We start from the raw sequence: 113,207 nt of genomic DNA, 5'->3' as shown, positions 1-113,207 counted from the left end.
AGCGTTCTCCTCCGCGCCGTTTGGCCCGATCATGAACAGGTTGCCGAAGTTTTTCTCCCCCACAGCCTATGGATGGCAAAGGCGCAGGTCAGAAGGGTCTAGGTCGGCTGATTGTGTGTTTGTCCACAACAGTGTCCCCCGTGCCGTGCACAGGATCGGCGCACTTCTCCACAGGAACAGGCCCTTCGTCCACATGGCCTGTGGATAACCAGATTGGCGGACGGTGCGGACGGGCCTACCGTAGTCCGGCGCCTGGCCCCTGTTCCGGTCTGGGAACCCATCCGAACTCGACGCGCCGTAACCGGAGTCGGGCGTCTCGTTTGTCAGAGCCGTGCCGTAAGAAAGAAGGGCACAGCAAGGTCCGCGCCGCGGACGGGAGGAGGTGCCGGGGTGAGTATGCCCGAGCCCGTGGAGGACCCCTGGGCGGACGCCGGCCCCAGTGACCGGCTGCCTGCCGCGCGCTCCCGTAGGGGCGAGGGCAAGGGCCGGGGCCGCGACGACCGCCGCGACCGCGGCGGTGACGAGGAGGGCGGCTGGTCCTCCGGTGGCTTCGAGCGCGTACCGCCCCAGGACCTGGACGCCGAGCAGTCGGTGCTCGGCGGCATGCTGCTGTCCAAGGATGCCATCGCGGACGTCGTCGAGGTCCTCAAGGGCCACGACTTCTACCGGCCCGCCCACGAACTGATCTACCAGGCGATCCTCGACCTCTACGCGAAGGGCGAGCCGGCCGACCCGATCACCATCGCGGCCGAGCTGACCAAGCGCGGAGAGATCGCCCGGGTGGGCGGCGCGTCGTACCTGCACACCCTGGTCCAGTCCGTACCGACGGCGGCCAACGCGGAGTACTACGCCGAGATCGTCCACGAGCGGGCGGTCCTGCGCCGGCTCGTCGAGGCCGGCACCCGCATCACGCAGATGGGATACGCGGCCGACGGCGACGTCGACGAGATCGTCAACAGCGCCCAGGCGGAGATCTACGCCGTCACCGAGCAGCGCACCAGCGAGGACTACCTGCCGCTCGGCGACATCATGGAAGGCGCACTCGACGAGATCGAGGCGATCGGCTCCCGCCAGGGCCAGATGACCGGCGTACCCACCGGCTTCACCGACCTGGACTCCCTGACCAACGGCCTGCACCCCGGCCAGATGATCGTCATCGCGGCCCGTCCCGCGATGGGTAAGTCCACCCTCGCGCTGGACTTCGCCCGGGCCTGCTCCATCAAGAGCAACCTGCCGAGCGTGATCTTCTCGCTCGAAATGGGCCGCAACGAGATCGCGATGCGTCTGCTGTCCGCCGAGGCGCGGGTGGCCCTGCACCACATGCGCTCCGGCTCCATGACGGACGAGGACTGGACGCGGCTCGCCCGCCGGATGCCGGACGTGTCGGCCGCGCCGCTCTACATCGACGACTCACCGAACCTGTCGATGATGGAGATCCGCGCCAAGTGCCGCCGCCTCAAGCAGCGCAACGAACTGAAGCTGGTGGTCATCGACTACCTCCAGCTGATGCAGTCCGGCGGCTCCAAGCGCGCCGAGAGCCGTCAGCAGGAGGTGTCGGACATGTCCCGTAACCTTAAGCTGCTGGCCAAGGAACTGGAACTGCCGGTCATCGCGCTGTCGCAGCTCAACCGTGGCCCCGAGCAGCGCACGGACAAGAAGCCGATGGTGTCGGACCTGCGTGAATCGGGTTCCATCGAGCAGGACGCGGACATGGTCATCCTGCTGCACCGCGAGGACGCGTACGAAAAGGAATCACCCCGCGCCGGCGAAGCCGACCTGATCGTGGCAAAGCACCGTAACGGTCCGACAGCGACGATCACTGTGGCCTTCCAGGGCCACTACTCGCGATTCGTGGACATGGCACAGACCTGATCGGTTTCGTGCGGCGTCTCAGGTTTCGCTGCACGGTCTCATGGCCGACTGCACAACAACGACGTCACGGCTCCACCAGGACCGCTCCCACGTGGCAGCCTTCGACCAGTTCGCGCAGGGCCCGGGGAGCGTTGTCGAGGCCGTGCAGCCTGGAGTGCGGGAAGGTCAGCGTGCCGGCGCGGAGCCCGGCGCCGAACTGTCGGTACCACTCGGGGATCAGGTCGAGGTGGTCCGCATGAAGGACGGTGCCGCGCAAGGTGATGCCCCGGGTCAGCAGAGAGAAGGTGTCGATGGCCGTCGTGGGTGAGCCGGAGCCCGCGAGCTGGGCACCCAGCGCCCCGACGAGGGCGATGCGGGCGCCGCGGTTGGCGACGGCGATGGACGCCTGCAGCTGCTCGCCGCCGACGTTGTCGATCACCGCGTCGACGCCCTCCGGAGCCACGGCGCGCAGTTGTTCCTCGATGGAGCCCGCGCCGCGGAGGACGACGGCGTCGTAGCCGAGTTCATCGCGCAGGATGTCCGCCTTCCGCTGCGAGCCGGCGCTGCCGACGACCCGTCGGGCCCCGCGGAGTCGGGCGGCCTGCCCGGCGAGGGACCCCACACCGCCCGCGGCGCCGCTGACGAAGACCGTGTCCCCGGGTTGTACCTCGGCTCCGCGGGTGACGCCCATCCAGGCCGTGGGGCCCTGGGACAGGTAGGCGGCCGGGTCGGGCAGCAGGCCGGGGTCGACACGCTGTGCGGCGGAGGCGTCCACCAGGGCGTACTCGCGCCAGCCCAGATCGTGTTGCACGAGGTCACCGGGGGTGAAGCCGGTGCCGGGGGCGGCTACGACTTCGCCGATCGCGGGGCCGTACAGCGGCTCACCGAGCGCGAAGGGGCGCATCGGCACGTCAGTCGTCTCGTCCATGAGCGTCCGCATGACGGCGGCCACGCTCATCACCTCGGTGCGTACGAGGAGCTGGCCGGGCTCGGGGGAGGGAATCGGGGCCTCGGCGATCTCGAAGAGGTCGTCCGTGAGCGGCGCCCCCGGCGCGGGGCGGGCGGTCAGCCGGATTTCGCGGTGGGTGCGGGGGTCGTGGCGGGCGCGCGGGGTGTGGCGGCGGCCGGACGGTGCAGTGGTCATGATGGTCGGCTCCCGGAGCAGTGGGCTCGTACGCCTTCTACACTCCGTGGCTTGATGGATCACGTCCAACGAATGATTTTGCTCGCAACCATCATCACGAGAGATGCTCTGGGTATGGAACTGCGCCAGTTGGAGTGCTTTGTCGCGGTAGCGGAAGAGTCGAGCTTCACGCGCGCCGCCGGCCGACTGCACGTCGTGCAGTCGGCCGTGTCGGCGACGATCGCGGCCTTGGAAGGGGAGTTGCACACCAGGCTGCTGGAACGCACGTCCAGGCGGGTCGCCCTCACGGACGCGGGACGCGCGTTGCTGCCGAAGGCCCGGGCGGCCCTCGACGCCGTCCGGGACGCGCGTGACGCCGTCGACGACGTCAACGGTGGCGTCCGCGGCACCCTGCGCGTCGGGACGCTGAGTTCTCTCGGGTTGATCGACCTGCCGGCGCTGCTGGGCCGCTTCCACTGCGAGCACCCCGCCGTCTCCGTGCGCCTGGCCACCGCGGCGTCATGCGGCGGCTCCCCCGGGCTTGTCGAGGCGCTCCGCGAGGGCAGGCTCGACCTCGCGTTCGTCTCCATTCCGGGCTCGCCGCCGCCCGGCGTGCAGTGGACAGACCTCACCACTACGCCGTTGGACCTCGTCGTTCCTGCGGGGCACCGGCTTGCCGCGCAGAGCCGGGTGGCGCTCGGGGAGCTGGCCGATGAGACGTTCGTCGACTTCCCCTCCGGTTACGGCAACCGCGCCGTGACGGATCGCGCGTTCGCCACGGCCGGGCTGGAACGCCAAGTCGCCATCGAAATCACCGCCATCGGGGACGGCGCCGACTTCGTCCGCCACGGCCTGGGCGTCGCTCTGCTGCCTCGGGGCAGTACCGGGCCCGACGACGGCCTCGTCGCGCTGCCCATCACCGGGGCGGACCTCAACTGGCCGATCTCCCTGGTCACGCCCGGCGACCGCACCTCCAGTGCGGCGGCACGCGCCTTCGAGCGCTTGGTCGGCCAGCATCTGCGGTGACGCGGGGACCGTGTACGGGGGAGCCGAACCCGTCCGCGCAGGCAAGGCCGGCATCGACGGGATGTGCGGCAGAGGCGTCCAGCAGGGCGAACCTGCCTTGGTCCAGATCGTGTTGTACGAGGTCACCGAGGACGGAACCGGTTCCGGGGGCGCGCGACGGGCGGCCCGACCGGCGCCCCCAGAGTCCTCAGCTACCGCTCCCAAGTTTCGACTACCTGTCCTTGAGCCCGCACGACGCGTGGCTCATTCGATCCGCCCGCCCTGGGTGAAGAAGGTGATCACCTCCTGGGGCGTGGGGTTGTGGCCGACTTCGGCGGCGGCCGCGGCGCTGCGGGGGAACAGCGCTTGCTCGTATTTGGTGAGGGCGGTCTCGATGTCGTCGGTGTGTGAGGCGACGGCCTTGCCGAGTTCGGCGCCGTCCTGCATGGCCAGGTTGGCGCCTTCGCCGTTGGGGGTCGAGAGGTGCGCGGCGTCGCCGAGCAGGGTCACTCCCGGTGCCCGGTCCCAGCGGTGCCCGTTCGGCAGGGCGTGCAGGGGGCGCAGTACCGGTGCGGTCTCGCCGCCGGTGATCAGGGCGGTGAGTTCCGGTGCCCAGCCGTCGTATTCCGCCGCGATCCGCGCGGCGGCCGCGGCGGCATCGGTGAAGTCGATGGCGGCGAACCAGTCCAGCGGCTTGGCCAGTGTGAGGTAGGCGTGGAGGGTCCCGTCCTTCTCCCGGTGGGCCACGAACCATTTCCCGTGCTCGTCCGGGTCGACTGCCCCGAGCGTCCCGCCGCCGACCGCTTTCGCGGTGGCCGGGTGCAGGGAGTCGGCGTCGTGGAGGCTGGTCTCGACGAAGGACCGGCCCACGTATTCGGGTGTGGCGTCGGAGAGCAGCGGCCGGACTCGTGACCAGGCGCCGTCCGCGCCGACCAGCAGGCTCGTGACGACGGTGGTGCCGTCGGTGAAGGTCACCTCGTGACGCCCCTCGCCGAGGGCACGGGTGCTGCCGGCCTTGTGGCCCCAGCGGACGGTGCCGGCCGGGAGCGAGTCGAGCAGGATCTGCCGCAGGTCGCCGCGCTGCACCTCGGGGCTGCTGCCCGTGCCGTCGTCGGCCTTGTCGAACAGGACGGTCCCGTCCCGGTGGAGGAGCCGTATCGCTTGGCGGCCCTCCAGGACGATGCCGCGGAACTCGTCCATCAGGTCGGCCGCTTCGAGGGCGCGCCGGCCGTTGTGGTCGTGGATGTCCAGCATCCCGCCCTGCGCGCGGGCGGACGGTGCGGGCTCTGCCTCGTAAACCGTGGCCGGGATGCCGTGTACGTGCAGGACGCGGGCGAGCGTGAGGCCGCCAAGGCCGGCGCCGATGATCGTGACAGGAGTGTGCACAGGGGCTCCTACGTGTCGCACACCTGCCGGGGGCGCCGGCAGGTGTGCTGGAAAGAATCCGTTTCGCCGGGTGGTGCGACCGCGTGGGCGTCGGTTCAGATGACGATGACGCGGCGTCCGCGCGTGTGACCGGCCTGGCTGTCGATGTGCGCCGCCGCGGCCTCGGCGAGCGTGTATGACTTCTCGACCGGGATGCGGAGCTTGCCCCGCGAGATGAGATCGGCGGCCTCGGCGAGCGCGTCCGGCACGCTCCCGGCCACGCCGGAGAAGCGGACACCGAACTGTGGCGCCCCGATGTCGGCGATGGAGACCACCTTGTGCGGGTCCCCGGTGAGTTCGACGAGTTCGCGGAGTACGCCCGAGCCGGCCAGATCGAGAGCGGCGTCGACAGGGCCGAGCCGGCGCACCCGCTCGACCAAGCCGTCGCCGTACGTCGTGGCGAGGGCACCCAGGCTGCGCAGATAGTCCTGGTTCGCGGCCCCGGCCGTGCCGATCACCGTGATGCCGCGGTCGCGGGCGATCTGCAGCACCGCCGATCCGACTCCCCCGGACGCACCGCTGACCAGCAGCGTCTGCCCGGGCCGCACTCCGGACTGGCCGATGATGCGCAGCGCGGTCTCGACCACGGAGGGGTACCCGGCCGCCTCTTCGAACGTCAGGCCCTCGGGCATACGGGCCCAGGCCGACAACACGGCGAACTCGGCATAGGTATCGACTCCTTCGCCGAACACGTGGTCGCCGACCGCGACCCCTTCGACGCCTTCGCCGACTTCGTCCACCACTCCGGCGGCGTCCTGCCCGACGCCGGAGGGCAGCGCGACCGGATGGGCCCCCAGGACCTGGCCTTCCCGGAGTCTCCAGTCGACGGGGTTGACCCCCGTCGCCCGTACGGCGATGCGTATGCGGCCGGGGCCCGCGTGGGGCTCCTCGGCGTCGATGAGGTGCAGAACATCGGGACCGCCGAACTCGGCGTAGCTCACTTTCTTCATGGCGCCGACCGTAACACTAACGGTTAGCTTTTTAGAACTGTTACTCCTTTGGTGCTGATAGCGTGAGGTGTATGAATGAGCCGTCCGGACGCCGTGAACGCAAGAAGGCCGCGACCCGCCAGAAGATCGCGGAGGCCGCCCTGCGGCTCTTCCTGGAGCGCGGGTACGACGCGGTGGGCATCCGTGACGTGGCCGCCGAGGCCGACGTGGCCGTCACCACGCTCTTCTCCCACTTCGCCGCGAAAGAAGCCCTGGTGTTCGAACAGGACCAGGACTTCGAGCAACGCCTCACCCGGGCGGTCACCGACCGGGCGCCGCACGAGCCGCTCATCCCCGCGCTGCGCCGCGAAATCCTCGCCCTGGTACGGCACTGCACGGCGGACGGCGCCGCCCCGATCTGGCGCATGATCGACGCCTCACCCGCCCTGCGGTCCTACGAGGAGTCGATGCGGCTGCGCCACGCGGAATCAGTGGCAACGGCCATCGCCGCCGACCCCGGCCCGCCGCGGAGCACGATGGCCTGCCGGACGATCGCGAGGTTCGCGATCGACGCCTTCTCACTGGCCCGCGAGGCAGCCGACCCGGACGCCGCGGTGGACGAGATCTTCCGGATGATCGAGGCGGCCTGGGAGGCCAGCCCCTCCGGGGGCGCGTGAGGAGACTCTTCCGCCTTCTGCCGTCAAGGCGGCCGACGTCAGGCATAGGGGCCTGTCTGGACCTGTCTCGGCCCTGCCAACCCCGAGCGGCTTTTCAGGGGCGGGGAAGGGCCTCCTCGGGGTGATGCCTGATCTTTGGATGCGATGTCGCCGACAAGCTGGGCGCATGACAAAACGATCTCGGGGGATCCGGCGGACCGCACTGACGCGGCTGGCTTTCATCGCCGCACCGCTGTGCATGGTGGCGTACGGCGTCATCCGTCTCACTGACCCGGACCACAACCCGGGCCTTGCCTGGGCCGGTGGTCATATCGCCATGGTCGCTGGGGTGTTGCTGTTCGCCGCCATCTTCATGGGACTGCTGCGGATGGCGCCGGCGGCGGGCGCAGCCCGGCTGAGCGTCCGTGTGGCGACAGGGCTCGGACTGGTGGGGGTGGGGGCCGTCACCGCCCAAGGCGTCGTCGATATCGTCGTCGGTTTACGGGCTGAGGACCGAGCGGGGATGAAGCGGCTTTTCGAGGGCATCCAGAGTTACCCGGGTGTGAGGGCTGTGGTGTACACAGTCGGCCCGATGCTGTTCTACGTCGGTCTGCTGTGGCTGGTGGTCCAGCTCGCTGTGGAGCGCCGCGTCAGTCTCTGGCGACCTGCGCTAACGATGCTCGGCATAGCGATGATGGTGGCCGATCTCGATCTGCTTCCGCTTGGCGGGCTTTGCCTCTGCGTGGCGTTGTGCCCGCTGGCGAGGGTCGGAGTCGCCGCAACTCCGCCTGCATGACTTCGTACTTACCGGGAGGCGTCGTCCGGGGCCTCGTCTCGTCAGAATGATCAGGTGATGACCTGGATGCGCTGTTACTGGTCCGAACGCCTACGACGAGAAGTACGGGCTCACCGCGGAGCCTCCCGTCTCGGAGTGGGAAGGCCACAACCCCGAATCGCTGACCGAGGAGGCCTTCGAGGAGGTCTGGACCGTCGACAATCCCGCCCGGGGGCAGTGCGACATCACCGCACTCGTCGTGCACGACTTCTTCGGGGGTGAGCTCATGGTCGGCGAGGTGTACCTCGACGGTGAACAGCACAATTACCACTGGTGGAACCGGCTTTCCAGCGGTATCGAGATCGACCTCACGTACGAGCAGTTCCAGCGCGGCCAGGTGGTGTCCGGCGCCCGGGCCGTACCGCGGCCGAAGGGTGGCTGCCGCGTCGTGGGGAGGAGTACGAGCTGCTGCGTGGCCGGGTCGAGGCTGCGCTCGGTCGGACGCCCGCGTAGTAGATGACGGGGGCAGCGTTGCCGGTCCGACTTTGACCTTCAAGCCGCTTGAAGGCCCAGAATCGCGGCCATGGAGGAGAGCGAAGAACTGCTGGGCATCGGGGCGTTCGGGCGGCGGGTGGGCCTGACATCGAGCGCGCTGCGCTTCTACGACGACTGCGGTGTCCTGCGTCCTGTAAGGGGCGATCCGGTGAGCGGCTATCGGTTCTACGGGGGCGAGCAGGAGGCCCGAGCCGTGCTGCTGCGCAGGCTGCGGGGGCGGGGCTGCCGTTGATCGATGCCAGGGCCGTACTCGACGGGCGCGACACAGACGCCCGTACGGTGCTCTGCGCCCACCTGGAGCGGACACAGCAGACTGCGGACACCGCGCAGGCGCTGATCCGGGAGATGCTGCGTGAGCTTCCGGAGGGGGCTCCGCAGCAGCTCCGGGGGCGGGCTGGTGTCGGCGGCGCAGAGCTGTCCAGCGCGGTACGGCAGGTGGGCCCTGCGGTCGCGGACGCCGAGACACGTGCGAAGTTTCCGGTTCTGGGCTGCGTGCTGCTCGAACTCGGCGACGGTGAGGTGCGCTTGGTCGCCACCGACCGGTACCGGCTGGCGGTCCGGGTGCTTAGGGCGAGGGTGACGGGCGGTGCTCCGTGCAGGGTTCTTGTCGATGCCGGAGAGCTGGCGGGCATGGCGTCGTGGGCGTTGCGGCAGCGGCACATCGACGTTGAGGTGCGCGGTGAGGGAGGGGGCTTGGTCGGGGCGGGAGGAGAGCGTTACGCGTTCGAGGGCCGGTCGTGGTGAGCGCGTTCTGTACAGGGCCGGGGGTGCATATTGCCTTCGATCCGGCGGTGCTCGTCCCCGCGCTGGACGCGAGCGTCGGGCCCGACGTGCTGCTGGAGATCGCTTCCGGCACCGAGCCGGTGGTCGTGCGCTCCGCTGACCAGGGCAGCTTCACCACCTTGGTCATGCCGGTGCAGGTGCCTGTTTCACGTGAAACCGACTGAGGGGAGCGGCACGGTGGACCCGGAGAATCACGTGGTGCGGCTCTGTGTACGAGGCATGGAGGCCGAGGCGCGTCGGCTGTTTCTGTTGGGGTGGGAGAAGGCGAGCGATGACTATGAAGCGTGCATCGCCGCTCATTACGTGGCTCGGCACAACGACACGCCGGAGGACACACTCCGGTGGAATCAGGAGTGCCTGGACCGGGCGGACCGGGTAGGTGACGAGCGCGTCAGCGGGTTCTATGCATCCCTGTACGCGAACATGGCGCGTGCCCACCGGGAGCTGGGCGATGTCGCCACGGCGTACGAGTACTTCCGTCGTGCTGCCGAGCGAGTCGGGGAGGTGCCCGACGGCGACTACGGGATGTGGAACCGGTTCGCGATCGCTGAGGGATTGCGGGAGACGGCGGGCGCGTCGGTGGCCGGCACGCCGGCAAGTGGTGGTGCGCGAGGAAACAGTGATGCGGCGGATGCCGTGGGGGCGCTGCTGGCAGATCTGCTGATGAGGTTGTGCGAGAGTCACGACCTCAAGGCGTTGGGGCTGATCCTGCCGGCATATCTGGGGAACCTCGGCACTCAGGAGGACCGCGCCCGGCTACGTGCGGCACTGGACATGGTTCACGCGGCGCGATGGCTCCCCGCGGAGGAGCAGAAGACACTCGGGAAGGCCATTGAGGCCATCGCGGCGCCGGCAGCGGAGGCCGGGTGGGGCAGTTGACTGGGCGTGTCAGCTGTCGGGGCGGGTCAGTTCGCACCGTGGGTGGGACCCGCCGGGATGGGTCGAGGCGCTCGCCAGTGCGAGCAAGGCCTGCTCGGCGCGAGCCAGTTGGTCACTGACTTGTTCTCGTACGTCCTGGAGTTGGGCGATGCAGGCGTCCACCTCTGTCAGCTTGCGTCGGTAGACCTGGAGGGAGGCGGGGCACGAGTCACCCGCGGGGTGGCCGGCGCGTAGGCACTCCACGAAGGGCCGGGTCTCCTCCAGCTCGAAGCCGAAGCGCTGCAGCATCTGTATCTGCCGGAGCAGGCGCAGGTCCGCTTCGCTGTAGGAGCGGTGGCCACTGGCCGTGCGCTCGGCAGGGAGCAGGCCGCGTGCCTCGTAGTACCGCAGGGTGCGCGTGGTGGTTCCCGCTCGCTCGGCCAGTTCCCCGATTCGCATGTCCGTCCCCGTCCGGCCCGGCCCGCTTCGGTTCCGGTCGCCAGAACGACCGTAGCTGTTGACGCCGACGTCATGTCCAGGGGCTCGCTCGGGATACCTCAGGGGGGCGGGCGATGGGATAGGTGCTGCCTCTGTGCTGCATCCTTTGCCCATACCGCGGTTGATGAGCTGTCGAGGAGTGCCATGAGTGCGAAAACGCCCGACGTGCCCCAGGAGTTGGGCCCGCGTGAAGAGCTGAGCGGGGCGGGGGGACATGGTGCGGGGCAGGGGCGGCCCGGTGTGCTGTTGCCCGAGACGGAACGTGCGCTGTTGCGGCGGCTGGCGATCGGCCAGGCCGAGGGACGTGCGCCGTCGATGACGGGAGCGGTGGTACGGGACGGGAAGGTGGCCTGGGCCGGGGCCCGGACCGGTGCTGTCGGTGCCGCCGACGGGGTGGACGTTCAGTACCGGATCGGGTCGATCACCAAGACGTTCGTCGCGGTACTGGTACTGCGCCTCCGTGACGAGGGGCTGCTCACCCTGGGCGACCCGCTCGGCAAGCACGTGCCGGGTGGCGCGGCTCCGGATGTGACGATCGCCCAGTTGCTCTCGCACAGCTCAGGGCTGTCCGCCGAAGCCCGCGGGCCGTGGTGGGAACGGACGCCCGGAACGCTGCGGAAGGAGCCCGGAGACCTCTTCGAGGAAGACCCGCGCCGCCTGCCCGCAGGACGGCGGTTCCACTACTCCAACCCGGGTTACGCCCTGCTGGGCGTCTTGATCGAGCGTCTGCGCGACGGGCAGCCCTGGGGCGAGGTACTGCACCGCGAGGTGCTGGAGCCGCTGGGCATGAGCCGTACGACGCTCCAGCCGCAGGCACCGCACGCCGATGGCTGGGCGGTACATCCCTGGGCGGACGTGCTGCTGCCGGAGCCCGCCCAGGACACGGGACTGATGAGCCCGGCGGGACAGCTGTGGTCCACCGTCGCGGACCTGGGCCGCTGGGCGGCGTTTCTGGCCCGTGGCGACGACCGGGTGCTCAGCGCCGCGACCCTCGCCGAGATGCGGGCCCCGGCCGTACCTCCCGAGGAGGCGGCGTGGGACGGCGGCTACGGGCTCGGTCTGCAGCTCGTACGGTGGAATGGACGTCTGCTGTTCGGCCACACCGGGTCCATGCCCGGCTTCGTTGCGTCCCTGTGGATCGACGTGGCCGAGGACGTGGCCGGTATCGCGCTGGCGAACTGCACGTCGGGCTCGGCCGTCAGCACCATCGCCGCCGAACTGGCCGGTATCGTCGCGGAGCGGGAGCCGCGGATCCCCGAACTGTGGCGCTCGCTGGACGGGCCATTGGACGAAGACCTGCTGGCCGTGACCGGACCGTGGTACTGGGGCGCGCACCCGTACGTGCTGCGGCTGGGCGCCGGCCGCACCCTGAAGATTTCGCTCATGTCGGGCCCAGGAGGGCGCGCCTCGCGGTTCCGTGCGGAGTCCGACGGCACCTGGACCGGGCTGGACGGCTACTTCGCAGGTGAGCGGCTGCGTGTCGTCCGTACCGAGGACGGCTCGGTCAGCCACCTCGATGTGGGCACCTTCGTCTTCACGCGGGGGCCGTACGAGCCCTCCGGACCCGTTCCGGGTGGGGTCGATGAGGGTGGCTGGCGCGCCCGCTGACAGTGCCGTCGGGCCCGCCCCGGCGGACTGCCGTCCCGGCGGAGCGGGCCCGGTCAGCGCGAAGCGAGCCCGTACGGCAGGGGTGGACGCCCCGGACGTACAGTCGTGCCAGATATCAGGAGCCGCCGCACCGCGGCCCGCTACCGCTGGAAGGCCACCGTGACTGACGCGACCGCCGTGAACACGACCTCCGACGCCCCGGACCTGCTCGACCTGCCGCCGCTCACCGCCGGACACTTCGCGCGGATCGAGGACAAGGTCGCGGCGCTGATGCGTACCCGGTCCGATGTAGTGGCCACCCAGGGTGAGGCGCTGCTTCCGCTGGAGGCGTGCATCCGTGCCGCCGTGGGCCCCGGCAGCACGGCGCTCAACATCGTGACCGGACCGTACGGCGAGACCTTCGGCGGCTGGCTCCGGTCCTGCGGCGCCGAGGTCGTCACGATCAGCGCGCCGTTCACCGGGGCCGTGCGTCCAGAACAGGTGGCGGAGGCGTTGCGCGAAAACCCCGCCATCGACTTCGTCAGTCTGGTGCACGCCGAGGCGGCGACCGGCAACACCAACCCCGTCGCCGAGATCGGTGCCATCGTGCGGGAGCACGGCGCCCTGCTGATGCTGGACGCCGTCGCCTCGGTGGGAGCCGAACCGCTGCTCACCGACGAGTGGGGTGTCGACCTGTGTGTGATCGGCGGGCAGAAGGCGCTGGCCGGACCGGCAGGCGTATCGGCCGTCTCGGTGAGCGCCCGGGCCTGGGAGCGCATCGCGGCCAATGAGCAGGCTCCCCGACGTTCCTACCTCTCGTTGCTGGACTGGAAGGAGCGCTGGATCGACGGCGGTCGTACGGCGCTGCCGCATGCTCCGGCGCAGTTGGAGATGCTCGCCCTGGAGCAGGCTGTGGACCGTGTCGAGGCGGAGGGCCTCGACACGGTCATCACCCGGCACCGGGCGGCGGCCGCAGCGGTACGGGCGGGTGTACGGGCACTTGGCGCCCTGTCTCCCTACGTACTGCGGGACGAGGACGCGGCACCGGCGGCCACGACGCTGCGCGCGCCTGCGGAGATGGACGCCCGCGAGATCGTCTCCGCAGCGTTGGACGCCGCGGACGGAACGGTCGTGGTGCCCGTGCAGGCAGCAGCCGGGACGCTCGCCAAGGAGATGATCCGGGTTAATCACTACGGGCAGGCAGCGGAGCGCGGCGTGGTGCTGGCGTCCCTCACGGCGTTGGCAGCGGGCCTGCGGGTGCTGGGCGTGACAGTGGACGGTGACAGTGCGGCCGCGGCGGCCGGTGCGGCTTGGGACGAGGTTATGGCGGGCTGAGCGTCCGTCGATTGCAGCGCACACTGCGGGGTGCCGTTTCACGTGAAACGGCACCCCGCAGTGTTTGGTGGGCTCTTCGCGGCTCTTCTCGGATCCTCGCGGCTTTTCGGTTTCACGTGAAACAACAGGGTGGGCTGGGAGGGGCGCCGCGGTAACCGGGGCCAAGCGGGACAGAGGGGGATGAAGGCTGAGGGCGGCATGTCGCGCAGGCCCCGCGTCGGGCGTGCGTGATTCTTCATGGAGGGCGTGAGCCGCAGGGCGGTGGCCCGGTATGTCGTGGGTGTGGGTGTGGGTGTGGGTGTGCATCTCGCGAGTCCGTTGGCACCTCAACGACCTTACAAAAAAGCTCAGTTGGCGGCTCCTCCTATTGGTCGTACTCCGGTGGCAGGCCGGGTGGCCCGGATGCAGGCTGGACGCTGAAGACCCCGTACGCGCCCCTCGGTGGCGGCGCCTCGTGCGGCCGGCCGGTCATGTCGACGGATCGCAAGTGAGGGCCCTGCCAGCCAGCTGTCCGCCGGGAGGTGGCTGCTCGCCGCGTCGCCGTGCTGGCCCGTTGCTCGCACTCACCGCGATGGTGCGCCGTTAATGATCTTGTTTTGAGGCCCCCGTAGAATCGGAGTGAGCGACCCGCTTGAGGCGAGGGGACGCTCGACCCGGACGTCTACGGTTCCCAGGAGTCTCGATGGTGACGAGCGAGGGGCCCGCCCCTGCGCGAGCGGACGCGCGGCGCAACAGGGAGCTGGTGTTGAAGGCGGCGCGAACAGCCTTTGAGGAGCAGGGGTTGGGGGTGCCGCTCGGGGAGATCGCGCGGCGTGCCGGGGTCGGTGCGGGCACCGTCTATCGCCATTTCCCGTCCAAGGACGCGCTGTTCAGGGCTGCGGTCGCCGACCGGATGCGACTTTTCACCGACACTGCACGGGATTTGGCGGACGCTGCGGACCCCGTCGCCGTCTTCTTCCGGTACTTCGGGTCGGTGGTACGGCTGGCGTCCCGGAACAAAGCATTGTGTGACGCGCTGGAAGCGGCCGGCGAGGGTGGTTACGAGCCCTCGCCGCAGGCTGAGCGGGACTTCGGCGAGGCTCTGGGCGCACTGCTTGTACGGGCCCAAGAGGCGGGTGGAGTAAGGAAGGACGTCGACCTCGTCGACGTCCTGGCGCTGCTGGTCGGCTGTCTCTCAATGGAGCAGCGACAGGTGTCGTCAGGAGCGCCGCAGGGGCGGGTGACGGCGTTGATGTGCGACGGGCTGCGAGCGGGAAGAGGCGTGACGAAACTGCCGCACCAGAGCCAGGTTCGTAACGAAACGCGATGTGAGGTGTGCGGCGGCGCCGTGCCGCGCGCGCGTACGGGGCGGCTGGCACGGTTCTGTGGCGGGGCCTGTCGGCAGAAGGCGCACCGGGCCAGAGCTCGGGCGCGTACTCGCGACGGCAGTGGTGGTGGCTGAACAGCGGCCGCTGCGCTGCCGGGGCGGGTGGATGCGTGCCCGGCGCCCAAGCGCCGGGCACGCAGGAGCACGGGCGCTCGAATGCCCGTGGCAGGCGGGAGGCGGGAGGCGGGAGGTGGCAACTGGCAAGTGGGCGGGCAGGGGCCCCGCGGGGTCAGAGCTGGAGCTTGAACCCCAGGTGGGAGGCCTCGAAGCCGAGACGCTCGTAGAACCGGTGGGCGTCGATGCGCGTCGCGTCGGAGGTGAGCTGCACGATCCGGCAGCCGAGGGTGCGTGACTCGGCGACCGCCCACTCGATCAGCCGGGTCCCCAGGCCGCTGCCCCGCTCGTCGGTGTGCACGCGTACCGCCTCGATGAGCGAGCGGCTGCTGCCGCGCCGCGAAAGCCCCGGAATCACCGTGAGTTGAAGCGTTCCGATCGGGCGGTCGTCCCGGACGGCGACGACCAGGTGCTGGTTGGGGTCGTTGGCCAGCAGCTTGTAGGCCGCGCGGTACGGCGTCAGGTCGTCCGGGGTCTCGCGGGCGGCGCCCAGTTCGTCGTCGGCCAGCATCGCGACGATGCTCGGAATGTCGTCCTCGGTCGCGCGGCGGATCTCGAAGTCGCTCATGAGCGGGACCCTACGCACCCCTGCTCAGGCAGGCGGCGCGAGGGTTTCCACCGCGGTCACCAGAGGGGCCAGTTCGGGACGCTTTGCGGCGTCCTGGAGTGCTTCGCGAAGTGCCGTGTCGTGCGTCGGGCGGGCCTCTTCGAGCAGCTGACGGCCTTCGTCGGTGACGTTGGTGTAGATGCCGCGCCGGTCGTCGGGGCACAGGTAGCGGGAGAGCAGTCGGCGGTCTTCGAGTCGGGTGACCAGGCGGGTGGTGGCGCTCTGGCTGAGCACGACCGAGTCCGCGACCTGGTGCATTCGCAGGTGGCCGCCCGGGCCGTCGTGCTGCTCGCTGAGCACGTTCAGTACGGAGAATTCCCGGACGCTGAGGTCGTGCCGGGCCTGCAGTGCGCGCTCGATGTGCGACTCGATGCGGCCGTGCAGGGCGGAGAGGGCGCACCAGCCCTGGGCGAGAGCCGGGGCGGAGCCGGCGCCGGCGGGGCAGCCCTGGCCTGACGTGGCCGTGTCGGGGGCTCCGAACGAGGTCCTGTCCTGCGTTGCGGCCGAGTCCGTGCCCGGGTGTCCATCCGTGGCGGCATCCTGCCGCGGCGCCTGCCGGGTCTGCTGCGTCATCGAGGGACCTCCTTACAGGTCGTACGACCCAGGATAGGACACCGGCGAAATAGCCCGCGCTTGCAAGTAGCCAGCGTCTGCAATTATTGTCGACGCTTGTTGAAGCTGGATGCAATCGTTCGAAGGGATCCGTCATGCCGCTCGCTCTCCTGGCGCTCACCATCGGCGCCTTCGGGATCGGGATGACCGAGTTCGCGGTGATGGGGCTGCTGCCCGACGTGGCCGCCGGCTTCGGTGTCTCCATCCCCCTGGCCGGGTACGCGACCACCCTGTACGCGCTCGGCGTGGTCGTCGGCGCCCCGCTGATGACCGTGCTCGGCGCCCGCATGACCCGTAAGCAGATGCTGATGCTGCTGATGGGACTGTTCGTGGTGGGCAACCTGCTCACCGCCGTGGCGCCGGTCTTCGCGGTGATGCTGGCCGGGCGGATCGTTTCGTCCTTCGCCCACGGCGCGTTCTTCGGCATCGGGTCACTGGTGGCCGCCGATCTCGTCGCGCCGCACAAGCGCGCCGGCGCCATCTCGATGATGTTCGCGGGCCTGACCGTCGCCAACGTCGTGGGCGTACCGTTCGGAACCCTGCTCGCCCAGCAGCTCAGCTGGCGCGCCACCTTCGTCGCCATCGCGGTCCTGGGCGTGCTCGGACTCCTCGGAGTCGCGAAGCTGGTCCCGGCGCAGCGCGTGAAGGCTGCGGCCCCGATGGGCCAGGAGATCGCCGCTTTCCGCAACCCCCAGGTCGGGCTGGCGATGCTGATGACGGTCCTCGGCTTCGGCGGCGTCTTCGCGGCCGTCACCTACCTCGCCTCGATGATGACCGAGGTCACCGGCTTCGCACCGTCGTCCGTCGTCTGGCTCACGGCCGTCTTCGGGCTGGGCATGGTCGCCGGCAACCTGGTCTCGGGGCGGTTCACCGACCGCCACATGATGCCGATGCTGTACGTGTCACTGATCGGCCTCGCGCTCTCGCTGGCAGCGTTCAGCTTCGCCGCGGACAACAAGGCCGCCGCGACCGTCACCATCGCCCTCATCGGCGCCTTCGGATTCGCGACCGTACCGCCACTACAGAAGCGGATCATGGACCAGGCGGCGGCCGCCCCCACCCTCGCCTCGGTCGGCAACATCGCGGCCTTCAACTTCGGCAACGCGCTCGCCTCCTGGCTCGGCGGCATCGTCATCGCGGCGGGCCTCGGACTCACGGCGCCGAACTGGGTCGGCGTAGGGATGACCGTCCTGGCGCTGGGCGTCGCGGTCCTTGCGGGCGCGCTGGAGCGCAGGGGCCGTAGGGGCCGTAGGGGTCGGGTGATTGCTTCGGGAGTCGGCAGTGGTGTCGGCAGTGGTGTTGGCAGCACCGAGGAGGAGGCCGCGGTGGCCGTACGCGGCTGAGGCTGCGGTACGCGGATGGGCAGGCGGGCCGGACTGGCCGTTCCTCCAGCCCAGCGCCCGCAACAGCCGTCACAGCCGGCCCCACTCCGAGCAGCGCTCCCGGACGCACGATCGACCCCACCACACGTGCACCGCCCGTGCACCACCCGCGCCCGCCCGGACCACCCCCGTACACATCCACACAGCACCCCCCACTCACAGGAGCACCACTCATGAGCACCACCCCCGCCGTTCGCCCCCTCACCACCCGCGACGCGGACGCTCTGATCGGCGCCGCCCGTACCGCTGCCGCCGACCTCGGAGTGCGAGGCAGCGTTACCGTCCTGGACGCGGGTGGCCACCTGCTCGGCTTCCGGCGCGACGACACCGCCGTGCTGATCTCGGGCGAGACCAGCACCCGCAAGGCGTACACCGCTCTGCAACTCGACGCGCCGACCGCCGACCTCGTCGACGCCGTACGGCCCGACGGCCTCTTCCACACCCTGCCCACCGCGCTCGACCGCCCGCTGCTGTTCATCGCGGGCGGCATGCCGGTCCACCGGGACGGCCGTCTGATCGGCGCGATCGGCGTCGGCGGTGGCGCTCCGGAGCAGGATGACCGCATCGCCCGTACCGCCATCGAGGCGGCGGGCCTCAACTGACGGCGTCACTCGGGCGCTTACGTGCCCGTTCGCGGACCTCGGCCGATTGCGCAGCGCGCAGTCGGCCGCCGCGTTTGGTGGGCCCCCAGGGCTTGAGTACGGAGATGGCGGTGACGAAGAGGTACGTGGCCGTCGCAACGGAAGGGGCGGAAACCATGCTCAGCCCGGTGTCCGGAGTGCCGGCCACGGCATCGGCCGCGAGCCGGTCGATGCCCGGGCGAAGGGAGAAGGCGGTCAACAGCACGGTCGCCAGGGTCAGCCAGAACTTGACGACGACCCAGCGGTGGCGGGCCAGGCCCCAGGGCGTCCCGACGGACAGAATCAGGCCGCTGACCAGCGACGACAGCGCCACCGGGAGGATCAGCCAGTCGCTGAAGATCTTCATGGCGCGGTAGGCGGCCACGGTGGTGTCCAGCGACCCCGAGGTGTACCCGGCGACGCTGAGCGTCAGCAGTCCGAGCGAGAGCCCGAGCCAGCCGACGGAGACCGCGACATGGACGACGAGGGTGGCACGGCGCGCGGGCCTGCTGAGCTGCTTCATGAGACCCACGGTCGCGGCCGGCGGGCCGCATGGCATCTGACGGCGGGAGTATCCGGGCGTACGCGGGGTCGAGTAGGTGTGGCGGGGGCGAGGGCAGTCATGGCGGGGGCGGGGGCAGTGGTGGCGGTGGTGACTACCGGAGCTGAGTGACCGGTGCGACTGACGGGACGCAGCCGACCGCCACGTCCTACGCTCCCCACCATGGGGAAGCTACATCTGTTCGACATGGACGGGACGCTGCTCTACGGCTCCGCGGCCGCCGTCGAGATATCCCGGCAGCTCGGTCTTGACCGGGAGATCGCCGAGCTGGAGCGGTCCTTCACCGCCGGCGAGCTGACACCGTTCCGCTTCGCGGAGCTGGCGTGTGAGCTGTGGTCCGAGCTGACCGAGGAACTGGTGACGGTGGCCTTCGACGGCGCACCGTGGCTGGCCGGCATCCGGGAGGTGTGGGCGGACATCCGGGCGCGAGGGGAGCGATCCGCGGTGATCTCCTTGTCGCCGGGGTTCTTCGTGGAGCGGTTGACGGGCTGGGGAGCGGACGCGGCGCACGGCTCACGCTGGCCCGCACTGCCATTTCGGGACCGGGTGGAACCGAACGGGATACTTTCCGCGTCTGCAAAGGTGAGGATTATGGATGAACTGTGCGCCACGTTCGGACTGAGCCGCTCCGACTGCGTGGCGTATGGCGATTCCATGTCCGACACCGCCCTGTTCGCGGCCGTTCCCGCTTCCGTGGCGGTGAATGCGGACCACCATGTCAGCGGCCTGGCCTCATACGCGTACAGCGGCCGTGACCTGCGCGAGGCGTACGAACTCGTGCGGGCCGACGGGTAATTCCCGGCTGCTCGCGGGCGTTTGTTGCGCCATGCCCGATGCATTGTGTTCTGCGTTCTGTGGGGAGGGAGCGCGGAAATCGGAGGCGGGCGGGAAGCGTTCGCAGTGCAGGGGTTGTGTATTCAAGTACTGCGGGTATGGTCTAGTCCGGTCGAGCGGGGTGAGTGCTTCCGGCGGCCTGTGGCCGTACGGCGGGGCGGGGCATGAAGCCCGCCAGCCTAGTGGCAAAGCGGCCTGCCGTGCCAGGACTTCCCGGTGTTTGTCCGGGGCGCCGGAGCCGGGTGGCACGCTGCGGAGAAGGAGTCCGCGCGCTGCCGGACGAACGTGCTGCGTGTCCGCTTTGGAGGGTGTTGCCGGGACAGCTTTGGTCGATTAAGGATTTCGAAGCGGCGCGGGGGAATTCCGGGCACATTCCGAACTGCGGAAGTGCGAAGACGATCGAAAGACGTTCGAGGCGAGGCAGACCATGGACGCTCCGTCCACCACGACGGCCGATAACGGCTCTTCTGGCGGCAGCAGTGGCGATTGGGGATGGTTCACTCCGTCGAAGAAGTCCACTGAAGATCATCAGGCGACTACGGGGGCCACGGGCCGCCGGAATGATCACGACGGCCAGAGCGGCAACGCGAGCGACGACGAGAACGGTGATGTGTCCCGTGACGTGACTGGTGACGTGAGCGGTCAAGGCGCCGGTCACGGCGGCGGGGCCGAGCGCAGCGGCGTGAAGGGCAGGAGCGGGGGCGGGGGCAGTACCCCTGGCGGCCGCGGCGATTTCGGCGGCCATACCGGGGCGGACGTAGGTGCCGAAGCGATTGCCCGCACCGACGCGGACGGTCGTACGGGAACGATTGCCCACACCGATGCGGCTGCCCGTGGCGCAGCCAACGCCCGACCCGGAGCCGGCAGCTACGACCAGTCAGGTCCGCAGGGCGGTCATGCGTGGCGGCACGACGGTGACGGGTACGGCCGGGAACGGGTACCCAGCCGACCGGTCAGCTCCATAAGGCCCGTAGGCACGGCAGCGGCGCGCGAACGGGCACCCGAAGAGCACGGGGGCGGGGCCGAAACCTTCTCCTCCCTTCCCCCTACCCACCCACCCGCCTCCACCTCCACCACCGCAAGCACGGCGCCAGCCATCGCGGCATCGGCGCCGGGGGGCGCCGTGCCTCCAGGCGGAGCCACCTCGCCCGCGGGCGAGTACGCCGCGACCGCAAGCGAGACCACCCGGCGCGCAAGCGAGACCACCCTGTCCGCGAGCGAGACCACCGCGCCCACGAGTGAGGTCACCTCACCCACACACGGGACTGCCGCGCCCGGCCACGGGGCCGCCCAAGGAGCCACCGCGCCCGCCCACGGGGCCACCGCGCCCGTCCACGGGGCCGCCGGGACCACTCACGGGGCCACCAGGGCCACCCGCGGGACCAGCACATCCACACCCCCACCTTCAGCGCTCCCCACGCCCGTTGGGATACAGGCGCCCGTCGGCGCCTCCCCCAACGCGGCCTTCGGCGGGCCCTCCAACGCATCCCCGAACACATCCCCCAGCGCACCCACCAACGCGTCCCCCGACGCGGTCCTCATCCGGCGGACTCTGGACGAGGTCGAGTCCGTGGCGGACAAGGTCACCTCGTACTTCTACGCGTTGCTGTTCGTGCATCATCCGGATCTGCGCGCGCTGTTCCCCGCCGCGATGGATGCTCAGCGTGACCGGTTGTTCAAGGCGTTGCTCACCTCCGTCAAGAACGTCGACGACACGGACTACCTCACCGAGTACCTCTCCCACCTCGGTCGCGGGCACCGCAAGTACGGCACTCGGCCCGAGCACTACCCGGCCGTCGGCGAGTGCCTGCTGACCGCGCTCGCCCGCTACGCCCCCGGGACCTGGAATCCGGAGACCGAGGCCGCCTGGGTGCGGGCGTACACCGTCATCTCGCAGATGATGATCGACGCTGCCGCCGAGGACGAGGCGGTGGCCCCCGCCTGGTGGCAGGCCGAGGTCGTCTCGCACGAACTGCGCACGCCCGACATCGCTGTTGTCACCATCCGGCCCGACCAGCCCTACCCCTTTCTGGCCGGTCAGTACACCAGTGTGGAAACCCCCTGGTGGCCGCGCGTGTGGCGGCACTACTCCTTCGCCGCGGCGCCCCGCTCCGACGGCCTGCTCTCCTTTCACGTGAAAGCCGTACCGGCCGGCTGGGTTTCCAACGCCATGGTCCATCGGGCCCGCCCCGGCGATGTCATCCGGCTCGGTTCCCCATCCGGTTCCATGACCGTAGACCACACCACTGACAACGGGCTGTTGTGCCTGGGCGGCGGTACCGGCATCGCGCCGATCAAGGCCTTGGTCGAGGACGTGGCCGAGCGAGGCCACCGGCGTCCGATGGAGGTCTTCTACGGCGCCCGCAGCGGACATGATCTCTATGACCTCGACACCATGCTGCGGCTGGAACAGAGCCACCCGTGGCTGTCCGTACGCCCGGTCGTCGCCACCGGACGGCCGGGCGGCCCGGTCAACAGCCTCAGCGGTCAACTCCCGGACGCCGTGCGTCAGTACGGCCCATGGCGGGAATATGACGCCTACTTGTCCGGGCCGCCCGGAATGATACGCAACGGCGTGGACGCATTGGTGGGGGTCGGTATTCCCTCCGACCGCATACGGCACGACTCCGTGGAAGAGCTGGTCGCGGCGGGAGATTGAGCATTGACGACACATGGTGATCACGGCTTGGCGGCACATGGTGGAGATGGTGTGACGGCGTATGGCGAACTCGGTGCGGCTGGGGTTCCCGGTGCGGCCGAGGCTTCTGATACGTACGGGCTGGCGGGGCCGGGTGGGGGCGCCGGGCCTGGTACGGACGTACGGGAGGCGCGGCCGGGCAGCGACGGTGAGCACCTGGTGCAGCAGCGGATGGGGACGGCCGACCGCGCCGACCGGTTCTACGACGACCAGGTACTGGACCATCTCAACGCGCGGATGCGGGAGTTCGTCGGCCGCCAGGAGATGTTCTTCCTGGCGACGGCCGACCGGCACGGCGAGTGCGACTCGACTTTCCGTGCCGGCCCGCCCGGGTTTCTCCGGGTCCTGGACGAACGGACGCTCGCCTACCCGGAATACCGGGGCAACGGCGTCATGGCGTCCGTCGGGAACCTCTCCGAGAATCCACACCTCGGCATTCTGATGATCGACTTCATGCGCGACCGCATCGGCCTGCACGTCAACGGGCGGGCGCGGGTGGTCATGGACGACGAGATGCGGGCTCGGCACCCGGAGTTGCCCGCAGACCCCGTGCCCGGCCGACGTGCTCAGCTGTGGGTGGAGGTCGAGGTTGAGGAAACGTATATCCACTGTGCCAAGCACATTCCGCACCTGCAGAAGGTGCCCCGGCAGGCGAGCGGGGCGCGGGCTTGGGGCACGGACGACGTCAAGCGCAAGGGCGGGGACTTCTTCGGCGCGGCGGCGGAGGCAGCCGGCCGCCGGGAGGACGGAACGCCCGAGGGGAGGACCTCGCGTCAGGATGGCTCGGGACGGGAGGGCTCAGGTCGGAAGGGCGATTCGGGTCGGAAGGACGATTCGGGCCGGGAGGGCGATTCGGGGCGGAGAGATGACGGCTCACGTCACAGGGGCGGCAGCTCACCTCAGAGGGACGACGGCTCACGCCGGGCGGCTTCTTCCCGACAGGAGGACGACTCCCGTCCGGAGCCCGCGACCCGTCCGGAGCCCGTAGCCCGTCCTCAGCCCGTTGCCCGCCCGGATTCCGCCTCCCGCCCGTACTCCGGGGCCTGCCCGGATTCCGGGCCCCGCCTTGAGCCCGTTCCCCGCCCGGTTGTGGGGTCTCGCCTGGCGCCCGTACCGCGTTCGGAAGTCGGGGCACATCAGGAGGCTGTGTCCTGTCAGGGGGCTGTGTCCCGCCAGGAGATCGTCTCCCGTCAGGAGACCGTCTCCCCTCCGCGGACCCGGGAAGTACGGGAGCAGGTGGAGCGGGAGGTCGAGCGGGTGCTCGCCCGTGCCCAGATGTCGGGTTCGACGAATGCCGAAGCGGAGGGCTTCCGGGGCTGGTTCGGGTAGGACGAAGAGGGAGACGGGGCACGAAGTACGCGGGGTACAGGGGCGGGGCGGTCGCGGTCAGGCCGGTCACTTCCGTCCATCGCTGCTGCTCGCCGCCCGCGCATCACCCGAGGTCAGGCGCATGCATGGCCCGTACGCCCTCGATATTGCCGTCGAGGTAGTGGCGCAAGGATAGGGGGACGACCTCGGCCGTGGCGATCCCCACCCGGGTGAACGGCACCCGCACGATCTCGTACTGGCCACAGGGCTCCTCCACCTCGGGCCCGTGCCGCAGGGCGAGGTCCATCGACTCCAGGCGGCAGACGAAGAAGTGCTGCACCTTGACGCCGTCCACCCCGCCGTCGCTGATGTGCTCGACGGTGTCCACGAAAACCGGCACCACGTCGGTGATCTTGGCGCCCAGTTCTTCGTGGAGTTCGCGGTGCAGGGCGTCCACGACCGTGGCGTCCTCGGGCTCGACGCCGCCGCCGGGCGTGATCCAGTACGGGGCCCGGCCCGGCTTGGTGCGCTTGATCAGGACGATGTCCGCACCGTCGAGCAGGATCGCGCGGGCGGTGCGTTTGACGACTGGCCGTACGGTCATACGGGACAGATGCCGCACCAGGGGCTGTGCGAAACCACCGTCCCACCAGTCCGTCGAGACGCGCCCCGAGAGGTGAGGATGAGCTGGGTGAGTAACCGGTCAGGGCTTCACCAGTCCGTGGCGGCCCGCAGTAGCCACTCATGGGTACGGGCGATGTGCGGCAGCGCCAGCGTACCGGCCCGTGTGGCCAGGAAGTACGTACGCAGCGGCGGCACCGGAGGGTCGAGCAGGGCGACGACCTCGCCGTTGTCCAGCGCCTCCGTACACAGGTAACGCGGCAGTACGGCCAGTCCGGCGCCCGCCGTCACGCACGCCAGCACCGCCCGTAAGTCCGAGGCGATGACGGCGGCGGAAGCCACGGGCGGTGCCTCGAAGACCGCGGTCCAGTAACGGGAGACCAGCGGGAGGCTCTCGTGCACCTCGACGATCGGTACGGGAGCCAGCGCGCGCATGCCCCCGGCCTGGACGTTGGCAGGGCCGCCGAGCCGGGCCGCCCACCTCGGGGCGGCTATCAGTACGTGCTCCTCGTCGCACAGCGGCGTCGCGGTGAGCAGCGCGCCACGCGGCCTGGTGGTGGTGATCGCGAGGTCGTGGTGGCCGTCGGCGAGGCCGGACAGCAGCTCGTCAGCGGGGCCGAAGGCGGTCCGTACGCAGAGGCCCTGGTCTATGAGCGGAGCGAGGGCCGGTAACGCGCGCTGGGAGGTGAACTCCGGTGGACCCGCGAGGTGCAGGGTGCGGATGGCGGACTCCGGGTCGAGCCCGGCTTCGGTGATCTCGGCGAGCGCGTCCAGGTGGGGAGCCACCTTGTGGGCCAGTTCGTCGCCGACGGTGGTGGGAGTGACGCCGCGGGGCTTGCGAAGGAAGAGCGGGCGGCCCAATTGCCGCTCCAGGCTGCGTATCTGGCTGGTCACGGCGGGCTGGGACAGTCCCAGCAGAGCGGCGGCGCGGGTGAAGGAACCCGCTCGGTGCACCGTGACGAACGTGCGTAATAAAGCGAGGTCCATCCGTACCTCCCTCCGTTCCCGCGATGCCGGCGACCGCCCAACTATAAATTTGTCGATAGGGCTGTGTCGCCAGCGTGATTGGACACTGACGCTGAGTCAACTAGCCTTGTCTGCGCGGTTCGAAATGATGCGAACCGGGGCTGGCAGGGTGCCGAGGGGGGATACCCTGCCAGCCTGCTTTACGTAGCGGCATTGGTACGGACCGGGGCCCCCGGGCCTGCGGGCCGCGGCCTGCAGGCGGTGTACGGACCGGGTCCGCCGGGTGGTTGGTCCCCGGTCGTGCCCAGTCGACTGGTTCGTTTCGGTCGGCGTCTCAGCTGCCGTCCCCTGCCGAGACCGCCTGGTCCGTCTCGTCCGCCTCGTCCGCCGAGTCCAGCGCCGCCATCACATCCACGATCAGGTCCGCCGGTTCCTCCACGCCGACCGAGAAACGGATGAAACCTTCCGGCACCGCGTCGCCGCCCCACCGCCCACGCCGCTCGGCGGTCGAGCGCACGCCGCCGAAGCTGGTGGCGTCGTCGACGAGCGTCAGGGCCGCCATGAAGCGTTCGGCGTGCGCGCGGCCGGGCAGCGTGAAGGAGACCACGTTGCCGAAGCGGCCCTCGCGCATCTGCCGTACGGCGACCACGTGTGCGGGATCGGACGGCAGCCCGGGGTGGCGCAGCCCCGTCACCTCGGGGCGTGCGCGCAGCGCCTCGGCGAGCGCGAGCGCCCCGGCGGACTGCTGGCGTACGCGCAGGGCGAGCGTGGCCAGGGACCGGTGGGCCAGCCACGCCTCCATCGGGCCGGGGATCGCACCGACGGTTTTGCGCCACATCCTTACGGAGCCGGCGAGCGCCGCGTCGCGGGTCGTGACGTACCCGAGGAGTACGTCGCCGTGGCCGGTCAGCGCCTTGGTGCCGCTGGCGACGGAGAAGTCGGCACCGAGGTCCAGCGGGCGCTGGCCGAGCGGTGTGGCCAGGGTGTTGTCGACGGCGACCAGGGCGCCGCGCTCGTGCGCGGCCGCCGCCAGCCGCCGGATGTCACAGACGTCCAGGCCGGGGTTGGACGGCGTCTCGATCCACAGCAGCCGGGCGCCGTCGAGCGCGTCGAGCTGGGCGTCGCCGGCGGTCGGGGCCGTACGGACCTCGATCCCGTAGCTCTCCAGGCGCTCGCGGACGGCGGGCAGCAACTGGTACCCGTCGCTCGGGAGCACGACCGCGTCGCCGCTGCGCAGGCAGGAGAAGAGGACGGCCGAGATGGCGGCCATCCCGGAGGCGAAGGTCACGGTCTCGGCAGACTCGTCCGGGGACTCCAGTTCCCCGATGGCCGATTCCAGGCGGGTCCAGGTGGGGTTGGACTCGCGGCCGTACGTGTACGGGCCGGTGGCGTCACCGGGCAGGTGGTAATGCGCGGCGAAGACCGGGCCGGGGAGGGACGGTTCGTACGCCTCGGCCGCCGGGAGGCCGGCCCGTACGGCCCGTGTGCTGTCGCCTGTCATGCGGGTCTCCTCGGTGAATACGGACGTGGGGCCGCGGTCGTGGCCATGTCTGTCTGCCATCCAGAGCCGAGGCCACAGTCACGGCCACTGCCTCAGTCGATCAAGTCCAGGGCCGCAGTCACAGCCACGGCCATAGCCACAGCCCCAGCCTCAGTCGATCAAGCCCCCAGCCTCAGACGGCTGCCTGCCCTCCGGCAAGAGCCCTCTCCTCTTCGAGGGTGGCCCGTACCGCCGCCAGCAGCCCGTCGCTCGCGGCCTCGACCATCTCCAGGCACTCCTCAAACCCTGCCATACCGCCGTAATACGGGTCGGGCACGTCCAGATCGTGGGAGCGGACCGCCGTAGCGTCGTACGAGCGCAGCAGCCGCACCTTGTCGGCGTCCCGCGCGGTGGGCGCCTGCCGCCGCAGCGCGCGCAGGTGGCCTTCGTCCAGCGCGATCACCAGGTCGAGCGAGTCGAACCATCCGGCCTGGAACTGCCGAGCGGTGTGGTCCTCCTCGTAACCGGCGGCACGGAGGACGGCGACGGTCCGCGGGTCGGCCCCGTCGCCCTCGTGCCAGCCGCCCGTACCGGCGCTGTCCACCAGGACCAGCCCGTCGAGGCCGGCCTCCTCGACCCGGGCGCGGAAAACGGCCTCGGCCATCGGCGAGCGGCAGATGTTGCCGGTGCAGACGAAGCAGACGCGGTACGCGTACGGGGCAGCGGCCCGCGTGCGCGCCGTACGCGGTATCGGAACGTGCACGGATCAGTCCTTGTCGTCGGGCAGCACCATGTGCATCGCCCAGGAGACGATCGAAATGATCACGCCGCCCAGCACGGCGGTCCAGAAGCCCTGCACATGGAAGGCGAGGTCGAACTTCTCCGCCAGCCATGAGGTGAGGAGCAGCATCAGCGCGTTGATCACGAGCGTGATGAGGCCGAGGGTGAAAATGAAGAGGGGCAAGGACAGCAGCTTGACCACGGGCTTGACGATGAAGTTCACCACGCCGAAGATCAGCGCGACCAGCACCAGCGTCAGCGCCTTGCGGCCGGTGTTCTCACCGGTCAGCGTGATGTCCTTCAGCAGCCAGATGGCCACGGCAAGCGCCGCGGCATTGGCGATCGTCTTGACCACGAAATTCTTCATGGTGAGATCGTCGCAGACGATCCGGACTCTCCGAGGGGCACCAACGGCATGAAGGCTTTCAGGCTCGATGAACTGGAGGCGGAGCGGGCCGCCAACGACGGCGCGTATCTGCAGTTCCTGCGGGAACGGAACATGTCGGCCGGGCTCTACGCCCTCGACGCCGGGAGCACCGACCCGCAGCTGCCGCACCAGCAGGACGAGGTGTACCTGGTGGTCAGCGGCCGGGCGGCGATCACCGTGGGGATGGAGACGACCTCGGTGGCGCGCGGCAGCGTGGTGTACGTGCCCGCCGGAGTGCCGCACAAGTTCCACCACATCAGCGAGGACCTGCGGGTCATGGTGATCTTCTCTCCGCCTGAGAGCTGAGGGGCCGGGCGCCCTACCCGTAGGGGTCGGTTCAGGGGAGGGCCCGGGCCGTGCGGCCTCCGTTCCGTCCCGCGCCGCTCTAGCATCGATGGTGTAGAGGGGGACAGGGTGCCGGGCCCCCGTACCGGGCCCGGAAGCCGCGAAGCTCGACAGACATGCGCGACACGTACGCCACGTACGGCCGTGAACGCCACGTACGGCCAATACGCCACGTACACCGTGCAGGGCCGGTACGACCAGCAGGACCAGCAGCAGAACCAGCACGACAGCACGACCCGTGTGATCAAGGCGCAAAGGCGCAACCCAGACAGACGACCGTATATGCCAGAAACACGCAGAAAGCAGGGCAGAGCAATGGCCGGCAAGGGGACGTTCGCAGGACTTCCGTGGTGGGTGACGTGGGTCGCTGTGCCCGTCGTCCTCCTGGTGGTGTTCGGCAGCCTGATCGCCAGCGCGGTCGGCTTCCTGATCGGCCTGCTCTTCAAGGTGCTGATAGCGGTGGCGCTGATCGCCGGTGTCGTCTACCTGGCGCGCAGGCTCAAGGGCTCCTCGTCCTCCTCGTCGCGTAGCGACTGGTAGATCGAGTAGCCGGTGGTCGAGTAGCCGGGTGATCGAATAGGCGAGCGGTACGCCGGGAACCGGGCGTGATCCTGTTGGTCGCGGCTGCCGCCCCAGTCGCTGCTGTTGCCGCTGCTGCCGCCCCGGCCCCCTCCGCCCTTCCCCTGTTCCGCGCGCACCGCCTGCCCCCTCCAGTTTCACCAAGCAACGCCTCGCCTCGTCCCGCCCCCTCCGTCATGGAGCGGAGCGGGACGAGGTGAGGCATTTTCACCGGCGAAGTGCTGCGCGACATCGACATGTAGGCCGGCCCGCCGACTGTCGGCCGGGCCACCTCCTCCGCCCACCCCCTTGCCGAACTCCCTGCCGCCCGGGGCGGCCAAGCTAGAGTGCGGTTCGCAGGCGTCTTCCGGATGGTGACGTTCCGGAAAATACCGAGTGAGGCGCATCGGGCCGGGCGTCAACGATGGGGCCCCTGGGAGACGCGGGCGGAGCGGGAGCGGCTCCCGCCCGGGGCCGTACCGCCCCGGTAACCCGGACCAGGGGGGTTGGCGTTGGCAATGGTGAACGGTGAATCCGTTTCGCACCCTACTTTGATCGGCTCGGTGCAGCGGGCGCTGCGCCTGCTGGAGGCGGTCGGTGCGCACTCCGCCGGCGCGCCCGCCAAACAACTGGCCAGGGAAGCGGGATTGCCGCTTCCCACGACGTACCACCTGCTGCGGACCCTGACGCACGAGGGCTACCTGCGGCGCGAGAACGGTGTGTTCGTCTACGGCGAGGCCGCCGACTCCATCGGGAGGGCGGGCGCCGAGCGCCGCCGCCGTACCGAGATGGGCGACGCGCTGGCCGCCGTGGGCAAACGGATCGGCGCCGCGGTGTACTTCGCCGTCTACCGTGAGGGTGAGGCGGAGGTGGTGGCCACCACCGGTGATCCGCAACAGCCGCCGGTGGAGGAGTGGGTGGACTTCCGGGCCACCGCGCACGCGCACGCCATCGGGCAGTGCCTGCTCGCGCAACTCGACGAACAGTCCAGGAAGGACCACCTGGCCCGGTACCCGGTGCAGCCGCTGACGCCCTACTCGGTGCGGTGCGAGGACGACCTGCTGCACCGCCTGGACGCCGTGCGCCGCGCCCAAGTCGCGTATGAGCAGCAGGAATATGCCCTGGGCACAGTATGCTCGGCGATTCCGATCCAGGTGGGTTCCGCGGCCGCGACCGTGGCGATTTCTCTTCCCGCGAGCGACGCTCAGCGCCTACACTGCGTTACCGATCGACTACGCAGGATGTCGGAGGCGGCATTAACGACACTCGCATTCTCTATCAGTATCTGAAAAATCACTCCTTGTGATCCGCTTGCACGTGACAGACGATGGCGTCAATGGGGCCAAGAGGGACGATTCCTGGCCATCTCCGACCAAGTACGGGGCAGGTGTTGATGACCGACACAGTTCAGGCAGAAGTGATCATGAGCTTCCTCGTGTCCGAGGAGCTCGCCTTCCGTATTCCGGTGGAGCTGTACTTCGACTGCGCGGACCCCTATGCGGTCAGCTTCACCTTCGACCTACCCGGCGACGTGCCCGTGACCTGGGCCTTCAGCCGGGAGTTGCTGCTGGACGGGCTGAGCAAGCCGTCCGGTGAGGGCGATGTACGCATCGAGCCGTCCTCCTCCGAGCACCTCAGCGATGTCTTCATCGGCCTCCAGGTCGCCGACGAACGGGCCCTGTTCCGAGCCGGCGCCCCACCACTGGTGGCCTTTCTCGACCGTACGGACCGACTCGTACCGATCGGGGAGGAAGAGGTGTGCGACACGCTCGACTCGACACTGGACCGCATTCTTTCGGAGGCGCAGAAGGCGGGATGACGGGCGGGACGATGGGTGGGGTGACGGGCGGGGCGATGGGCGGACGCCGCCGGACCGGTCGGCCCGGACCAGGCGCCCGGCCGGTTCAGCGTTTGCGTCGCCGCCCGCCTCCGCCGGCGCCCCGCCCCGCACGCCGCCCTGCGCCCCGCCCCGTAGTCCGGGCGTCACCCCGGCTCACCACACGGCCCGAGCCCGGACCGGTGCCGAGGTCCGCGTCCTGGGCCATTCCCGGGCCGGTGCCCAGACCCGTGCCCCGGCCGCCCGTGCCCCGGTCCGCCGAGACGACCAGTGCGGCCAGCAGTGTGGTCAGCGGCACGGACGCGACCAGGCCGATGCTGCCCACCAGCGTCCGTACGATCTCCTCGGCGACCACCTCGCTGGTGGCGACCGTACCGACGCTGCTCTGTGCGATCGAGAACAGCAACAGCAAGGGCAGCGCGGCACCCGCGTAGGCGAGTACGAGCGTGTTGACGACAGAGGCGATGTGATCGCGGCCGATCCGCATCGCCGAGCTGTAGAGCTTGCGCCAGCCTGCCGACGGATCGGCTTCCTTCAGCTCCCAGACCGCGGCGGTCTGGGTGACCGTCACATCGTCGAGCACGCCCAGCGAGCCGATGATGATGCCCGCCAGCAGCAGCCCGCGGATCTCGATGTCGGGATACAGGCCGTGTACCAGTCCGGTCTGGTCGTCGGTGTTGCCGGTCAGCAGCGCCCACCCGATGAAGATCGAGCCGAGCAGGCCGATGAGCAGCAGTGAGACGAGTGTGCCCAGGACGGCGACGGACGTACGGGCCGTCAGCCCGTGGCACATGTAGAGGGCGACCAGCATGATCGCACTGCCCCCGACGATGGCGACCACCAGGGGATTCGACCCTTGGAGGATGGCGGGGAGGATGAACAGCGTCAGGACCATGAAGCTCACGACCAGCGCGACCAGCGCGAGGACCCCGCGCAGCCGCCCGACCACGACGACCGCCGCGGCGAAGATGGCGGCTAGCACCCACATCGGGAAGGTCCGGTCCACGTCGGCGACCGAATACTGCAGGTCCTTGGGCGCTTTGGGTGCATACGCGACCACGACGCCCTGACCGGCCTCGTAGTGCCGGGTGGCGTCGGGCGTGACGATCGACTCGAACCGCCGTCCGGTGTCCTTGCCGGTGGTCACCTCGATGACCGCCCGTTCGCAGTGCTTGGCCTGCCGGGGATTCGCGGGGGAGGACGGTTGCTGTTGCGAAGGTTGCTGCGGCTGCTGCGCGTTGACGTCGGCGCAGTTCACCTCCTCCACCTTCACCACCTTCGCCTTCTCGGTCGGCTGGTCGAAGCCGACACCGGACGGTTTGTGGCCGGGCGCGCCGCCCGGCCACAGCACGACCAGTCCGGCCAGGACGGCGGCGGCGAAGGGGATCAGCACCGCGGCGATGACCTTGCGGAGATGGCGCGAGACGGGGGCGGCGGGGCCGTGTCCATGGCTGTGTCCGTGTCCGTGCCCGCTGTGCCCCTGCCCGAGGCTGTGGTCGCCCCCGTGCCCATGGCTGGGGCCGGGGCCGCCGTGCCCGTGGCTGGGAACGGGGCCGCCGTGCCCATGGCCAGGGTCATGACCGGGCTCCTGCCCGGCCCCTGAACCGGGCTCGGCCCCGTACCCGTACCCATGCGGCGGGGCGGGATCGTGGTGGTGCGCGGAGTGCGAAGGCTCGTTGCTGGTCACCGCCCGATCATCGCAAGAACTCGCAGGGCCCCCTGTTCACCGCGCCACACCGGCCGCTACCGTGGTGTCACCTTTGCAATCGCGGGAGCTCGGAGCACCGGGCTGAGAGGGCGCTGACCCCCGTACGGAACGTCCGGCCGAAGCCGGGAACGCCGCCACGGACATCGCTGCGTCGACCGCCGAACCTGTTACCGGGTAATGCCGGCGTAGGGAGTGGGTCTTCATGACTCTGCAGGATGCACGCACGCCCGAAAACGGCCAGGGCTCCGCCAAGGAGATCGGCTGGCACAAGGGCTACCTCACCGGATCGCGCCCCGACCTGCGGGTCCCGGTCCGTCGTGTGCACCTCACCAACGGCCAGGACGTGACGCTCTACGACACGTCAGGGCCGTACACCGACCCCAACATCGAAACGGACGTCCGCCGCGGCCTGGCACCGCTGCGGGAGAACTGGATCATCAGCCGCGGGGACACCGAGGAGTACGCGGGACGGCCGCCACGTCCCGAGGACGACGGCCTCAAGCACACCTCGCCGCGCGGCGGCCTGAAGAACCTCGACGCGGTCTTCCCCGGCCGCCCCCGCCAGCCGCGCCGGGGCCGGGGCGGCGCCGCGGTCACCCAGCTCGCGTACGCGCGGCGGGGCGAGGTCACGGCCGAGATGGAGTACGTCGCGATCCGCGAGAACTGCTCTCCCGAATTCGTACGGGACGAGATCGCGGCCGGCCGGGCCGTGCTGCCCGCCAACGTCAACCACCCGGAGATCGAGCCGATGATCATCGGCAAGAACTTCCTGGTCAAGGTCAACGCGAACATCGGCAACTCCGCCGTCACCTCCTCCATCGAGGAGGAGGTGGAGAAGATGACCTGGGCGACCCGCTGGGGCGCCGACACGGTCATGGACCTGTCCACCGGCCGTAACATCCACACCACCCGCGAGTGGGTACTGCGCAACTCCCCCGTGCCCATCGGCACCGTCCCCCTCTACCAGGCACTGGAGAAGGTGGACGGCAAGGCCGAGGAACTGACCTGGGAGATCTACAAGGACACGGTCATCGAGCAGGCCGAACAGGGCGTGGACTACATGACCGTCCACGCGGGCGTGCTGCTGCGCTACGTCCCCCTGACGGCCCGCCGCAAGACCGGCATCGTCTCGCGCGGCGGATCGATCATGGCGGCGTGGTGCCTGGCGCACCACAAGGAGTCGTTCCTCTACACCCACTTCGAGGAACTCTGCGAGATCCTCGCCTCCTACGACGTCACGTACTCCCTCGGCGACGGCCTGCGCCCCGGCTCCATCGCGGACGCCAACGACGAGGCGCAGTTCGCGGAGCTGCGGACGCTCGGCGAACTGAACTCGATCGCCAAGCGGCACGGCGTACAGACCATGATCGAGGGCCCGGGACACGTCCCGATGCACAAGATCAAGGAGAACATCGACCTCCAGCAGGAGATCTGCGAAGAGGCCCCGTTCTACACGCTCGGCCCGCTGACCACGGACATCGCTCCCGCGTACGACCACATCACCTCCGGGATCGGCGCGGCGATGATCGCGTGGTGGGGTACGGCGATGCTCTGCTACGTCACGCCCAAGGAGCACCTGGGCCTGCCGGACCGGGACGATGTGAAGACCGGCGTCATCACGTACAAGATCGCGGCCCATGCGGCGGACCTGGCCAAGGGCCACCCGGGCGCCCAGGAGTGGGACGACGCGCTGTCCGACGCGCGCTTCGAGTTCCGGTGGGAGGACCAGTTCAACCTGGCCCTCGACCCGGACACGGCCCGCGCCTTCCACGACGAGACGCTGCCGGCGGAGCCGGCGAAGACGGCGCACTTCTGTTCCATGTGCGGCCCGAAGTTCTGCTCCATGAAGATCTCCCAGGACATCCGCCGCGAGCACGGCGGTGATCTGGCGGTCGCGGCGGACGCGGAGGCGGCGGCGGGCATGGCCGAGAAGTCGAAGGAGTTCGCTGCGGCGGGGAACCGGGTGTATCTGCCGATTGCGGAGTGAGAGTTCTGGGAACGTAACCTCCAGTTACGGTCTCAGGAAGCTTCCAGTGCGCTATCCACAGGGGTTGACCTGCGAACTTGTGCGAAGCGTCGGTGGCACAGACGCTTCGCACCAGATCGGCGGAGTGGCTCGAACGGTTATGCACAGGCTGGTGTGAGCCCCGGAGCACGGCTATCGTGCGACGACGAGCGGGCCCGAAGCCGCAAGTTCCGATTGCGGCTTCGGGCCCGCTCTGTACGTGACGTACCGGGTCAGCGAGGCAACGTGTACCTCGGCGCCCCGTCGGCACCCACCCCGACCTGCCGGATGCAGCCACGCTTCAGCAACATCCGCAGCGAATCGTGCACGCGATGCTCGGTGAGCCCGGTGCGTTGTGCGATCTCCCGCAACGGGTAACTCACGACGGCCGAGTTGACGAGCGCGGGCGCCAAGTGGGCCGCTACGGCCCAGATGACTCCGGTGACGACCAACTGCCGGCTTTTCCAGTCCGCGAGCAGGGCACCGGGGGTCAAGGTGGCGCGCTGTTCCCGTGCTTGCCCCTCGGCGCCCAGCGTGTCAGCGATCCGGCCCAGAGAGTCGGCGATCCGGCCGAACACCCGCATCTCCTCGCGCCGCAGAACGGCGTACTCCTCGTCGAGCCGGAGATTGAGCTGTTCCAGGCGGACGATGACGTCGGCGACCTGGTCGGGCATGGCGTAGGCCGTGGGAGCTCCCGGGGCACGGGCCTGGGCTTCGGCTTCGTTCAGCGAATACGAGCCGCTCCGCTGTACGGCTACGATCACATCCGTGATCCAGTTCTTGAACGGCTCGCACTCGGCTTTCACGCACCCGTTCACCAGCCGGATCAGCCCGTTGAGACTAACCAGGGCCATGGACTTCCTGAGCCCTTGACCAGCGGGCATGCTCCAACCCTCACGGGAAATTAGGGTTCCGGCGATACATCGCATGTGTTCCGGAACATGCCTGCGCAGCGCTTCGCTGGTGTTGGTGTGCTTCAACTGCCGGCACAGGTCCACCGCTGGAAACCCATGCGTACCGTCCGGCAGGGTCAGCCTTCGTGCCCGCGCCCCTGTCGCCGCGTACACGAAATCGTTGACGTCGATCGCGTCCCGTTGACCCGCATGTGGGGGCCGTGTGTCATGAGTGCTCATGATGAGCATCACCTCCACCGCCGAACGTAAGACCCCCGCCACCCCAACCTCCGCCCGATAAACCGGGTTTCACTCCATCGGGGCGGATCTGCCGCACACACCGCGGGGGCCCGTCACCGGGCCCCCGCGGCATCGTTCGTAGGCGCTATTCAGGGTGGTGATCCGGACCTCCGTAGTCGGGGCTGGTGAAGTCCGGGCTGGTGAAGCGGGGTCGGGGAGCGGCGGGCGGGCCGCCGTCCGGACTGGTGAAGTCGGGCCGTGAGTAGCCCAGGGACGGGATACGGCTGCCGCCGTCGACGCCGCGGCGCGGTGCGTACCGGGCCGTGCCGTGGCCGTTGACGCCCGCCGGATCGGCCAGGGCCTCGCGCAGGAACGGCAGTATGCCGCGTTCCAGGAGCGCCTGCCGCCAGGCGTCCCGGGCGAGGTCCACCTCCCGGTCCTGGCCGCCCCGGCCGTCACCGGTGCGCGGGGCGCGCAGCGAGGTGGAGCCGTTGCGCCAGGCCGCGTGGACCAGGCTCGCCATGGCGACGAGTGCCCCCGCGGCGGTGAGTGCCGCGAAGACCCAGCCCACGCTGATCATGGGCTGGGCGGCGGCCGGGTCGGTGCCGACCGTCCGCAGGACGTACCCGATGACCAGGAACAGGAGGGCGGCGATGCCCGCCAGTACCGGTGCCAGTACCGCGAGCATCGCGGCCAGCCCGGCACCGGCCGGTTCCGCGACCTCGCCCACGGTCGTGGCGAGGTCGATCCCCGGCCCGCCCGCGGAAGCGCCTTTCTCCTCACGGCCTTCCACGCTGCCGGCGTCCGGTGCGGGTGCCGGAGCGCGCAGCTCCTCGCGGAGCCGTACATAGTGTCGGTATTCGGCCGTCGCGCATGCGGCGATGGCCGATGTGGCGCTGAGCGCCATGGTGCGCAACTGCTCGGTGTTGAGGTGCTTACCCGCCGCGGAGGTGATTTCCGGTCGGTATTCCGCGGTGCGCAGCGCCTCGTCGAGGAGCCGCGCGAATTCCGCGCGATCCTCGCTCAGCAGGTGCGGAGCGCTGTTCATGTGCATCCCCCGATGCTCCGTAGGGCCGTACAGGCCGGCGTGGGCCGGGCAGTGGGCGGAAACGGAGGAGAGCCTGCTACGGATAGACCGATGGTAGAGCGCCTCCGGCACGGGGTGACAGGGTGTTTGCGGAAATAGGCACCGCTCCTGCGTGGCTCGGACCCCGCTGCGCCACTTCCCTACCTGCCGCTACCCCTGCCCGTATAACGCTCAGGCAGTCAGGGGAAGTTGCACGACCAGTAGCTTTCCGGCCATGGTGATCCCGCCGTCCATGGCGATGGCCAGCCCGTCGGCGTAGACGTGCGGTCCGTCGACGGCGACACCCTCGCCTTCGTCGTCCTCGCCGCCGACCTCGCCGAGGAGGTACGGGATCGGGCTGTGGCCGTGGACGACGTGCTCGCCGCCGTAGGCGTCGAGGAGTTCGCGTACGGCCAGGGGGCCCGCGTCCTCGTCGCGGAAGGCGAACCGCTTGGTGAACTTGCGGAACAGGTCCCAGACCTCGTCGGCGTCGCTGCGCGTCAGGACGTCGTGGACGGTGTCGTTGACGTCCTCGATGGAGTCGCCGTACTCCAGGTAGGCCGTCGTGTCGGAGTGCACGAGCAGATGCCCGTCCTCCTCCGAGATGGCGTCCAGCCGGGCCATCCACTGCAGGTGGTGGTCCTGGAGGCGGTCCATGTCGGTCTTCTGGCCGCCGTTGAGGAGCCAGGCTGCCTGGAAGGACGCGGTGCCGGCGCCGGACTGGACGGGGGTGTCACCGAACCGCTTGGCGCCCAGCAGCAGCAGTTCATGGTTGCCCATCAGGGCCTTGCAGTAGCCGCCGGCCGCCGCGGCCTCGGCGGACAGCTGCATGACGAGGTCGATGACGCCGATGCCGTCCGGGCCGCGGTCGGTGAAGTCGCCGAGGAACCACAGGCGGGCGTTCCCGGCGGCCCACTGGCCGTCGGCGTCGATGAGGCCCTCGGCGGCGAGCGCGTCGCGCAGCTCGTCGTAATAGCCGTGCACGTCGCCGACGACGTACAGCGGGCCGCCGCCCTCCTGCTGCTCGGAGGCCGGTACGGCCCCCTCGGGCACCGCGGTCAGGTCGACCGCCGGGCGGTCGATGAGGGTGTCCGTACGGGTGACGGGCGGCGGGTCCGTACGGCCCTCGGCGCCACCGGGGCCGTCGGCCCGGGCGTCGGCCCCGATGACCGGCAGGGAACGCTCGGTGGGGGTGTACTCGGGCGGCATGCCGTGCGGAACGGCGGGCACGCCCACGGACGCCGGAGGCGCCGTCGGCTGCGGTGGCACCGCGGGCACCGGGGGCACCGGCGGAGCAGGCGGTTGTCCCGGAGCCGGAGGTTGTGCCGGCATGGTCCGCACCATGGGTCCCACACTGGCCCCCTGAGTCATCGACCCCTCCACCATCGCGCCGCCGTGCACCTCGCGGACCTTGCCTGGTCGACGGCGGTCCGTGGTGTCGTGCGCCCATCATAGGAATGCCGCTCGCGGGTTGTGACGCACCCGGGGGTGGTCAATCGCTCGGCGCCCGGTATTCGCTGCCGTTTTCTCCGGGATACACCCGATTTTATCCCGGGCGACGGGGTGCCCGGCGGGCGGCACGGCGACAGTGCGACGGCGGTACGACGTGACGAAGTGGCGGGGTGGCCTGGGAGAGCGGTTGGGCGTGGCGGGGGTGCGTCTTGTGCCGGGCGGTGGGGGGTGGGCTGGTGTGGGTGTGGCGAGGCGCCGTGGTGTGCGGTCGGCGCTGTTCTCGTACGTCGGTGGGGCTGGGCGGGGCAGATGGCGGTATCCCGGAGCGTCTCCCCGGCCCCCGGACAAGCCTCCGGCCGTGCGGACGCGAAGATCGCGCCCGCACGGCCGCTCGAACGTGTGACGGTCGGACCCGGAGGGACCCGAGAGCCCCGTGGCCGCCCTGAGAACCCCGCGTGAACCGGTGGCCTCTCAGGCGGCCCCGGACGGCCCCCGCGGTGGACTGACGGTCGTCCGTGTGGACCTGCGCTGGGAGGAGGTCCGCACGATCAGGTCCGTCGGTATCACCTGCTCGACCGGCCGTCCGCTGTCCAGCCCTTCGATGGCGTCGATGAGGAGCTGGACGACGGCGGTGCCGATCCGGCGGGGTTTGAGGGAGAGGGTGGTGATCGGCGGCTCGGTCGTGGCGTAGACCGTGGACTCGCTGCAGCAGACCAGCAGCAGGTCCTCGGGGACGCGCAGCCCGTAGCGTCTGGCCGCCGCGAGCAGGTCGGTGCCGTTCGGGTCGAACAGGCCGTACACCGCGTCCGGGCGGTCCGGACGGGCCAGCAGCCGATCGGCGGCCACCGCGCCCGCACACGGGTCGTGTGCGGGGTAGGACTCGTACACCGGGTCCTGTCCGACGCGCTCGCACCAGCGCAGGTACGCGGTGGTGGAGAGCCGGGTGTAGGTGTCGGTGGTGGTGCCGGTGAGCAGGCCGATGCGGCGGGCGCCGGCATCGGCGAGGTGGTCGAGGAGGCCGAGGACGGCCGCCTCGTGGTCGTTGTCGACCCAGCCCATCACGGGGAGGGTGCCGCCGGGCCGGCCGTCGGAGACGACGGGGATGCCGTGCCGTACGAGCTCGGTGACGACGGGGTCGCCGTCGGCCGGATCGATGACGACGGTGCCGTCGAGGGCGACGTTCGACCAGACGTCGTGGCGGGAGGTCGCGGGCAGGATGACGAGGGCGTACCCGCGGGCGAGCGCCGCCGAGGTGGCGGCTCTGGCCATCTCCGCGAAGTACGCGAATTCGGTGAAGGTGAAAGGTTCATCCCCGTACGTGGTGACGGTCAGGCCGATGAGCCCTGACTTGCCGGTACGGAGCGTGCGGGCGGCGGCGGAAGGGCGATAGCCCAACCGGTCGGCCACCTCGCGGACGTGGCGACGGGTGGCATCCGGAAGCCGGCCCTTGCCGTTGAGCGCGTCGGAGACAGTCGTGATGGATACCCCGGCTGCGGCGGCCACGTCCCGGATGCCTGCCCGCCCCAGCCGGCGACCGGTAGACCGGCTCACCTGGTGCTTCCCTGCTGCTGTCATGGCGAGCCGATAGTAGGGCTCGGGCGGTCCTTCCGCGGGGCGCTGCGTGCGGGAGTGGAAAGGCACGTTTCTGCATGGTGTTGTGGCCCTGCAACCCCATGAATCAGAGGCAATTGACGGCCTTGACCGGTGACTGGCTGAGCAACGTTGGGAGTCGCCTGCCGATTGGTCCAGGTCTCGAAGAGGTCTCAAGTCACCTTCACGAGGGATGCGCGCCACGGCGCGAGCCACCGGCGCGTGACGGAGGGCAGAGCGCTCCCCAAGGGCTTCACACGGCCGACGAAGGGCGGCGGGAAGATCGTCGGGCGGGACCGCCGGGCGGCGTCTTTTCTGGATCAGCCGGGCCCAGGCCGCCCCGGGAGACACGCCCCGGCTCACGGCCTTCCTCGGCCCCGGGTCCCCCTCGCGCCCGGCCCGTACCCACCCCCGTGGACACCACCGCACCCACCTGACCGGTGCCTCGCACCCACCTGACCGGCGCCTCGCGAGGGCATCCGTACCGGCCGGGGCCTACGCCTGACGGAGCAATCCTCATAAGGTGTGCAGTATTGGAGACGGACGGCACGGTCGAGGAGGAACCTGCGGTGAGCGAGAAGAGCCCGAAGCTGCGCGCTGCGCTGGATGGCATCCCCACCTACAAGCCGGGCAAGCCGGCCGCCACCGGCGGGCCCGTCGCGTACAAGCTGTCCTCCAACGAGAACCCGTACCCGCCGCTGCCGGGCGTCCTGGAGAGCGCGGTGGCCGCAGCCGGCGCCTTCAACCGTTACCCGGACATGGCCTGTACGGGGCTGATGGCCGAGCTGTCGGAGCACTTCTCGGTACCGGTCGAGCACCTGGCCACGGGAACCGGGTCGGTGGGCGTGGCCCAGCAGCTGGTGCAGTCGACGGCCGGGCCCGGCGACGAAGTGATCTACGCGTGGCGTTCCTTCGAGGCGTACCCGATCGTCACCCAGGTCGCCGGCGCCACGTCCGTGCAGGTCCCGCTGACCTCCGGTGAGGTGCACGACCTGGACGCCATGTACGCGGCGATAACCGACCGGACCCGGCTGATCTTCGTCTGCAACCCCAACAACCCCACCGGCACCATCGTCCGCCGGGCGGAGCTGGAAGCGTTCCTGGACCGGGTGCCGAGTGACATCCTGATCGTCCTGGACGAGGCGTACCAGGAGTTCAACCGCGACGCGGACGTACCGAACGGCCTGGACCTGTACCGGGACCGCCCCAACGTCTGTGTCCTGCGGACCTTCTCCAAGGCGTACGGGCTGGCCGGGCTGCGGATCGGTTTCGCGGTGGCCCACGAGCCGGTGGCGGCGGCGCTGCGCAAGACGGCCGTGCCGTTCGGCGTGAGCCAGCTCGCGCAGGAGGCGGCGGTGGCGTCGCTGCGCAGCGAGGCCGCGCTGATGGAGCGGGTGGACGCGCTGGTCACGGAGCGGGCCCGGGTCTGCGAGGCGCTGACCGCGCAGGGCTGGACGGTCCCCGAGACACACGCGAACTTCGTCTGGCTGCGGCTGGGCGACCGTACGGTCGACTTCGCGGCGGCGTGCGAGAAGGCGGGCGTGGTGGTGCGCCCGTTCCCGGGCGAGGGCGTGCGGGTGACGATCGGCGAGACGGCGGCGATGGACCTGTTCCTGCAGGCGGCCGAGCAGTTCCGCAAGGAGCTGTGATCGGCGGGTAGCCGTGACCGGCTGAGAGCTGAGAGCTGAGCGGGGGCGTGTGCCATCGGGCGCACGCCCCCGCTCGCCATATGCCGGGCGTGACCGTAGTCACGCACCCCCCGTCAGGGTCAGAAACCAGCCATGGGTGATAATTGCTTGTGAATGTGAACGCGTTCACAAGCCCGCCCCTTATGTACCGCTTCCATCGGGACAAACCGGGGCGAAGCGGCCGTAGACAGCACACGGCGACGTAAGGAGAGACCCGACGTGGACCTGGCGTTGGCGCCAGAGACTCTGGCGCGATGGCAATTCGGCATCACGACCGTCTACCACTACCTCTTCGTCCCCCTCACGATCTCCCTTGCCGCGCTGGTGGCCGGGCTGGAGACCGCATGGGTGCGGACGGGTAAGCAGCAGTACCTCAAGGCCACCAAGTTCTGGGGCAAGCTCTTCCTGATCAACATCGCGATGGGTGTCGTCACCGGCATCGTCCAGGAGTTCCAGTTCGGCATGAACTGGTCGGACTACTCGCGGTTCGTCGGTGACGTCTTCGGCGCTCCGCTCGCGTTCGAAGCGCTCATCGCCTTCTTCTTCGAGTCCACGTTCATCGGCCTGTGGATCTTCGGCTGGGACAAGCTGCCCAAGAAGATCCACTGCTTCTGCATGTGGATGGTCTCGATCGGCACGATCCTGTCGGCGTACTTCATCCTCGCCGCCAACTCCTGGATGCAGCACCCGGTCGGCTACAAGTACAACGCCGTCAACGGCCGTGCCGAGCTGACCGACTTCTGGAAGGTGCTGACCCAGGACACCACGCTCGTCGTCGTCTTCCACACGCTGACCGCCGCCTTCCTGACCGGCGCCGCGTTCATGGTCGGCATCGCCGCGTACCACTTGATGCGCAAGAAGCACATCAAGGTGATGCGCACCTCGCTGCGGCTCGGCCTGGTCACCCTGGTCATCGCCGGCGCGCTCACCGCGATCAGCGGTGACCAGCTCGGCAAGGTCATGTTCCGGCAGCAGCCGATGAAGATGGCCGCCGCCGAGGCGCTGTGGGACAAGGAGGGGCCCGCGCCGTTCTCCGTCTTCGCGTACGGCGACGTGGACAAGGGCCACAACAAGGTCGCCATCGAGATACCCGGCCTGCTGTCCTTCCTCGCCCACAACGACTTCTCCACGCCGGTCCCCGGCATCAACGACGTCAACCAGGCCGAGCAGCAGAAGTACGGGCCCGGTGACTACCGGCCCAACATCCCGGTCGCCTACTGGGGCTTCCGCTGGATGATCGGCTTCGGCATGGCGTCGTTCGCCATCGGTCTGGCCGGCCTCTGGCTCACCCGCAAGAAGTTCTGGCTCTCGCCCGGGCTGCGTACGGGGGACGAGGAACCACCCAACCTGGCGCTCACCAAGAACAGGGTGCTGGGCGCGCGTCTGGGCAAGCTCTACTGGTCGCTGGCCTTCGTCACCCTCGGCTTTCCGCTCATCGCCAACTCCTGGGGCTGGATCTTCACCGAGATGGGCCGCCAGCCCTGGGCGGTGTACGGCGTCCTGAAGACCTCCTCGGCGGTCTCCCCGGGCGTCTCGCAGGGCGAGGTCATCACGTCGATGACCGTCTTCACCCTGCTGTACGCGATCCTCGCGGTCATCGAGGTCCGCCTGCTGGTCAAGTACGTCAAGGCCGGGCCGCCGGAGCTGACGGACGACGACCTCAATCCGCCCACCAAGATCGGCGGCGACCACGCGGACGCCGACCGGCCGATGGCCTTCTCGTACTAGGAGGCGACCGTGGAACTCCATGACGTCTGGTTCGTACTCATCGCCGTGCTGTGGACCGGGTACTTCTTCCTCGAAGGATTCGACTTCGGCATCGGCGTCCTGACCAAGCTGCTCGCCCGCGACCGCGGCGAGCGCCGGGTCCTGATCAACACCATCGGCCCGGTCTGGGACGGCAACGAAGTGTGGCTGCTCAGCGCGGGCGGCGCGACCTTCGCCGCCTTCCCCGAGTGGTACGCCACCCTGTTCTCCGGCTTCTACCTGCCGCTGCTGGTCATCCTGCTCTGCCTGATCGTGCGCGGTGTCGCCTTCGAGTACCGCGTCAAGCGGGCGGAGGAGCGCTGGCAGCGCAACTGGGAGCACGCGATCTTCTGGTGCTCGCTGCTCCCCGCGTTCCTGTGGGGCGTGGCCTTCGGCAACATCGTGCGCGGTGTGCAGATCGACGCGCACAAGGAGTACGTCGGCAGCGTCCTGGACCTGCTGAACCCGTACGCGCTGCTCGGCGGCCTGGTCACGCTGACCCTGTTCACCTTCCACGGCGCGGTGTTCGCCTCGCTCAAGACGCTGGGCGACATCCGGCAGCGGGCCCGCCGGACGGCCACCGTCCTGGGCCTGGTCACCGCCGTGCTGGCGCTCGGCTTCCTGGGCTGGACCCAGGCCGACAAGGGCGGCACCGCGTCCCTGATCGCGATGATCGTCGCCGTGCTGGCGCTGGTCGCCGGGCTGGTGATGAACCAGCTCGGACGTGAGGGATGGTCGTTCGCGTTCTCCGGCGTCACCATCGTCGCCGCGGTCGCGATGCTGTTCCTGACGCTGTTCCCGAACGTGATGCCGTCCTCGCTGAACGAGAGCTGGAGCCTCACGGTCTCCAACGCCTCGTCCAGCGCGTACACGTTGAAGATCATGACGTGGTGCGCGGGCATCGCCACCCCGATCGTCCTGCTCTACCAGGGCTGGACCTACTGGGTCTTCCGCAAGCGGATCGGTACGCAGCACATCGCCGACGCCCACTGACGCCCACTGACGCCCACTGGCGTCCACTGGAGGAGTCCGACGCTGGCCCGTCGGACTCCTCCGGGAAAGCTCCACTCCGGTGGGGACCCGGCCGGGGCCCCACTGATCAACTTTCGCCCGGGAGAGGTTGTTTCACGTGAAACCCGTCGACCCGCGCCTGCTGCGGTACGCCCGCGCCACCCGCTTCTTCCTCGCCGCGGTGGTGGTCCTCGGGCTGGCCGGCTCGGGGCTGGTCATCGGCCAGGCCATGCTCATCGCCGAGGTCGTCGTCGGCGCCTTCCAGCACGACCTCGGCGTCGGCGATCTGAGCACACCGGTACTGCTGCTCGCGCTGGTCTCCGTCGGCCGGGGCCTGGTGGCCTGGCTGACGGAGCTGGCCGCGCACCGGGCGAGCGCGGCGGTCAAGTCCGAGCTGCGGACGCGGCTGCTGACACGGGCGGCGGCCGGGCTGGGCCCGGGGTGGCTGAGCACCCAGCGTTCGGGGGAGCTGACCACCCTCGCCACCCGCGGTATCGACGCCCTCGACGATTACTTCGCGCGTTACCTGCCGCAGCTGGGCCTGGCGGTCGTCGTGCCCGTCGCGGTACTGGCGCGGATCGTCACCGGCGACTGGATCTCGGCCGCGACGATTGTCGTGACGCTGCCGCTGATCCCGCTGTTCATGGTCCTCATCGGCTGGGCCACCCAGAACCGCATGGAGCGCCAGTGGCAACTGCTGTCGCGGCTGTCGGGCCACTTCCTGGACGTGGTTGCCGGGCTGCCCACGCTGAAGGTCTTCGGCCGGGCCAAGGCACAGGCGGCTGCCATCCGTGCCATCACCGGCGAGTACCGCCGGGCCACCCTGCGCACCCTGCGGATCGCCTTCCTGTCCTCCTTCGCGCTGGAACTGCTCGCCACGATCTCGGTCGCGCTGGTCGCGGTCGGCATCGGAATGCGGCTCGTGCACGGCGACCTCGACCTGTACACAGGCCTGCTGGTGCTGATCCTGGCGCCCGAGGCGTACCTGCCGCTGCGGCAGGTCGGTGCGCAGTACCACGCGGCGGCCGAGGGCCTGGCGGCGGCCGAGGAGATCTTCGCGGTTCTGGAAACACCGCTGCGCACGACGGGGGACGAGCCCGCGCCCGACAGCACCGCACTGTCCGTCGAAGGGCTCGTCGTACGCCACCCCGGCCGCTCCGAACCCTCGCTCCCCGACACGACGTTCGAGGTCAGGCCCGGTGAGACGGTGGCTCTCGTGGGCCCCTCCGGCGCGGGCAAGACGACCCTGCTGAACGTCCTTCTCGGCTTCGCCGCGCCCGCGGCGGGACGGGTACGGGTCGGCGGCCGCGACCTGGCCGCCATCGATCCGGCGGACTGGCGGCGGCAGATCGCCTGGGTGGCGCAGCGCCCCTACCTCTTCGCGGGAACCATCGCCGACAACGTGCGGCTGGCCCGCCCCGACGCGGACGACACGGCGGTACGTGCCGCGCTCCGCGACGCCGGCGCCCTGGACTTCGTCTCCGCACTGCCCGACGGCGTGGAAACCGTACTCGGCGAGGGTGGCTCCGGCCTGTCGGCGGGCCAGCGGCAACGCCTGGCCCTGGCCCGCGCGTTCCTCGCCGACCGCCCGCTCCTGCTGCTGGATGAGCCGACCGCGAACTTGGACGGCGAGACGGAAGCGGGCCTCGTCGAGGCGGTACGCCGCCTGGCCGCCGGGCGCACGGTGCTCCTGGTCGTCCACCGGCCCGCGCTGCTGGCGGTGGCGGACCGGACGGTGCGGCTGGCAGGGCCAGTGACGCCCGCGGAGCCCGTACGGGACGCGGAGCCCGTACGGGAGAGCGTCCAGCGAACCGTGGCGACCGGCCCGTCCGATGCTGCGGCGCCCGTCCCGTCCGACGCCGCAGAAGCCGCGGAAGCCGTACGCGCCGATCTTGCGGCGTCGGAGTCCGACGACGGCCCGGACGTCGTGCCTGGTGCCCGGCGTCCGGCGCTGGCGCGGCTGCGGGGGCTGGCACGGGCCCGCTGGGGCCGGCTCGGACTGGCGCTGCTGCTGGGGAGCCTGGCGCTGGGCAGCGCGGTGGGCCTCATGGCGACGTCCGGATGGCTCATCTCGCGGGCCGCGCAGCACCCTCCCGTGCTGTATCTGATGGTCGCGGTCACTGCGACACGGGCCTTCGGCATCGGCCGGGCCGTGTTCCGGTACGCGGAACGGCTGGTGGCGCACGACGCGGTCTTCCGGATGCTCGCGGACGTACGCGTGGCCGTCTTCCGGCGCCTGGAGCGCCTGGCGCCCGCCGGGCTGCGGGAGCGCAGCAGTGGCGATCTGCTGTCGCGCCTGGTGGCCGATGTCGATGCCGTACAGGACTACTTCCTGCGGTGGCTGCTGCCGGTCGGGGCGGCCGTGGTGGTCGGCGCCGGTTCGGTCGGGTTCACCGCCTGGCTGCTGCCCGAGGCGGGCGCCATCCTGGCCGCCGGGCTGCTGCTGGCGGGTGTGGGGGTGCCGGCGCTGTCCGCCGCGCTCGCCCGCCGGGCCGAGCGGCAGCTCTCCCCCGCCCGTGGTGTGCTCTCCGCCCACGTCCTCGACGTGCTCACCGGCACGGCCGAACTGACGGTGTCGGGCGCGCTCGCGTCCCGCATCGACCGGGCCCGGCGCGCCGACCGCGATCTGACCCGGATCGCGTCCCGCTCGGCGGCCGCGGCCGGTGCCGGGGCCGGGCTGTCCGCGCTGCTGTGCGGCCTGACGGTGGCCGCGGCGGCCGTCGTCGGCGTCCGGGCCGTACATGACGGGCGGCTCGCGGGTGTGTGCCTGGCGGTCGTCGTCCTCGTCCCGCTCGCCGCGTTCGAGGCGGTCGCCGGACTGCCGCTCGCCGTGCAGTACCGGCAGCGCACGCGCCGGGCGGCCGAGCGGGTCTTCGAGGTGCTGGACGCCCCTGAGCCGGTCGGCGAACCGGCCGGTGCGGTGGCGCTTCCAGTGCCGGACACACCGTTCCCGCTGGTCGTCGAGGAGTTGACCGCGCGGTACCCCGGGCAACGGGCCGCCGCGCTGGACGGTGTCGGGTTCACCCTTCCCGCCGGGCGGCGCCTGGCCGTCGTCGGTCCGTCCGGCTCGGGCAAGACGACGCTCGCCCAGGTGCTGCTGCGCTTCCTGGACCGGGAGTCGGGCTCGTACACGCTGAACGGTGTGGACGCGGCGGCAGCGGACGGCGACGCCGTACGGCGTCAGGTGGGCCTGTGCGCGCAGGACGCCCACCTCTTCGACAGCTCCGTCCGGGAAAACCTGCGGCTCGCCCGTACCGGCGCGGACGAGGCCGAACTGTGGGACGCGCTCGACAGGGCACGCCTGGCCGACTGGGTGCGGTCGCTGCCCGACGGGCTGGACACGATGGTCGGCGAGCACGGCGCCCGGCTCTCCGGCGGCCAGCGGCAGCGGCTCGCGCTGGCCCGCGCGCTGCTCGCCGACTTCCCCGTCCTGGTGCTGGACGAGCCCGCCGAGCACCTCGACCTGGCCACGGCCGACGCGCTGACCGCCGATCTGCTGGCCGCGACCGAGGGCCGTACGACCGTGCTGATCACGCACCGCCTGGAAGGGCTGGAAGCCGTCGACGAGGTGCTGGTCCTGGACGGAGGACGGCCGGTCCAGCACGGTGCGTACGCGGAGCTGGCGGCGGCCGACGGCCCGTTCCGGCGGATGCGGGAGCGCGAGCGGGCGGTGGGCGCGCGGACCGGGGACGGGCGCGTGGCCGCCGGACGCATGGCGGGCGTGGGCCCGGTCCGGTGAACGGCTGACGTATCCGGTCCGGTGAACGGCTGAAGAACCCGGCCCGGTGAAACGGCTGAAGAACGACGGGTGCGGGCGGCCGCTGCGTACGGTGACGGCGGACGCCCGGACCGGGGTGACATGGCAGCCCGGGGCGGTCCGGGGTGGACCGGTCCGGCGTCCGAATTGCCGCATAGAAGGCTTTCATTAGAAAAAGCCGCTATTAGGCTCGTCCCCATGGCAGTCACGACAGGACCCTCAGACCCCATGGGCACCGGGGAACACACCGGCACGGGTGCCGGGGCGCATACCGGCACCGGCGATGCCGCCGCACCCACGCACGACCCCATGGAAGCCGCCACCGAGGCGACCCGCAGCCTCCAGGGCCTGTCGACCGAGCTGACCGCCCGGGTCCCGCAGCTGCTGGAGGCGATGCGCACGGTCGGCGCGGGTCTGGACCTGCACATCACCCTCGACCGGATCGTGGAGACCGCCGCCGAACTCGCCGACGCCCGCTACGCCGCGATCGGCATCATCGACGAGGCGCGCGAGGGCCTGTCGGACTTCGTGACGTACGGGGTCAGCGCCGAGGAGCGCGCCCGGATCGGCGCGTTGCCCGACGGGCACAAGGGACTGCTCGGCGCGCTCATCCACGACCCGAAGGCGCTGCGGCTGGCCGACCTGACCCGGGACGTGCGATCCGCGGGCTTTCCTCCGGGGCACCCGCCGATGCGGACGTTCCTCGGTGTGCCGATCCGCGTCCAAGGGGAGATTTTCGGCAACCTGTATCTGACCGAGAAGCGCGGGGGCGGCGAGTTCAGCGAGGGCGACCTGCACATGGTGCGGGTGCTCGCCACCGAGGCGGGCATCGCCATCGGCAACGCCCGGATGTACGCGGCGACGCGGCAGCGGGAGCGGTGGATCGACGGTGCGGCCGCGGTGACCACCGCGCTGCTGGCGGGCAGCGACGTCGACGACGCGCTCGCGGTCGTCGCCGAACAGGCCCGCAAGCTGGCGGATTCCGCGGCCGGCATCGTGCTGCTGCCCGCCGAGGACGGCGGGCTGGAGATCGTCGCGGCGTCGGCGGACGACCCGGCCGGCCTCATCGGCACCCGTATGCCGCCCGAGAGCCCGGTGGCCGAACAACTGCTGGCCGGGGAGCCGGTCTTCGTCGAGGACTCGGCCACCGACCCGCGGATGGTCACGGACGTCGCGCCGCGGTTCGGCCCCAGCATGATGCTGCCCCTCAGGAGCGGTGGCCGGGTGCTGGGCACCCTGGCGACACCGCGGGAACGCGGCGCGCGCCCCTTCACCACCGCCGAACGCACCCTGGCCACCCAGTTCGCCGCCCAGGCCGCGCTGGCGCTGGTACTGGCCGACGCGCAGCGCGACCGCGAGCGGCTGGCTGTCTACGAGGACCGCGACCGGATCGCCCGCGACCTGCACGACCTGGTCATCCAGCGGCTCTTCGCGACCGGGATGATGCTGGAGAGCGCCCAGCGCAGGTCGGTCGTGCCCGAGGTGCAGGAGGGCATCGGCAAGGCCGTCGACGAACTCGACGTCACCATTCAGGAGATCCGTACCGCGATCTTCGCGCTGCAACAGGGCCCGGCCGAGGCGCCGTCCGGGCTGCGCACCCGGGTCCTGCGGGAGATCGGCACCGCCGCCGTACCGCTCGGCTTCCAGCCGTCCGCCAACTTCATCGGCCCGGTGGACGCCCGCGTCGGCGAGCTGACCGGCAAGAACCTGATCGCCGCGCTGCGCGAGGCACTGTCCAACGCCTTCCGGCACGCCAACGCCTCACGCATCGAGGTCGTCGTCGACTCGATGATCAAGCTGCCGGATGGCCGCGACGGCGTACGGCTGACGGTCGCCGACGACGGCGTGGGCATTCCGGACGGCGGCCGGCGCAGCGGCCTGCGCAACCTCGCGAAGCGGGCCGAGTCGCTGGGCGGGTCCAGTACGTACGGTCCGGGGCTGGGCGAGGACGGGGCCGGGACGATGGTGGCCTGGGAGGCGCCGCTCTGAGGGGGTGTAGGGGAGGCGGGGGGGGGCGAGGCGGCGGTTCCGGGCGGCGGTGGGACGGTGGTTCCGGGCGAGAGACGCCCATGCGGTTCAGGCGGTATTCGGGTGATTCGGAGTAGTCCGTGGAGATTGCCGGAGCGGCTGATTCCGGCCATTCCGTGCGGGCGGGTTGCTCCGTTCGGGGGGTCGTGAGTCAGGCTGACGAAACGTTTCCGTTGATTTTTGTGCGTTATGGGCACATATCTGGCCATGTGTCCAGGTGTACCGGATTGGTTGCGTAAGGCAGTCCGGGGGCGCCGGTGCCCTGCCCGTACCAGCGGGCGGTGCACTCGCCCTGCTCCCGGGCGGCGTGGAGCCCCGCCGCCCGCGATGCGGCTGACATTGACGCTGATGGCGGCGCTGACCGCGGCGGCCGGAACGGCGCCGACCGCCGACGGGACGGCTCACGCCCGGGCCCCGTCCGCCGTCTCCGCCCACGCGGAACCGAGCGCCGCCGCCCACTTACTGCCGACCACCGCGTCACACCGCCCTGCTCGAACGAGCCGAAGCGGCGCCGACCAGCTGGCCGACGCGAGCCTGGAAGTGCTCCGGCTGGGCCGGGCCGCGAACACGGCCGGCCGGTCGTACGCGAAGATCTCACGCGAGGTACGGCACGGCCGGGCCCGGGCCTCGCGGCTGCACGTGGCGCTGCTCCGGGAACGCCGCAGGACCGGCGAACTGCGCCGGCTGGCGGGACGTATCGCCAGTGCTCAGTACCGCACCGGCAACCGCCTGCCGTTCGCCCTGCGCGCCCAGTCCCCTGACGGTCCGGAGGCGATGGCGCGCGCCTACCGGGAGGCCGACCGCCGCCAACGCCTGCTGGCGGCGCGTACGCGCGACGCGCTGCGTTCGAGCCGGTCCCTGGAGGCGGACAGCGCGGCCGTGCTGGCCCGTTCCGCCGCGCTCGGAGCTCATCGGACCCGTCTCGGCACCGAGCGCCGGCGCATCAGCCGACGCCTGGGCCTGGTCCGTGTGCAGCTGCAGACGCTGTCGCGGCAAGCGGCCCGGAGCGGGCGGTGCGGTGGGCTGCCCGGCATCGTGACCGCAGCGGAGAAACGTTCCTCCAAGGTGTCGCAGGTGTCACCGGTGCCGCCGGCGACGGCACCGGGTGGCAGATGGACCGGGCCGGTGGAGCACTACGTACTGTCCGCGGGCTTCGGCGGCTCGGGCCGCCGCTGGGCACACGGCCACACGGGCCAGGACTTCGCGGTGCCGGTCGGCACCCCCGTACGGTCCGTGGGGTGGGGGCGCGTCGCCAGCCTGACCTGCGGCGACGGCTTCGGGATCAGCCTGGTTGTCCAGCACGGTGCGGGTGCGTACTCGCAGTACGCACACCTGTCGGCGGCGTTGGCCCGCCCCGGACAGCGCGTGCGGCCAGGGCAGCAGATCGCCCTGTCGGGCACGACCGGCAACTCCACCGGGCCGCATCTGCATTTCGAGGTGCGCCGGACGCCGCACTTGGGGTCGGGGGTCGACCCGGTGCCGTGGCTGGCGAATCGGGGGGTGCGGCTGCGATGAGCGATGACGGCTGGGCGTTGATCGCCTGATCGCTGGCCGCTCGCCGCTCGCCGCTGCTGTCGGGGACGGCAGCGGCCAGCGGTGAGTGGTCAGTGGTCAGAGGCGAGATGTGAGTGGGGAGATGTGAGTGGTCAGCGGTCAGCGTTGCTCAAGGATGCGTTCGATGACGGCCGCGACGCCGTCCTCGTTGTTGCCCGCCGTGTGCAGTTCCGTCGCGGCCAGCACGGCGGGGTGGGCGTTCGCCATGGCGTACGAGGTCCCGGCCCAGGCCAGCATCTCGATGTCGTTGGGCATGTCTCCGAAGGCGACGACCTGGTCGGGGCCGATGCCGCGCTCGGCACAGCAGCGCGCCAGAGTGCCGGCCTTGCTGACGCCCAGCCCGCTGATCTCCAGGAGTGCGGTGGGGCTGGACCGGGTGAAGGAGGCGTACCTGCCCGCCCGCGCGCGGGCCAGGTCCAGGAAGGCGTCCGGGTCCATGTCGGGATGGTGCGCGAGGAGCTTGAGTACAGGCTGGTCGGAGCCGACCTCCTCAGAGAAACCGGCTCCCTGCCGGGACTGCGAAGTCGGCCCTGGCTGGGAAGTCGGTCTTGCCTGGGAAGTCGGCCGGGACTGTGCGGGCCGTGTGCCGTCCGGAGCCAGCGGGGAGCGACGGCCCTCCGGGGCGAACGGGGAGCGGCGGTCCTCCGGGCCCGGTTCGGCGAGGAGCTTTTCCGCGGGCGCGATGACGGCGGCCGGGTCGAGATGGAAGGGCGGGTACTCCGGCTCGTAGTCGAAGCCACCGGTCCGCTCGATCGCGAACGTCGTGCCGGGAGCGGCGGCGCGCAGCTCGTGCACGACGGAGAGCGCCTCCGGCCGTTCCAGCGGACTGATCTCGACGATGCGGCGGCCGTGGTGGAGATCGACGACGGCCGCGCCGTTCGCGCAGATCGCCAGCCCGTGTCCGTGCACATGGTCACTGACCACGTCCATCCAGCGGGCCGGGCGGCCGGTCACGAAGAAGACCTCGATGCCTGCCCGCTCGGCGGCGGCCAGCGCGGCGATCGTACGGCTGGAGACCGTTTTGTCGTCGCGCAGCAACGTGCCGTCGAGGTCGGTGGCGATCAGCCGGATCGTTTTTCCGTCGGACCCGGGCGCCAGGGGCGGCCCTGCGGAGGCATCAGTCACGCAGTCCATCTTCGCGCATATGCGCGCACAGGCGTGCGGCGGGTCGCGCGCATGAGCTTGGCGGAACCGCGGCCCGTGTCCAGGAGCATGGGGACGTACGCATGAGGGCGCACGGCGGCCGTACGGCAGGGAGTGCCGCGCGGTAGGAGAACGAGCGCCGGACCGTACAGAAGCAGATGCCGGACGGACCCGTCCAAGAGCTGAGCGGGACCTGCACGGATGCGGATTCGTGGGCGTACGGGAGCGCAGGCAGGCCGTACGGGGGCAAACCTGCGCGCGCGTACGACGTGCGCGCACCGCGCATACGGTGTGCGTCCCCCGCGCGTAGCTGCCCCCTGGGCCCCAGCCCTCTAGCCCCCTAGCCCCCTGGGGCTCGCAGAGCCGCAGTCGTGCCGCCGTAGGCTCGTACCCATGCGACTGAGCACCGTGATCCTTCCCGTCCGCCGCTGGTCCGAGGGTGGCCGGGAGGTGTGGCAGCGCGCCGAGGAACTGGGCTTCCACACCGCGTACACCTACGACCACCTCTCCTGGCGGAGCTTCCGCGACGGGCCGTGGTTCGGAGCGGTGCCGACGCTGACGGCGGCCGCCGCCGTGACGTCCCGGCTGCGTCTGGGCACGCTCGTCACCTCCCCGAACTTCCGGCACCCGGTGACCCTCGCCAAGGAACTGATCTCCCTGGACGACATCAGCGGCGGGCGGATCACCCTGGGCATCGGCGCCGGCGGCTCCGGCTTCGACGCCACCGCGCTCGGCCAGGGGCCGTGGACGCCCAGGGAACGGGCCGACCACTTCGGAGAGTTCGTCCCGCTGCTGGACCAACTGCTGACGCATGACGTGGTCTCGTACGAAGGCAAGCACTACCGCGCCCACGAGGTGCGCAACATCCCCGGCTGTGTGCAGCGGCCCCGGTTGCCGTTCGCGATCGCGGCGACCGGGCCGCGCGGGATGCGGCTGGCGGCCGGGCACGGGCAGGCGTGGGTGACCACCGGCGACCCGAGGATCTCCGCGACCGGCACCGCGGCCGAGTCGCTGGAAGCGGTACGTGGCCAGGTCGAACGCCTCGGGAAGGCGTGCGCCGAAGCCGGGCGGGACGCCGGGGAGCTGGCGAAGACCATGCTCACCGGGTTCTCGCCGGACCGCCCGCTCGCATCCGTGGACGCCTTCGTGGACTTCGCTGGTGCACACGCCGAAGCGGGCATCGACGAGATCGTGCTGCACTGGCCGATCGCCGACTCGATCTTCGAAGCCGACCTCGCGGTGTTCGAGCGGATCGCGACCGAGGGGCTCGCGCAGCTCGGGCGGTAGGTAGGGCTACGGGCGGCCGGGTGGCGGGGCCGGACCTGGGACCGGCCCGGGGACCGCCGCTGGGTCGATGCAGCCTGCCCTCAGCCGCGTACGGGCGTATCCATGGCCTGCGCTTTACGCCGCAAAGAGCGGACAAGAGGGAGAATCGGGTCAGAGGCGCCTACGCGGTTCCTCGGCTGAGCTCTGCGGACTCTGTGGTGTGGAGGACTGAGAGGCATGGCACGAACCCGATTCGCCCCCGACCGCGGCCTGACGTCACGCATGGTCACGACGATGTTCTTCATCGGCCTGCTGTACGTGGTCGTGGTGGGCGCGCTGGTGGTGCTCCTCAAGGGCGCGTGGATCGTGGTGCTGCTCATCTCGGGCGCCATGTTCGTCGCGCAGTTCTGGTTCAGTGACCGGATCGCCGCCTTCAGCATGGGCGCACGTGAGGTCACCCCGGAACAGGCGCCCGAACTGCACGGCGCCGTCGACCGGCTGTGCGCGCTCGCCGACATGCCCAAACCACGCGTCGCCGTCGCCGAATCCGACGTACCGAACGCCTTCGCCACCGGGCGCAACCAGAAGAACGCGATGGTGTGCGCGACGACCGGCCTGCTGCGGCGGCTGGAGCCGGAGGAGCTGGAAGGCGTACTGGCGCACGAGCTGTCGCATGTCGCGCACCGCGATGTCGCGGTCATGACGATCGCCTCGTTCCTGGGCGTACTGGCCGGGATCATCACGCGCGCGGCGCTGTGGAGCGGCGTCGGCCGCAACAACCGGGACAACAACGCGGCGATCGCCGTCCTGGTCGTCACGCTGGTCAGCGCGGTGGTCTATGCCGTCAGCTTCCTGCTCACCCGGCTGCTGTCGCGCTACCGGGAACTGTCGGCCGACCGGGCCGCGGCGATTCTGACCGGCCGGCCGTCGGCGCTGGGCGCCGCGCTCACCAAGGTCACGGGGCAGATGGCGCAGATCCCGACGCGCGACCTGCGCAAGGCCGAACCGTTCAACGCGTTCTTCTTCGTGCCGGCGTTCTCGAAGGAGAGCTTCGGGCGGCTGCTGTCCTCGCACCCGACGCTGGAGCAGCGACTGGAGCAGCTGGGACGGATCTCGGCGCAGCTGGGGCGGCCGTAGCGACACGCGTTCCCGGCGTTCCCACGGGTTCGTGCCGGGACATCAGCAGGACGACGGATCAAGGAGAGACACCGTATGGGATTCCTGGACGCCATCCTGGGACGCAGCAAGCCGGTACGCCCCGACCTGGACCGGCTGTTCGCGCTGCCCTCCGCGGCTGTCACCCTCCAGGCGGCGGCCGGGTTCCGGCCCACAGGGCGCGGCTCGGTGTGCTTCGCGAGTGTCGAGGGCGGCGCGTTCCTCGGCATACAGGAGGAGGTACGCGACCTCCTCGGCAGCCCGGCCGAGTTCAGCCGGGACGAGTACGGCTACTCGTGGATGCTCGCGCGCCACGACCCCGAAGACAGTGCGGGCTTGGTGAACGATCTGCACGCGGTCAACAGTTCCCTGGAGAGCGCCGGATTCGGACCGCAGCTGCTGTGTTCGCTGATGGGCTTCCGGGACGACCGAGGGAGGTCGCTCGCGCTGGTGTACCTCTACAAGCGCGGTACGTTCTATCCCTTTGCCCCGCAAACAGGTACGGACGGCCCGGCCGAGAAGCGTGATAACGCGCTCGAACTCGAAGTCCGGGCGATGCTCGCCGACGACCTGGAGATCGAGTCGGACCTGAGCCGCTGGTTCCCGGTCTGGGGCGCGCCCGGGTTGTGACTGCAGCGACCGCGAGCCGGAACGGAGCGCGCCAAGCCCAATCCTGGCCTCTGCGCCCTGCCCGAGCCCCTGCTCTGTTTCGCCCCTCGCTACCCCCTGTACCGCTCTACCCCTTCCGCTCCCCCTCCTTCTGCTCCTGCTTCTCCCCTTCCTCCTGTGCCTGCGCCGTCGCCTGCCCCTGCTTCTGCCCCTGCGCTTGTGCCTGCTCTTGTGCCTGTGTCTCCCCTATGACCGGTTCCTGGGCGCGGCGGGCCTGGTCCGAAGTGATCTCCTTGGCAGCCCAGTTGGCCCATTCCTCCACCATGGCGGTCTGCCGCAGGCCGTATTCGAGGGCGATCCGCCCGTACACCGCGATCATTTCCTCGTCCCAGGGGCCGGCGTCCGCCAGGCTCCGGTAAGCGGCGTGCGCGCGGGCGGCCCGTTGAGCCTGTTGCAGGAGGTACGTACGGGCTTCCAGCGGCGACAGGACGCCGAGGAAGAAGACGCGCAGCAGGCCGTCGTGGCGCTGCGGGCCGACGGGCTCCACCTCGGTGAGCCAGTGGTGCAGTTCGGCCCGACCCGCCTTGGTGATGGCGTACTCCTTGCGGCCGCGGGGGCCGTGCGAGGCCACCTCGATGAGGTCGGCCGAGGTGAGTTTGTTCAGCTCCCCGTAGACCTGGCTCTGGGTGGCCGGCCAGACGTGCGCGAGCGACGCGTCGAACGTCTTCATCAAGTCGTAGCCGCTGGCGGGTGAATCGGCCAGCAGGCCCAGGACGGCGTGGCGGAGGCTCATGGCCATCACTTTACCTTCCAGTCTTGACACGTCAACGGCAGACGTTCTAGCTTTGACATGTCGAAGTTGGAATGTCGTTGAATGGCCGGGGGAGTCGAGAGTCATGACCTTCTTGCGGGGGTTTTTCCCGTGGATCGCCTACGGAGCCGTGGCATGGGCGTCGTGGCAAGGGGCCGCGCTGCTGGCCCTGGCCATCGGCTGCGTGGTGCTCTACGTGGACCGTGCCGACGGTCTGTCGCCGTCGCTCCGGGTCCTTGAGTACGGCAGCCTGGTGTTCTTCGCCGGTATCACGGTCCTGGCCTTCTTCCGCCCGGACAGCGGCCTTCGGGCCTACGACGGAGCGCTGTCCTCGGGCTGGCTGGCCCTGGTCACCTGGGGTTCGATGGCGGCCCGTCGGCCCTTCACTCTCGCGATAGCCCGCCGCAAGGCGCCGCCCGAGGTCTGGCGGACCCCGTTGTTCCTGCGGATCAACTACGTGCTCACCGCGGCCTGGGCGGCGTCCTTCACCTTCGCCGCGGCAGGGCAGACCCTGGTCACGGCCTACGGACTCGGGCTGACCGCCATGATCTCCATCCACGTCAGCGCCTTCGTCATCCCGTTGCGCTTCACCGCGAGCTACCCGGAGCGTGCGCGAGCGCGCTTCCTGGAGCAGGCCGGCGGACACCCCTACCTTCAGGAGGCTCGTCCCGCATGACAACGACAAACGCTTTCGGCTCCACCGCCGCGGCATCCGGCTCCGCTTCCGGACCGGCCCCGCACCTGGCGGGCAACTTCGCCCCGGTGATGGACGAACTCACCGCGCACGCACTGCCCGTCACCGGTGCGGTGCCGCCCGAGCTGTCGGGCTGGTATCTGCGCAACGGCCCCAACCCGCGGGACGCCGCTTCGGCACACTGGTTCTTCGGTGACGGCATGGTCCACGGCGTCCGCCTGGAGGGCGGCAAGGCCGTCGCGTACCGCAATCGTTGGGTCCGTACGTCGACCTTGACCGACGGCATATCGGTACGTGATGCGCGGGGGCGCCCGAACCTGACCGCGGGTGTCGCCAACACCCACGTCGTCCGGCACGCGGGCCGCACCCTCGCGCTGGTCGAGTCGTCCTTCCCGTATGAGCTCGACTGCCGCCCGGGGCACGAGTTGGAGACCGTCGGGCCGTACGACTTCGACGGCTGCCTGACCACTGCCATGACTGCTCATCCAAAGACCTGCCCGGCCACGGGTGAGCTGCACTTCTTCGGCTACGGAGCCCCGGAGCCGCCGTATCTGACATACCACCGTGCCGACGCCGCCGGGGCCCTGGTGGTGAGCCGGCCCATCGAGGTGACGGCGCCCACGATGATGCACGACTTCCATCTGACGGCCGGGCACGTCGTCTTCATGGACCTCCCACTCGTCTACGACCACCACGCACCCGGTATGCCGTATGTGTGGGACGCGGAGTACGGCGCCCGGCTGGGCGTGCTGCGCCGTGACGATCCGCACGGCGATGTCCGCTGGTTCCCCATCGACCCCTGTTACGTCTTCCACTCGCTGAACGCGTACGACGACGACCAGGGCCGGATCGTCCTCTACGTCTGCCGCTATCCGGCGTTCGAGCTGAAGTCGCTGCCCACCCTGTGGCGGTGGACCATCGACCTCGCCTCGGGCAAGGTCGTCGAGGAGCAGATGGACGACCAGTCGGGCGAGTTCCCGCGTATCGACGACCGGCTGGCCGGCCTGGACGCCAGGTACGGGCACATCACACGCTCCGGCGGCCCCGGGGCCGGGCCGACACCGGGTGCACTGATCCGTTACGACCTGCACTCCGGCGCCAGCGTCCGGCACGACTTCGGCCCCGGCCGCACGCCCGCCGAAGCGGCCTTCGCTCCGGCGGACGACCGGCCGGGCGGGCCCGGGTGGTTGATCACATACGTCTACGACGCCGCCAGGGGCTCCAGCGATCTCGTCATCCTCGACGCGGAGGACATATCCCAGGAGCCGGTGGCCACGGTTCAGCTGCCCCAGCGGGTGCCCTACGGCTTCCACGGGAACTGGATCCCGGACCCGGCCCGGTAGCGGGCGAGCGGCCACCGCCTCCGGTCCCGCCCTCGCCCCGAGTGGGTGCGGCCGAATGGCGGTCGGGGGTGGGGCGGTATCGGATGAGGGTGTCCACCCCGGGTGACGAACTCCCGGGGCCGGCTCCAGACGAGGAAAGGAGCCCGATGCGCAGACGTACCGCCACCACCCTCGGCGCACTGACCCTGACCGCAGCGGCCGCCCTGCTCACCACCGGAACGGCCATCGCCGACAGCCATGACGGCTGGATCGGCCGGCCCGGTGGCGTGGGCAACCTGGGTCACCTTGGACGGGACGGCGGTCGTGATGGCGGTCCCGCCGGCGGCCGTCACGGCCGTGACGGTGGCACCGTCACCGTCGGAAAGCACACCTACGCCCCGTCCACCGCCTCGTACAACTGGGGAGGGAACAACTGGAACAGCAAGGTCGTCTTTGGTGACATGATCCTCGACTGACCCGACTGACCCGACTGACCCGACTGACCCGACTGACCCGACTGACCCGACTGACCCGACTGACCCGACTGACCCGACTGACCCGACTGTCCCGACTGTCCCGACTGACCCGACTGAGCGGGGTCGGGCGGAAGCCCGGCGGTCAGTGGCGTGGGGCGTGGGGTGGGGTGCGGCGGGCGGTCAGCTCGTCCATGGTCCGGGCGTGGATCTCGCGTTGGGTGGCGGCGGTGATGAAGGCCGCCGTGTTCTCACGGCCGACCAGTTCGCGTACGGCGCGGATGGTCTCGGCGGGAAGAGCAACCATGATCGGCTCGCTGCCGCTGCCGCTGCCGCTGCCGCTGCCGCTGCCGCTGCCGCTGCCGCTGCCGCTGCCGCTGCCGCTGCCACCAGCGTCGGTGCCGTTGCCGCTGCCGCTGCCTGGTTCCGCCCCTTCCTCAGGCGCCCGCGCGGTGTCCCCGCCAATGGCGCCGACCGGGAAGTCGGAGGGGCCCGGGCCGTCGACGGCCGGTGCCTCGGTGATCGAGGGACCGACGACCGGGTCCTCAATGCCCGGCTCGCCGGCCCCCGGGGCGCCGACAGTCAAGCTGCTGCCCGGCCCATCGCCCGAAGCAGCAGGAGGAACAGCAACCCCTGGTGTCTCCGGGCCGCCCAAGTCCGTGATCTCACCCAAGCGATGGTGGATGTACCGGGTAGCCAAGGTGCGCATCGCGCGGGCGAGTTCGGCGTCGACTGTTTGCTGGGCGAGGGGGCGGAGGCGGCGTACGAGGCCGGCGGCCTCGGTGGCTTCGGCTTCGGTGGGCTGGTGGTCCAGGTACGGGTGGAAGACGTACTCGGTGGTGAAGTCGAGGAAGCGGGCCGCGATGTGTTCCACCTGGCCGCGGAGTTCGCGCAGGTGGCCGGAGATCGCGGTGAGGGGGACGCCCGCGGAGTGCAGCTCGGCGGCGACGGCCAGTTCCTGGGGGCTGGGCACGCGGAAGCCGTCGTCGCCGGAGAGGCGTTCCAGAACCCCCAGCTCGACGGCGTCCGCCAGTGCCGCTTCGTCCGGCCTGCCGCCGAACGCGGCGTCCAGTTCCTCGCGGCTGATGCGGGCCGCCTCCTCGTCGCTCCAGGGGCCGTCTATCTCGGCGACCAGGCCCAGGACGCCACCGAGGCCGCGTCCGGTGTCCCAGGCCTCCAGGAGTTCCTTGATGCTGGCGAGGGTGTAGCCGCGGTCGAGGAGGTCGGCGGTGCGGCGCAGCCGTTCCAGGTGGGCGTCGCCGTAGACGTTGGCCCGGCCGCGGCGCTCCGGCTTGGGGAGGAGGCCGCGGTCCTGGTAGGCGCGGATGGTGCGGACCGAGGTGCCGCTGATGTGGGCCAGGTCCTCGATGCGGTACTCGGCCGGCGGCTGGTCGGTCAATGCGGTGCTCCTTACGAGATGGCCGCGCGTCCCACCGCGCCCGCCGCGGCGCGGGCGGCCGGGGAGGACGCCAGATAGGCGACGGCCTTGCGCAGCGACCCTTCCTGCGAGGGATGGTACGACCGCTTCAGGTAGCGCGGTACGGCGGCGCCCAGCTCGCGCCAGGTCGGCAGGAGCTGGGCGCGTACGGCCCGGTTGTGCTCGCGCAGGGAGTAGCGCAGGCGGCCGGCCAGCTGCGGGTCGTGGCGTATGAGGTAGGAGGCGCCCCAGGCCCACAGGTAGAGGAGGACGGGCGCGGTGACGGCCATGCCCAGTACGCGGCGGGCGTAGCGGGACGGGCCCGCGCCGGCGGTGTGCTCGTACATGTCGAAGGCCACGGCGCGGTGCTCGACCTCCTCCGCGCCGTGCCAGCGCAGCAGGTCGAGCATGACCGGGTCGGGGGCGGCCCGGTCCAGGCCCTCGGCGTGCAGTACCCAGTTGCCGAGGACGGCCGTGAACTGCTCTATGGCGGCTATCAGGGAGAGCCGGAAGCGCAGCCATTCCCGGGTGGGTATCGGTGCGGCGAACGGGGGGCGTTCGCCGAGGAGATTTTCGAAGAGGAAGTCGACGTGCTTGGTGTAGGGCGCGGTGTCCAGGCCCTGGTGGGCGAGGTGTTCCAGGACGTAGGCGTGCTGGACGCTGTGGGTGGCCTCCTGGCCCATGAAGCCCTTGACGTCCTTGAGCAGCGCGGGGTCGCGTACCAGCGGGAGGGCTTCTTTGAAGACCTTGACGAACCAGCGCTCGCCCGCGGGCAGCAGCAGGTGCAGCACGTTGATGACGTGGGTGGCGGTGGGTTCGTCCGGTATCCAGTGCAGCGGGGTCTCGTGCCAGTCGAACGAGACCCGGCGGGGTGCGATCGTGTGGTGCTCCTCCGGGCCGGTGGGGTTCGTGCTCACGCTTGTGCTCCTGACGTGTGACGTGAGGGGAGGGCGGGGCCGGGGCGGCGTGGTGGTGCGCCCGCCCCGGCCTGCTCGCACCGTGGCGCACGCACTCACATGGGCGGCTCGATGCGGGCCAGCGCGCGCAGCGCGCGTGGGGCGAAGCGGGACATCAGGCGGGCGCCACGCGCCTCGGGCGTGACGGGGACGACCGCTTCGTTACGGGCGACCGCGCGCAGGATCGCGTCGGCGACCTTCTCCGGCGGGTAGTTGCGCAGGCCGTACGCACGGGACGTCTTGGTCCGGCGGCGCTTCTCCTCATCCGCCGAGACGCCCGTGAAGCGGGCCGTCGCGGTGATGTTCGTGTTCACGATGCCGGGACAGATGGCTGTGACACCGATGCCCTGACCGGCCAGTTCGGCGCGCAGGCACTCGCTGAGCATGAGCACCGCCGCCTTCGACGTGCCGTAGGCGGACAGGATCTTCGACGGCTGGAAGGCCGCCGCCGAGGCGGTGTTGACGATATGGCCGCCCTGGCCGCGCTCGGCCATCTGCCGCCCGAAGACCCGGCAGCCGTGGATGACGCCCCACAGGTTGACGTCCAGGACCTTCTTCCAGTCCTCGGTGGTCGTGTGGAAGAAGGAGCCGGACAGGCCGATGCCGGCGTTGTTGACCAGCACGTCGACGGTGCCGTACTCGGCGGCGACCTTGTCGGCCAGCTTCTCCATGGCGGCCTCGTCCGAGACGTCCACCGTCTCGGCCCAGGCCTGCGGGGCGCCGACCAGCCGTGCCAGGTCGGCCGTACGGGCCGCGCCCTCGGCGTCCCGGTCGACGGCCACGACGCGCGCGCCCGCCTCGGCGAAGGCGAAAGCGGTGGCCCGCCCGATGCCGCTGGCGGCGCCGGTGACCAGCACCAGCTGTCCGCCGAACCGGTCGGCGTACGGGCCGGCGGCGACGATCTCCTTGGCCGGGTCGCCTTCCTCCTTCGACGTGACGAACTCGCTGATCCAGGCAACCAGTTGGTCGGGCCGGGTGCGGGGCACCCAGTGCTTGGCCGGGAGGGTGCGCCGTACCAGCTGTGGCACCCAGCGGTCGAGGTCGTCGTAGAGGCGCTGGGACAGGAAGGCGTCGCCGGTGGGCGTGATGAGCTGGACGGGGCAGTGGGCGTAGGCGTCGGCGCGCGGGCGGCGCAGCCGGGCTCGGACGTTGTCGCGGTAGAGCCACGCGCCGTGCGCCGCGTCCGTGGGCAGGGACGCCGTCGGGTAGTCGCCCGCCGGTACCTTCTCCACCCGCTGGAGTATCTTCGGCCAGCGCTTGCCGAGCGGCCCCTGCCAGGCCAGCTCGGGCAGCACGGGGGTGTGCAGCATGTAGACGTACCAGGACTTGGCGCCCTGACCGAGGAGCTGTGCCGCGCGGCGCGGGGTGGGCCGGGTGGCGCGCTTCTTGATCCAGTGGCCGAAGTGGTCCAGCGACGGGCCGGACATCGAGGTGAAGGAGGCGATCCGGCCTTCGGTGTGCCGGACCGTCGCGAACTCCCAGGCCTGCACCGAGCCCCAGTCGTGGCCGACCACGTGGACCGGCCGGTCCGGGCTCACCGCGTCGGCGACGGCGAGGAAGTCGTCGGTCAGCTTCTCCAGGGTGAAACCGCCGCGCAGCGGCTTGGGCGCCGTCGACCGGCCGCAGCCCCGGACGTCGTACAGCACCACATGGAAGCGGTCGGCCAGGCCGCGGGCCACCTGCGACCACACTTCCTTGCTGTCCGGGTAGCCGTGCACCAGCACCACCGTGGGGCGCGAGGCGTCGCCCAGTTCGGCGACGCACAGCTCCACCCCGCCCGTACGGACCCAGCGCTCCCGGGCGCCTGCCGGTCCGGCTTCCGTCGGCTTGCTCATGCGGCCTTCTCCTCCTGCCAGCGCCGCACGTGCGGCAGATCGTCGTCCAGCCAAAAGGCGCTTTCCTGCGGGTCGGCGGAGTCCGTCACGACGAGGATCTCCTCGAACTTCGCGCCCGTGCCCCGGAAGCCGAGGTGGGGTTCGACCGCCCACAGGCCCGGCTGCGGTGGGTGGTCGGAGAACTTGTACGGGCTCCACAGCGGCGACCAGCCGTCCCGGTGGCCGTGCAGCGCGTCGGAGGCCAGGCCCTTCAGCGACTGCGTACCGAACCCGAAGAGGGTGGGTGACCAGCGGCGCTCCCGCACCCGGTCGACCTTGTGGGCGATCACGCCGAAGGGGTAGGCGCGGTGCCGGTTCACATACCCCTGGCGGACCATGAGCCGCTCGACGTCCTCGTATATCTCGCGCAGCGGGCGGCGTTCGCGGACCTCGTGCAGGATCAGCTCGCGGTGCGCCTCCAGGTCGGCCAGCAGCCGGTCGTGGACCGGGTTGAGGCCGAGGCAGCCGGAATAGCCGATGTCGGCTGTGCAGCCCTGGTACACCGGTGCCATGTCGAGGATGAACGGCATCCCCGGCTCCAGGCGCCGGTTGGTGGGGAAGAACTGCAGCGGTATGCGGAAGCCCGTGAACGCCGTACGGTCGCCGAACCAGGCGAAGGGGAGGTGGAACCAGTCCCGCACGCCGCGCTCGCGCAGCCACTCGCGCTGCATCCGCGCCGCTTCCCGCTCCGTCACCCCCGGCCTGAGCTGCGCGGCGACGGCCTCGGCGCAGGCGTACGCGAGCCGCTGCACCTCCCTGAACCCCTGCAGCTCGGCGGGAAGGTCATGCGTCCCGCCGCCCCTCCGGGCCGCTGCGGCCCCTGTCGCTGAGGTCATCGCCAACCGTCCGTCCCGTGAACCGCCCATCGCGGTACGTGCCCGTAACTTGACACTGATGAATGTGACAATGCCTGGCGTCGACGTCAAGGGGTCGGTCCGGGCCTGTGGAAAACCCGCGGGACGGTGAACGGCCCGCACACGGAAACCGTCCCGAACACGGAAACCGCCCCGTCGTACCGCCGCCCGTCCCCGACGCGCGGTCCCCAAAAGCAGGAGCTCCCCTACGGGCTTCTACGCCTGTGGTCGGACCCCGAACCAGCCGCCAGGTCTGACGACCGGTGTGGTGCGCGCCACTACCGTCGATGACGTGACTGTGATCGTGACCGAAAGCCTGAGCAAGCGGTACCCGAGGGTGACCGCGCTGGACCGGCTCACCGTAGACATCGGCCCCGGCGTGACCGGCCTGGTCGGGGCCAACGGCGCCGGCAAGTCCACCTTGATCAAGCTGCTGCTGGGCCTCGCCCCGGCCAGCGAGGGGTCCGCGACCGTCCTCGGCCTCGACGTGGCCAAGGAGGGCGGCGCCATCAGGGAGCGCGTCGGCTACATGCCGGAGCACGACTGCCTGCCGCCCGACGTCTCGGCCACCGAGTTCGTCGTCCACATGGCGCGCATGTCGGGCCTGCCGCCGACCGCCGCCCGTGAGCGCACCGCCGACACGCTGCGGCACGTCGGCCTCTACGAGGAGCGCTACCGCCCCATCGGCGGCTACTCGACCGGTATGAAGCAGCGCGTCAAACTGGCGCAGGCGCTGGTCCACGACCCGCAGCTGGTCTTCCTGGACGAGCCGACCAACGGCCTGGACCCGGCCGGCCGCGACGAGATGCTCGGCCTGATCCGCCGTGTGCACACGGACTTCGGCATATCGGTCCTGGTCACCTCGCACCTCCTCGGCGAGCTGGAGCGCACCTGCGACCACGTCGTCGTCATCGACGGCGGCAGACTGCTGCGTTCCTCCTCCACCGACGACTTCACCCAGCTCACGGCCTCCCTGGCCGTCGAGGTCACGGACACCGACGACCACCCGGACGGCACGGCGTCGCTGCGCGCGGCCCTGACCCGGGCCGGGATCGCGGTGTCCACCGCGGCGCCCGGCTCGGAGAGCGGCGCCTCCGCCGCCCATGTGCTGTACGTGGAGGCCACCGGCGAGGAGACGTACGACCTGCTGCGCGACACCGTCGCCGACCTCGGCCTCGGCCTGGTCCGGATGGAACAGCGACGGCACCGCATCTCCGAGGTCTTCCAGAACGACGACGCGGCGCAGGCGCCGGGCCGGGACGCCGCACCGGGCCCGGACACCGCGCATGGCCCGGACGCCGCCGCGGCCGCGGGCGCCCAGGAGGCCCCCGGCCCGCAGTCCGCCGCGGCCCGCCCCACCCCCGCGTCCACCGCCTCCGCGCCCACCGCCCCCGCGACGACCGCCCACCGAGCCACCAAGGACGGAGGCGCCCCCGATGCCGCCTGAGACCAGGAACCCCGCCACCGCCGGAGCGGCGCAGGACGTCATCCACGACATCGGCTACCGCCACTTCGACGGCCCCCGCCTCGGCCGCGCCTACGCCCGCCGCTCCCTGTTCTCGCAGAGCCTGCGCGGCGCCTACGGCCTCGGCCGCTCGGCCAAGTCCAAGGTCCTGCCGATGCTGCTGTTCGCCGTCATGTGCCTGCCCGCGGGCATCATGGTGGCGGTCGCGGTCTTCACGAAGATGCACGACCTGCCGGTGGCGTACACCCGGTACGCGATCTACCTCCAGGCCGTCATCGGCCTCTACCTGGCCGCCCAGGCGCCGCAGTCCGTCTCCCGCGACCTGCGCTTCAAGACGGTGCCGCTGTACTTCTCGCGCCCCATCGAGCGCGTCGACTACGTGGTGGCGAAGTTCGCCGCGATGGCGAGCGCCCTGTTCATCCTGACCGCCGCGCCGCTGCTGATCCTGTACGTGGGCGCGCTGCTGGCCAAGATGGACTTCGTCGACCAGACCAGGGGGATGGCCCAGGGCCTGGCCTCGGTGGCGCTGCTCTCCCTGCTCTTCGCCGGCGTCGGCCTGGTGATCTCGGCGCTGACCCCGCGCCGCGGCTTCGGCGTGGCCGCCGTCATCGCCGCGCTGACGATCCCGTACGCGGCGGTGAGCGCCGTACAGGGCATCGCCGCCGTACAGGGCCAGGAAGGGGTCGTCGGCTGGCTCGCCCTGTTCTCGCCCGTCACGCTGATCGACAGCGTGCAGGCGACGTTCCTGGGCGGTACCGCGTCGTTCCCCGACGAGGTCCAGCCGTCCACCGCCGCCGGGCTGGTGGCCCTCCTGGTCACGCTGCTTGCCGTCGCGGGCTCGTACGCCCTGCTGATGCGCCGCTACCGCAAGGCCGGCCTGTGACCGCCCGCCCCGCGCCCCCGAAGGCGCATCCGACGCCCGCCACCAGCCCCCGAAGGAACGGGCCGCGCCCATGACGACCATCCAGATCGACCACGTATCCCGCTGGTTCGGCAACGTCGTTGCCGTCAACGACATCACCATGACCATCGGCCCCGGTGTCACCGGCCTCCTCGGCCCCAACGGCGCGGGCAAGTCCACCCTGATCAACATGATGGGCGGGTTCCTCGCGCCGTCCGGCGGATCCGTCACCCTCGACGGCCATCCCATCTGGCGCAACGAACGGATATACCGCGACATCGGCATCGTGCCCGAGCGCGAGGCGATGTACGACTTCCTCACCGGCCGCGAGTTCGTCGTGGCCAACGCCGAACTGCACGGTCTGGGACGGGACGCCGCACGCCGCGCGCTGGCCACCGTCGAGATGGAGTACGCGCAGGACCGCAAGATCTCCACGTACAGCAAGGGGATGCGCCAGCGCGTGAAAATGGCGTCGGCGCTGGTCCACGATCCGTCCGTACTGCTGCTGGACGAGCCGTTCAACGGCATGGACCCGCGCCAGCGGATGCAGCTGATGGACCTGCTGCGGCGGATGGGCGACGAGGGCCGTACGGTCCTGTTCTCCTCCCACATCCTCGAAGAGGTCGAGCAACTGGCCTCGCACATCGAGGTGGTGGTGGCCGGGCGGCACGCCGCGTCCGGCGACTTCCGCAAGATCCGCCGCCTGATGACGGACCGCCCGCACCGCTACCTCATCCGCTCCGACGACGACCGCGCCCTGGCCGCGGCCCTGATCGCCGACCCCTCCACGGCCGGTATCGAGGTCGACCTCCAGGAGGGCGCGCTGCGCGTGCAGGCCGTCGACTTCCCGCGCTTCACCGCCCTGCTGCCGCGGGTCGCCCGCGACCACGGCATCCGCCTCCTGACGGTCTCGCCCTCCGACGAGTCCCTGGAATCGGTCTTCTCCTACCTCGTCGCGGCCTGAAAGGAGCCTGAAAGCGATGTCAGCGACCTCATCGGTCCGGCCGGACCCGTCCCCGGCACCCGCCGCGGGTCCCTCGGCGGCCCCGTCGTTCTTCAACCCCACCGTCGCCCGGCTCACCTACCGGGCCCTCCTCGGGCGGCGCCGCGCGCTGATCCTCTTCGCGCTGCCCGCCCTCCTGATCGTCATCGCCGTCGCCGTACGGGCGCTGGCCGGTGCCGACGACTCCACCGCCAACGGCATCCTCGGCACGTTCGCGCTCGCCACGATGGTGCCGCTGATCGGTGTCATCGCCGGTACGGGCGCCATCGGCCCGGAGATCGACGACGGCTCGGTCGTCTATCTGCTGGCCAAGCCGCTGCGCCGCTCTTCGATCATCTTCACCAAGCTGATCGTGGCCATCGGTGTGACGGCCGCCTTCTCCGCCATCCCGGTGCTGATCGCCGGCTTCGTCCTCAACGGCAACAGCCAGCAGATAGCGGTCGCGTACGCGGTCGCCGCGGCCGTGGCCTCCGTCGCGTACAGCGCGCTGTTCCTCTTCTTCGGCACGATCAGCCGGCACGCGGTCGTCTTCGGCCTGGTCTACGCCCTGGTGTGGGAGACGCTGTTCGGCAACCTGGTCCCGGGCGCGAAGACGCTGAGCGTCCAGCAGTGGGCCCTCGCGGTGGGCCAGAAGATCGGCGCGGAGGGCGCGATCACCTCCGACGTGGGGCTGCCGCTGGCGATCATCCTCCTGGTGGCCGTCACGGGCCTGACGACCTGGTACGCGGCCCGCAAGCTGCGCGCGTTGACGCTGGCGGGGGAGGAGTAGGGGGCGGCCCGGCCGCTGCCGTCTTACGGCGCGGCCGGGCTTCGCGCGTTCACGCATGCGCGAGCGCGCGTCAAGTGCGGCCTACACCGCGCAGAACTCGTTCCCCTCCGGATCCTGCATGAGCCACCACTGCCCCTCGAGTGCCAGGTCGACCTCGCGGACGCGGGTCGCCCCCAGCTTCTCCAGCCGGGCCACCAGCGCGTCACGCCCGCCGGGCCCGCTGTGGACGTCGATGTGCAGACGGTTCTTGCCCGCCTTTCCCTCGGGCACCTCCTGAAAGAGCACGCGCCGACCCTGGCCGACACCGCTGACCGCGTCGAACGGGTCCTCCGGGTGGCGGATCGCGGCGTAACCCCGGAAGGTCTTACAACCCCGGTGCTCGACGACCGCCTCGTCGCCTATGTGCCCGGCGGCCAGCAACTGCTCGACGAGAGCACTGGGATCCTCCACCTCGTACTCCAGGGCCGCGGCCCAGAAGTCCGCGAGAGCGGGGGCGTTACTGCTGTCGATGACCAACTTCCACGTCAGTGCCATGGGAAAGTTATACCGACCGCCACTGACAACGGGCTTGTGCCGAGGGCAGGGCCGGCCGATGCGCTACCGCTACGGCCGGTCGCCGAACTGCCAAGCACCTTAGCTAATTGGCAGAATCGGTGACGAAGTAGCCACGACCGCTCACCACGTACACGAGCCCTTCAGCGCGAAGGCTGGCCACAGCCCGGGTGGCCGTCGACTGCGACACGTCGAACTCGGCGGCAAGCGCCACCGTGCCGGGCAAGCGTTCCCCGGCGCGATAGGTGCCGTCCTGAATGCGCCGCCGGATCTCCGCTGCGACTTGCGGCCAATGCAGTAGGGCTCTGTCGATCTTCACCTAGTCAGCATGCGACGGATTCACCCAGTTTGCTACCGAGGTACCGACCTAGTCAGCTAGTCTGGCGGCCCGGCATCCGCCGGAAACGAGAGCGCCCCAGGGTGACCGGGCAAAAGGGTCGACACCTGGGGCTGAGCCGACTGATGAAGAGTCGACCTGATGCGCGACTTCAACGCGGGATTTTCGAGCCTGACCCCGCCGTTCCAGGGGGATTCGGCATGAGTGGTTTGCGGCGTATGCCCGGTCCGGTGAATGAACGCAGCGGGTTCCGCCAACCGGGGGGAGTGGTTGCCGCCATGAGCGACGCGATCGAGAACGACTTGATCGAGTCGGCGGCCGTCGTCCTGGCACTCGTACGCGCGATGCCGGAGGGTCCCCAGCTCACCGCAGATGAGGCGTGCTTCATGCTGCGCCGGACAGCTGAATGCCTCACGGACGTGCTGAATGTCGCTGAGCTTCGAGGTGAGCGGTTGGCCGCAGCCGACGCATGACGACCTGCGACGTCGGGCCGCAAGGTCGGACAGCAGCAGTACGCGACGAGCGCTGCCGGGGATCACGGGACCACCGGCAGCGCTCCCCGTGACGGAAACGGGGGCCTCTGACGAGGCCGCGACCTACGCCCCGATCCGCCGGTCCCGCCCCGCGCCCAGGCCCAGCAGGATAAGGCCCGCGCAGACGACCAGCAGCAGCACGATCGGCACCGTCCAGCCGTGTGTCGCCTGGTGTACCGCGCCGAGCACCAGCGGGCCGGCGGCGGCGAGGAGGTAGCCCCAGGTCTGGGCCATGCCCGAGAGGCGGGCGGCGGTGTGGGCGTCTCCGGAGCGGAGCACCATCATCGTCAGCGCCAGGCCGAGCGCGCCGCCCTGGCCGATGCCCAGGAGTACGGCCCAGACCCAGGCGCCCGCCACCGGGGCCACGAGGAGGCCGACGATGCCGCAGGCCATCAGGGCGGTGACGGCGACGGCCAGCAGCCGCTGCCGCCGCATCCGCCCGGCGAGCATCGGCACCACGAACGAACCGGCCATCTGCACCAGTGTGCTGAACGCGAAGACCAGCCCGGCCGTGGCCTTGCTCATGCCGTGGTCGGTGAAGATCGTCGGCATCCAGGCGATCATCACGTAGGCGATCAGCGACTGCGACCCCATGAAGAGCGTGACCTGCCAGGCCAGCGGGGTACGGCTCAGGTTCGGCCCGTCCTCGGTGGCGTGCGCCGGTGTCGCGGCGGCCTGGCCGTGGCGCGTGCCGCGCCGCGCGATCACCGCCTGCGGGATCCAGACGACGGCGGCCACCGCGGCCAGCAGCGCCCAGGAGGCCAGCGAACCCTGCCAGCCGCCCAGCGCGTTCTCCAGCGGCACGGCGGAGGCGGCCGAGACGGTGGCGCCCAGGATCATCGCCGTCGAGTACAGGGCGGTCATGCCCGCGGCCTTCTCCGGGAAGTCGCGCTTGATCAGGCCGGGCATCAGGACGTTCAGCAGGGCGATGGACGTACCGACCACCGCGCAGCCCACGAACAGCGCGACGACCGGCGGGGCGATGCGCAGCAGGATGCCGCCGCACAGCAGCACCAGCGCGCCGCACAGCACCGCCTCGGTGCCCCAGCGGCGGGCCAGCCGCGGCGCGGCGATCGAGCCGAGGCCCATGAAGACGAGCGGGATGGTCGTCACGAGGCTGCTCGCGGTCGCGGCCAGGTGATAGTGGTCGCCGATCTCGCTGACCAGCGGTGACACGCCGGCCAGCGCGGCGCGCATGTTCAGCGAGGCGAGCACGATGCCGAGCAGGACCAGGACCGGGTGCGCGCGCAGCCGGCGGCGGGCCGCGGCGACCGGCGGGGCCGGGGCCAGGTCCTCCTCGGCGTCGATCAGTGGTGCTTCGGACCGGGTCCCTGACATGGGTACGTACCTCTCCTTGCGTGGGGTGGTGTGCGGTCGTACGGACGTGGTCCGGGCCGTGGTGTGGGGTGCTTGGGGACGGCTCGCTCACCGTTCCGCGAGCAGCTTCTCCACCGCCCGTTTAGGGGGCTCCAGGAGTGCGCGGGCGGCCTTCTCCGCGGCCTCCGGGTCTCCGGAGGCGATCGCGTCCAGGACGGCACGGTGGTCACCGTGCACGATCCGCGGCATCAGCTCGTCGCCCAGCGAGGAGACCAGCGCCTCGCGTACGGAGCTGCTGAACCAGGCGTACGTGGCGGTCAGCGCGGTGTTGTGCGCGGCCTCCACGACGGCCCGGTGGAAGGCGACGTCATGGTCGGCGTACAGCTCCAGGTCGCCCCCGAAGGGCTGCCCGCCCTCCGCCTCCAGTGCGGCCTGCGCGTCCAGTGCGGCCCGCATCCGCTCCAGGTCGGCCGGCTGGTGCCGCTGCGCCGCCAGCCGGGCGGCCTCCGCCTCCAGGGCGATGCGCAGCTCCAGCACGTCCCGCACCCCGGCCCGCTGGACGCCGCGCATGATGTCGCCCGGATCGGCCTGAGAGACGACGAAGGTGCCCTCGCCCTGCCGGGAGCGCAGCATGCCGGCGTGTACGAGGACGCGTACGGCCTCGCGGACGGTGTTGCGGCCGACCTGGAGCTGCTCGGCCAGCGCATGTTCGGTGGGGATGCGCTCGCCGACCGGCCAGGTGCCGGCGGTCAGCTGGGCGCGCAGGGAGTCGACGACGGTGTCCACGAGGGACTGCCGCCCTGCTGCCTGCAACGCCATGCGTATCTCCTTGGTTGGGCCCTGGTCCTGTCCCGGTGCGTCATGGCCTGCCCCGGCCATTTCGGGGGCCGGGGGCGGACACAGGCGGGCGGCCGGTTGCCCGGTCATCCTACAACTGATGAGTGCGGTATGCACGGAGTCTTGGCTCCGTGCATACCGCGGCTGCCGTGCCTGCCGTCACAGCCCGATGTCGCGCTCCTGGATGTCCGCCAGCGACTCCCGGCGTACGAGGACCCTCGCCTGCCCGTCCGCGACGGCGACCACCGGCGGGCGGCCCACCAGGTTGTAACCCGAGGCCATGGACAGGTGGTACGCGCCCGCCACCGGCACGGCGATCAGGTCCCCCGGCCGTACGTCGCCGGGCAGCGGTACACCCGCGGCGAGCACGTCGCCCGCCTCGCAGTGCCGGCCCACCACGCTCACCGGCGCGGGCGCGGCGGACGACCGCCGGCCGACCAGCCGGGGCGCGTACCGCACCCCGTACAGCGCGGGCCGCGGGTTGTCGCTCATCCCGCCGTCGACGGCGACGAAGGTGTGCTCACCGGTCCGCTTGACGGACAGCACCCGGTACAGGGCGACCCCCGACGGGCCCGCGATGGCGCGCCCCGGCTCGACGGTCAGCCGCGGCACCGGCAGGCCCGCCGCCGCACAGGCGCCGGCCAGCTCCGCCCGTACCTTCGCGCCGAGCGCCGCGATGTCCATACTGTCCTCGCCGGGCCGGTAGGCGACGCCGTGCCCGCCCCCGATGTCCAGCTGCGGCAGGGTGACGCCGTGCTGCTCGTGGATCCGGGCCAGCAGCCCCACCAGCCGCCGGACGGCCGACAGGAACGGTTTCACGGTGGTGATCTGCGAACCCAGGTGACAGTGCAGCCCGACCAGTTGGAGCCGCGGCTGGCCCAGGATGCGGGTGATGGCGTGCTGCGCCGAACCGTCGGCCAGGGACAGGCCGAACTTCTGGTCGTCGGTGCCGGTACGGATCTTGGCGTGGCCGCCGGCGGCGATGCCCGGCACCACCCGTACGAGGACCTGCTGGCGGGTGCCGGCGGGCACCGCGGCGGCGAGCCGGGCGATTTCGGAGGTGCTGTCGATGACGATGCGGCCGACACCGAGGCGCAGCGCGGTGCGCAGGTCCTCGGGGCTCTTGGCGTTGCCGTGCAGCACGATACGGGCGGGCGGGAAGCCGGTGGTGACGGCGAGTTCCAGTTCGCCGGCGGAGCAGACGTCCAGGCCCAGGCCCTCCTCCCGCACCCAGTGGGCCATCGCGCGGCACAGGAACGCCTTGGCCGCGTACAGGACGTCGGCGTCGGGGAAGGCGCGCAGGTAGGCGCGGCAGCGGGCGCGTACCTCGGCCTCGTCCAGGACGTACGCGGGGGTGCCGAAGCGGGCGGCGAGTTCGGTGAGGGGGACGCCGCCGACGGTGAGGTCGTCGTCGGGGAGTTCGGCCGTCGAGGCGGGCCACACACAGAGGTCGGCGGGGCCGCTCTCGTGCTGCTGTGCGGCGGGGGGCTGCGGTGTCGTGGTCGTCACGGTCATGGTGGTCGTACGCCCCTTCTCAGACGGCCCGCAGCAGCGGTGTACGGGGAGTACCGGGGGCGAGGCGCGGGTCCACGGTCAGGACGGCGGCGCCGAGCGGTTCGGCGAGGGCGCGCAGCGCGGGCTCGGCGAGCCGGATCCACGGCTGGTCGGTGCCGAGCGCCGCGGCGAGCCGTTGCGGCGAGGTGAAGCCGACGGCGGTACGGCCGCCGAGCGGGGTGCGGAACAGGCGGGCCGTACAGCCCGCGGGGCCCGGCCGGACGGGAACGAACAGCAGTCCGGCCGGGATGGGTTCGGCAGGTTCAGGATCTTCCGCGTACAGGTGTTGCTGGGACACGGTGTCGCTCCTCGCGCAGGACTGGCCCCGGACCGGTGGGAAGGGAAGTGCCGGGGCTCCACCTCGACGCTATGCCCGTAACGGCATGCGCACGGCGGCGTACTGACGCATCATTGACGCCCCGTGGACGCCCCTTGACGCAATGCTGGTGCCCCGGTGCACACCCCGGTGCACGGAGCGGACGTGCGCCCCGGCGCGGGCCCGTGCATACGCCCGGGCATATGCCCATTCGCGGCACGTCGCCGCCCGCCATCCACGAGGATCGCACCGACCACCGCCCGCCCCCTTGACCTTCACACCGTGGCAGGCCCTGCACTGGGAGACGTCATGTTCACCATCGGAGAGTTCGCGGGCCACGGCCGGGTGTCGGCCCGGATGCTGCGGCACTACGACGCCATCGGGCTGCTGCGCCCGGCCCGTACGGACCCGGTCACCGGCTACCGCTTCTACGAGGCCGGCCAGCTCGCCCGCCTCAACCGCATCATCGCGCTCAAGGACCTCGGCTTCAGCCTCCAGCAGGTCGCCGCCATCCTGGATGAGCAGGTCAGCGCGGCGGAGCTGCGCGGCATGCTGCGGCTGCGCCGGGCCGAGCTGGCGGCGGCGGTCACGGCGGCCGGTGCCCGGCTGGCCCGGGTCGAGGCGCGGCTGCGGACGATCGAGGGCGAGGGGCGGATGGCCGCCGACGACGTGGTGGTCAAGCGCGTCGACGCGGTACGGGTCGCCGAACTGACGGGTACGGCGGCGAGCTTCGGGCCGGAGGACATCGGCCCGGTCATCCGGCCGCTGTACGACGACCTGTTCCGGCGGCTGGCCGCCGCGGGCATCGAGCCGTCGGGGCCGGGCATCGCGTACTACGAGGACGCGCCCGGCGGCGGGGACCGCATCACGGTGCACGCGGCGGTCGTGGTCGCGGCCGTCCCGCAGCCGTCCCACGACTTCGCGATCGTGGACCTGCCGGCGCTCGGGCAGGCGGCCACGGTGGTGCACCGCGGGCCCATGGAGCGGGTGCTGCCCACTGCCCAGGCGCTGGCCCGCTGGCTGGACGACAGCCCGTACCGCTCCGCCGGATACCCGCGGGAGCTGACCCTGGAGTGCCCGGAGGACCGGGAAAAGTGGGTCACCGAGCTGCAGGAACCGATCACTGTGGCGTGAGCGAGTTGCCGGAGCCGATGGATACGAGGTGTGCGGAGGTGGTGTGGGGAGGTGGTGTGCGGAGGTCAGGTCGGCCGCGTCGGCCGCTTACCGTGCGCCCCCAGACGCGCCGGCGCACAAAGGGGCGCACGAGCTCGCGTTTGCTTCGACGTCCGCGGCCCGTCGTGTACGAAGGCTTGCGCCCGTACCGGTAACCGTATCGGCGGCCGTGCCCGGCCCCACATCCGCAGCCGTGTCCGCCCCCGTATCCGCAGCCGTGTCCGGCCTCGTACCCGCAGCCGTGTCCGGCCTCGTACCCGCCGCGAGCGAGCCGTTCACCGTCTCGGCGAACTCCACCGCCACCGGGCTCAGCGCCGCCCACTGCCGTACCGCCCAGCCGGTCGCCAGCGGTGGCAGCCCCGGGATGGGGATCAGCCGCAGTGCCGGGTGTCCGGCGCCCCGCCAGCCCGGCAGGTCCGGCACCACCGCGTGCCCGACGCCCAGCTCCGCCAGCAGGATCGCGGTGTCCCAGTCGGCGACGCTGGTGGAACTGGCGGGCGCGGCCGTCGGCCCCGGCCCGGTCTCCGGCCGCCCCAGGTGGCCGTCGAGCCGCATCCGGGAGACGGAGTTCTCCGGCAGCCGGATGTGCCGGATGCCGGACAGGCCGCCCGCCAGTTCCCCCGGCTCGATGCGGTCGCGGTCGGCGAGCGGGTCGTCGGACCGTACGGCGAGCACCCACGGCAGCTCCAGCACCGGATGCTGCTCGATGCCGCGTACGGGCGGGCCGATGGTGATCCAGGCCAGTTCGGCGGTGCCGTCGGTGACCGCCTCGAAGCAGCGGCGGCTGGAGTTCTCGGTCTGGAACTCCAGCTCGACGTGCGGGTGACGGGCGCGGAAGGCGACCACCGCCGCCGACATGAAGTGCCGTACGGTCGTCGCCCCCGTGGTGATCCGCAGCGTGCCGCCGTCGCCCTGGCGCAGGTCGGCCAAGCGGCGCAGGGCCAGGTCCAGTTCGGCGAGCGAGCCGGTCGCGGCGCGGTGCAGGATGCGGCCCGCCTGGGTGGGTGCCACGCCGCGCGGCCGCCGCTCCAACAGGGCGATGCCCGCCTCGCGTTCGATGCGCTTGACGCGCTGGCTCACCGCCGACTGCGTACAGCCCAGGTCACGGGCGACGGCGCTGAGGCTTCCCGCCTCGCAGACGGCGGTGAAGGCGCGGAGGTCGTCGAGAGTCACCAACCCAAGGTATAGCTGGGGTGTTTGGAAGGAAACCCGAGGATTGACTTGGGTGTGCGGCGGTACGAGGATCGATACAGGGCCCAGGGCGGCCACCCGGAACCGGCTACGGCGCCGTACGGTTCCGGGGGCCGACCCGCCATGGGCCGGCCCCCGTCGCGAGGGTGCCGTACGGTCCGGCCGTACAACCAGCCGTGCCGCCCGGACCGTACGGCTCCGCCGTCACCCGTGCTCGGCGCCGACGGGTACCTCGTCGGCCCGGCCCCGGCCCCGGCCGACGGGCGCCGCACCGGCGCCCCCGCCCGTAGCCGCTGAGCCCGTCACACCCTGGTCAGCCGTACGCTGACCCGCCGCCTGCGGACCCGAAGCGGCCGGAGCGGTCCGGCCATCGGCCCGCTCCTCGCTCCGGTTCCGTACGACGGCCAGCACCAGCAGGCCCGCGGCCACCGCCACCACGCCCGCCACCAGGGACACCCGGGTCAGGCCGTGGACGTACGCGGCACCGGGAGCGGCCTGCGCGCCCGCGGCCTGCTGTCCCTGGGTGAAGACCATGCCGAGGATCGCGATGCCCAGCGCGTAGCCGAGCTGGCGGAAGGTGTTCACCGCGCCGCTGGCCATGCCCGCCCGCTGGGGCGGGGCCGCGCCGAGCGCCGCCGAGACCAGCACCGGCATCGACATGCCGATGCCGAGGCCGCTGATGAGCAGGCCCGGGACGAGGACCGCCCAGCCGGAGCCGTCGTTCAGCAGCAGCACGTGCAGCAGCGGGCCCGCGCCGATCAGCAGGAGACCGATGCCGATGGGCAGCTGCGGCGCCAGGCGGTGCAGGAACCGGCCGCCGAACATGCCCACGGCCATCGACGCCACCGCCATCGGCAGCACCGCGACGCCACCCATCACCGGGCTCAGGCCCAGGATGTTCTGCACCCACAGACCCACGTACGTCAGGTACGGGAACGCCGCGGCCTGGAGCAGCAGCGCCGCCGCCATCAGCACGGCGAAGGTCGGGCGCCGCAGCAGCTTCAGGTCCAGCAGCGGCTGCCGCGCCCGCCGCTCGACGGCGACGAAGGCGAGCAGCGACAGCAGGGCCACCGCCAGCGCCAGCAGGGTGCCGGACTCCGTCCAGCCCTCCTCGCCGCCGCGCATCAGCCCGTACGTCAGTGCGCCCGCGCACAGGGTGAACGCGCCGGCGCCCGGCCAGTCGATGCGCGCCGTGCGGTCACCGTGCGACTCCCGGACCGACCGCAGGGTGATCCAGACCGCCACCGCCGTCAGCGGCAGGTTGACCAGGAAGATCGCCCGCCAGTCCACGTACTGGGTCAGCACGCCGCCCAGCACCGGACCGACCGCCGCGGCCGCGCCGCTCGTACCGCCCCAGATGCCGAAGGCCACACCCCGGTCACGTCCCTGGTACGCGGCCATCAGCAGCGGCGTGTTGGTGGCGAACATGGCCGCCGCGCCCACGCCCTGCACCGCCCGCGCCGCGATCAGCACGCCCTCGTCGGGCGCCAGCCCGCAGGCGAGCGAGGCCAGCGCGAAGAGCCCGAGCCCCGCCAGATACAGCTTGCGGCGCCCGAGCAGGTCGGCCGCCGAACCGGCCACCATCAGCAGCGCGGCCAGCGCCAGCGCGTAGATGTCCATCACCCACTGCAGCGAGGTGAAGGAGGCGTCCAGACCGTCGGCTATCCGCGGCAGCGCGGTGTTCACGATCGTGACGTCGACGAGCAACATGAAGTTGCCCAGGGTAATGGCGACCAGTGGCCACCATTTGCTCCGCCCGTTGTGCATCAAAACCTCTGTGTCGGTGTTGTCGTGATCCGTTCCCCCGCACCAGAATCCGGCCCGCACCCACGCCACTCCCAACCACCGCCTCTCGCGCGACACAATCCGACACGAGTTAGCCTTCGATGGTGAAAACCGACGGCTTCGACGAACTGGACCGCAGCCTGGTGCACGCCCTCCAGCTCGACGGCAGGGCGCCCTTCAGCCGTATCGCCGAGGTCCTCGGCGTCTCCGACCAGACCGTCGCCCGCCGCTACGGGCGGCTGCGCGGCACGGGCATGATCAAGGTCGTGGGGCTCACCGACCCCACGGTCCTCGGCGAGATCGAATGGATCGTACGGGTGCAGTGCACGCCCGACGCGGCCGTCTCCGTGGCCGAGGCGCTGGCCCGGCGCCCGGACACCTCCTGGGTCAGCCTGATGTCCGGCGGCACCGAGATCGGCGTCGCCTGCCGCTCCGCGAGCAGCCGGGACAGTGACGCGCTCCTCCTGCAGAAGCTGCCGCGCACACCGAGCGTGGTCGGGGTCACCGCGCACTGTGTGGTGCACGAGTTCTTCGGCGGCCCGCTCGGCCTGGTCAACAAGTCCGGCGCGCTGACCGAGCAGCAGGCCGAACAGCTGCGCCAGCCGGCGTCCGCCGCGTCCGACGCGCGCGCCGCGGACCCGCCCGGGCGGATGCCACCCGTCACACTCACCGACACCGACCGGCGCCTGCTGGACGTCCTCGCCGAGGACGGGCGCACCGGCCTCGCCGACCTGGCCGCGGCCACCGGCTGGTCCCAGTCCACCGTCCGCCGCCGGCTGTCCGAACTACGCGCCGCGGGCGCCCTCTACTACGACGTGGACTACGACGCCCGGCACTTCGGGCTCGGCGTCATGATCTCCCTCTGGCTGTCCGTCGCCCCCAGCGAACTCGCCGCCACCGGCACCGCGCTGGCCCAGCACCCCGAAGTGGCCTTCGCCTGCGCCACCACCGGCCCCCACAACCTCTTCGCATCCGTCCTGTGCCCGGACGTGCGCGCCCTCTACACCTACCTGACCACCCGGATCGCGGCGCTGCCCGCCGTACGCACCATGGAGACGGCCCCACTGATCCGCCGCCTCAAGGGCGCCGGGCCGCACGGGTACGGCCGGATCTTCTCCGGGCCGATCACCTCCGCGCTGTCATCGGCCCGCGCGCGATGAGGCCGGTACTCCCCGCCTCGCCCGTCGACCGGGTGGCCGCCTGGGTACGGGCCGCTCCCGGCACCCACATCTGGCTGCTGATCATCGGCGTCACCAGCCTGGTGATCGCCGGTGCCAGCGAAGGGCTGGAACACTTCCTCCTCCACCGCACCAGCAGCAACATCCACGAACTGAACCGGCACCCCTTCTCCTCCCTCCTCATCAGCGGCTTCTGGATCGAGAACCCGTCCTCCTTCGTCCTCTACGTGGTCCTCTTCGAGCTGGTGCACGCCAACGTCGAACGCTGGCTGGGCACCTGGCGCTGGCTGCTCACCGTCGGCGTCGCCCACATCACCGCCACCCTCGCCAGCCAGGAACTGGTCCTGCTCGCCATCGAGGGCCACCGGCTGCCCCGCTCCATGTCGCACGTCGTCGACATCGGCGTCTCGTACGGCCTGGCAGCGGCAGCCGGCCTGCTCACCTACCGGCTGCCACCGCCCTGGCGCTACCTCTACCTCGCGGCCGTCCTCGGCTTCTTCGGCGTCCCGCTCCTGTCAGGCGCCACGTTCACCGACATCGGCCACGCCATCGCCCTCACTCTTGGTCTCGCCGCCTGGGCCTTGACCCCGGATGCCGGTGCGGGCGGGACTGGGGGCGGGGCAGCGGACGCGGGCCGGAACGCAGCTCCCGGACATCCTCCGACAGATCACTGAGCCGCTCACTCATCGCGCACACGACGCGGTTCGTGGCGTCCAGCCGCCGGTCCAGCCGGTCCAGCCGCACGGAAATCCGGCCGATGACCGGCCCCAGGTCCCGCAGGGCGGGGCCGATGTCGGCGAGCGACGACTCGACGTTCGTGAGCCGCCGGTCGAGCGATGCGAGGGTCGGGGCGGGCCGGCCCTGCCGGGATGCCGGTACCTCCGGCCGCGCGTCCTCCTCGACGTCCAGGAGGTACGTACGGACCGCCCGCGCGACCTCGCTGTCGCGGAGGAGCATGGCGATGTTGAGGATGGTTCGGCGGGTGTAGAGGGTGAGGTGTGCGCGGCCCTGTGGATAACTCTGCTCTGAAAGCTTCAAGTTGAAGTTTTCAAAGACCCGCAGGTCAGAGCCCTTGAGAACGTGCATACCGTTCTCGGACAGCTCCGCTCGATGGCGCCGCATCAAACTGTTGACAGCGCGGTCGCCCACCTCGAAGTAATCGGCGACCATCCGCGTCGTGACATGCAGCCCGTCGGGCAGCAGCACGAGTGCCTTCACCTTGTCCAGGACGCCTACGCGTCCGATCACACTGTCGCGCATAGCCCGCGACTCCAGCAGTACAGCTTCGGGTGGCATGGGTATGCCCTCCACTCAAACCGGAACGGTTTGACCGGTCCGTTGTGGACCTATCAACTGAACGGCCCGTATCCAGGGCCTCAGGAGCGGAGGCTGCTCACGGATGCCACTACCTCTATGTCCGGTTCTCAGCCGTACGGCTACACCGCTTCACGACCGTCGCCGGCAAACCCCAGCACTTCACGCACTCTCGACGCCTCGAACTCCAGTTGCCTCCACGCACAGGGGGCAACGAGTCGATAAACGTACAGTTACCCCGTCTCGGGCATGACGTCGCGCGTACGTTCCGAAAAGACGATCGGGGCGGCCGAAGAGGAGCGCCTCAGGCCCCGTACAGCCGCTCCAGGACGACCGCGATGCCGTCCTCGTCGTTGGAGGCCGTGGTCTCGTCCGCGACGGCCTTGAGTTCGTCGTGGGCGTTGGCCATGGCCACTCCGTGCCGGGCCCAGCCGAACATCGGGATGTCGTTGGGCATGTCGCCGAAGGCGATGGTGTCCGCGGCCTTCACGCCGAGGCGGCGGGCGGCCAGGGAGAGGCCGGTGGCCTTGGAGAGGCCGAGGGGGAGGAGTTCGACGACGCCCGCGCCGGCCATCATCACGCCGACCAGGTCGCCGGCGGCCTCGCGTGCGGCGCGGGCCAGTTCGTCGTCGCCGAGGGTCGGGTGCTGGATGTAGATCTTGTTGAGGGGGGCTGCCCACAGCTCGCCGGGGTGCTGGATCTCCAGGTTCGGCAGCGGGCCCTCCTGGACGCGGTAGCCCGGGGTGACCAGCACCTCGCCGTCCAGGCCGTCCCGGCTCGCGGCCAGGAACAGCGGGCCGACCTCCGCCTCGATCTTGGCGAGGGCGAGGCCGGCGAGCTGCCGGTCCAGGGTGACCGAAGTCAGCAGCCGGTGTTCGCCGGCGTGGTAGACCTGCGCGCCCTGCCCGCACACCGCTATGCCGTCGTAGTCCAGCGCGTCGAGGATGTGCCGGGTCCACGGCACCGCGCGGCCCGTGACGACGATGTGCGCGGCCCCGGCCGCCGTGGCCGTGGCCAGGGCGGCGCGGGTGCGCTCGGAGATCGTGTCGTCGTGCCGCAGCAGTGTGCCGTCGAGGTCGGTCGCGACGAGCTTGTACGGCAGCGGGCGGGCCGGGTCGGCCCGGTGCGCGGGTTCGGGGGCGGTGGTCACCGGTCGACGGGCTCCAGGATCTCCCGGCCGCCCAGGTAGGGGCGCAGCATCTCGGGGACGCGTACGGAGCCGTCCGCCTGCTGGTGGTTCTCGAAGATCGCCACGATGGTGCGGGGCACCGCGCAGAGCGTGCCGTTGAGCGTGGCGAGCGGCTTGACCTGCTGCTTGCCGTCCTTGTTGGTGCGCATGCGGACCGACAGGCGGCGGGCCTGGAACTCGTCGCAGTTCGAGGCGCTGGTCAGCTCGCGGTACTTGCCCTGGGTGGGGATCCACGCCTCGCAGTCGTACTTGCGCGAGGCGGAGGCGCCCAGGTCACCGGTGGCCACGTCGATCACCTGGAAGGGCAGCTCCAGGCCGGTCAGCCACTGCTTCTCCCAGTCCAGCAGGCGCTGGTGCTCGGCCTGTGCGTCCTCGGGGTCGACGTACGAGAACATCTCGACCTTGTCGAACTGGTGGACGCGGAAGATGCCCCGGGTGTCCTTGCCGTACGTACCGGCCTCGCGGCGGAAGCACGGCGAGAAGCCCGCGTAGCGCATCGGCAGCTTGTCCGCGTCGAGGATCTCGTCCATGTGGTACGCGGCGAGCGGGACCTCGGAGGTGCCGACGAGGTAGAAGTCGTCCTTCTCCAGGTGGTACACGTTCTCCGCGGCCTGGCCGAGGAATCCGGTGCCCTCCATGGCGTGCGGGCGCACCAGGGCCGGGGTGAGCATCGGCGTGAAGCCGGCCTCGGTGGCCTGCGCGATGGCCGCGTTGACCAGCGCGAGCTCCAGGAGCGCGCCGATGCCGGTCAGGTAGTAGAAGCGCGAGCCGGAGACCTTGGCGCCGCGTTCGACGTCGATCGCGGCCAGCGCCTGGCCGATCTCCAGGTGGTCCTTGGGCTCGAAGCCCTCGGCGGCGAAGTCGCGGATCGTGCCGTGCGTCTCCAGGACCGTGAAGTCCTCCTCGCCGCCGACGGGCACGTCGGGGTGGACGAGGTTGCCCAGCTTCAGCAGGAGGGCCTGGGTCTCCTCCTTGGCCTGGTCCTGCTCGGCGTCGGCGGCCTTGACGGCGGCGGACAGTTCCCCGGCCTTCTTCAGCAGCGCGGCCTTCTCGTCGCCGGCGGCCTTGGGGATGAGCTTGCCGAGCGACTTCTGCTCGTTGCGCAGCTCGTCGAAGCGGACGCTTGAGGCCCTGCGCCGTTCGTCGGCGGAGAGCAGTGCGTCGACGAGTGCGACGTCCTCTCCACGGGCGCGCTGGGACGCGCGCACACGGTCGGGGTCCTCACGGAGCAGGCGAAGGTCAATCACCCCACCAGGCTACCGGGGTGCGGCCCGGACCTTCGACGCCATATTCCCCGCGTGGCGCTTTGTCCGGTTTGTTGATGTTTAGTGGGTTTGGTTATTCCGGGTGATACGGACCGGTAAGGCGCATCGACGTGGATACATAAGGGGCACATAAGGGGTGTGCGGGAAGTGGGTGTGGTGCGAGTGAGGGTGCGGGAAGCGCGGAACGGTGTCGTACGGGCGGGCGAAAAGTGGCGCAAAAAAGCGCCGGGAAAATCTTGCGCCGGCGTCGGTGCGAGGCTAATCGCACCGCACGTGCCGACCCGCTTCCCTTGCGGGCGGCCGGAGTTGGCGGGCGGTCCGGGGCGGAGGGCGACGAGGGTTGTACCCAGGGTTGTCCACAGGGGTGGGGTAGTTGCGGAATCTTATCCACAGGCTGTGTGTGGGATCTGTGGAAGTCGGATGGTTTGGTTCCGCTTCAAGAATGCGTCGCCATGGATTCACCGACGAAACCCCAAGTGGACGCTCTTTCGTGTGGGATTTCCTCGCCCTAAAGGATTGTTCGCGTAATTTGCGCTGACGCGGAACGGGGTGTGGCGCTGTGGAAGGCCCTGGGGGTCGGTAGAGCAATATGTCGACTCTGACCGGGTTCTGGTGGCTGTCGTGTCGACTTATCCCCAGGTCGAGAACGGGGCCTGTGGATAACTTTGTGGACAACTTCAAGAGCCCAGACCAGGCCCCCGGCGGAACCCTCCGGTTCCTCTCCGACCGCTCCGTCACCCGCCGTCGGAGGTCTCAGGCCCGCCCGTCGAGGCAACGCGTCAGCCAGTCCGCCGCGTCCGTGAAGGCCCCGTCGACCGTGTCCGGCCGTACGTTCGCCCGCACCTGGTCCGCGCGCGGGTACGACCCGAGGAAGCGCACCTCCCGGCAGACCCGCTTGAGCGCCATCAGCACCTCGCCGACCCGGCGGTCCGTGAGGTGCCCCTCGCAGTCCACCGAGAAGCAGTACTGGCCGATGCCCTCGCCGGTCGGCCGCGACTCGATGCGCATCATGCTGACGCCGCGGGCCGCGTACTCCTGGAGCAGCTCCAGCAGCGCGCCGGGGTGGTTCTCGCGCAGCCACAGCACGACCGAGGTCTTGTCGGCGCCGGTACGCGCCGCGGGGCGGGCCGGGCGGCCGACCAGCACGAAGCGGGTGGCGGCGTTCTGCGCGTCGTGGATCTCGGTGACCAGCGGTTCGAGGCCGTACGTCGCCGCCGCGAACTCGCCCGCGAAGGCGCCGTCATAGCGGCCCTCCTGGACCAGGCGCGCACCGTCCGCGTTGGAGGCCGCCGACTCCCACACCGCCTCCGGCAGGTGCCCCGCGAGCCACTTGCGCACCTGCGGCTGGGCGACCGGGTGCCCGGTGACCGTCTTGACGTCCGACAGCTTCGTACCGGGCCGCACGAGCAGCGCGAACGCGATCGGCAGCAGCACCTCGCGGTAGATCATCAGCGGTTCGCCGGCGGCCAGTTCGTCGAGGGTCGTGGTCACCCCGCCCTCGACCGAGTTCTCGATCGGCACCAGCGCGGCCGCGGCCTCGCCGGCCCGTACCGCGTCCAGCGCGGCCGGCACGGACACCATCGGGACCAGCTCGCGGGTGGCGGACTCCGGCAGCGTCCGCAGGGCCGCCTCCGTGAACGTTCCCTCGGGTCCCAGGTACGTATAGCGGCTGACCGACATGTCCCTCTGACTCCCTCACGCTCCGGTGGGGACCGCCTCGCCGATCACCCGCTCGCCACGTTACCCGCCCGGCCGCCCGCTCCGGCCGGGAAGCCCGGATCAGCTCGCGGGCCCCAGGGCCGCCGTACAGCCCCTTTAGTCCCGCAGGACACACATGCGAAGGGTCACCCCTCCAGCAATGGCTGCCCCACGTACCCGCCCGGCACCGCGGCCGGCGGTACGGCGAACAGCCCGCTCGCCTCGTGCCGCAGGAAGGGCGACAGCGCGTCCCCACGGTCCAGCTTGCGCTGGATCGGGATGAAGGAGCGCAGCGGGTCGGCCTGCCAGCAGACGAACAGCAGCCCGGCGTCCGGGGCGCCGTCGTCCCGGAACCCGTCGTGGAACGAGTAGGGCCGCCGCAGCATGGCCGCGCCCTGGTTGGACTCCGGCGCCGCGATCCGCGCGTGCGCGTCGGCCGGGACGACCGGCAGCCCGTCCGGACCGTTCCTGTCCAGGTCCATCTTCGTGTGCTCGTCGCCGCCGGTCAGCGGCGCGCCGTCGGCCTTGCGGCGGCCTATGACCTTCTCCTGCTTGGCGAGCGGCTGCTTCTCCCAGTCGTCCAGCAGCATCCGGATACGGCGGACGACCGCGTACGAGCCGCCGCGCATCCAGGCGTACGGGCCGCCGGCGGCGTCCCGGCCGACGAAGATCCGCTCGTTGAAGTCGGAGTCCGTGGGCTTGGGGTTGTTGGTGCCGTCCACCTGGCCCATCAGGTTGCGGGTGGTCATCGGGCTCGCGGTGGCGCCGGGCGTGCGGTTGAAACCGTTCATCTGCCAGCGCAGCCGCGCGGCGTCCCCGGCCTCCTTCTGGAGGGCGCGCAGCGCGTGGAAGGCGACCAGCGCGTCGTCGCAGCCGATCTGCACCCACAGATCGCCGTTGCTGCGACCGGCGTCCAGCGCGTCCGAGGAGAAGTCCGGCAGCGGTTCGAGCTGGCGGGGGCGGCGCTCCGTCAGCCCCGTACGGTCGAAGAAGGTGCGGCCGAAGCCGAAGGTGACGGTGAGCGAGGACGGGCCCGCGTCCAGCGCGACCCCGGTGTCCGTGGCCGGCGTGCGCCCGGCCATCAGCTCCTCGGCCGTCCGCGACCAGCGGCGCAGCAGCGCGGCCGCTTCCTTGCGCCCGGCGCCCGGCGCGAGGTCGAAGGCGACGAGGTGGCCGCGCGCCTGGAGGGGCGTGGTGATGCCCGCCTGCTGCTTGGCGCGCTCGTCGCGGAAGGCGACCGTGGTCGCGCCGACGCTGCTCAGCGCGGCGGGCGGGTCGTCCTGGGCGGCGGTGACACCGATCGCACCGCCCGCGGCACCGGCGACGAGACCCGCCGCGCCCGCCGCGCCTACGGTGCCCAGCAGGCGCCGACGGGACAGTTCGACGCGATCGGGGTTCTCGGCGCGCTCGGGCCCGGTGCCGGAGCCGGTGGGGGAACCGGTGCCGGAGCCGTTGTCGGAAGCGCGGTCGGAACCGGTGCGGCCGTCGGCCCCGGAGGCGTCGCCGGAAGGAGAAGCGGTGGTCGTCATCAGTTGATCTTCACGTTCCTGGTTTCGGTCACCTGGTCGATGTCGGAAGTCCGTACGACCAGGGAGAGCTGCCACTGTCCGGGCACCGGCAACTGGACGTCGCGCGCGCTCCAGTGTCCCTCGCTGACGTGGTCGAGGGTGACCGGCAGCGGCCCGAGGTCCTTGTCCTTGAGGGTGAAGGAGACCTTCACCTCGGGGACGTCCTGCGTCCGGCCGTCCGGATCGGCGATCCGCAGATGCAGGGCGTTGGCACTGCCGCTGCGGCCGGGGTCCAGATCGACGCGTGCGGTGCCCTTGCCGCGCGCGCCGCCGGTGTCGAAGGGGATGTTCAGCACCTGCGGCTGGTTGGCGTCGGCCGACTGCCCGGCCCCGCCGACCGCCTTCACGGCCGCCTCCGTACGCGCCGGTTCGGTGGAGGTGAGCACGGTGGTGACGGCCAGCACCACCACGGCGACCGACGCCTCGGCGAGAACCGAGCGGCGCAGCCCGGAACGCTCCGGGTCGGCGTCGCGGATGCGCTTCGTACGGGCGGTGGCCAGCGCGGCGCGCTGCCGGGCGAGCTGCTCGGCGCGCGCGGGGTCGACGTCTTCTGGTGGAGCGGGGGTGTCCGTCGCCCCGTCGGCGTCCGTCGCTCTGCCTGCCTCTGTCGCTCCGCCGGTCTCCGTCGGGCGCGCGGTGGCGTCGGCCGGTGCGGTCTCTTGTTCCGGTGCCGCTGCTCCCCGCGCCGTCCCCGCCCCCGCACGCGCGGCCACGCTCTCCAGTACGGCGGTGGCCTCCGCCTCCGGGGCCGGGCCCTCGCCCAGCCGCGCCGTCCAGCGCCGCGAGAACCAGGCGACGCCGACGAGGACGACGACCAGCGCCACCTTGACCAGCAGCAGCTTCCCGTACGAGGTGTCGGCCAGCGCCTTCCAGGTGCCGACCTGCCGCCATGACTGGTAGACACCGGTGGCCACCACGACCAGGACGGAACCGAACGCGAGCCGCGAGAAGCGCCGTACTTCGGAGCGGGTCACGGACGGGCCCCGGTAGAGCGAGACGAGCAGCGCGGTCAGACCGCCGAGCCAGGTGGCGACGGCCAGCAGGTGCAGGACGTCGGCGGGCATGGCGACGGCGGTCTGCAGACCGGTCGAGGCGTGCTCGGCCATCGCCCAGGTCGCGGCCAGCCCCACGGCGACGATGCCGCCGCCGACGGAGAGCCCGAAGGTGAGGTCCTTGCGGCGCTTGGCGTCGGCGGCGAAGCCGGCGGGTGGGGCGCCCGGGGCATCCGGGACGCCTGGGGCGATGGATGTGTCCGAGGTCGCCGAGGCGCCCGGGGCTGCCGAGGTGCTCGGTGCTGCCGTGGTGCTCAGGGCCTCCGTGGAACTCCTGGCCTCCGTGGTTTCCGGGGCGCTCGACGCGCCTTCTCCCGCCGTCTCCGCGCCCGTACGCCCCTCACCCCGCTGCGCGCGGGTGTACGCGCCGAAGAGGACGGCCACGAAAAGTGCCGCGGCGGCGAGCAGCAGCAGCCGGGAGACCAGCGCGGCCCCCGGCTTGGTCTCCAGGACCTGGCGGAGTCCGCCGAGGTCGAAGATGTCGGCGAGGTCGCCGGACGTCGTGTACGGGGTGCGCAGCAGCAGCATCGCGATGGTCGCGGCGGTCAGCGCGGCCCAGCTGCGGGCGACCAGGCGCTGTACGGACCGTACGCGCGCGGCGGCCGGGCGGCAGATCAGGACGAACGCCGCCCCGCCCACCAGGACGACGAAACCCGCGTACGCGAGGTAGCGGGCGATGCCGTACAGCGCGCCGACCACGCCGCCGCCGGCTTCCTGCTGCGGCAGCGGGGCGCTCGTCTCGGAGGGCGCGCCCACGGAGAAGGTGAAGGCGCCGGAGACCGGGTGGCTGTCGGCGGAGACGGCCTGCCAGGCGACGGTGTACGTGCCGTCCGGGAGCCCGGGCGGCAGTCCGGCGCCGTACTTGACCGTCTCGCCGCTGCACAGGTCGCGCAGCTTGCCGCGGTCCACCCGCTTGCCCTGCGGGTCCAGGACCCGGACCGAGTCGTCGCCCATCGCGACGCCTTCGGAGAAGGTGAGGGTGACCTGTTCGGGTGCGCTCTGCACCACCGACCCCTGCGCGGGAGTGCTGCCGGTCAGCGCGGCATGGGCGGAGGCCGGGGCGGCGCCCCCGAAGAGCGCGCCGAGCACGGCCGCCGCGAGCACCAGGAGGCGCAGTGCGTACGACCGGCGGGCGCGCGGGGCGCTGCCCCGGCGTGTGCCCGGAGCGCGGGCGCCGGAGCCCGGTGCGCAGAGGACGGTGGTGGTCATGGCGAGGCGCCCCCTACTTCTTGGCGTCGTGCTGCGAGTGGTCGTCCGTGGATCCCTCGTGCTGCGAGCCGCCCTGCTGGGAGCCGTCGTGCTGCGAGCCGCCGTGCTGCATCGATCCGTGGCCGGCCGCGTCCCCGTTGCCGCCCCCGCCGCCGGAGCCGGTCTTGGCCCCGCCGTTCTTCGGGACGTAGGTCGCGGACTCGACCGGGATGTCGACCTTGACCGGCCCGGACTTGTCGAAGTGCAGCTCCACGCTGACCCGCTGGCCCTCGGCCGGCTTCTTCTTCAGCCCCATGAACATCAGGTGATTGCCGCCGCGGGCGAGTTCCAGCTCGCCGTTGGCGGGTATGTCCAGGGACTTGACCTGCTCCATCTTGTTGTTCTTCGTGGTGTGGATGGTGACGTCGTCGCTCAGGTCGCTGGTGACGGAGGTGAGCTTGTCGGCCGTACCGCCGGAGTTCTTGATGACCATGAACGCGCCGGCCATGCTCTGGTCGACCGGCTGCGGCAGGTACGCCCCCGAGACCTTCAGCTCGGGTGCGCTGTCCCCGCCGCAGCCCGCGAGGGCGAATCCGGCGGTGAGGGCGAGTACGGCGGCGAGGGTGGTGCGGCGGTTCACGGGTTCTGCCCCTTGATGATCTTCGGAAGTGCCTTGGAGTAGTGGTCGACGCCGGCGTCCTGCATCCCCATCCAGTGGATCTTGTCGTCCTTGGGGGAGCTGAGCAGGACCTGCGCGCCGTGGGTGGAGACCACGTCGCCGTTCTTCTTCTTGACGGGCTTCTCGATGCCGATGTTCACGCTGCGCGCGCCGGCCTGGATGGTGTCGAAGGAGCCGGTCAGGCCGACGAACTTCTTGTTGATGCCGCCGAGCCACTTCTTGAGCGCGGCGGGGGTGTCCCGCTCGGGGTCCGAGGTGACGAAGACGACGCGCAGGTCGTCCTGTTCGGCCTTGGGCAGCTGCCGCATCGCGACGTCGATGTTGTTCATCGTCAGCGGGCAGACGTCCGGGCAGTGGGTGTAGCCGAAGTAGACCAGGGTCGGGTGGCCCTTGGTCTGTTCGAGCAGGTCGTACTTCTTGCCCTCGGTGTCCGTCAGGACCAGGTCCGGCTTCTCCATGGGCCGGTCGAGCGTGACGACCGGCTCGGATCGGGTGCCGCCGGAGACGCTGGCGGCGGGCTTGTCACTGTCGTCGCCGCTGCCGCAGGCGGACAGGGCCAGGGCCGAGACCAGCGCGATACCGGCGGCGGTCAGGTTCCTCTTACGCATGTACGTGTGTCCCGTTTTCAGGAAGGGTGCGCCGGCCCGGCGTCCGGGGAGTCGGGCGCCGGGGCGGGCACGGGGTCGGGTCAGGCGCCGCGGCGCCGGCCGGCGAGCACGCCGAACGCGACTCCGATGATGCCGACGACGATGCCGGCGCCGCCCAGGACGCGCGCCGTGGTGTCGCTGCCGTCCGCGGCGGCCTGCTGAGCGGTGCCCGCGTCGCCGCCGGCGTTCTTCGCGTCGGCCGTGCCGGAGCCGTGGCCGTCACCGGACGCGGGGGTCAGCTTGAGCACCGGCGCCGGGTTCTCCGGCTCGGGGCCACCCTCCTTGGTCGGCTCGATCCACCGTACGACCTCGTCGTTGTCGTACGTCTGGAGGGCCTTGAAGACCAGCTTGTCGGCCTTGGGCAACTGGCCGACGGAGACCGGGAACTGCTGGAACTGACCGGGCCCGATCTTGCTGCCGTCCGCCGTCCAGGTGATCTTCGAGACGGCCTCGGTGAGCTTCTTGCCGTGCGTTTCGAGGGGCTTGTCGAGCTTGGACTTGGTGACGTCCACCTTCCAGCCCGGCACCGGCTGCGGCATGGCGGACGCCAGCGGGTGGTCGGTCGGCAGGGTCACTTCGAGCTTCACGGTCGAGGCGTTGTCGCGCTCGTTGGGGACCTTGAAGTTGATCGTCGCGTACCCGCCCTGCTCGGCCTGGCCGGGCTGCACGCTGACGTGCGCGAAGGCGGGTACGGCGAGCAGCAGCACGCTGCCCGCGGCGAGGCCGCCGACGACGGGCAGGCGGCGGGCGAGCCGGCCGCGGCGGCCGGTGCCCGGTGTCCGGGCGGCGTCCGGTGACGGCGCAGCGGTGGACGGTGACGGTACGGCAGGGCTCTCAGACATGGCGGAAATGCACTCCACAGGCAGGAGGGACGGGGGAGGAACGGCTGGCGCGCGTGCGACGACGACGGCGCACGCCGCCTCCTCCCGTGCGCCGGGGCGTACCCGGTCCTGGTGCGGGGAGTGCGGTGCGTGGTCGTCAGGCCGCTGGAGCCAGGGCGGGCGGGCCCCGCCTGACGACACTGTGCTGGAGCGCGAGTTCCTTCGGGCGGGCTTGGTCATTCCCGTACGAAAAACGCGCCACGGGGTGTGTGTCCGCCGCCCCCAGGAGCCCGGAGCACAGGGCGCGTACGAGCGCCAGCGCGCCGCGCAGCGCGCCCACGAGTGCTTCCGCCATGGCCGACGTCTCCCGCGCCGCGGGCGCCGAGAGCCGTACGAGCCGCCACAGGGCCGCCTCGCCGCGGCGCAGCAGCCAGCCGGCGGCGAGCGCCGCGAGCAGGTGCGCCAGCAGCATCGGCAGCGAGGGCAGCAGCCCGTGCGCCGCCGTGGCGGCCGTGGCCGCCGGGTCCATGGCGTGCCCGGCGCCGTCGCCCGGAGCGCCGGGGCCGCCCGGGCCGAAGGCCGAGGTGTGCAGGATGCGGCGCGCCTCGGCGCCGTCCAGCTGCCCCGCGCCGAGGCCGCAGGTGATGTGCCGTGCGAGGGAGATCGCCGCCTGGTCGGAGAGCCCGCCACCGGGAAGGCCGCTGCCGGGGTGCCCGCCGCCGGCCGGTGCCGCGGCGTCCACGGGCGCGGTGGCCATCCGGTGCTGCCCCAGCGCGAAGACGGTGTGCAGCGCGAGCTGACCGACGGCCAGCGCCACGGCGATCCCGGGCAGCGAGCGCTCCCGCCCGGCCAGCGGCGCCGCGACGGCGAACACCGCCGCGCAGCCCACGCCCAGCGTCCACAGTGGAACGGCGGCGCAGGATCCGATCATGTGCCCGGCCGCGGACAGCGCGACACAGACCGCGGTGAACACCGCGGCCCTCAGCAACCGCAGGTCCGCGGCGGCGCGCTCTTCGGGGTCGGACGGGGCAGACATGGCCGCGCCATCATCCCACTGCCCTTACGGCCCGCATACGGCAGGTCCGCCGCCCGGCACCGCGCGGACCGCACCGTTCCGGTCCGGGCAGGTCAGGTGGGGGCGCGGGGAAGCGGGAGCGGCTCCGGCGCACTGACAAGGAGCGCCGGAGCGCGCGCGGGCGCACGGAAGGCATCGCTACACCGGCAGGTGCCGGGGGCGCATCCGCCGAATGAGCGGTGTCACGCCCGGAGCACGCTTACGGACCATGCGCCCCGGCAATACGTATCGGTATGTCGAGCCGCGACCAGGAGGCTGCAGCGATGAGCATCTGGTGGTCCCTGCACCTGCGGCGTGAGGCCGCGAGCGTTCCGCTCGCCCGGCGGCTCCTGCTGGGAACGATGGAGACGGCCGGGGTGGACCCGGATGTCTGCCACGACCTGTCCGTCGCCCTCTCCGAAGCGTGTGCGAACGCCGTCGAACACGGTGGCGACGCCGCTACGGAGGACTACCGGGTCACCGCCTTCATCAACGGCGACACCTGTCGTATCGAAGTCACCGACTCCGGTCCCGGATTCCGGGAGCGGGCCCGCAGGTCCAAGCGCCCCGGGCGGAGCGCGATGCCCGATCACGCGCCGCCCCCACCCATGGCAGCCCCCGCCCCGGCCCAGGCCGAGCATGGACGGGGGCTCTTTCTGATCGAGGCCCTGACCGACCACGTCCGCTACCGCAACCGCACCGGGCGGCGCGGCGCGGTGGTCAGCTTCGACAAGATCCTCAAATGGAAGGAGGAGGTGCCGTTGATGGCGTCGTGAACGGTCGCGTGCGGGAAGGCGGAATCCGATCGGAGATCCCGCACCCCGGCGACCAGGCGTGCCAGGGCCGGACAGGGGGTCACCGTTCACGGTATCCGGACAGGCCGTGGCTTCTTGCGTGGTGACAGGTGCAGCTCGGCCAGGTGCTCGTGGTCCGGAGCGAGCACGGCCAGGCGACCGTCGCGGTTCGCCCGGACGACGATGGCGGGTGGCATGGCACCGGCTGGGTCGGCGGCGAGGGTGAAGCGACCCGCGTACGCACCGGCTCCGACGTGCCGAAGAAGTGTCCGGGAGCCGCCGCCCGGCCGGCGCCCCGTACGGTGGCGGGTTGCGCGGTCCCGCAGGGGAAGGACGTCCCCCGCCGCGTCCCCGACTGCCGCGGGACCCACGCACACCCGCTCTAACGCGAGGTGACTCGCGTTAGCGTGTTCTGGACGATACGTGGCCTGAACCCGCACTGCAATACGGAGCCGCCGTGAGCACAGCGCAGCACCCTCCCGGAGCGTCCCGGCCGGGGGGACGTACCGCGCGTACCAGACAAGCCGTCCTGGACGCGGCCTTCGCGGAACTGGGCGAGGGCGGGTACGCCGCTCTCACCATGGAGCGGATCGCCCAGCGCTCCGGCGTCCACGTCGCGACGATCTACCGCCGCTGGCGCTCCACCGAGGGCATCGTCTGCGAGCTGATGGCCGACCTGAGCGCCGAGATCCCCCTCCCGGACACCGGCACGCTCCGCGGTGACCTGCGCGCGCTGTCCCGTTCGATCGCCGCCTTCTACACGGAACCGCGCTACTACGGGCTGCTGGAAGCGGTGGTGTCCGCCGCCGCCCGCCAGTCCGAGGCCGCCGACATGCTGCGGCAGTTCTTCGACCAGCGGCTGCGGCTGGCCGGCGGCATGGTGACGCGCGCCGCGGAGCGCGGCGAGCTCCCCGCTGCCGGCGCCGACCCGGATGAGGTCCTGGCCGCCCTGGGCGCGCCGTTCTACTACCGGCTGCTGATCGCCCGCAGACCCGTCGACCTCCGGCTGGCCGACTGCGCCGCGGAGGCCGCGTGGGTGGCGGCACGGGCCGGGGTCTTCGCGCACGCCGGGGGCGCCGGGAGCGATGAGAACGCCGAAGGCGGCCGGTAATGGCGAAGGCGCCGGTAACGGCGAAGGCGGCCGGTGGCTCCCGTAGGAGCCACCGGCCGCCTCCCAGCGCCCGTGATCAGGTCAGGCCAAATCAGATCAGGTCCAAAGTGGAATCTGATCGGACTCGGATCAGGCCCGGCGCCCCGTCAGCTCAGCCATCCAGGCCTCGACCTCGTCCGCGCGGCGCGGCAGCGCGGCGGACAGGTTCCGGTTGCCGTCCGCGGTGACGAGGATGTCGTCCTCGATGCGGACGCCGATGCCGCGGTACTCCTCCGGCACGGTCAGGTCGTCGGCCTGGAAGTACAGGCCGGGCTCGACGGTCAGCACCATGCCGGCCTCCAGTGTCCCGTTCACGTACGACTCCGTACGGGCGGCGGCGCAGTCGTGGACGTCCAGGCCGAGCATGTGGCCGGTGCCGTGCAGGGTCCAGCGGCGCTGCAGCCCCAGCTCCAGAACCCGGTCCGCCGGGCCCTCGACCAGGCCCCACTCGACCAGCTTCTCGGCGAGCACACGCTGCGAGGCGTCGTGGAAGTCGCGGAACGCGGCACCCGGCTTGACCGCCGCGATGCCCGCCTCCTGGGCCTCGTACACCGCGTCGTAGATCTTGCGCTGGAGGTCGTTGTACGTGCCGTTGATCGGCAGCGTACGGGTGACGTCCGCGGTGTAGAGGCTCGTGGTCTCCACGCCGGCGTCCAGCAGGAGCAGGTCGCCGGAGCGGACCTCGCCGTTGTTGCGGACCCAGTGCAGCGTGGTGGCGTGCGGCCCGGCGGCGCAGATCGAGCCGTAGCCGACGTCGTTGCCCTCGACGCGGGCGCGCAGGAAGAACGTTCCTTCGATGTAGCGCTCGCTGGTCGCCTCGGCCTTGTCCAGGACCTTCACGACGTCCTCGAAGCCGCGCACGGTCGAGTCGACCGCCTTCTGCAGCTCGCCGACCTCGAAGTCGTCCTTCACCAGCCGGGCCTCGGAGAGGTGGACCCGCAGCTCTTCGTCGCGCTCGGCGGTGACCTTGTCGGTCAGTGCCGCCTCGATGCCCGCGTCGTGGCCGCGCACGACGCGTACCGGGCCGGTCGCCTCGCGCAGCGCGTCCGCCAGCTCGCGCACGTCCGCGCAGGCGACGCCGAGCAGCGTCGCGGCCTCGGTCAGGCTGTTGCGGCGGCCGACCCACAGCTCGCCCATGCCGTTCAGCCAGAACTCGCCGTTCTCACGGTCGGAGCGGGGCAGCCGGTAGACGGTCGCGTCGTGGCCCTCGCCGTTCTCGCGGGGCTCCAGGACGAGCACGCTGTCGTCGGTCTGGTCACCGGTGAGGTAGACGAACTCGGTCGACGCGCGGAAGTCGTACTCGGTGTCGTTGGAGCGGGTCTTCAGGTTGCCCGCCGGGATCACCAGACGCTCGCCGGGGAAGCGGCGGGACAGCGCCTCGCGTCGCCGGGCCGCGTTCGGCGCCTGCTCGATGGGCTCCAGGTCGCGCAGCTCGGTGTCGGCCCAGCCCGACTTCATGTTCGCCGCGAGCTCGTCCGATACGCCCGGGTAAAGGCCGTTCTTGCGCTGCTTGATCGGCTGCTCGTCCTCGTCCGGGGTCTCCGGCGTGAGCTCGTCGGTCACTATGCCTCCTTGTAAGACTGCACCGCATTCCATCGTAAGTGCGCAGAGAACGGGGTCCAGGGGCCGGAAGCGGTGAGGTATCAGACAGTCCGGGCGGGAGTACGGACGCGCGGCCGGATACGGATGCGGGCGCGCGCAGGGGTACCGCTCTACTCGAAGTACGCCGCGAGCACCACCACGTCCTCCGGGGACTCCGGGTCGTCGAGTCCGTCCGGCAGCAGGGCGCGGAGCAGGTGATCCGTCAGCGCCTCGGGATCGTGGCGTACGGCCCGGGGGACGCCCGCGGCGGCGGAGTGCAGCCGGGCGAAGGCGCGGTCCATCGGCTCGCCGGTGCGGCGCAGCAGCCCGTCGCTGTACAGCAGAAGGGTTTCTCCTGGCGCCGGTGCCAGCTCGACGCTCGGTGCTTCCCAGCACGCCAGCATCCCGAGCGGCGCGGACAGCGTGGTCTCCACGTACTCGGTACGCCGGTCGCCGATGATCAGCGGCGGGCAGTGGCCCGCCCCGGCCAGCACGATCCGGCGCCCGGCCGCCGCACCGCCGGTTCCTCCGTACGCACCGGTGCTCACACCCGGCAGCCCCGTGCCCATGCCCGGCAGCCCGGCTCCGGCGCCTGGCGGCCCGCCCGGGCCCGTACCCGGCCCTGCCCCCGGCCCCGCAGCGGCTCCCGGTGCGCCCGGCGGGGCCTCGGCGAACGCGAACAGGGCCGTCGCGCTGCGTGCCGGCTCGGTCAGCCGCAGCAGCAGTTCGAGGTCGGCGAGGACCGCGACCGGGTCCTCGCCCTCCATCACCGCATATGCGCGCAGCGAGGCACGCAGCCGTCCCATGGCGGCCACCGCGCCCGGCCCGGAGCCGGTGACGGAGCCGACCGCCAGGCCCAGCGCGCCGTCCGGCAGCGGGAGCGCGTCGTACCAGTCGCCGCCGCCGAGCGGCCCGGAGCTGTGCCGTACCGCGAGCCGCACGCCGGGGGCGCGGGGCAGCCTGCTGGGCAGCAGTTCCTCGCGCAGCGTCGCGACGGTCTGCCGCTGGCGGTGCAGTTCGAGGAGGCGGGCGAGGTGTTCAGTGGCGTACGCGAGGTAGCGGCCGACGAGGTGGCGCCGGCGTTCGCCGGGCTCGGTGGGTTCGTCGTAGAGCCAGACCGCGGCGCCGAACCGGCCGAAGGCGCCGGCCTCCAGCGGTACGGCGTAGCTGGCCGCGTAGCCGAGGCGGGCGGCGACCTCCCGCAGGCGGGGGTCGAGGCCGGGTTCGCCGGGGATGTCGGGCTGGGCGATGTGGCCGTGCCCGCAGGCGACGCAGCCGGAGCCGTCGGGTCTCTCCTGCCTCTCAGCCCTCTCCGGCCCCTCCTCCGTCCTCTCCGGTCCCTCTTCCGTCCTATCCGACCCCTCTGCCCGCTCTGTTCTCTCTGTCCTCTCCGGTCTCTCCGGTCTCTCCTGTTTCTCCGGCGCGGCGCCGGAGCCGGGTGCCCGGTCCCGTCCGTCGGATGCCCGGCCCCGTTCCCCGGGTGTCCGGTCCCGTTCATGCCCGTCCGTCACCGGAAGGCCGTCGAGAATCCGGCCGAAGGACAGCGCGCGGCGCGGCACGGTTTCGAGGTGGCCGATGTCCGCCTGCCCGAGCCCGAGGCCGACGGTGGTGTCCGGGCCGCGCCCGTCGGGCGGTTCGAGGACGACCAGTCCGCGCCGGGCGCCCACCAGGGAGGCGCCGGCGCGCAGCAGTTCCCGGAGCGCGGCTTCGAGGGTTCGGGTGCGGGCCAGTTGCCCGGTGAGGTCGTGCAGCGTGGTGAGGTCGGAGATCCAGCTGGTGAGGCGGTCCTGGGCGGCCGTGGGGCGGGCCTCGGGCGGGGTGTCCGCAGGGGCTGCTGCGGTTGCGGACTCGGCAGTGTGCGTGGGGGCGGGAAGTGCTGGTTCGATTCCAGCCACTTTCGGAACGTGAGGGGTGGTCATGGCCGACGGCTTACGTAGCGCCGGGTGAAAGCCCAGGTCAGGCCGCAGGGTGGAGTGGATTGCGGCGTTTTGTTGAGTGCTGTTGAGTAGTGTGTCAAACTGCTCAATTTCCTCAATAGCATCGCAAACCCCCATGTCATGCTGCTCCGCTATTAATGCCTCCACATGTACACGCCCTGGTGACGCGATGTCCAGCATTGTCCTCATGGGGTTTGTGGTGTCAACGGGGTGAGCAAGTTGGCCGGAAAATATCCCCCCGAACGTCAATTTGAGGTCGACTGGCGGTGTTCGACAGTGCGTCATCACCACCATGGCGGGTACGTACTCGGAAAGGCGCGGAGTCAGTTGGGGCCGCGCCGGAACTCTCCGACGGGCACGGGCGTCTAACACGGCGACGACCGCGCCGCACCGCACCCCCAAGTGGCGGATCTGCTTCACGGGACAGCAAGCGCCATGCGTGCGCCACCCTCCGCCACGTTCCACGCTCGGCGTATGGCGTGATGCGCTGCTCTGTACACGCAGTGACCAGAGATCCACGTGGCGTCAGGGGTTCGCAGGAGCCACCGCGAAACGCCACGCAGCGGCATGAACCGGCATGTAGTGCGATGGACATAGCCCTCGGCGTTAACGGAAAGGAACGAGCGCTCATGCGCGAGATCCTCGGAAGGCGACGCAAGCTCCAGCTCCGGCGCGGCGGAAGGTCGGCGCTGCTCGGTGCGGCGCTCCACTGCGCCACCGAGTGGCAGTGGCCCGTACTCCCGGGCGTCGGGCTGCGGACCGGCGGGAAACAGGCGGGCGGCAAGACGTCCGGCGGACGGGGCCGCGCCGAGCGCGGTACGCGCCCGTGCAGCTGTCCGGACCCGGACTGCGTGGTGCCCGGCGCGCACCCCTTCGACCCCGGCCTGTTCGCGGCCACCACCGATGCCCGGATGGTGCGTTGGTGGTGGACGAACCGGCCGACCGCGCCCGTCCTGCTGGCCACCGGCGGCCGCGCGCCCTGCGCGCTGAGCCTGCCGGCCGTCGCCGGGGCGCGGGCGCTGGCCGCCCTGGACCACTTCGGCGTACGGACCGGCCCGGTTGTCGCCACCCCCACCCGATGGTCGTTGCTGGTCGCCCCGTACTCCCTAGCGGAACTGGGCGAGTTGCTGCACTCCCGGGAGTGGGTGCCGAGTTCGCTGCGCTTTCACGGCGAGGGCGGTTACGTGGTGCTGCCGCCGTCGCAGATCGGCGTGGGCAAGGTGCACTGGGAGCGGTCGCCGGGCACCGGTTCCGCCGCGCCCTGGCTGCCGCGGGTGGAGACCATCGTGGACGCCCTGGTCACCGCGAGCACCAGCGCGCCGGACGGCGGCAGCCGGCTCGCGTACTGAACCGCCCGGCCGGGCGCGCCCGCTCCGGCGCCCGCCCGGCGCCTGCCCCCCCCCGGGAGTCCCCCCGCACCCTTCTCCCGCCTCCTCCCACCCCCTCTCCTCCCCCTCACGCCGCTCGGCGCGGACGAAGAACGCGCGGGCGGTTCACTCGTACGGGTGTGAGCTGCCCGGTGTTGGCGGGGATTCGAGGGGACGAGCCCGGTATGCGCCCGTTCCGGGCCGATATGTTCGGCGCGCCGTCAATCCGACGGTCAATCCGTCGCCCTGACAACCCCAGGTGGTCCCATGGAGCGTGCGCCGCATCTCCGCATGATCGCGCTGGCGAGCACGGTCGCGCTCGCCGTCGCGCTGCCGCTGGCCGCCGCGACCGCCGGTCCGGCCGAATCCGATCGGTCGGCGGCCGACGGCTCCGCGAGTACTGCACATCCGGATGCCGGTGTTCCGGTTGGTACGGGTCCGTCCGCGGTGCCGGGGCCGTCGGCGGCTCCGCGTCCCCACGTGGCGCCGGGTCCGTACGCGGTACCGGGCCCGTCCCGCGGCGCGCACACGAATCCGCGCGCGGGTGCCACCGCCGCGCCCGCCGCCTCCGGTCCGCCCGTCGCCCCCCACCCGATGACCGCGTCCGACGGCCGCCGTGCCGCTCACTGCGGTCCTGAACTCGCTTCACCCGAAGGGGTGGAAGCTCAGGCATGTGTTCTTGTCGAGGATGGCCGGACCTGGGGGCGCACGTACTACCGCAACACCTCCGGCGAGCCCCTGCGCGCCGTACTGACCCTGATGCGGCCGGACGGCCGGACCGTGCAGGCGCACTGCGATCTGCCGGCCGGTGACGAGCCCGGGACCTGCGAAACCCCGCGCGAGCCGACCATTGGGGGTGCCCCGGCGCCGTACAGCGCGGTCGCGGAGGTCGCCGACGCGCGGGACGAGCGGAAGCTGCTGCGCTCCGGCAGCAACCCCGCACCGGGCAAGGGTGGTTCGGACCAATGACGGTACGGGGGCGGCGGGGCGCGGCCCGGACCAGGCGCGACAGCGGGCCGCGGCTGGCGCCAGGAGCGGCCGGTACGGGGGTGTGGCGGCCGTGGCTCGTACGGGCCGACAAGGGTGGGCGCGGCAGGCCGGACGCGGCGGGAGGCGGGCTCACAGGGGCCGCGGCGGGCCGGTCGCGCCGGGACGGTGTCCACACGGCGTTCTCGCGGCTCCGGGAGCGGCCGCCCGGTCCTGCGGACGCGGGCATGGAAGCGCCCGGTCGCTGGCGACGGGGGATGCACCAGCGACCGGGCTCCTAGAACGGTAACAAGAGATCCGCGGTTCGCAAATTCGATCGTGGAATTCCGGACGCGTATTTACTGGTCGGCACCGTGAGTTGTGACCGGAGTCACGCCCGTCGGCCCGATCCGCGCCCCAGGGGCCACGTTCAGCTCAGCGTCACCTGACGGTTGGTGAGGCCGCCGCGGGCACGGCGCTCCTCCGGCGTCAGCGGGGCGTCCGAGGCGAGCGCCGTGGCGAGCCGCTCCGCGAAGGCGGCGGCCGGCTTGGCCACGTCGTCCGCGCTCATCCCGGAGGGCAGGTCCCAGACCGGCACGACCAGACCGTGCGCGCGGAACGACCCGACCAGACGGGTGCCTTCACCGAGCGAGGACGTACCGGCGGCGTGCAGCCGGGCCAGCGCGTCCAGCAGCTGCTCCTCCGGGTGGGCCGTCACCCAGCGCAGGTGGTTCTTCTCGGGCGTCTCGCACCAGTACGCGCCCTCCAGGCCGTCCAGCCGCGCGGTCGGGATGGCGGCGGCGTTCGCCCGCTCCAGGGAGGCGGCGACCTCGCCCGTCGCGTTCTCGGCGTCCTCCACCCAGAACTCGAAGCCGGAGTGCACCTGCGGCTCGAACGGCGCGGCCGGGTCCAGCAGGTCCTGGAGACGCGGGCCGTCCGCCGCGGCGCGCTCGGCGGCGACCGGCGTGCCCGGCTCGGCGGCCAGCGCGCGGCGCAGCGTGTCGGCGAGGTCGCGGCTGAGGTCCCCCGAAGCGGTGTCGTTCTGCAGGCCGAGCAGGACGGCGCCGTTGTCGCGGCGCAGCGCCGGCCAGGCCATGGGCAGGACGGTCGCCAGTGTCACCGACGGCACACCCTCGGGCAGCCCGTCCTTGAGCGTCAACTCGACCGTGGCGGCGGGCACCAGCTCGCGCAGCGCCACCCAGTCGCACTCGCCCCGCAGGCCCTCGAAGGGGCGCCGCACCAGCTCGGTCACGGCGTGCGCCGCGCTCCGGCCGTGACACGCCTTGTAGCGGCGGCCCGAGCCGCAAGGGCAGGGCTCGCGCGCCCCGACGACGGGCACCTCGCCGTCCTTGAGCTGCGGTGCTGCGGCCTTGGTCTGGGGACGGCGCTTCTTGGCCATGGCGAGGCGTTCTCCTGGTCGATCCTGGGCGTACGGACGCGTTCCGGCGCGAGCCTAGACGACTGCGCCCCGCCCTGCGCCGCGCGCTGCGGTCCGCGGCCGCGTGCTGCCGGGGAGGCTGCCGGAGAAGGCCGCGGCGCGGCTTCCCGCCCACTGCCTTCGGGGGCCCGCCCCCCCCGCGACCGCGCTGGCCAACGGAATTGGTCCCACGCGACCGCTCGCCGCCGTACGGCCGTGTCGGCGTACCGGACGGCAGGGGTACGGCGCGGACGCGCACGGGCGACTGCCGGGCGCGTAGGCGGGGCGGGTGGGTGTGTTCCGGGCGGGGGGCCGGGCGGGGGCCGGCTGCCCCGCTGCCTCAGCTGGACGAGCGATTGCACTCCACCAGCGACAGCTCCGGCACCGCCACGGGAGCCGGATCACCGGACCGGACGGCCGGTTCCCCGACCCGCTCCCCGACCCGCTCCCGGTCCTGCTCTCGCTCCCGGTCCCGTTCCTGTGCCGGGGTCCGGTCGGTCCTCGGAAGGCCGACGGGGCGCCCCGGAGCAACGCCGTTCGACCGCCCGGGGAGCTTTCCGTGCCCGCCCCCGGAGAAGTCGGCGGACAGTTCCACCGGCAGGTCCACGCGCGTAGCGAACGCGCTGCGAAGGCCGCGCAGAGTCAGCAGGGCCCAGACCGTGACCTCGCCCTCCGTGTCCTCCACGCCCCATTCCTTGGCGAGGGACCGGATGATCGCCAGCCCGCGGCCGCCCTTGGCGGTGATCGACGGAGTGGCCGGTTGTGGCCGGGTCGGGCCGCCGCCGTCGGTGACCGAGATGGTCAGCTGGCCGTGCCCGTCGATGCGCCACGCGGCGCGTATCGCGTCCGGTGCCGCGTCGCGGGCGGAGCCCCGTACGGAACCCGGTGTCTCCAGCACGCATATCGGACGTGCGTGCCGACACGAATTGCTCAGCAGTTCGGAAAGAATGAGTACCGCGTCATCGACGACCGTGTCCTGAACGCCGCTTGCCAGCAGTTCGGCCCGCATGCGCCGCCTGGCCGAGCCGACCCCCGACGGACCATGGGGTACGGCCATGACCGACGCCGTCGGCACCTCTTGTGCCACCATCAACGCCACCCCCGAGACCTCCTTCGCCCCACGCCACGGGATGAATGCCCCAATGGCCTGGACCGGAAACCGGCCAATCCCGGTGCGGTGACGCACTCGTGACGATCGAATACGTGTCGAATGCGCCGGTGCACTCCCTGTGACGGCTGTTACCCGAGACCCAGTTGGGTTCGTACCTGTTTGGGGCGATTGGTAATGATTGCGTCCACTCCCAGGCGTTCACACAGCTCTACATCCGCCTCATTGTTGACGGTCCAGACGTGCACCTGGTGGCCCGCGCGGTGCGCCTTGGCCACGTAGTCGGGGTGGGCGCGGAGGATCCGGACGCCGGGTCCCGCGATGCCCACGCCGGGTGGCAGCCGCCCGTCGCGGTGGCGTGGCGTCAGGAACTGCATCAGGTAGACACCAGGGATGTCGGGCGCCGCGGCCCGTACCCGGTGCAGCGAACGGGCGGAGAAACTCATGACCCGGACGGGCGGCGGCCCCTCGCCCGAGGCCCGGGTATGGCCGAATCTCTCCAGTAGGGCGACCAGCCGCTCCTCCACCTGGCCGGCCCAGCGGGTGGGGTGCTTGGTCTCGATGGCCAGCTCGACCCTGCGGCCCGCGTCGGACACGAGTTCGAGAAGTCGTTCCAGAGTGAGCACGGAGGTGCGTTCGGGGTCCTCGTGCTGGCGGTCCGGTGCCTCCCAGGTCGCATCCTCGTCCTCCTTCCAGGAACCGAAGTCCAGCGCGGCCAGGTCGGCCAGCTCCAGTGCCGAGACGGCGCCGCGTCCGTTGGAGGTGCGGTTGACCCGGCGGTCGTGCACACAGACGAGATGGCCGTCGGCGGTGAGCCGCACATCGCACTCCAGCGCGTCGGCGCCGTCCTCGATCGCTCGGCGATAAGCGGCCAGGGTGTGTTCCGGCGCGTCCTCGGACGCGCCACGATGGGCTACGACGGAAATGCGGGAAGGGCCCGGGGTGCGGTCCCGGAGCGGGTACGCGGTGGTCACCGGGTTATCGTGCCATCGCCCGCGGGAGGGACGCCTTGTGCACTACCTGATCCGCATAACACCAGATGCGCCGTTTTTGTCCGGCATAAAGGATGGGGTGACAGTCACAGGCTCGGCTTACGGCGCCCTGACGCGCGGTGGGAAAGGCTTGCACCTGTGACAGTCACCGGTACCGCCTGCCCGTCGCCCGTACGCCAGGGTCCCGCGCCGCATCCTGGACACCGCACCGCATCCTGAAGGAGACGCCGGGCCGAGACCCGGCACCGTCGCGAAACTGAGGAGAGAGCCGTGAGCACCGAGAACGAGGGCGCCGCCGTCCCGCCGGAGGCCCAGCCGCCGTCGGCGCCCCAGGCGTCGGACAGCGCACCCGAGTCCGGTGCGCGCCCTGCGGACAGCACGGGTGTACGGGACACGGCGGGCGCGCCGGGAGCAGCGGAACCGGCGGGCGCAGGGGCCGCAGCGCCCGCCGCAGGGGCGCACGACGCGCCGGGCGCGCACGACGCTCCGCATGCGCCGGGCGCACACGACGCGCCGAGAGCCGCCTCCGCGCCCCCCGCCGCCCCTTCGCCCACTCCTGCCGCCGCCACCCCGCCCACCGCGCCTCCGCCGCCGGAGTTCGCGCCGACGGCCGGCCAGGCGGGCGGCCCGCACACGCCTCCCCAGCCGCACGCGGGCACCCACCCCCACCCGGGCGGCGAAGGCGCTCCCGACCCCTCCCACCAGACCACGCCGCCTTCGTACGCGACGGCGGCACACGGCGCCTCCTCGGGCGGCTGGGGCGGCCCCCCGCCCGGCTACGGAGGCGGCGGCGCGGGCGGCCCGGACGGCGTGTGGGGCGCCCCGGGCGCGCCCGCGCCGAAGAAGCGCCGCAACGGCGGCCTGGTCGCCGCCGTACTGGTCGCCGCGCTGGTGGCCGGCGGCATCGGCGGCGGCATCGGCTTCTGGGCCGCCAACCGCAGCGACGCGAACTCCACCACGGTCGCCGCCTCCGGCGACCCCGAGGCGCTCAACCGCAAGCCCACCTCCGTCTCCGGCATAGCGCAGAAGGCGCTGCCCAGCGTCGTGACGATCGAGGCGCAGGGCGCGACCGGCGAGGGCGGCACCGGCACCGGCTTCGTGTACGACAAGCAGGGCCACATCCTCACCAACAACCACGTCGTCGCCAGCGCCGCCCAGGGCGGCAAGCTGACCGCCACGTTCTCCAACGGCAAGAAGTACGACGCCGAGGTCATCGGCCGGGCCCAGGGCTACGACGTCGCCGTCATCAAGCTCAAGAACCCCGCCGACGCCGACCTCGTACCGCTGCCGCTCGGCAAGTCCGCGAACGTCCAGGTGGGCGACGCGACGATCGCCATCGGCGCGCCCTTCGGCCTCTCCGGCACGGTCACCACCGGCATCATCAGCGCCAAGAACCGCCCGGTGGCCTCCAGCGACGGCGGCAACGCCACCCCCTCGTACATGAGCGCCCTCCAGACGGACGCCTCGATCAACCCGGGCAACTCCGGCGGCCCCCTGATGGACGCCACCGGCAGCGTCATCGGCATCAACTCCGCCATCCAGTCCGCGGGCAACGGCGGCGGCGGTTTCGGCGGCGAGAGCCAGCAGTCCGGCAGCATCGGCCTCGGCTTCGCCATCCCGATCGACCAGGCCAAGCGGGTCGCGGGCGACCTGATCAAGAAGGGCCAGCCGGTCTACCCGCAGATCGGCGCCCAGGTCATGATGCGCGACACCGGCGACGGCGCGACCATCGCCCGGGACGGCGGCACCGACGGCTCCGCCTCCGTCACCCCGAACGGCCCCGCCGACAAGGCCGGCCTGAAGCCCGGCGACACGATCACCAAGCTCGACAACACCATCATCGACAGCGGCCCCACCCTGATCAGCACCATCTACCAGCACAAGCCGGGCGACAAGGTGACCCTCACCTACAAGCGCGGCGGCAAGGAGCAGACCACCCAGGTGACCCTGGGCCAGCGCACGGGCGACAAGTGACGCGCTAGTCTGATCCCCGCGCGCCGTCCACCGGCGCGCGGGGAGGCTTGCCCGAGCGGCCTAAGGGAACAGTCTTGAAAACTGTCGTGAGGTAACCCCTCACCGTGGGTTCAAATCCCACAGCCTCCGCGGCTCCCAGTGTGAGCGAAGGGCCCCCGACCGGACTCCGGTCGGGGGCCCTTCGCGTGGGCGGGACGGACGGAGTCCGTTCAAGTCTGGTTCGCCGGGAACCAGTGGATTGTCGTTCTCATCTAGATCTCCGGAGCTGGCATCGAGACGAGGAGACACCGGTGGCGGGCGCGACCCCTGACACGTCGAAAAAGCGGGACGAGGAGTCAGAGGGGACGCCACCGGACGGACGCGATCCTCGGGTGGTGATCGCGAGCCCGGCGGGGTTAGAGGTGAAGGGGGCGCCGGCGAAGGCCGAGGCCGAAGCCAAGACGAAGGCTGCGGCGGAAGCCGACGAGAAGGCTGAGGCAAAGACTGGGGCGGAGGCCGACGAGGAGGCTGGGGCGGAGGCCGACGGGAAGGCCGGGGCTGAGGTCGAGCCGGAGGTTGCGGCGAAGGCCGAGGCAACGGCCGATGCGGCGGCTGCGGCCGAGTCGAAGGGCTCCGCAAGCGCCGACGCGAAGGTCTCTCCGAGTACCGACGTGAAGAACGGCCCGGACGGCGACCGAAAGACGCCTCCTGCCGAGGCCCCCGCGGCTGCGGTAACCGCAGAATCCGCGCCCCCGGCCCCCACCCTGTCACCGCCAACCGACCCCACCCCCGCCCCCACCCCCGCCCCCACCCCCAAGCTCGTTCCCAAGCCCGCCTCGAACCCCACCCCCGCCGCGGCACCACCGCCCCCCACCCCCCTCCCCGCCACCGAGCAGACCAAGCAGCAGCCGTTGCCGCCGGTGCCCGCGTTGGATCTGTTGGCGGAGTTGACCAACACCCCGCCGCCGCCCCCGACCCCGCTGCGGACGATCGGCCGTCGGCTCAAGATCTGGACGCCGCTGGTGGTGCTGCTGGTGATCGTCTTTGTCGTCGTGCAGCAGGTCCGGCCGTTGCCCGGCCCGGAGCTGGCGCTGGGGGAGGAGGCGTCGTACACCTTCGGGGGCGGCGCGTTCAAGATGCCGTGGCCGGGGGAGGGGCAGGCGGCCGTACGGGTCGTCGGAGTGGGGGATGTGGGTGTGTACGGGCAGCAGCGGCCCGTGCCGACGGCGAGCGTTGCGAAGGTGATGACGGCGTATCTGGTCCTGAAGGATCATCCGCTGAAGGCCGGCGAGCAAGGGCCGAAGATCACGGTGGATGCGCAGGCCGCCAAGGAGTCGGGGGCCGCGGACCAGTCGCGGGTCCGGGTTGATGAGGGGCAGACGTTCACCGAGTTCCAGATGCTGCAGATGGTGCTCATCCCGTCGGGCAACAACATCGCGCGTCAGTTGGCCCGTTGGGACGCGCGGACCGAGGAGGCCTTCGTCGGCAAGATGAACGCCGAGGCCAAGGCCCTGGGGATGACGGACACCACGTACACCGATCCCAGCGGTTTCGAGGCGAGCACGAAGAGCACGGCGGCCGATCAGCTCAAGCTGGCCGAAGCCGTCATGGGGAACGAGGTCATCCGCAAGATCGTCGCGATGCCGAACGCCGAGGTCCCCGGCCTCCAGGAGCGGCTGGAGAACAACAACAGCCGGTTGCTGATCAAGGGAGCCGGGGTGCTGGGCGTGAAGACGGGGTCGAGCAGCCCGGCCGGCGGCGCGCTGATGTGGGCGGCCCGGCGGACGGTCGACGGGAAGCCGCGGACCATCGTCGGTGTGACGCTGGACCAGCACTTCAAGGGACTGGACCCCGACGCGGGGAACAGCCTGAACCTCGTGCTCGACCGGAGCTACACCATGATCCGGGCGGTGCAGGACGCCATGGCGTCGGCCACCGTGGTCAAGAAGGGGGACGTGGTCGGCCATGTCGACGACGGCCTCGGCGGGCGTACGCCGGTGGTCGCCACCGAGAGCCTGAAGGCTGTCGGGTGGCCCGGCATGAAGGCGGAGTTCAAGATCGACGGCGGCGGCCGTTCCGCCGTGCCGCACGAGGCGAAGGCCGGCACCGTCGTCGGCCGCCTGAGCGTCGGGAGCGGGGCGGGCAGGGCGACGGTGCCGGTCGCGTTGCAGAAGGACCTGGCCGAACCGTCGTTCGGGGCCCGGCTGGCGCGGATCGGCTGACCGGGACCGAGGCGGTGCGGGCTCTGGCAGCGGTGCGTTGCCAGGGCCCTTTTCCGTACCGGTAGGAAGGCAACGGCCGGTACGGATACGGGCACGGGTAGGGATACGGGCACGGGAACGGCTCAGTGCCGGGCGGCGGAGGCGATGGTGGCGCGGGCTTCGCGCTCGGTGAGGCCGGTGTGGAGGGCGGCGGTGGTCAGGGCGGTGGCCATTTCCTGGCCCAGGCCCGACTCGTAGGCGCGGCAGGCGGCCCAGAAGAGGCGGGCGTTGCGCTGGCCGTAGGGGGAAGTGCGGACGAACCGGAGCAGGGCCGGGGCCGGATTGGGGTGCGGGGGAGGGGACGGCAGGGCGGAGGGATGGTGGAGGGGCTGGGGCGGGAGGAGGGCGAGCAGGGCGGCTGGGGCCGGGGTGGGGGTTCGGGGGGAGCCGGGGGCCAGGTGGTACTCGCCGCGGGAGGTGCGGGAGCCGGGGCCGACCAGGTAGCCGCCGGTGCCGCGGATGTCGATGCCCGGGGCCAGGCGGCCCGCCGAGTTGGGTACGGGTGGCGCCGGGGAGCCGGAGAAGTAGAGGTGGCGTCCGCCGGACGGGGTGTGGACGGTGACCGTGGGCGGCAGGGTGAAGTGGTGTTCGGCGGCGAGCAGTTGCAGGGCGGTGAGGCCGTCCGCGCCGTGCTTGGTGTCCAGGTCGATGCCGATGAGGTGGTGCGGGGGGACGCCGCAGGCGATGCCGTACGCGGTGGCCCAGGGCGCGGCCGCGAAGAGGCGGCGTACGGCGAGCGGGTCCGAGGTCGCGTCGTGGATGCCGTGCCCGGGGCGGCCGCAGGCGCCGCGGCAGGGGGCGGGGGCCGGGTCGGCGTGGTGGGGGGAGCGTACGGCGGGCAGTTTGGCGCGGGTGAGCGGGATGACGGAGTAGCCGCGGCCGGCCGCGATGAGGGCGTGGGTGAGGGCGGTGGCGGTGGCGGTGGATACGGATGTGGACGCGGATGTGGCTGCGGATGCGGGTGCGGTTATGGCGGTCGTGTGGGGAGAGGCCATGGCTCTATTTTCGTATGCGCGTTCGATTGAGGGAAGGGGGCGTATCGGTCTCGTTCCGGTCCGGCCGACGCCATGCCGCTCTTGACTTCGCTCGTCCCCTGACGGACAGTCAGGAACTCTCCAAGTAGCAGGCGCGGAGGCCAAACGACGCGTGACGGGTGGCGCGTGACGGGCGACAGGTACGCACAGGCAGGCATGCAGGCATGCAAGCGGGAGGGACAAGGGCGTGGGCGTGAACGCTGCCGGCGACGATCTCTACGTACGGCTGAAAGCCTTCGAAGGGCACGCCGCCGTGACGGCCGGCGAGGGCAAGGACCCCGTCAACGAGCCGATGATCCGCCACTGGTGCGAGGCCATGGGTGACACCAGCCCCGCGTACCAGGGCCCCGATGCCATCGCCCCGCCCACCATGCTGCAGGCCTGGACGATGGGCGGCCTCTCCGGGCACCCGGGGCGCTCGTCGGCGTACGACGCGCTCTTCGCCCTGCTGGACGAGGCCGGTTGTACCTCCGTTGTCGCGACGGATTGCGAGCAGGAGTACTTGCGCCCGCTGCGGCCCGGTGACCGTGTCACCTTCGACGCCGTCATCGAGTCGGTGTCCCCGCGCAAGACGACGAAGCTGGGGGCGGGGTACTTCGTCACGACGCGGATGGACGTACGGGCGGACGGAGAACTAGCCGGTACGCATCGTTTCCGCATCCTCAAGTACGCACCGGCCGGCTCCCGGGAAGCACCTGTCCGCCCCCACTCCCACCCCCATCCCCACCCCCGCCCCGTGATCAACCGCGACAACGCCGGTTTCTGGGACGGAGTCGCCCGCCGCAAGCTGCTCATCCAGCGCTGCACGGCCTGCGCGACGCTCCGCTTCCCCTGGCTGCCGGGCTGCAACAGCTGCGGCGGCGAAGGCTGGGACACCGTGGAGGCCGACGGTTCCGGCACGGTTTTCTCGTACGTCGTCATGCACCACCCGCCCTTCCCGGCTTTCGACCCGCCCTACGCCGTCGGGCTGATCGAGCTGGTGGAGGGCGTGCGGATGGTGGCCGGGGTGGTCGGGGTGCCGCCCGCGGAGGTGGGCGTCGGCATGCCCGTACGGCTGGAGTTCCGGACCGTGGAGGAGGACTTGGTGTTACCCGTCTTCAACGGGAGGCAGCCATGAGGGCCGGTGATGTGCTCCCTTCGCTGACCATCCCCATCACCCGCACCCTGATCGTCGCTGGCGCGGTCGCCTCCCGCGACTACCAGGACGTGCACCACGACGCCGAGGCGGCCAGAGCCAAGGGCTCCCCCGACATCTTCATGAACATCCTGACCACGAACGGCCTGGTCGGCCGCTACATCACCGACTGTTTCGGCCCCCGTGCCGTGCTCCGCAGGGTGGCGATCCGGCTCGGCGTGCCCAACTACCCGGGCGACGAACTGGTATTACGGGGAACACTCCGCTCCCTGGACGGTGACACGGCAGAGGTACGGGTCGTGGGCTCCAACCGCCTCGGCAACCACGTCAGCGGTACGGTCACCCTGACCGTACCCGGCCCGGAGCGTCCCTCCGCCCCTCGCCCGGCCCCCTTTCCGGAGCCCGCCCCATGAGCCTCCACCGCGCGGACACCCTCGGCGGCCGGGCCGCCGTCGCCGGTATCGGTGCCACCGAGTTCTCCAAGGACTCCGGCCGAAGCGAGCTGAAGCTGGCCGTGGAAGCCGTACATGCGGCGCTGGACGACGCCGGGCTGGGCCCCGGCGACGTCGACGGCATGGTCACCTTCACGATGGACACCAGCCCGGAGGTCACCGTCGCCCAGGCGGCCGGCATCGGCGAGCTGTCCTTCTTCTCCCGCGTGCACTACGGGGGCGGCGCGGCCTGCGCCACGGTCCAGCAGGCGGCCCTCGCGGTCGCCGCCGGGGTCGCCGAAGTCGTCGTCTGTTACCGGGCGTTCAACGAGCGCTCGGGCCGCCGCTTCGGCTCCGGTGTGCAGCGCCGCGAGCCGTCCGCCGAGGGCGCGGCGCTCGGCTGGAATCTGCCCTCCGGGCTGCTGACCCCTGCCTCCTGGGTCGCCATGGCGGCCCAGCGGTACCTGTACGCGTACGGGCTCACCCCGGAGGCCTTCGGGCAGGTCGCGGTCGTCGGCCGGCGTCATGCCGCGCGTAACCCCGCCGCGTACTTCCACGGGAAGCCGATCACTCTCGCCGAGCACGCCGCGTCCCGCTGGATCGTCGAGCCGCTGCGGCTGCTCGACTGCTGCCAGGAGACGGACGGCGGCCAGGCCCTCGTCGTCACCTCCCTCGAACGGGCCCGTGACCTGCGGCGACCGCCCGCCGTGATCCGAGCGGCGGCCCAGGGCGCGGGCCGGGCCCAGGAACAGATGACCAGCTACTACCGGGACGGCCTGACCGGCCTGCCGGAGTCGGCCGTCGTGGCGCGGCAGCTGTGGCGGACGAGTGGCCTGCGCCCGGCGGACATCGACGTCGGCATCCTCTATGACCACTTCACGCCGTTCGTGCTGATGCAGCTGGAGGAGTTCGGGTTCTGCGCGCGCGGCGAGGCGGCGGACTTCGTCGCCGCGGGCGGGCTGCCGCTCAACACGCACGGCGGGCAGCTGGGGGAGGCCTATCTGCACGGCATGAACGGCATCGCGGAGGCGGTACGGCAGGTCCGCGGCACCTCCGTCAACCAGGTGCCGGGGGCTGCCGGTGTCCTGGTCACCGCCGGTACGGGCGTACCGACCTCCGGACTGGTGCTGGGAGCGGACGGCTGACCGAAGCCCCCGGCCCACCGATCGCCCGCCCCAAGCCACCAGCCCACCCCATTCGAACGCCACCCCGAAAAGCCCCCCGGAAGGCTGAATGCGTGCGGCCGATGGCGTGTCCGGCGCGCGGCGCACCGTGCCCGCACTTTGACTCCGGGTATGGGATCGACCAAGAAGATCATCCGACGGAGAGCCCTGCGCCCCGCCGTCCTGCTCACCGCCCTGACCGGTCTGCTCGGTCTGCTGGCCACACTCCTCGCCCCGGCTGCCGGTGCGGAGCCCGACCGGGCCGGGCCACGCGGCCCCAACGAGTTCCAGGGCTGGGCGTTCGACACCTGCAAGACGCCCTCGCTGAGCACCCTGCAGGCATGGAAGGGCTCCAAGTACCGTGGTGTCGGCATCTACTTCGGCGGGCGCGGCCGGGCCTGCCCCAGCCAGCCGAACCTCACCCGCGACTGGGTACGTACCGCCCACCGCGCGGGCTGGCGGCTGCTGCCGCTGTACGTCGGCTCGCAGGCGCCCTGTGTGGTCAACAAGCACAAGCGCAAGGTGACCATCGGCAGCGATCCGGTGCAGGTGGGCACCGGCGAGGCGCGGGACGCGGTGCGCCGTGCGAAGGAACTGGGCATCGCGCCGGACAGCGCGCTGTACCTGGACATGGAGGCGTACAGCCTGCGCAACGCTTCCTGCACCCGTAAGACGCTGGAGTACATCCGGGCCTGGAACCGTGAGACGGTCCGCCAGGGGTACGTGCCCGGCTTCTACAGCAGCGCCGACTCCGGCATCCGGCACCTGGAGCGGGCGCGGCGGGCCGGTACGGGGGACCTGCCGTCGGTGATGTGGTTCGCGCGGTGGCACGCCAAGCCGAACCTGTACGGCGAGCCGGAGCTGTCCGCCTCGGCGTGGCGTCCGCACCGGCGCATCCACCAGTACGCGGGCAACGTCGCCGAGACGCACGGCGGGCGCCGCATGGTCATCGACCGCAACCAGGTGGACGCGCCGGTGGCCGTGATCAGGTAGGCCGGCGGTCGACGCGGGGCCCCGGTGCACGGGACCGGGGCCCTGACGAAAGGGGGCGGGCACCCTGACGGGGGACGAGTGGCCGTCCGCCTTTAGGAGGTGGGGCTGGCCCTACCTGTACAACTTGAGAGGGAGGGGTCTTCGGCACCTGGGGGCGATCCGTCACGGCGTCCCTCGCTTCTAGCGTTGGACCATGACCACGCCAGTGTGCACCAGCGCTTCCAGCGCCGCTGTGTTCCCGTCGTTCACGTCGTACGTACGGGCCCGCGGGCCGGTGCTGCTGCGGACCGCCCGCTCGCTCACCGCGAACCCGAGCGACGCCGAGGACCTGCTGCAGACGGCGTTGACCAAGACGTTCGTGGCGTGGGAGCGGATCGAGGACCACCGGGCGCTGGACGGCTATGTGCGCCGCGCCCTGCTGAACACCCGCACCTCGCAGTGGCGCAAACGCAAGGTCGACGAGTTCGCCTGCGAGGAGATACCCGAGCCCGACCCGGTGCCGGCGCCCGACCCGGCCGAGGCGCAGGCGCTGCGGGACGCGATGAGGCGGGCGGTGCTGAAGCTGCCGGCGCGGCAGCGGGCCATGGTCGTGCTCCGCTATTACGAGGACCTGAGCGAGGCGCAGACGGCGGAGGTGCTCGGGGTTTCCGTCGGTACGGTCAAGAGCGCGGTGTCCCGGGCCCTGGCCAAGCTGCGCGAGGACCCGGAGCTGTCGGTGGCGGCGTAGCCAGGGCCTGTCCGCCGCCGCACTCGTACGGCCTCACACCAACCGCACCGCGTCACCCTGCCGGATGCGTCCCGGCCGTACGACCTGCGCGTACACCCCTGCGCAGGGCTGCGGGCCCATGCCCTCCATCGGCATCACCCGGTTGTGGCGCGCGGGCACCCGCAGGGCGTCCGGGTCGCGCGGGAGTCTGCCGTGTTCCAGCGTCGGCACGGCGCAGCGCGGGGTGCGGGCCACGATCCGGAGGGTGAGCTCGTCACCGATGCGCAGTTCGCGGCCGGGCCAGTCGTTCTCGACGAAGCCGGCGGCCTCGGTGCGGATGACGACGTTGGGGCGGTAGCGCTCGGCTTCGACGGTGGTGGCCCGGGGGCCGAGTTCGGTGATCCGGTCGAGGGTGGCGCGGGTGATCAGGTGCAGCGGCGCGTAGTCGAAGAAGGTGCCGGGCGGGGCCTGCGAGGCGATCTCCAGGGTTTCGTTCGCCACCTCGGCGGCCGCGCCGGCGTCCAGCACGTCTTCGGGGCGGGACCGTTCCAGGGTGGCCTTCTCGGGCGGGGTGCCGGTCAGGACGACCGGCTGTCCGAGGTGCGCGGAGAGCGTCTTGTGCACGTGCGCGTCGGTGGACCGTACGGTCCGGCCGGACGGCAGCGTGATCCGTACGGCGTCGTCGATGATCTCGGCCCGCAACTTCAGCAAGTCGCGCCACAGCCGAGGATTCTTCGCGCTGGCGACCTGCCCGGACGTCTGATGCACCAACGCGAGCGCCCGGTCCCCCGCCAGCCCGTGGGCGTCCGCCGAAACGTCCGGAACCTCCTCACCCAGCAGCGATTTCACCGGATAACGCCACAGTGTGGTCACCGTTCCCACCATCGTCCCCATACCTCCAGGCTGCCACGACCGTACGGCGCGAGACTCCTGATTTTCCGGTGCGGTGCGCGCGGAACGCGTGGTAGAGGGGCTGGGGACCTCCCCGTCGCACCTCTTAGGAGAAATCAGCCGACGGGGAGGG

Annotated in this window: 98 protein-coding genes, 1 tRNA gene and 3 pseudogenes; 54 read left to right on the top strand and 48 right to left on the bottom strand. The window is 71.2% G+C overall.

Going from position 1 to position 113,207, the window contains the following annotated elements:
• Positions 1 to 396: 396 nt before the first annotated feature.
• Positions 397 to 1,872: a replicative DNA helicase gene (gene dnaB, locus ACZ53K_RS24580; protein WP_031007727.1), complete on the top strand. Its 1,476-nt coding sequence runs from the start codon at positions 397 to 399 to the stop codon at positions 1,870 to 1,872.
• 64 nt (positions 1,873 to 1,936) lie between these two features.
• Here the strand turns inward: dnaB and ACZ53K_RS24575 are convergent, their stop codons facing one another.
• Positions 1,937 to 2,995 (bottom strand): zinc-binding dehydrogenase, encoded by a 1,059-nt coding sequence (locus tag ACZ53K_RS24575; RefSeq protein ID WP_468840401.1) that lies wholly within the window; start codon positions 2,993 to 2,995, stop codon positions 1,937 to 1,939.
• 114 nt (positions 2,996 to 3,109) lie between these two features.
• On the opposite strand from ACZ53K_RS24575, the gene ACZ53K_RS24570 reads away from it, so the two are divergent.
• Entirely contained in the window at positions 3,110 to 4,000 is an 891-nt protein-coding gene (locus ACZ53K_RS24570) for a LysR family transcriptional regulator (protein ID WP_468840399.1), read from the top strand.
• A 243-nt stretch (positions 4,001 to 4,243) separates the two neighbouring features.
• On the opposite strand, the gene ACZ53K_RS24565 is transcribed toward ACZ53K_RS24570, so the two are convergent.
• Positions 4,244 to 5,365 (bottom strand): FAD-dependent oxidoreductase, encoded by a 1,122-nt coding sequence (locus tag ACZ53K_RS24565; protein WP_468840397.1) that lies wholly within the window; start codon positions 5,363 to 5,365, stop codon positions 4,244 to 4,246.
• Positions 5,366 to 5,460: 95 nt separating this feature from the next.
• Complete coding sequence (locus tag ACZ53K_RS24560) at positions 5,461 to 6,354, bottom strand: NADP-dependent oxidoreductase (RefSeq protein WP_468840395.1); 894 nt, start codon at positions 6,352 to 6,354, stop codon at positions 5,461 to 5,463.
• A 71-nt stretch (positions 6,355 to 6,425) separates the two neighbouring features.
• On the opposite strand from ACZ53K_RS24560, the gene ACZ53K_RS24555 reads away from it, so the two are divergent.
• The 7 genes from ACZ53K_RS24555 (at position 6,426) to ACZ53K_RS24525 (ending at position 9,981) form a co-directional block, all read left to right on the top strand.
• On the top strand, positions 6,426 to 7,010 hold the full coding sequence (locus tag ACZ53K_RS24555; RefSeq protein ID WP_468840393.1) for a TetR/AcrR family transcriptional regulator: 585 nt from the start codon (positions 6,426 to 6,428) through the stop codon (positions 7,008 to 7,010).
• A gap of 166 nt (positions 7,011 to 7,176) precedes the next feature.
• Positions 7,177 to 7,785 (top strand): hypothetical protein, encoded by a 609-nt coding sequence (locus tag ACZ53K_RS24550; protein ID WP_468840391.1) that lies wholly within the window; start codon positions 7,177 to 7,179, stop codon positions 7,783 to 7,785.
• A gap of 160 nt (positions 7,786 to 7,945) precedes the next feature.
• Positions 7,946 to 8,284, top strand: a complete 339-nt coding sequence (locus tag ACZ53K_RS24545) for a YunG family protein (RefSeq protein ID WP_468840436.1) — start codon at positions 7,946 to 7,948, stop codon at positions 8,282 to 8,284.
• A 63-nt stretch (positions 8,285 to 8,347) separates the two neighbouring features.
• Positions 8,348 to 8,551 carry a MerR family transcriptional regulator gene (locus ACZ53K_RS24540; RefSeq protein ID WP_468840389.1) on the top strand — a complete coding sequence of 68 codons (204 nt, stop codon included), beginning with the start codon at positions 8,348 to 8,350 and terminating at the stop codon, positions 8,549 to 8,551.
• Positions 8,548 to 9,063, top strand: a complete 516-nt coding sequence (locus tag ACZ53K_RS24535; protein ID WP_468840387.1) for a DNA polymerase III subunit beta family protein — start codon at positions 8,548 to 8,550, stop codon at positions 9,061 to 9,063. The genes ACZ53K_RS24540 and ACZ53K_RS24535 overlap by 4 nt, the downstream gene beginning before the upstream one ends.
• 23 nt (positions 9,064 to 9,086) lie before the next feature.
• Positions 9,087 to 9,266 (top strand): hypothetical protein, encoded by a 180-nt coding sequence (locus tag ACZ53K_RS24530; protein ID WP_468840385.1) that lies wholly within the window; start codon positions 9,087 to 9,089, stop codon positions 9,264 to 9,266.
• A gap of 13 nt (positions 9,267 to 9,279) precedes the next feature.
• Positions 9,280 to 9,981 (top strand): hypothetical protein, encoded by a 702-nt coding sequence (locus ACZ53K_RS24525; RefSeq protein WP_468840383.1) that lies wholly within the window; start codon positions 9,280 to 9,282, stop codon positions 9,979 to 9,981.
• A 9-nt stretch (positions 9,982 to 9,990) separates the two neighbouring features.
• Here the strand turns inward: ACZ53K_RS24525 and ACZ53K_RS24520 are convergent, their stop codons facing one another.
• Complete coding sequence (locus ACZ53K_RS24520) at positions 9,991 to 10,419, bottom strand: MerR family transcriptional regulator (protein ID WP_468840381.1); 429 nt, start codon at positions 10,417 to 10,419, stop codon at positions 9,991 to 9,993.
• Positions 10,420 to 10,602: 183 nt separating this feature from the next.
• On the opposite strand from ACZ53K_RS24520, the gene ACZ53K_RS24515 reads away from it, so the two are divergent.
• From ACZ53K_RS24515 to ACZ53K_RS24505, 3 genes are all read left to right on the top strand, one after another.
• A complete protein-coding gene (locus ACZ53K_RS24515; RefSeq protein ID WP_468840379.1) occupies positions 10,603 to 12,066 on the top strand; it encodes a serine hydrolase domain-containing protein in 1,464 nt (487 codons plus the stop codon).
• Between the two features lie 159 nt (positions 12,067 to 12,225).
• On the top strand, positions 12,226 to 13,380 hold the full coding sequence (locus tag ACZ53K_RS24510) for a pyridoxal-phosphate-dependent aminotransferase family protein (RefSeq protein ID WP_468840378.1): 1,155 nt from the start codon (positions 12,226 to 12,228) through the stop codon (positions 13,378 to 13,380).
• A gap of 682 nt (positions 13,381 to 14,062) precedes the next feature.
• A complete protein-coding gene (locus tag ACZ53K_RS24505; RefSeq protein WP_468840376.1) occupies positions 14,063 to 14,821 on the top strand; it encodes a TetR/AcrR family transcriptional regulator in 759 nt (252 codons plus the stop codon).
• Positions 14,822 to 14,975: 154 nt separating this feature from the next.
• On the opposite strand, the gene ACZ53K_RS24500 is transcribed toward ACZ53K_RS24505, so the two are convergent.
• Complete coding sequence (locus ACZ53K_RS24500; RefSeq protein ID WP_468840374.1) at positions 14,976 to 15,428, bottom strand: GNAT family N-acetyltransferase; 453 nt, start codon at positions 15,426 to 15,428, stop codon at positions 14,976 to 14,978.
• A gap of 24 nt (positions 15,429 to 15,452) precedes the next feature.
• Positions 15,453 to 15,851: a MarR family winged helix-turn-helix transcriptional regulator gene (locus tag ACZ53K_RS24495; protein WP_468840434.1), complete on the bottom strand. Its 399-nt coding sequence runs from the start codon at positions 15,849 to 15,851 to the stop codon at positions 15,453 to 15,455.
• A gap of 323 nt (positions 15,852 to 16,174) precedes the next feature.
• Between ACZ53K_RS24495 and ACZ53K_RS24490 the strand changes: the two genes are divergently transcribed.
• Entirely contained in the window at positions 16,175 to 17,422 is a 1,248-nt protein-coding gene (locus ACZ53K_RS24490) for an MFS transporter (protein WP_468840372.1), read from the top strand.
• A 212-nt stretch (positions 17,423 to 17,634) separates the two neighbouring features.
• Positions 17,635 to 18,063, top strand: coding sequence for a GlcG/HbpS family heme-binding protein (locus ACZ53K_RS24485; RefSeq protein WP_468840370.1), 429 nt, complete (start codon positions 17,635 to 17,637; stop codon positions 18,061 to 18,063).
• Here ACZ53K_RS24485 and ACZ53K_RS24480 read toward each other — a convergent pair.
• Positions 18,056 to 18,604 carry a DUF2269 domain-containing protein gene (locus ACZ53K_RS24480; protein WP_468840368.1) on the bottom strand — a complete coding sequence of 183 codons (549 nt, stop codon included), beginning with the start codon at positions 18,602 to 18,604 and terminating at the stop codon, positions 18,056 to 18,058. The two genes, ACZ53K_RS24485 and ACZ53K_RS24480, sit on opposite strands and share 8 nt — an antisense overlap.
• Positions 18,605 to 18,805: 201 nt before the next feature.
• Between ACZ53K_RS24480 and ACZ53K_RS24475 the strand changes: the two genes are divergently transcribed.
• From ACZ53K_RS24475 to ACZ53K_RS24465, 3 genes and pseudogenes are all read left to right on the top strand, one after another.
• A complete protein-coding gene (locus ACZ53K_RS24475; protein ID WP_468840366.1) occupies positions 18,806 to 19,438 on the top strand; it encodes an HAD family hydrolase in 633 nt (210 codons plus the stop codon).
• 1,609 nt (positions 19,439 to 21,047) lie between these two features.
• The gene (locus tag ACZ53K_RS24470; protein WP_468840364.1) at positions 21,048 to 22,136 is read left to right on the top strand and encodes a globin domain-containing protein; all 1,089 of its coding nucleotides are present in this window, start codon (positions 21,048 to 21,050) and stop codon (positions 22,134 to 22,136) included.
• A gap of 198 nt (positions 22,137 to 22,334) precedes the next feature.
• Positions 22,335 to 22,913, top strand: a pseudogene (locus ACZ53K_RS24465) (pyridoxamine 5'-phosphate oxidase family protein); the annotation flags it as partial.
• Positions 22,914 to 23,607: 694 nt separating this feature from the next.
• On the opposite strand, the gene ACZ53K_RS24460 reads toward ACZ53K_RS24465, so the two are convergent.
• From ACZ53K_RS24460 to ACZ53K_RS24440, 5 genes are all read right to left on the bottom strand, one after another.
• Positions 23,608 to 24,087, bottom strand: coding sequence for an NUDIX domain-containing protein (locus tag ACZ53K_RS24460; protein WP_468840362.1), 480 nt, complete (start codon positions 24,085 to 24,087; stop codon positions 23,608 to 23,610).
• Positions 24,088 to 24,194: 107 nt separating this feature from the next.
• Positions 24,195 to 25,091: a LysR family transcriptional regulator gene (locus ACZ53K_RS24455; RefSeq protein ID WP_468840360.1), complete on the bottom strand. Its 897-nt coding sequence runs from the start codon at positions 25,089 to 25,091 to the stop codon at positions 24,195 to 24,197.
• 313 nt (positions 25,092 to 25,404) lie between these two features.
• The gene (locus tag ACZ53K_RS24450; protein ID WP_468840358.1) at positions 25,405 to 26,571 is read right to left on the bottom strand and encodes a cystathionine gamma-lyase; all 1,167 of its coding nucleotides are present in this window, start codon (positions 26,569 to 26,571) and stop codon (positions 25,405 to 25,407) included.
• 172 nt (positions 26,572 to 26,743) lie between these two features.
• On the bottom strand, positions 26,744 to 27,313 hold the full coding sequence (locus tag ACZ53K_RS24445; RefSeq protein WP_468840355.1) for a low molecular weight protein-tyrosine-phosphatase: 570 nt from the start codon (positions 27,311 to 27,313) through the stop codon (positions 26,744 to 26,746).
• A gap of 3 nt (positions 27,314 to 27,316) precedes the next feature.
• Positions 27,317 to 27,697: a phage holin family protein gene (locus tag ACZ53K_RS24440; protein WP_468840352.1), complete on the bottom strand. Its 381-nt coding sequence runs from the start codon at positions 27,695 to 27,697 to the stop codon at positions 27,317 to 27,319.
• Positions 27,698 to 27,745: 48 nt separating this feature from the next.
• Between ACZ53K_RS24440 and ACZ53K_RS24435 the strand changes: the two genes are divergently transcribed.
• The 4 genes from ACZ53K_RS24435 to ACZ53K_RS24420 all read left to right on the top strand — a co-directional run bounded on the left by ACZ53K_RS24435 (position 27,746) and on the right by ACZ53K_RS24420 (position 30,479).
• The gene (locus ACZ53K_RS24435; RefSeq protein WP_468840349.1) at positions 27,746 to 28,063 is read left to right on the top strand and encodes a cupin domain-containing protein; all 318 of its coding nucleotides are present in this window, start codon (positions 27,746 to 27,748) and stop codon (positions 28,061 to 28,063) included.
• A 354-nt stretch (positions 28,064 to 28,417) separates the two neighbouring features.
• Positions 28,418 to 28,642: a DUF5326 family protein gene (locus ACZ53K_RS24430; RefSeq protein ID WP_030022921.1), complete on the top strand. Its 225-nt coding sequence runs from the start codon at positions 28,418 to 28,420 to the stop codon at positions 28,640 to 28,642.
• A gap of 536 nt (positions 28,643 to 29,178) precedes the next feature.
• Positions 29,179 to 29,949, top strand: coding sequence for an IclR family transcriptional regulator (locus ACZ53K_RS24425; RefSeq protein WP_468840432.1), 771 nt, complete (start codon positions 29,179 to 29,181; stop codon positions 29,947 to 29,949).
• A 104-nt stretch (positions 29,950 to 30,053) separates the two neighbouring features.
• A complete protein-coding gene (locus tag ACZ53K_RS24420) occupies positions 30,054 to 30,479 on the top strand; it encodes an SsgA family sporulation/cell division regulator (RefSeq protein ID WP_468840346.1) in 426 nt (141 codons plus the stop codon).
• Between the two features lie 85 nt (positions 30,480 to 30,564).
• Here ACZ53K_RS24420 and ACZ53K_RS24415 read toward each other — a convergent pair whose 3' ends face one another.
• On the bottom strand, positions 30,565 to 32,184 hold the full coding sequence (locus ACZ53K_RS24415) for a YibE/F family protein (RefSeq protein WP_468840343.1): 1,620 nt from the start codon (positions 32,182 to 32,184) through the stop codon (positions 30,565 to 30,567).
• A gap of 223 nt (positions 32,185 to 32,407) precedes the next feature.
• Here ACZ53K_RS24415 and thiC point away from each other — a divergent pair, with 223 nt between their 5' ends.
• Positions 32,408 to 34,192, top strand: a complete 1,785-nt coding sequence (gene thiC, locus ACZ53K_RS24410) for a phosphomethylpyrimidine synthase ThiC (RefSeq protein WP_468840340.1) — start codon at positions 32,408 to 32,410, stop codon at positions 34,190 to 34,192.
• A 251-nt stretch (positions 34,193 to 34,443) separates the two neighbouring features.
• Here the strand turns inward: thiC and ACZ53K_RS24405 are convergent, their stop codons facing one another.
• The 4 genes from ACZ53K_RS24405 to ACZ53K_RS24390 all read right to left on the bottom strand — a co-directional run bounded on the left by ACZ53K_RS24405 (position 34,444) and on the right by ACZ53K_RS24390 (position 39,436).
• Complete coding sequence (locus tag ACZ53K_RS24405; RefSeq protein WP_468840337.1) at positions 34,444 to 35,343, bottom strand: BRO-N domain-containing protein; 900 nt, start codon at positions 35,341 to 35,343, stop codon at positions 34,444 to 34,446.
• A 145-nt stretch (positions 35,344 to 35,488) separates the two neighbouring features.
• Complete coding sequence (locus ACZ53K_RS24400) at positions 35,489 to 36,397, bottom strand: hypothetical protein (RefSeq protein WP_468840334.1); 909 nt, start codon at positions 36,395 to 36,397, stop codon at positions 35,489 to 35,491.
• A 204-nt stretch (positions 36,398 to 36,601) separates the two neighbouring features.
• Positions 36,602 to 37,795, bottom strand: coding sequence for a metallophosphoesterase (locus tag ACZ53K_RS24395; RefSeq protein ID WP_468840430.1), 1,194 nt, complete (start codon positions 37,793 to 37,795; stop codon positions 36,602 to 36,604).
• 537 nt (positions 37,796 to 38,332) lie between these two features.
• Complete coding sequence (locus ACZ53K_RS24390; RefSeq protein WP_468840331.1) at positions 38,333 to 39,436, bottom strand: LacI family DNA-binding transcriptional regulator; 1,104 nt, start codon at positions 39,434 to 39,436, stop codon at positions 38,333 to 38,335.
• Between the two features lie 584 nt (positions 39,437 to 40,020).
• Here ACZ53K_RS24390 and hisC point away from each other — a divergent pair.
• The 6 genes from hisC to ACZ53K_RS24360 all read left to right on the top strand — a co-directional run bounded on the left by hisC (position 40,021) and on the right by ACZ53K_RS24360 (position 51,196).
• Entirely contained in the window at positions 40,021 to 41,100 is a 1,080-nt protein-coding gene (gene hisC, locus ACZ53K_RS24385) for a histidinol-phosphate transaminase (protein ID WP_468840328.1), read from the top strand.
• Positions 41,101 to 41,358: 258 nt separating this feature from the next.
• Entirely contained in the window at positions 41,359 to 42,867 is a 1,509-nt protein-coding gene (locus tag ACZ53K_RS24380) for a cytochrome ubiquinol oxidase subunit I (RefSeq protein WP_468840325.1), read from the top strand.
• A 9-nt stretch (positions 42,868 to 42,876) separates the two neighbouring features.
• Positions 42,877 to 43,878: a cytochrome d ubiquinol oxidase subunit II gene (gene cydB, locus ACZ53K_RS24375; RefSeq protein ID WP_468840323.1), complete on the top strand. Its 1,002-nt coding sequence runs from the start codon at positions 42,877 to 42,879 to the stop codon at positions 43,876 to 43,878.
• 136 nt (positions 43,879 to 44,014) lie between these two features.
• Positions 44,015 to 47,635 carry a thiol reductant ABC exporter subunit CydD gene (cydD, locus tag ACZ53K_RS24370; RefSeq protein WP_468840320.1) on the top strand — a complete coding sequence of 1,207 codons (3,621 nt, stop codon included), beginning with the start codon at positions 44,015 to 44,017 and terminating at the stop codon, positions 47,633 to 47,635.
• A 327-nt stretch (positions 47,636 to 47,962) separates the two neighbouring features.
• Positions 47,963 to 49,642: a GAF domain-containing sensor histidine kinase gene (locus tag ACZ53K_RS24365; RefSeq protein WP_468840428.1), complete on the top strand. Its 1,680-nt coding sequence runs from the start codon at positions 47,963 to 47,965 to the stop codon at positions 49,640 to 49,642.
• Between the two features lie 366 nt (positions 49,643 to 50,008).
• Positions 50,009 to 51,196 (top strand): murein hydrolase activator EnvC family protein, encoded by a 1,188-nt coding sequence (locus ACZ53K_RS24360; RefSeq protein ID WP_468840317.1) that lies wholly within the window; start codon positions 50,009 to 50,011, stop codon positions 51,194 to 51,196.
• A 138-nt stretch (positions 51,197 to 51,334) separates the two neighbouring features.
• Here the strand turns inward: ACZ53K_RS24360 and ACZ53K_RS24355 are convergent, their stop codons facing one another.
• Positions 51,335 to 52,360 carry an HAD hydrolase family protein gene (locus ACZ53K_RS24355; RefSeq protein ID WP_468840314.1) on the bottom strand — a complete coding sequence of 342 codons (1,026 nt, stop codon included), beginning with the start codon at positions 52,358 to 52,360 and terminating at the stop codon, positions 51,335 to 51,337.
• 411 nt (positions 52,361 to 52,771) lie between these two features.
• Here ACZ53K_RS24355 and ACZ53K_RS24350 point away from each other — a divergent pair, with 411 nt between their 5' ends.
• The 3 genes from ACZ53K_RS24350 (at position 52,772) to pspAB (ending at position 55,429) form a co-directional block, all read left to right on the top strand.
• On the top strand, positions 52,772 to 53,665 hold the full coding sequence (locus ACZ53K_RS24350; protein WP_468840312.1) for an LLM class flavin-dependent oxidoreductase: 894 nt from the start codon (positions 52,772 to 52,774) through the stop codon (positions 53,663 to 53,665).
• A gap of 216 nt (positions 53,666 to 53,881) precedes the next feature.
• A complete protein-coding gene (gene htpX / locus ACZ53K_RS24345; RefSeq protein ID WP_468840309.1) occupies positions 53,882 to 54,781 on the top strand; it encodes a zinc metalloprotease HtpX in 900 nt (299 codons plus the stop codon).
• Positions 54,782 to 54,856: 75 nt separating this feature from the next.
• On the top strand, positions 54,857 to 55,429 hold the full coding sequence (pspAB, locus tag ACZ53K_RS24340) for a PspA-associated protein PspAB (RefSeq protein ID WP_468840306.1): 573 nt from the start codon (positions 54,857 to 54,859) through the stop codon (positions 55,427 to 55,429).
• 106 nt (positions 55,430 to 55,535) lie between these two features.
• Here pspAB and ACZ53K_RS24335 read toward each other — a convergent pair whose 3' ends face one another.
• Positions 55,536 to 56,201, bottom strand: coding sequence for a PadR family transcriptional regulator (locus ACZ53K_RS24335; RefSeq protein ID WP_468840304.1), 666 nt, complete (start codon positions 56,199 to 56,201; stop codon positions 55,536 to 55,538).
• A gap of 103 nt (positions 56,202 to 56,304) precedes the next feature.
• On the opposite strand from ACZ53K_RS24335, the gene ACZ53K_RS24330 reads away from it, so the two are divergent.
• From ACZ53K_RS24330 to ACZ53K_RS24320, 3 genes are all read left to right on the top strand, one after another.
• Positions 56,305 to 56,895 carry a hypothetical protein gene (locus tag ACZ53K_RS24330; RefSeq protein ID WP_468840301.1) on the top strand — a complete coding sequence of 197 codons (591 nt, stop codon included), beginning with the start codon at positions 56,305 to 56,307 and terminating at the stop codon, positions 56,893 to 56,895.
• Positions 56,892 to 58,256, top strand: coding sequence for a carotenoid oxygenase family protein (locus ACZ53K_RS24325; RefSeq protein WP_468840298.1), 1,365 nt, complete (start codon positions 56,892 to 56,894; stop codon positions 58,254 to 58,256). Before ACZ53K_RS24330 ends, ACZ53K_RS24325 begins: the two co-directional genes overlap by 4 nt.
• Positions 58,257 to 58,402: 146 nt before the next feature.
• Positions 58,403 to 58,711, top strand: coding sequence for a hypothetical protein (locus tag ACZ53K_RS24320; RefSeq protein ID WP_468840295.1), 309 nt, complete (start codon positions 58,403 to 58,405; stop codon positions 58,709 to 58,711).
• A gap of 142 nt (positions 58,712 to 58,853) precedes the next feature.
• Here ACZ53K_RS24320 and ACZ53K_RS24315 read toward each other — a convergent pair whose 3' ends face one another.
• The 4 genes from ACZ53K_RS24315 to ACZ53K_RS24300 all read right to left on the bottom strand — a co-directional run bounded on the left by ACZ53K_RS24315 (position 58,854) and on the right by ACZ53K_RS24300 (position 63,791).
• The gene (locus ACZ53K_RS24315) at positions 58,854 to 60,107 is read right to left on the bottom strand and encodes a MerR family transcriptional regulator (RefSeq protein WP_468840292.1); all 1,254 of its coding nucleotides are present in this window, start codon (positions 60,105 to 60,107) and stop codon (positions 58,854 to 58,856) included.
• Between the two features lie 11 nt (positions 60,108 to 60,118).
• Positions 60,119 to 61,042, bottom strand: coding sequence for a metal-dependent hydrolase (locus ACZ53K_RS24310; RefSeq protein ID WP_468840290.1), 924 nt, complete (start codon positions 61,040 to 61,042; stop codon positions 60,119 to 60,121).
• Positions 61,043 to 61,137: 95 nt separating this feature from the next.
• Positions 61,138 to 62,916 carry an SDR family oxidoreductase gene (locus ACZ53K_RS24305; RefSeq protein ID WP_468840287.1) on the bottom strand — a complete coding sequence of 593 codons (1,779 nt, stop codon included), beginning with the start codon at positions 62,914 to 62,916 and terminating at the stop codon, positions 61,138 to 61,140.
• Complete coding sequence (locus tag ACZ53K_RS24300) at positions 62,913 to 63,791, bottom strand: M24 family metallopeptidase (RefSeq protein ID WP_468840284.1); 879 nt, start codon at positions 63,789 to 63,791, stop codon at positions 62,913 to 62,915. Before ACZ53K_RS24300 ends, ACZ53K_RS24305 begins: the two co-directional genes overlap by 4 nt.
• Positions 63,792 to 64,074: 283 nt before the next feature.
• Between ACZ53K_RS24300 and ACZ53K_RS24295 the strand changes: the two genes are divergently transcribed.
• The 4 genes from ACZ53K_RS24295 (at position 64,075) to ACZ53K_RS24280 (ending at position 67,947) form a co-directional block, all read left to right on the top strand.
• On the top strand, positions 64,075 to 65,256 hold the full coding sequence (locus ACZ53K_RS24295) for an ABC transporter ATP-binding protein (RefSeq protein ID WP_468840281.1): 1,182 nt from the start codon (positions 64,075 to 64,077) through the stop codon (positions 65,254 to 65,256).
• Positions 65,246 to 66,157 (top strand): ABC transporter permease, encoded by a 912-nt coding sequence (locus ACZ53K_RS24290; protein ID WP_468840278.1) that lies wholly within the window; start codon positions 65,246 to 65,248, stop codon positions 66,155 to 66,157. The genes ACZ53K_RS24295 and ACZ53K_RS24290 overlap by 11 nt, the downstream gene beginning before the upstream one ends.
• Before the next feature lie 70 nt (positions 66,158 to 66,227).
• Complete coding sequence (locus ACZ53K_RS24285; protein WP_468840276.1) at positions 66,228 to 67,139, top strand: ABC transporter ATP-binding protein; 912 nt, start codon at positions 66,228 to 66,230, stop codon at positions 67,137 to 67,139.
• 16 nt (positions 67,140 to 67,155) lie between these two features.
• Positions 67,156 to 67,947, top strand: a complete 792-nt coding sequence (locus ACZ53K_RS24280; protein WP_468840273.1) for an ABC transporter permease subunit — start codon at positions 67,156 to 67,158, stop codon at positions 67,945 to 67,947.
• An 81-nt stretch (positions 67,948 to 68,028) separates the two neighbouring features.
• Here ACZ53K_RS24280 and ACZ53K_RS24275 read toward each other — a convergent pair whose 3' ends face one another.
• Both ACZ53K_RS24275 and ACZ53K_RS24270 read right to left on the bottom strand, forming a co-directional pair.
• The gene (locus tag ACZ53K_RS24275) at positions 68,029 to 68,481 is read right to left on the bottom strand and encodes a VOC family protein (protein ID WP_468840270.1); all 453 of its coding nucleotides are present in this window, start codon (positions 68,479 to 68,481) and stop codon (positions 68,029 to 68,031) included.
• 103 nt (positions 68,482 to 68,584) lie between these two features.
• Positions 68,585 to 68,818 carry a winged helix-turn-helix domain-containing protein gene (locus ACZ53K_RS24270; protein WP_468840267.1) on the bottom strand — a complete coding sequence of 78 codons (234 nt, stop codon included), beginning with the start codon at positions 68,816 to 68,818 and terminating at the stop codon, positions 68,585 to 68,587.
• Between the two features lie 296 nt (positions 68,819 to 69,114).
• Here ACZ53K_RS24270 and ACZ53K_RS24265 point away from each other — a divergent pair, with 296 nt between their 5' ends.
• Positions 69,115 to 69,309 (top strand): hypothetical protein, encoded by a 195-nt coding sequence (locus ACZ53K_RS24265; protein WP_468840264.1) that lies wholly within the window; start codon positions 69,115 to 69,117, stop codon positions 69,307 to 69,309.
• Positions 69,310 to 69,432: 123 nt separating this feature from the next.
• Here the strand turns inward: ACZ53K_RS24265 and ACZ53K_RS24260 are convergent, their stop codons facing one another.
• The 4 genes from ACZ53K_RS24260 to ACZ53K_RS24245 form a co-directional block, all read right to left on the bottom strand.
• Positions 69,433 to 70,707 (bottom strand): CynX/NimT family MFS transporter, encoded by a 1,275-nt coding sequence (locus tag ACZ53K_RS24260; RefSeq protein WP_468840262.1) that lies wholly within the window; start codon positions 70,705 to 70,707, stop codon positions 69,433 to 69,435.
• Between the two features lie 87 nt (positions 70,708 to 70,794).
• Positions 70,795 to 71,505: a FadR/GntR family transcriptional regulator gene (locus tag ACZ53K_RS24255; protein WP_468840260.1), complete on the bottom strand. Its 711-nt coding sequence runs from the start codon at positions 71,503 to 71,505 to the stop codon at positions 70,795 to 70,797.
• A 177-nt stretch (positions 71,506 to 71,682) separates the two neighbouring features.
• Positions 71,683 to 73,038 carry a diaminopimelate decarboxylase gene (lysA, locus tag ACZ53K_RS24250; RefSeq protein ID WP_468840257.1) on the bottom strand — a complete coding sequence of 452 codons (1,356 nt, stop codon included), beginning with the start codon at positions 73,036 to 73,038 and terminating at the stop codon, positions 71,683 to 71,685.
• A 19-nt stretch (positions 73,039 to 73,057) separates the two neighbouring features.
• A complete protein-coding gene (locus ACZ53K_RS24245; RefSeq protein ID WP_468840254.1) occupies positions 73,058 to 73,375 on the bottom strand; it encodes an SAV_915 family protein in 318 nt (105 codons plus the stop codon).
• A gap of 327 nt (positions 73,376 to 73,702) precedes the next feature.
• Here ACZ53K_RS24245 and ACZ53K_RS24240 point away from each other — a divergent pair, with 327 nt between their 5' ends.
• Entirely contained in the window at positions 73,703 to 74,527 is an 825-nt protein-coding gene (locus ACZ53K_RS24240) for a MerR family transcriptional regulator (protein WP_468840252.1), read from the top strand.
• Between the two features lie 87 nt (positions 74,528 to 74,614).
• On the opposite strand, the gene ACZ53K_RS24235 is transcribed toward ACZ53K_RS24240, so the two are convergent.
• Both ACZ53K_RS24235 and ACZ53K_RS24230 read right to left on the bottom strand, forming a co-directional pair.
• Complete coding sequence (locus ACZ53K_RS24235) at positions 74,615 to 75,739, bottom strand: LysR family transcriptional regulator (RefSeq protein WP_468840250.1); 1,125 nt, start codon at positions 75,737 to 75,739, stop codon at positions 74,615 to 74,617.
• A 222-nt stretch (positions 75,740 to 75,961) separates the two neighbouring features.
• Complete coding sequence (locus tag ACZ53K_RS24230) at positions 75,962 to 77,524, bottom strand: MFS transporter (protein WP_468840247.1); 1,563 nt, start codon at positions 77,522 to 77,524, stop codon at positions 75,962 to 75,964.
• A gap of 119 nt (positions 77,525 to 77,643) precedes the next feature.
• Between ACZ53K_RS24230 and ACZ53K_RS24225 the strand changes: the two genes are divergently transcribed.
• Positions 77,644 to 78,702: an Lrp/AsnC family transcriptional regulator gene (locus tag ACZ53K_RS24225; RefSeq protein WP_468840245.1), complete on the top strand. Its 1,059-nt coding sequence runs from the start codon at positions 77,644 to 77,646 to the stop codon at positions 78,700 to 78,702.
• Positions 78,699 to 79,394 carry a rhomboid-like protein gene (locus tag ACZ53K_RS24220; protein WP_468840242.1) on the top strand — a complete coding sequence of 232 codons (696 nt, stop codon included), beginning with the start codon at positions 78,699 to 78,701 and terminating at the stop codon, positions 79,392 to 79,394. Before ACZ53K_RS24225 ends, ACZ53K_RS24220 begins: the two co-directional genes overlap by 4 nt.
• Here the strand turns inward: ACZ53K_RS24220 and ACZ53K_RS24215 are convergent.
• The 10 genes and pseudogenes from ACZ53K_RS24215 to ACZ53K_RS24170 form a co-directional block, all read right to left on the bottom strand.
• Entirely contained in the window at positions 79,276 to 80,016 is a 741-nt protein-coding gene (locus ACZ53K_RS24215; RefSeq protein WP_468840239.1) for a hypothetical protein, read from the bottom strand. The genes ACZ53K_RS24220 and ACZ53K_RS24215 overlap by 119 nt on opposite strands.
• Positions 80,017 to 80,338: 322 nt before the next feature.
• Complete coding sequence (locus tag ACZ53K_RS24210; protein WP_468840238.1) at positions 80,339 to 81,184, bottom strand: HAD family hydrolase; 846 nt, start codon at positions 81,182 to 81,184, stop codon at positions 80,339 to 80,341.
• Positions 81,181 to 82,470, bottom strand: coding sequence for a serine--tRNA ligase (serS, locus tag ACZ53K_RS24205; protein ID WP_468840236.1), 1,290 nt, complete (start codon positions 82,468 to 82,470; stop codon positions 81,181 to 81,183). The genes ACZ53K_RS24210 and serS overlap by 4 nt, the downstream gene beginning before the upstream one ends.
• Before the next feature lie 771 nt (positions 82,471 to 83,241).
• On the bottom strand, positions 83,242 to 84,168 hold the full coding sequence (gene pheA, locus ACZ53K_RS24200; protein ID WP_468840234.1) for a prephenate dehydratase: 927 nt from the start codon (positions 84,166 to 84,168) through the stop codon (positions 83,242 to 83,244).
• Between the two features lie 164 nt (positions 84,169 to 84,332).
• The gene (efeB, locus tag ACZ53K_RS24195; protein ID WP_468840232.1) at positions 84,333 to 85,715 is read right to left on the bottom strand and encodes an iron uptake transporter deferrochelatase/peroxidase subunit; all 1,383 of its coding nucleotides are present in this window, start codon (positions 85,713 to 85,715) and stop codon (positions 84,333 to 84,335) included.
• Entirely contained in the window at positions 85,715 to 88,015 is a 2,301-nt protein-coding gene (locus ACZ53K_RS24190; RefSeq protein WP_468840230.1) for a copper resistance CopC/CopD family protein, read from the bottom strand. The genes efeB and ACZ53K_RS24190 overlap by 1 nt, the downstream gene beginning before the upstream one ends.
• A gap of 178 nt (positions 88,016 to 88,193) precedes the next feature.
• Positions 88,194 to 88,634: pseudogene (locus tag ACZ53K_RS24185) on the bottom strand (copper chaperone PCu(A)C); the annotation flags it as partial.
• Positions 88,631 to 89,281 carry an SCO family protein gene (locus tag ACZ53K_RS24180; RefSeq protein WP_468840229.1) on the bottom strand — a complete coding sequence of 217 codons (651 nt, stop codon included), beginning with the start codon at positions 89,279 to 89,281 and terminating at the stop codon, positions 88,631 to 88,633. The gene ACZ53K_RS24180 and the pseudogene ACZ53K_RS24185, both read right to left, overlap by 4 nt.
• A gap of 80 nt (positions 89,282 to 89,361) precedes the next feature.
• A complete protein-coding gene (locus ACZ53K_RS24175; RefSeq protein ID WP_468840227.1) occupies positions 89,362 to 90,162 on the bottom strand; it encodes a YcnI family copper-binding membrane protein in 801 nt (266 codons plus the stop codon).
• A gap of 136 nt (positions 90,163 to 90,298) precedes the next feature.
• On the bottom strand, positions 90,299 to 91,177 hold the full coding sequence (locus tag ACZ53K_RS24170; protein ID WP_468840225.1) for a hypothetical protein: 879 nt from the start codon (positions 91,175 to 91,177) through the stop codon (positions 90,299 to 90,301).
• A gap of 302 nt (positions 91,178 to 91,479) precedes the next feature.
• Here ACZ53K_RS24170 and ACZ53K_RS24165 point away from each other — a divergent pair, with 302 nt between their 5' ends.
• Entirely contained in the window at positions 91,480 to 91,971 is a 492-nt protein-coding gene (locus tag ACZ53K_RS24165; protein ID WP_468840224.1) for an ATP-binding protein, read from the top strand.
• Positions 91,972 to 92,446: 475 nt separating this feature from the next.
• The gene (locus tag ACZ53K_RS24160) at positions 92,447 to 93,100 is read left to right on the top strand and encodes a TetR/AcrR family transcriptional regulator (RefSeq protein WP_468840221.1); all 654 of its coding nucleotides are present in this window, start codon (positions 92,447 to 92,449) and stop codon (positions 93,098 to 93,100) included.
• Positions 93,101 to 93,229: 129 nt separating this feature from the next.
• Here ACZ53K_RS24160 and ACZ53K_RS24155 read toward each other — a convergent pair whose 3' ends face one another.
• Both ACZ53K_RS24155 and ACZ53K_RS24150 read right to left on the bottom strand, forming a co-directional pair.
• On the bottom strand, positions 93,230 to 94,702 hold the full coding sequence (locus ACZ53K_RS24155) for an aminopeptidase P family protein (protein WP_468840218.1): 1,473 nt from the start codon (positions 94,700 to 94,702) through the stop codon (positions 93,230 to 93,232).
• 149 nt (positions 94,703 to 94,851) lie between these two features.
• Positions 94,852 to 96,615, bottom strand: a complete 1,764-nt coding sequence (locus tag ACZ53K_RS24150) for a PP2C family protein-serine/threonine phosphatase (protein ID WP_468840215.1) — start codon at positions 96,613 to 96,615, stop codon at positions 94,852 to 94,854.
• Positions 96,616 to 97,286: 671 nt separating this feature from the next.
• Here ACZ53K_RS24150 and ACZ53K_RS24145 point away from each other — a divergent pair.
• Positions 97,287 to 98,006, top strand: a complete 720-nt coding sequence (locus ACZ53K_RS24145) for a bifunctional DNA primase/polymerase (RefSeq protein WP_468840212.1) — start codon at positions 97,287 to 97,289, stop codon at positions 98,004 to 98,006.
• Positions 98,007 to 98,291: 285 nt separating this feature from the next.
• The gene (locus tag ACZ53K_RS24140; protein ID WP_468840209.1) at positions 98,292 to 98,993 is read left to right on the top strand and encodes a hypothetical protein; all 702 of its coding nucleotides are present in this window, start codon (positions 98,292 to 98,294) and stop codon (positions 98,991 to 98,993) included.
• Between the two features lie 427 nt (positions 98,994 to 99,420).
• Here the strand turns inward: ACZ53K_RS24140 and ACZ53K_RS24135 are convergent, their stop codons facing one another.
• The 3 genes and pseudogenes from ACZ53K_RS24135 to ACZ53K_RS24125 form a co-directional block, all read right to left on the bottom strand.
• Positions 99,421 to 100,389, bottom strand: coding sequence for a DUF5926 family protein (locus ACZ53K_RS24135; RefSeq protein ID WP_468840207.1), 969 nt, complete (start codon positions 100,387 to 100,389; stop codon positions 99,421 to 99,423).
• A 622-nt stretch (positions 100,390 to 101,011) separates the two neighbouring features.
• Positions 101,012 to 101,593 (bottom strand): annotated as a pseudogene (locus ACZ53K_RS24130) (ATP-binding protein); the annotation flags it as partial.
• Positions 101,594 to 101,646: 53 nt separating this feature from the next.
• Positions 101,647 to 102,489 carry a glycerophosphodiester phosphodiesterase gene (locus ACZ53K_RS24125; RefSeq protein ID WP_468840205.1) on the bottom strand — a complete coding sequence of 281 codons (843 nt, stop codon included), beginning with the start codon at positions 102,487 to 102,489 and terminating at the stop codon, positions 101,647 to 101,649.
• A 288-nt stretch (positions 102,490 to 102,777) separates the two neighbouring features.
• Between ACZ53K_RS24125 and ACZ53K_RS24120 the strand changes: the two genes are divergently transcribed.
• The 3 genes from ACZ53K_RS24120 (at position 102,778) to ACZ53K_RS24110 (ending at position 106,682) form a co-directional block, all read left to right on the top strand.
• The gene (locus ACZ53K_RS24120; protein ID WP_468840202.1) at positions 102,778 to 104,481 is read left to right on the top strand and encodes a S1C family serine protease; all 1,704 of its coding nucleotides are present in this window, start codon (positions 102,778 to 102,780) and stop codon (positions 104,479 to 104,481) included.
• 41 nt (positions 104,482 to 104,522) lie between these two features.
• A tRNA-Ser gene (locus tag ACZ53K_RS24115) sits at positions 104,523 to 104,610 on the top strand.
• A gap of 272 nt (positions 104,611 to 104,882) precedes the next feature.
• Entirely contained in the window at positions 104,883 to 106,682 is a 1,800-nt protein-coding gene (locus tag ACZ53K_RS24110; RefSeq protein WP_468840200.1) for a D-alanyl-D-alanine carboxypeptidase family protein, read from the top strand.
• 122 nt (positions 106,683 to 106,804) lie between these two features.
• Here ACZ53K_RS24110 and ACZ53K_RS24105 read toward each other — a convergent pair whose 3' ends face one another.
• Positions 106,805 to 107,716 carry a bifunctional DNA primase/polymerase gene (locus ACZ53K_RS24105; protein WP_468840197.1) on the bottom strand — a complete coding sequence of 304 codons (912 nt, stop codon included), beginning with the start codon at positions 107,714 to 107,716 and terminating at the stop codon, positions 106,805 to 106,807.
• Positions 107,717 to 107,948: 232 nt separating this feature from the next.
• Between ACZ53K_RS24105 and ACZ53K_RS24100 the strand changes: the two genes are divergently transcribed.
• The 5 genes from ACZ53K_RS24100 (at position 107,949) to ACZ53K_RS24080 (ending at position 112,204) form a co-directional block, all read left to right on the top strand.
• A complete protein-coding gene (locus tag ACZ53K_RS24100; RefSeq protein WP_468840426.1) occupies positions 107,949 to 108,872 on the top strand; it encodes a bifunctional MaoC family dehydratase N-terminal/OB-fold nucleic acid binding domain-containing protein in 924 nt (307 codons plus the stop codon).
• Positions 108,869 to 109,303 (top strand): MaoC family dehydratase, encoded by a 435-nt coding sequence (locus ACZ53K_RS24095; protein ID WP_468840194.1) that lies wholly within the window; start codon positions 108,869 to 108,871, stop codon positions 109,301 to 109,303. The genes ACZ53K_RS24100 and ACZ53K_RS24095 overlap by 4 nt, the downstream gene beginning before the upstream one ends.
• Complete coding sequence (locus ACZ53K_RS24090) at positions 109,300 to 110,466, top strand: lipid-transfer protein (protein WP_468840191.1); 1,167 nt, start codon at positions 109,300 to 109,302, stop codon at positions 110,464 to 110,466. The genes ACZ53K_RS24095 and ACZ53K_RS24090 overlap by 4 nt, the downstream gene beginning before the upstream one ends.
• Before the next feature lie 150 nt (positions 110,467 to 110,616).
• Complete coding sequence (locus ACZ53K_RS24085) at positions 110,617 to 111,477, top strand: DUF1906 domain-containing protein (RefSeq protein WP_468840189.1); 861 nt, start codon at positions 110,617 to 110,619, stop codon at positions 111,475 to 111,477.
• A gap of 193 nt (positions 111,478 to 111,670) precedes the next feature.
• Positions 111,671 to 112,204 carry a SigE family RNA polymerase sigma factor gene (locus tag ACZ53K_RS24080; protein WP_468840186.1) on the top strand — a complete coding sequence of 178 codons (534 nt, stop codon included), beginning with the start codon at positions 111,671 to 111,673 and terminating at the stop codon, positions 112,202 to 112,204.
• A gap of 33 nt (positions 112,205 to 112,237) precedes the next feature.
• Here the strand turns inward: ACZ53K_RS24080 and ACZ53K_RS24075 are convergent, their stop codons facing one another.
• The gene (locus ACZ53K_RS24075; RefSeq protein WP_468840184.1) at positions 112,238 to 113,077 is read right to left on the bottom strand and encodes an MOSC domain-containing protein; all 840 of its coding nucleotides are present in this window, start codon (positions 113,075 to 113,077) and stop codon (positions 112,238 to 112,240) included.
• Between the last annotated feature and the right edge of the window lie 130 nt (positions 113,078 to 113,207).

The sequence above is a fragment of the Streptomyces sp. NPDC033221 genome (assembly GCF_055577005.1).
This window is presented reverse-complemented; position numbering and strand designations above follow the sequence as displayed.

Bases quoted from the DNA above. Each gene is read 5' to 3' on its own strand.
- ACZ53K_RS24325 (WP_468840298.1), top strand. From the start codon at position 56,892: ATGACAACGACAAACGCTTTCGGCTCCACCGCCGCGGCATCCGGCTCC.
- ACZ53K_RS24275 (WP_468840270.1), bottom strand. From the start codon at position 68,481: ATGGCACTGACGTGGAAGTTGGTCATCGACAGCAGTAACGCCCCCGCT.
- dnaB (WP_031007727.1), top strand. From the start codon at position 397: ATGCCCGAGCCCGTGGAGGACCCCTGGGCGGACGCCGGCCCCAGTGAC.
- ACZ53K_RS24300 (WP_468840284.1), bottom strand. From the start codon at position 63,791: ATGACCTCAGCGACAGGGGCCGCAGCGGCCCGGAGGGGCGGCGGGACG.
- ACZ53K_RS24085 (WP_468840189.1), top strand. From the start codon at position 110,617: ATGGGATCGACCAAGAAGATCATCCGACGGAGAGCCCTGCGCCCCGCC.
- ACZ53K_RS24485 (WP_468840370.1), top strand. From the start codon at position 17,635: ATGAGCACCACCCCCGCCGTTCGCCCCCTCACCACCCGCGACGCGGAC.
- ACZ53K_RS24555 (WP_468840393.1), top strand. From the start codon at position 6,426: ATGAATGAGCCGTCCGGACGCCGTGAACGCAAGAAGGCCGCGACCCGC.
- ACZ53K_RS24365 (WP_468840428.1), top strand. From the start codon at position 47,963: ATGGAAGCCGCCACCGAGGCGACCCGCAGCCTCCAGGGCCTGTCGACC.
- ACZ53K_RS24360 (WP_468840317.1), top strand. From the start codon at position 50,009: ATGCGGCTGACATTGACGCTGATGGCGGCGCTGACCGCGGCGGCCGGA.
- thiC (WP_468840340.1), top strand. From the start codon at position 32,408: ATGACTCTGCAGGATGCACGCACGCCCGAAAACGGCCAGGGCTCCGCC.
- ACZ53K_RS24350 (WP_468840312.1), top strand. From the start codon at position 52,772: ATGCGACTGAGCACCGTGATCCTTCCCGTCCGCCGCTGGTCCGAGGGT.
- ACZ53K_RS24540 (WP_468840389.1), top strand. From the start codon at position 8,348: ATGGAGGAGAGCGAAGAACTGCTGGGCATCGGGGCGTTCGGGCGGCGG.
- ACZ53K_RS24455 (WP_468840360.1), bottom strand. From the start codon at position 25,091: ATGGACCTCGCTTTATTACGCACGTTCGTCACGGTGCACCGAGCGGGT.
- ACZ53K_RS24400 (WP_468840334.1), bottom strand. From the start codon at position 36,397: ATGCACATGAACAGCGCTCCGCACCTGCTGAGCGAGGATCGCGCGGAA.
- ACZ53K_RS24175 (WP_468840227.1), bottom strand. From the start codon at position 90,162: ATGTCTGAGAGCCCTGCCGTACCGTCACCGTCCACCGCTGCGCCGTCA.
- ACZ53K_RS24220 (WP_468840242.1), top strand. From the start codon at position 78,699: ATGAGGCCGGTACTCCCCGCCTCGCCCGTCGACCGGGTGGCCGCCTGG.
- ACZ53K_RS24335 (WP_468840304.1), bottom strand. From the start codon at position 56,201: ATGAGCCTCCGCCACGCCGTCCTGGGCCTGCTGGCCGATTCACCCGCC.
- ACZ53K_RS24395 (WP_468840430.1), bottom strand. From the start codon at position 37,795: ATGGTGGAGGGGTCGATGACTCAGGGGGCCAGTGTGGGACCCATGGTG.
- ACZ53K_RS24285 (WP_468840276.1), top strand. From the start codon at position 66,228: ATGACGACCATCCAGATCGACCACGTATCCCGCTGGTTCGGCAACGTC.
- ACZ53K_RS24180 (WP_468840229.1), bottom strand. From the start codon at position 89,281: ATGCGTAAGAGGAACCTGACCGCCGCCGGTATCGCGCTGGTCTCGGCC.
- ACZ53K_RS24320 (WP_468840295.1), top strand. From the start codon at position 58,403: ATGCGCAGACGTACCGCCACCACCCTCGGCGCACTGACCCTGACCGCA.
- ACZ53K_RS24105 (WP_468840197.1), bottom strand. From the start codon at position 107,716: ATGGCCTCTCCCCACACGACCGCCATAACCGCACCCGCATCCGCAGCC.
- ACZ53K_RS24330 (WP_468840301.1), top strand. From the start codon at position 56,305: ATGACCTTCTTGCGGGGGTTTTTCCCGTGGATCGCCTACGGAGCCGTG.
- ACZ53K_RS24225 (WP_468840245.1), top strand. From the start codon at position 77,644: ATGGTGAAAACCGACGGCTTCGACGAACTGGACCGCAGCCTGGTGCAC.
- ACZ53K_RS24190 (WP_468840230.1), bottom strand. From the start codon at position 88,015: ATGACCACCACCGTCCTCTGCGCACCGGGCTCCGGCGCCCGCGCTCCG.
- ACZ53K_RS24230 (WP_468840247.1), bottom strand. From the start codon at position 77,524: ATGCACAACGGGCGGAGCAAATGGTGGCCACTGGTCGCCATTACCCTG.
- ACZ53K_RS24490 (WP_468840372.1), top strand. From the start codon at position 16,175: ATGCCGCTCGCTCTCCTGGCGCTCACCATCGGCGCCTTCGGGATCGGG.
- ACZ53K_RS24165 (WP_468840224.1), top strand. From the start codon at position 91,480: ATGAGCATCTGGTGGTCCCTGCACCTGCGGCGTGAGGCCGCGAGCGTT.
- ACZ53K_RS24475 (WP_468840366.1), top strand. From the start codon at position 18,806: ATGGGGAAGCTACATCTGTTCGACATGGACGGGACGCTGCTCTACGGC.
- ACZ53K_RS24290 (WP_468840278.1), top strand. From the start codon at position 65,246: ATGCCGCCTGAGACCAGGAACCCCGCCACCGCCGGAGCGGCGCAGGAC.
- ACZ53K_RS24505 (WP_468840376.1), top strand. From the start codon at position 14,063: ATGGTGACGAGCGAGGGGCCCGCCCCTGCGCGAGCGGACGCGCGGCGC.
- ACZ53K_RS24265 (WP_468840264.1), top strand. From the start codon at position 69,115: ATGAGCGACGCGATCGAGAACGACTTGATCGAGTCGGCGGCCGTCGTC.
- ACZ53K_RS24550 (WP_468840391.1), top strand. From the start codon at position 7,177: ATGACAAAACGATCTCGGGGGATCCGGCGGACCGCACTGACGCGGCTG.
- ACZ53K_RS24440 (WP_468840352.1), bottom strand. From the start codon at position 27,697: ATGAAGAATTTCGTGGTCAAGACGATCGCCAATGCCGCGGCGCTTGCC.
- ACZ53K_RS24260 (WP_468840262.1), bottom strand. From the start codon at position 70,707: ATGTCAGGGACCCGGTCCGAAGCACCACTGATCGACGCCGAGGAGGAC.
- ACZ53K_RS24305 (WP_468840287.1), bottom strand. From the start codon at position 62,916: ATGAGCAAGCCGACGGAAGCCGGACCGGCAGGCGCCCGGGAGCGCTGG.
- ACZ53K_RS24280 (WP_468840273.1), top strand. From the start codon at position 67,156: ATGTCAGCGACCTCATCGGTCCGGCCGGACCCGTCCCCGGCACCCGCC.
- ACZ53K_RS24075 (WP_468840184.1), bottom strand. From the start codon at position 113,077: ATGGGGACGATGGTGGGAACGGTGACCACACTGTGGCGTTATCCGGTG.
- ACZ53K_RS24560 (WP_468840395.1), bottom strand. From the start codon at position 6,354: ATGAAGAAAGTGAGCTACGCCGAGTTCGGCGGTCCCGATGTTCTGCAC.
- ACZ53K_RS24080 (WP_468840186.1), top strand. From the start codon at position 111,671: ATGACCACGCCAGTGTGCACCAGCGCTTCCAGCGCCGCTGTGTTCCCG.
- ACZ53K_RS24420 (WP_468840346.1), top strand. From the start codon at position 30,054: ATGACCGACACAGTTCAGGCAGAAGTGATCATGAGCTTCCTCGTGTCC.
- ACZ53K_RS24515 (WP_468840379.1), top strand. From the start codon at position 10,603: ATGAGTGCGAAAACGCCCGACGTGCCCCAGGAGTTGGGCCCGCGTGAA.
- efeB (WP_468840232.1), bottom strand. From the start codon at position 85,715: ATGACGACCACCGCTTCTCCTTCCGGCGACGCCTCCGGGGCCGACGGC.
- ACZ53K_RS24140 (WP_468840209.1), top strand. From the start codon at position 98,292: ATGGAGCGTGCGCCGCATCTCCGCATGATCGCGCTGGCGAGCACGGTC.
- ACZ53K_RS24215 (WP_468840239.1), bottom strand. From the start codon at position 80,016: ATGCCACCCGAAGCTGTACTGCTGGAGTCGCGGGCTATGCGCGACAGT.
- ACZ53K_RS24145 (WP_468840212.1), top strand. From the start codon at position 97,287: ATGCGCGAGATCCTCGGAAGGCGACGCAAGCTCCAGCTCCGGCGCGGC.
- ACZ53K_RS24520 (WP_468840381.1), bottom strand. From the start codon at position 10,419: ATGCGAATCGGGGAACTGGCCGAGCGAGCGGGAACCACCACGCGCACC.
- ACZ53K_RS24405 (WP_468840337.1), bottom strand. From the start codon at position 35,343: ATGAGCACTCATGACACACGGCCCCCACATGCGGGTCAACGGGACGCG.
- ACZ53K_RS24430 (WP_030022921.1), top strand. From the start codon at position 28,418: ATGGCCGGCAAGGGGACGTTCGCAGGACTTCCGTGGTGGGTGACGTGG.
- ACZ53K_RS24095 (WP_468840194.1), top strand. From the start codon at position 108,869: ATGAGGGCCGGTGATGTGCTCCCTTCGCTGACCATCCCCATCACCCGC.
- ACZ53K_RS24240 (WP_468840252.1), top strand. From the start codon at position 73,703: ATGTTCACCATCGGAGAGTTCGCGGGCCACGGCCGGGTGTCGGCCCGG.
- lysA (WP_468840257.1), bottom strand. From the start codon at position 73,038: ATGACCGTGACGACCACGACACCGCAGCCCCCCGCCGCACAGCAGCAC.
- ACZ53K_RS24135 (WP_468840207.1), bottom strand. From the start codon at position 100,389: ATGGCCAAGAAGCGCCGTCCCCAGACCAAGGCCGCAGCACCGCAGCTC.
- ACZ53K_RS24255 (WP_468840260.1), bottom strand. From the start codon at position 71,505: ATGGCGTTGCAGGCAGCAGGGCGGCAGTCCCTCGTGGACACCGTCGTC.
- ACZ53K_RS24425 (WP_468840432.1), top strand. From the start codon at position 29,179: ATGGTGAACGGTGAATCCGTTTCGCACCCTACTTTGATCGGCTCGGTG.
- ACZ53K_RS24170 (WP_468840225.1), bottom strand. From the start codon at position 91,177: ATGTCTGCCCCGTCCGACCCCGAAGAGCGCGCCGCCGCGGACCTGCGG.
- pspAB (WP_468840306.1), top strand. From the start codon at position 54,857: ATGGGATTCCTGGACGCCATCCTGGGACGCAGCAAGCCGGTACGCCCC.
- ACZ53K_RS24450 (WP_468840358.1), bottom strand. From the start codon at position 26,571: ATGACAGGCGACAGCACACGGGCCGTACGGGCCGGCCTCCCGGCGGCC.
- ACZ53K_RS24575 (WP_468840401.1), bottom strand. From the start codon at position 2,995: ATGACCACTGCACCGTCCGGCCGCCGCCACACCCCGCGCGCCCGCCAC.
- ACZ53K_RS24480 (WP_468840368.1), bottom strand. From the start codon at position 18,604: ATGAAGCAGCTCAGCAGGCCCGCGCGCCGTGCCACCCTCGTCGTCCAT.
- ACZ53K_RS24435 (WP_468840349.1), top strand. From the start codon at position 27,746: ATGAAGGCTTTCAGGCTCGATGAACTGGAGGCGGAGCGGGCCGCCAAC.
- ACZ53K_RS24390 (WP_468840331.1), bottom strand. From the start codon at position 39,436: ATGACAGCAGCAGGGAAGCACCAGGTGAGCCGGTCTACCGGTCGCCGG.
- ACZ53K_RS24500 (WP_468840374.1), bottom strand. From the start codon at position 15,428: ATGAGCGACTTCGAGATCCGCCGCGCGACCGAGGACGACATTCCGAGC.
- ACZ53K_RS24570 (WP_468840399.1), top strand. From the start codon at position 3,110: ATGGAACTGCGCCAGTTGGAGTGCTTTGTCGCGGTAGCGGAAGAGTCG.
- ACZ53K_RS24460 (WP_468840362.1), bottom strand. From the start codon at position 24,087: ATGACCGTACGGCCAGTCGTCAAACGCACCGCCCGCGCGATCCTGCTC.
- ACZ53K_RS24090 (WP_468840191.1), top strand. From the start codon at position 109,300: ATGAGCCTCCACCGCGCGGACACCCTCGGCGGCCGGGCCGCCGTCGCC.
- pheA (WP_468840234.1), bottom strand. From the start codon at position 84,168: ATGTCGGTCAGCCGCTATACGTACCTGGGACCCGAGGGAACGTTCACG.
- htpX (WP_468840309.1), top strand. From the start codon at position 53,882: ATGGCACGAACCCGATTCGCCCCCGACCGCGGCCTGACGTCACGCATG.